Origin of the sequence: uncultured Pigmentiphaga sp., assembly GCF_937950555.1 — a bacterium.
Classification (GTDB): Bacteria; Pseudomonadota; Gammaproteobacteria; order Burkholderiales; family Burkholderiaceae_B; genus Pigmentiphaga.
The window spans coordinates 110,845-225,407 of sequence record NZ_CALFCW010000030.1; the positions used below are offsets into that span (position 1 = coordinate 110,845).

The following is a 114,563-nucleotide window of genomic DNA, read 5'->3' on the forward strand; positions in this document are numbered from 1 at the left end:
GCGGGTTGCCAGTGCCGTCCGGGATCAGGTCTTCGGGCAGGACGACCGGCAAGTCTTTTTCCGGCACGGGCACCGGGCCGCACGCGTCGCAGTGGATGATGGGAATGGGCGTGCCCCAGTAGCGCTGGCGCGAAATGCCCCAGTCGCGCAGCCGGTAGGTTGTGCGTTTTTCGCCCAGCCCCTTGGCTGCGAGGTCCGCGGCGATGGCATCCACTGCTTCCTGGTGGGAGAGCCCGTCGTACTTGCCAGAATTGATCGTCCGCGCGACTTGCTTGTCGCCGTACCATTCCTGCCAGGCGTCGGTGGAAAAGGTTTGGCCTTCCGCGGCGATAACCTGCTTGATGGGCAGGCCGTATTTCTTCGCGAAGGCGAAGTCGCGCTCGTCATGGGCGGGCACGCCCATCACCGCGCCTTCGCCGTAGCTCATGAGCACGTAATTGCCGACCCAAACCGGCACCGGTTCACCCGTCAGGGGATGCACCACCGTCAGGCCCGTCGGCACGCCTTCCTTCTCGCGCGTGGCGAGTTCGGCCTCGGTCACGCCCCCCTTGCGGCATTCCTCGATGAAGGCGGCCACGGCCGGGTTGTCCTGGGCCGCATGCTGGGCGAGCGGGTGCTCGGGCGCCACGGCGCAGAAGGTCACGCCCATGATCGTGTCGGCGCGGGTCGTGAAGACGTACAGGCGGCCGTCCTGGATCAAATTGCCGGAGGCATCGCGGATGTCGTGCGTGAAGGCGAACCGAGTGCCTTCGCTCTTGCCTATCCAGTGTTCCTGCATCAAGCGCACGCGCTCGGGCCAGCCGGGCAGGTTGTGCTTGACTTCGTGCAGGAGCTCGTCGGCGTAGGCGGTGATGCGCAGGTAATAGCCGGGTATCTCGCGTTTTTCGACTGGAGCGCCCGAACGCCAGCCGCGTCCGTCGATGACCTGCTCATTGGCGAGCACGGTCTGGTCGACCGGGTCCCAATTCACCACCTGCGTCTTGCGGTAGGCGATGCCCTTTTCCAGCATCTTCAGGAACAGCCATTGGTTCCACTTGTAGTACTTCGGGTCGCAGGCCGCCATTTCGCGCGACCAGTCGATGCCCAGGCCCATCGCCTTCATCTGCTTCTTCATGTAGGCGATGTTGTCGTAGGTCCATTTCGCGGGCGGCACCTTGGACTTGATGGCGGCGTTTTCGGCCGGCATGCCGAACGCGTCCCAGCCCATGGGCATCAGGACGTTGTAGCCCTTCATGCGCAACTGGCGATACATGGCGTCGTTGATCGTGTAGTTGCGCACGTGGCCCATGTGTAGCTTGCCGCTGGGGTAGGGCAACATCGAGCAGGCGTAGAACTTGGGCTTTTCGGAGCCGTCGGGGTTCTTGGCACGTTCTACCGTCAGGTAGGCGTTGGTCGCTTCCCAGTGTTTCTGGGCGGCGGATTCGATCTCGTTCGGCGCGTAGCGTTCCTGCATGGGTTCCGGGGCTGGTCTAGAGTATTCTGGCGCGGCGATGATGCCCATGGCCGCGGGCCTGTGCCGGCTGGCCAAGGACGCTCACCGGCTAAACCTGACATTATAGAAGCAGGTGCCGCGGCTACGGCGCCGGGGCGGTCGTGCCCGCGCCCGGGGTGCTAGACTGCCAGCCGCGCCGTCCTTTTTTCTTTCCTCTGCTTTATGGCCTTGCTCGACAACTTGAATCCGCCCCAACTCGCCGCCGTGACGATCGAGTCCTGCCACGCCCTGGTGCTGGCCGGCGCGGGCAGCGGCAAGACGCGGGTGTTGACGACGCGCATGGCCTGGTTGATCCAGACGGGCCAGGTCAGTCCGCACGGGCTGCTGGCCGTCACGTTCACCAACAAGGCGGCTCGTGAAATGCTGACCCGGATCAGCGCAATGCTGCCGATCAATACCCGGGGCATGTGGATCGGTACCTTCCACGGCTTGTGCAACCGCCTGTTGCGCGCCCACCACCGGGATGCCGGGCTACCCCAGACATTCCAGATACTGGATACGTCGGACCAGCTTTCTGCCATCAAGCGCCTGCTCAAAGGAGCGGGGGTGGACGACGAAAAATATCCGCCCCGGCAGCTGCAGCACTTCATCAACGCCGCCAAGGAGGAAGGCCTGCGGCCGGCCGAAGTCGAGGCCTACGACAGCTACAACCGGCAGATGGTCGAGCTGTATGCGATGTACGAGGCGCAGTGCCAGCGGGAGGGCGTGGTCGACTTCCCCGAGCTGCTGTTGCGCTGCTACGAATTGCTGTCGCGCAATGCGCTCATTCGCGAACACTACCAGCACCGCTTCCGCCATATCCTGGTGGATGAGTTCCAGGACACGAACCGGCTGCAATATCGCTGGCTCAAGCTCCTGGCCGGCGGCGGCGCGGCCATTTTCGCGGTGGGCGACGATGACCAGTCCATCTATGCGTTCCGTGGCGCCAACGTCGGGAACATGGCCGAGTTCGAGCGCGAATTCGCGCACGACCGCGTCATTCGGCTGGAGCAAAACTATCGTTCGCATGGCCACATCCTGGATGCGGCTAACACGCTGATCCGCAACAACTCGAATCGCCTGGGCAAGAATCTGTGGACCGACCGGGGGCACGGCGAACCCATTCGGGTGTACGAAGCCTTGTCCGATGCGCAGGAGGCCCAGTGGGTGATCGAAGAGATCCGGTCGCTGGTCGGAGAGGGGCGCCTGCGGCGGGAAATCGCCATTCTCTACCGCAGCAACGCCCAATCCCGCGTGCTCGAACATGCGCTTTTCTCGGCCGGGATCCCGTACAAGGTTTACGGAGGACTGCGCTTCTTCGAGCGGCAGGAGGTCAAGCATGCATTGGCCTACTTGCGGCTCATGGAGAATCCGCATGACGACACGGCGTGGATGCGGGTGGTCAATTTCCCCGCGCGGGGCATAGGCGCGCGCACGCTCGAGCAACAGGCCGACATCGCTCGCCTGAACGGTTGCAGCCTTTACGCCGCGGTCAGCCAGGTGCCAGGGCGCGGCGGCAACAACCTGGCGCAGTTCGCCGCGCTGATCGACCGGATGCGCTTCGAGACACAGAATCTGCCGCTGCACGAGATCGTGGACCACGTCATCGAAGCCAGCGGGCTGGTGCAGCACTACCTGAACGAAAAAGAGGGTGCCGAGCGCATCGAGAACTTGCGCGAACTCGTCAATGCCGCCGCGGCGTTTGCGGCGGAGGACGGCTATGCGCAGACCGACGCAGGAGCCTTGCCCCAGGCGCTGCCCGAGGCCGGCATCGAGCTGCCGTCGCCGCTCGCCGCGTTCCTCGCCCATGCGGCCTTGGAGGCCGGCGACAATCAGGCGAGCGACGGCCAGGACGCCGTGCAATTGATGACTGTGCATGCGGCCAAGGGGCTGGAGTTCGAGGCGGTATTCATCACCGGCCTCGAAGAGGGCCTGTTTCCGCATGAAAACAGCCTGCTCGAACAGTCGGGCCTGGAAGAAGAGCGGCGCCTGATGTACGTGGCCGTGACGCGTGCGCGGGAGCGGCTGTACCTGAGTTTTTCGCAAACCCGAATGCTGCACGGGCAGACGCGCTACAACATGCGCTCACGGTTCCTCGACGAAGTGCCCGAAAGTTCGCTCAAGTGGCTGACTCCCCGCAACGGCCGGGCCAGGACGGCCGACGTGGCGGGAGGCTGGGGCCGGACTGCGTGGGGAGAGGAAAATCCGGCCGGCTCCGTTTCGCGCGCCGGCAAAGATGCGCCTTACCTCGGCTCATCGGAAGGGTATTCGAATCGCCGGACGTCGGCCGGCGTGGAGGTCAACGGGCGCACCTTCCGCGTCGGGCAAAGCGTCGTGCATCCGAAGTTCGGTGAGGGCGTCATCATCGGCATGACGGGCAACGGCCCGGATGCGCAGGTGCAGGTCAATTTTGGCAGCGCGGGCACCAAGACGCTGGCGCTGGCAGTGGCCAAACTAGAACCGGTTTGACCCCGGCCGACCGCGCCGGCATATCACGCCATGCGGCCGCGACAAGGTAAATCCGGTCGCGGCCGTTCCATTGCCGCCTAGAGTAGGCTCTCGGCCTCGTTCAGCGCCGACGCGTGGGGCGTTGTCCCGCCGGGGCTGCCCCGGCATCCTTATGACGGAAGCTGATGCGCCCCTTGGTGAGGTCGTAGGGCGACAGCTCCATCGTGACCCGGTCTCCTGCGAGGATGCGGATGCGGTGCTTGCGCATTTTGCCCGATGCGTAGGCGGCTACCTCCATGCCGTTTTCCAGCGTGACTCGAAAGCTGGTCGAGGGCAGCACCTCGGCGACGATGCCTTCCATTTCGATCAGTTCTTCTTTGTTGGCCATGGGTCATTTCCTCCTGTGCATGCGAAATGCAGAAAAGCGAGCTTCGTTCCGCGCAAGGCGGATGCCGCAATACGTGGCGCCTGCGCCATCGATGACGGTGGAAGTTCGCAGTGAAGCGCGGCGGACCGAAGGTCCGGACGCGCGTTGGCGTTTGCCTGGCATGCCGCGCGGTGACGGGCGGCGGCGAAAGGAGCGCGGCGCGCCCCGGGGACGTTGCTGCGGCAACGAGTCAAGGGAGCGGGGAGTTCCTGCCTGGGGGCTTCCCAGGGGCATCCTGCGCCAGGACGTCGCGGATGCGAGTTCGTTTTCCCCGTGGCGGCCTTCGCAAATGCGGTGAGCGGCCGCCAAAAAACAAAACCCCCGCAAGCGGGGGTTTGGCGGATGCCCCTATTGTAGCTTACAGGGGCTGGATGTTGGAAGCCTGGCGGCCTTTGGGGCCCACGGTGACTTCAAACTTCACCTTCTGGTTTTCTTGCAGGGTCTTGAATCCTTCGACGCGGATCTCGGAGAAGTGCGCGAAAAGGTCGTCACCTCCCGAATCTGCAGTGATGAATCCAAAGCCTTTGGCGTCGTTGAACCATTTGACGGTACCGGTTTCCATGGTGTCTATCCTTGAGAAAAAAGTCATGGATGAATGGGTGCAAGACAATCAAGGATGGAGACCATGAACAACCCTGTACCGCAGCGGTAAGCAATTTGTGCAGCAACTCGTACTCTTGAAAATCATGCCGCACTTTTATACGCGGCTATCGTTGTGCGCGTCAACATGATTTCTTCCGCGATGACGAAAAACCGTGGATTATCGACGGCGGGCACGGGTTTTTACTGATGTGGCTACAGCGCCGACGCAAGCGTCAAGGAAGGTGGGGGGCCGAATACCCGGGTGTAGGTCGGATAGAAACTGCAGTAGAGCACGGCCGCAGCCAGGAAGTTGAACGGCATTTGGATCATGCCGGCCACGGTTTCCGACAGGCCGATCGCTTCCAGCATGCCGGCCCCGAGCTCCAGCGCCAGCACGATGAGCAACCACGTCGCGCCGTAGATGAGGAAAGCCCCCTTGTTCCGCCAGCAGGCGATGCCGGAGAAGAACAGCGCCTTGCGCAGCTCTAGCCTGTGCCATGCGACCAGCGCAGGCGCGTGCCAGAATAGGCCGGCAATGGTGACGTAAAGGATCCCGAAAATGATGACGGGGGCGCGCATGGCCGCAAAGAGCGCACCCATGTCGTCCGGCGACAGGTCTTGCACCGCCTGGCGCAAGCTGTCCGCGAAAGGTAGAAAGGCGACGAGCCCCGCGAGCAGTACGGCGGCAACGTAGAGCCCACCCATGGCCAGCAGTTTCTTGAACAGTCCCGGGGCCTTGAGCACCGTGAACAACCTCAGCGGAAGCACCGTTTTGTCTTGATCAATCGCCCGGCATGCCTCCAGTGTCATGACGGTGATGGCCGGCATGGCGGTCACGAACAACAGCGGCCCGACCGGGGCGAGGATGCTGGCAACCAGCACCATGAAGCCTACCGTCAGTGCCCACGTGAACATCGCCATGGGCTGCTTGCGGAAAAGCGCGAAGCCGTCGAGCACCCATTGCCAGCCGGCGCCGGGAGCCAGGGAAGCTGCTTGCATCAGCAGACCTCCTTTCGATCCGCGGGGGCCTGTGCGGGTTGACGGACGCTCAATGCAAAGAGTCGTTTCATGGTTCAGGGAAGTGGAAGAGGTTCACCGTCGCGCCGCAGCCGCAGGATGCGCTCGAAGTGGGCCGGGTCATGCGGCGTCAGGGTTTGCGCCGGGCGGGGCAAGTGAAAGTCACGCAGCCTGGACATCCAGAATCGCAGCGCCGCCGCGCGCAGCAGGGTGCGCCACGAATCGCGCTCGACGTCGGTGAGCGGGCGCACCTGTGCGTAGGCGTTCAACAGCGACTGCATGAGCTCGGGCCGGAATTCGCCGCTCGCATGGTCGATGCACCAGTCGTTCACGCAGACGGCGAGATCGAACAGCCAGGTGTCGCAGCCAGCGAAGTAAAAGTCGATGAAACCGCCGAGTTCCGGCGCTTCGCGCGTTCCCGCGAACAGCACGTTGTCGCGGAATAGGTCGCAGTGCGCCGGGCCGGCCGGCAATTGCCGGTAGGCAGCCGATGCTGCAAATGCCACTTGGAAGTCCACCTCGTCCCTTAGCATGGCCGCGGCGTCTGCATTCAGGTAGGGGAGCAGGACAGGCGCCGTTTCGCGCCACCAGTCCACGCCTAGCAGGTTAGGTTGGTAGGCCGGGAAATCCTTGCCCGCCAGGTGCATCCGGGCCAGCGTGGCGCCGACCTGGGCGCAGTGCGAGGCGAGGGGCGCCATTTCGCACTTGCCAGGCAGCAGCGTGGCGATGGTGCACGGCTTGCCGTGCAGCTCCGCCAGTCGGCGTCCGTCCACCGTGGCCTGGGGATGCGGCACCGGAATACCGTGCTCGGCCAGATGGGTCATTAAGTCGATGTAGAACGGCAACTGTTCCCGCGTCAGGCGCTCGAACAAGGTCAGCACGTATTCGCCGCGGCTGGTGGTGAGAAAGTAATTGGTGTTCTCGATGCCGGAAGGAATGCCGCGCAGGGCGCGAAGTTCGCCCAGGGAATAATCGGCAAGCAGCGCGCGGGCATCCGTTTCGTCGACGGGGGTGAATACGGCCATGGATAAGCGTAGTTGAGGCTGATATCGATGATTACCCGCATTCTAGCGTTACGGCACCTTCTCCGTCCTCGCCCGCCCCGCGGCGGCCCGAAGGGTAGGGCGAGGGGGGATCAGAGGTTCAGCAATTGTTCGCGCTCGCCGGGCGATTGGGCGAAGCCCTCGTGCTGGTAAAAGTCGAAGATGGCGTCGACGATGGCCTGGGGGTCGTCGATGACCTGCATCAGGTCGGGGTCACCGGCCGAGATCAGGCCGCGTCCCAGGGGTTGCGCCCGTATCCAGTCGAGCAGCCCCTGCCAATAGTCCGCGCCGACCAGGATGATGGGCATCCTGCGGCTCTTGTTGGTCTGCACCAGCGTCAGCGCCTCGAACAGTTCGTCCAACGTGCCGTATCCTCCGGGAAGCACCACGTAGGCCGAGGTGTACTTGACGAAAGCCACCTTCCGCGCGAAGAAATGGCGGAAATACAGGCTGATGTTCTGGTAGCCATTGCTCGATTCTTCGAACGGCAGTTCGATATTCAAGCCCACGCTGGGGCTGGGGCCTTCGTAGGCGCCCTTGTTCGCTGCCTCCATGATGCCGGGGCCGCCTCCCGAGATGACGGAAAAGCCGGCTTCGGAGAGCTTCCTGGCGATCTGTTCCGTTTTCTCGTACAGGGGGTCGCCCGCGGGGATGCGGGCGCTCCCGAAAATACTGACGGCGGGCCGGATCTGGGCGAGGCGCTCCGAAGCCTCGATGAACTCTGACATAATCCCGAGGACATGCCATGACTCGCGCGCTTTCGTGGCCGTGGCGCGTTCCACGTTCACCACCTCCCGCAGGCCGGGAACGCGTCCTGTCCGCTTCGGGGCGGTTCCGCCGTCGCCGTGGGTTTCCTTGCCTACTACGAATTCTCTTTGTTTGATCATGATCAAGACGTTGCTGTTGGTCGACGGTTCCAGCTATCTCTACCGCGCATATCACGCCCTGCCGGACCTGCGCAACGCGCAAGGAGAACCGACCGGCGCGCTGTACGGCGTGTTGAATATGCTGCGCCGCGCATTGAACGATCATAAGGCAGACTATCTCGCCTGCATTTTCGACGCTCCGGGCAAGACTTTCCGCGACGAACTGTATCCGGAGTACAAGGCCAACCGCGCCGCCATGCCGGAAGACCTGGCACGCCAGATCGGTCCCATCGTCGAGGCCATCCGCGCCCAGGGCTGGCCGGTTTTCGCCATCGAGGGCATCGAGGCCGACGACGTGATCGGCACGCTCTGCCACCAGGCCGCCGCGCGAGGCATCCGCACCATCGTGTCCACCGGCGACAAGGACCTCGCCCAGCTCGTCAATGATCACGTGACGCTGGTCAACACCATGACCTCGGAAGTACTCGACGCCGAAGGCGTGGCGAAAAAATTCGGCGTTCCCCCCGAGCGCATCGTCGACTACTTGATGCTGATCGGCGACTCCGTCGACAACGTTCCCGGCGTAGAGAAGGTCGGGCCCAAGACGGCTGCCAAGTGGCTCAACGAATACGGTTCGCTCGAGGGGATCATCGCGCAGGCGGACAAGATCAAAGGCGTCGCGGGCGCCAACTTGCGGGCGGCCATACCGAATTTCGAGCTCACTCGATCGCTCATAACGGTTCGCACCGATTGTGACCTGGGCGCCTACATATCCGGCGTGGAGTCGCTCACCATGCGGCCCGCGGATCGGGAGCGCCTGGAGGCGATGTACGAACGCTACGGGTTCCGCACTTGGCTCAGGGAGCTGACGGGTGATGCCGAACGCATACCCGAAGGGGATTCCCGCGTCCAGGCCGATGCGCCGCCCGCGCCCGAAACCGTCCATTACGAAACGGTGAGCGATTGGGAAGCATTCGATCGCTGGCTCGACATCATCCAGGCCGCGCCGCTGGTGGCGCTCGATACCGAAACCGACTCCTTGGTGGAAATGGAGGCCCGCCTCGTGGGCCTGTCCTTGGCCGTCCGGCCGGGAGAGGCATGCTACATCCCGCTGGCGCACCGTCATCCGGATGCCGTGGCACAACTTCCCAAGGACGAGGTGCTGGCCCGCCTTGCGCCTTGGCTCGAGAATGCGGACGCTCCCAAGCTGCTGCACAACGCCAAATACGACACCCATGTGTTCGCCAATGCGGGCATCGCGCTCCGGGGAATCGCGCATGACACCATGCTCGAAGCCTACGTGCTGGAGTCTCACCGCAGCGTGGCCCTCGACGACCTTGCCCAGCGTTGGCTGGGGCGCAAAGGCCTGTCGTACGTCGATGTTTGCGGCAAGGGTGCCAACCAGCTTTGTTTCGACGAGGTCGCCATCGACGTGGCGACCCGCTATGCCTGCGAGGACGTGGATTTCACCCTGCAGCTGCATGCCGCGTTATATCCGCGCATCGAGGCCGACCCCGGGCTCGCGCGCATCTATGCCATCGAGGTGCCGGTCTCGCGCGTGTTGACCATCATGGAGCGCAACGGCGTGCGCATCGATCCGGACGAATTGGCGCGGCAGAGCCACGCGATTGGACAGGAATTGATGACGCTCGAGCAGCGCGCCTATGAATTGGCCGGGCAGCCGTTCAATCTCAATTCACCCAAGCAGCTGGGCGAGATCCTGTTCGGCAAGCTGCAATTGCCGGTGGTCAAGAAGACGGCCAGCGGCGCGCCGTCCACGGACGAAGACGTGCTCAGCAAGCTGGCCCAGGACTATCCCTTGCCGCAGACCTTGCTGACCTATCGCGGCCTGGCCAAGCTCAAGTCCACATACACCGACAAGCTGCCCAAGATGATCAACGCCCGCACCCAGCGCGTGCACACCAGCTACGCGCAGGCAGCGGTGGTGACGGGGCGCCTGGCTTCGAGCGACCCGAACCTGCAGAACATCCCGGTGCGCACGCCCGAGGGCAGGCGCGTGCGGGAAGCCTTCGTGGCCGAGCCAGGCAACCTGATCATGTCGGCCGACTATTCCCAGATCGAGCTGCGCATCATGGCGCACATCTCGGGCGACGAGAACCTGCTGGCAGCCTTTGCGCGCGGCGAAGACATCCACCGCGCCACGGCCGCGGAAATCTTCGGCGTCAAGCCGGAAGAGGTCAACGCCGAGCAGCGGCGCTACGCCAAGGTCATCAACTTTGGCCTGATCTATGGAATGAGCGCATTCGGCCTGGCCAGCAACCTCGGCATCACCCGGGACGCCGCCAAGCACTACATCGACCGCTACTTCGCCCGCTATCCCGGCGTGGCGCGCTACATGGACGAGACCCGAGAGCAGGCGAGGGAGCGGGGTTACGTCGAAACCGTATTCGGCCGCCGCCTGTGGCTGCCCGAAATCCGGGGCGGCAGCGGTCCGCGCCGCCAGGCCGCCGAGCGGGCGGCCATCAACGCCCCCATGCAAGGCACGGCCGCCGACCTGATCAAGATGGCGATGGTGGCCGTCCAGAATTGGATCGAGGCTGAAAAGCTCCGTGCACGCCTGATCATGCAGGTGCACGATGAGCTCGTGCTCGAAGTCCCGGCCGAAGAGCGCGAAATCGTCGCCCAGCGCCTGCCGGAGCTGATGTGCGGCGTGGCGCAGCTGAATGTCCCGCTGGTTGCCGAAGTCGGCGCCGGCGCCACCTGGGAGCAGGCGCACTGAGCCGCACGGCCCTGGTGGCGGCCGGGCGGATCGACGCACCGGCCGGTGCCTTCCGCCTCCGCCCGGTCACGGGGGCGGGGCGCAAGCGCGGGGCGTATCAAGAACCTCCGCCCTGGACCTCGATCCTTACTCCCTCGACCTCCACCGCCTGCCCTGCCCGCACTTTAAAGGTCTTGCGCAGTTCTACCTGCCCGTCCACCTTCACGACCCCGGAGGCGACCAACGCCTTCCCGGCGCCTCCCGAATCCGCGAGGCCCGTGAGTTTGAGCAAATCGCATAGCGGCACATAATCACCGGCGAGCGCGAAAGAAATGACGGCCATGACGGGCCCCAAGGAAAAACCGACACCCGCCATTATCCGCCAACGCAAGCGATCGCGCCCGAGAGGTACACTGCGGCTCTATCCCCGTATTCAAGCTAGCCCTTTCCCGAATATGAGAACCCGCATCCTCACCGGCATCACGACTACCGGCACCCCGCACCTCGGCAACTATGTCGGTGCCATTCGCCCAGCCATCGAGGCGAGCCGCAACGAGGAAAACGATGCCTTCTTCTTCATGGCCGACTATCACGCCCTCATCAAATGCGAGGATCCCGTGCGGCTGCAGCGCTCGCGCCTGCAGATCGCCGCGACGTGGTTGGCCGCAGGGCTGGACCCGCAGCGGGTGACCTTCTACCGGCAGTCCGACTTGCCCGAAATCCCCCAATTGTGCTGGCTGCTGACCTGTGTCACGGCCAAGGGATTGATGAACCGGGCCCATGCCTACAAGGCCGCCGTCGACCAGAACGTAGCGGAGAACCAGGATCCGGACGCAGGCGTCACGATGGGGCTGTTCTCGTATCCTGTGCTGATGGCGGCAGACATCCTGCTGTTCAACGCCCACCGGGTGCCCGTCGGGCGCGACCAGATCCAGCACATCGAGATGGCGCGCGACATCGCCCAGCGCTTTAGCCACATCTACGGGCGCGGCCGCGAGCTGTTCGTGCTGCCCGAGGCGCAGATCGACGAGTCCGTGGCCACGCTTCCGGGGCTGGACGGCCGCAAGATGTCCAAGAGCTACAACAACACCATTCCGCTGTTCGAAGGCGGTAGCAAGCAATTGCGCGAGGCGATCGGCCGCATCGTGACCGACTCGCGGCTGCCGGGAGAGCCCAAGGATGCGGAGAATTCGCATCTCTACATCATTTACCGGGCTTTCGCGTCGAGCGATGAGGCGGCGGCTTTCCGGCGCGCCCTGGAAGAGGGGATGGGTTGGGGAGATGCCAAGCAGGCCTTGTTCGAGCGCATAGAGCGCGAGATCGGCCCCATGCGCGAGCGGTATGAAAGCCTGATGGCGCGTCCCGAGGAAATCGAGGAGATCCTGCAAGAGGGGGCGCGCAAGGCGCGGGCCATCGCAGGACCGTTTCTTGCCGAGCTGCGGGCGGCAGTGGGGCTGGATGCGGTCCAGCCGGCCGGGGCACCCGTGGCAAAGAAAAAGTCGGGCAAGCAGGCCCGCTTCGTCAGCTTCCGAGACGAAGACGGACGCTTCCGCTTCCGCTTCTTGGCCGCGGACGGCCAGGATTTGCTGCTTTCGGAGCCTTATGCGGACGCCAAGGCCGCCGGCGCCGTAGTCAAGCAGCTGCGTGCCTTGGCCGATCCCGGGGAGGCCCTGCGCGCTGACGGGGATTCCTATGTCTTGTTCCTGGGCGGCGCGCTGGCGGCACGCGGCCCGAGTTTCACTGACGCCGCGGCGCGGGACTCGGCATTGGCCAAGCTGGTCGCCGAGTTGCGTACGATGGCTGCGGATTGAGGCAACGCCCCCGGACCCTCCGGAGGCAAGGGGGCCCGGACGTTTTCCGGGCGTATGCGCTTTTTGCGAGGACCAGGCGACGTGGCACAGTTCTTCTCCGTACATCCCCAGAATCCGCAATTGCGCCTGCTCAAGCAGGCTGCGCAGCTCATACGGGCCGGCGGGCTGGTGGCCATCCCCACCGATTCCAGTTACGCGCTCGTGGCGCCGCTGGACGACAAGCATGCCGCGGAGTCGCTCCGGCGGCTGCGCGGCGTCGATGAGCGGCATCATCTCACCGTGCTTTGCCGCGACCTGGCGGAAATCGGCCAATTCGCCCATGTCGACAACAAGCAGTACCGGCTGCTGAAGGCCGCCACGCCCGGCCCTTGGACCTTCATCCTGGAGGCGACCCGGGAAGTGCCGCGGCGCTTGTCGCATCCTTCGCGCAAGACCATAGGCATACGCGTGCCCGATCATCCCATCGCCTTGTGCCTGCTCGAGGAGATCGGCTCGCCGCTGCTTTCGAGCACGCTGATCCCGGCCGGGGAAGAGGATCCGATGAATGAGCCGGTCGAGATCCGCGAGCGCTACGAACACGACTTGGCCGCGGTCGTGGACGGGGGGGCTTGCGCCCGCGAGCCGACCACGGTGGTGGATTTGACGGGTGCCGAGCCGGTGGTGCTGCGCCGAGGCCGCGGAGACCCGGCCGCGCTCGGGCTCACCGCCTAGCCCGTCGCAGACGGCGCGCACGGGCCCCACCGGGCAGCGGGGAAAATCCGACTTCCGGACGGCTCTCGGCGCGGAGCTCTGCCGTTACAATGCCGCATGGATTCCATCATTCAAACCATCGCGGTCTATGCCATCCCGCTGATCTTCGCGATCACCTTGCACGAGGCCGCCCACGGCTACGTGGCGCGCATGTTTGGCGACGACACCGCCACCCAGGCGGGGCGGGTGACGCTCAACCCGGTCAAGCACATCGATCCGGTCGGCACGCTGCTGGTGCCGGCGGTCATCTTGCTGACCAGCAAGCTGCTCGGCGGAGCGGGGCTGCTGTTCGGCTGGGCCAAGCCCGTCCCGGTCGATTTCGGCCGCCTGCACCGTCCCAAGCGTGACATGCTGTGGGTGGCCGCAGCAGGGCCGGGCATCAATCTGGTCATGGCGATCATCTGGGCCCTGGGCCTGAAGCTGATGCTGGGCGCGGGGGTAGACGAGCGATTCTTCGTAGCCATGGCGATAGCGGGGGTCCAGGTCAACCTGATGCTGATGGCCTTGAACCTGCTGCCCATCCCGCCGCTGGACGGCGGCCGCATCGTCTTTAGCCTCCTGCCGCATTCGCTCGCCTGGAAATACTCCAAGCTGGAGCCTTACGGCATGCCCATCCTGCTCGTCTTGCTGATGACGGGCATGCTGGGATTCCTGGTTCGTCCCATGCTCATGCTCGGGGATGCCATCGTAAGATTGTTCCTGTAGGGCCTGCGCCAGGAGGGGTAGCCGCGCTGCTGCGCGCTCCCGCGCGGGGCGCGCCTATATTTCCGGTACACTTGTACGATTTCCGATTCGTTCCGTTTGATCCCTTTCCGGGCCCCCAAGCATCGTATGGCAACCACATCTCGCACCCCTATTGAAGGCAGCATCGTCGCTATCGTCACTCCGATGCAGCCAGACGGGAAGCTCGATTTCGAAGCCTTCCGGGCGTTGCTCGACTGGCATTTGGCCGAAGGCACGGATGGCTTCGTGGTGGTGGGAACGACGGGCGAATCGCCTACCGTTTCGGTGGACGAGCACGTCGAGCTGATCCGGGTCGCCGTCCAGCACGTCGCGGGCCGGGCTCCGGTCATCGCCGGCACCGGCGCCAATTCGACCGCCGAAGCCATCGAGCTGACCGAAGCCGCCAAGAAAGTGGGCGCGGACGCGGGACTGTCGGTCGTGCCGTATTACAACCGCCCCACGCAGGAAGGCCTCTACCGGCATTTCAAGGCCATCGCCGAGGCGGTTGACCTGCCGATGATCCTGTACAACGTTCCCGGGCGCACCGGGTGCGATTTGTCCAACGAGACGACGCTGCGCTTGGCGCAGGTGCCGGGCATCATCGGCCTGAAGGATGCCACCGGCGACATCGGCCGCGGCGCGCTGCTGCTGAGCCAGGTTCCGGAGTCATTCGCCGTCTATAGCGGGGACGACCCCACGGCTGCGGCGCTCATCATGCTGGGCGCCCGCGGCAACATATCCGTCACGGCCAACGTGGCGCCGCGCCTCATGCACGAGCTGTGCGTGGCGGCGCTGGCCGGCGACGCCAAGAAGGCGGCGCAAATCAATCGCCGCCTCGCCTTGCTTAACCGCAATTTGTTCCTCGAACCCAACCCCGTGCCCGTCAAGTGGGCGCTTGCCCAAATGGGGCGCATGGCGCTGGGTTACCGCCTGCCCTTGGCCGAACTGGGGGCTCAGCATCATGCTGCCGTCAGGGAAGCGCTCGCCGCCGCGGGCATCCAGGTCTGATCTTCCGCCACATGCTTTTGCCAGACGTGATCCGCCGGCGCAACGATAGGGCCGGTCGCGGCCTCAGGAGTTATCCGTCAATGAATGCAGTGCCTACGAATCTCTCCCGCCTGGCAATCTTGCCAGTGCTGGTTTCCCTGTCCACATTGATCGCGGGCTGCAGCAGCGTCAACCAGTTGCTTGGCAAGGAAGAGTCCATCGACTACAAGAGCGCCTCGCCGGCGCCCTCGGCAAAATTGGAAGTGCCGCCTGACTTGACCCAGCTGCCGACCGACAGCCGCTTCCAGGTTCCGGGCCAGGCCTCGTCCGGGTCGACGCCGCCTGCTCCGTCTTCCACGACCTTCTCCAGCTATTCGAGCGTGCAGGCCCAGCCCGAGGCTAGCCAGGCGGCGAGCACGGTGCTCCCCGAGCGGCCGGACATGCGCATCGAACGAGACGGGGACAAGCGCTGGCTGGTGGTGATCGACCGTTCCCCGGACCAGCTGTACCCGATCGTGCGGCAATTCTGGCAGGACCTCGGGTTCCTGTTGCGCCAGGACCTGCCCCAGGTCGGCGTGATGGAGACGGACTGGGCCGAGAACCGGGCCAAGATCCCGCAGGACTTCATCCGCAACACCATTGGGAAGGTCTTCGACTCGCTCTGGTCCACCGGCGAGCGTGACATGTTCCGCACCCGCCTGGAGCGCGTGGGCAACAGCACCGAGATCTACATCAGCCATCGGGGGGCGCAGGAGGTGTTGACCGGCGCCGAGAACAGCCAGACCACCTGGACCTCGCGTCCCAACGATCCTGGCCTGGAAGCCGAAATGCTGGCGCGCCTGATGGTGCGCCTGGGTGCGGATTTCGATCGCGCCAAGGCTGCGGTGGACCGGGCGCAGCAGATCGACAAGGGAGCGGCCCCCCAATTGGTGACCGGGTCTGGTGAAGCGGGCGCCTTGCAGATCGCCGAGCCGTTCGACCGCGCTTGGCGCCGCGTCGGCTTGGCCCTGGACCGCGGTGGCTTCACCGTGGAAGACCGCAACCGTGCGGAGGGCGTCTACTATGTACGGTACGTGGATGCCGACGCGGCCAGCGCCGACAAGCCCGGCTTCTTCGGTCGCCTGTTCGGCCGCGGCAGCGACAAGCCGGAAAGCCGTCCGCAGTACCGTGTGAAGCTGGTTTCGTCGAACGACACGACTCAGGTGACGGTCTTGGATGCGCAAGGCAATCCGGAAACGTCTGCGACGGGCCGGCGCATTCTGAACGTCCTGCTCAACCAACTGAAATAAAGCCATCGTCCGCGCGCTGCCTGGGCAAGGGCAGGCGCGCGCACCAGGCTTCATAGGGTTCGCTTTGCGCTATACCAGTCTGGGCAGCGGCAGCGAGGGCAATGCCCTCGTGGTCGAGGCCAGGGAGGGGATTTCCACGACCCGCGTCATGATCGACTGCGGGTTCGGGCTACGCGAAATCGAGCGCCGGCTGCTGGCGCGCGGCATCGAGCCGTCGTCGCTGAACGGCATTCTCGTCACCCACGAACACGGCGATCACATCGGTGGAGTCTTCCGCCTGGCACGCCGGCACGGCATTCCCATCTATCTGACCAACGGCACGCGCGAGGCCGTGGCTGCCCGGATTCCGGAGGGTACGGTCACGATATGCTGCGACAGCCATTCCGCCTTTGCCGTGGGCGGGTTGCTCGTGCAGCCCTTTCCCGTCCCGCACGATGCGCGCGAACCGGTGCAGTACGTATTGCATGACGGCCAATGGCGGCTGGGCGTCTTGACGGACTTGGGAGAGGGCACGCCCCACGTGCACCGCACGCTTTCCGGCTGCGATGCCTTGGTGCTCGAGTGCAATCATTGCCCCGACATGCTTGCCAACGGTGATTACCCGGTCTATCTGAAATACCGCATCAGCGGCCGCTTCGGCCATTTATCCAATGCTGCGGCAGCGGAGCTGCTACGGGCCGTGGACCGCTCCCGGCTGCGGTTCCTGCATGCCGCCCATCTCAGCAGGACAAACAACTTGCCCCGCCTGGCGCGTGAAGCGCTGGCGTCCGTGCTTGGCTGGCGGCCGGAAGATGTTGGGGTCGCCGATCAGGATGCCGGTTTCGATTGGGTGGCATTGAGCGGGTGAAAAGCCTGCCCGGGCGGCCTGGCTCGACAGCCAGGAACGACAAAGCCTCCCGAAGGGAGGCTTTGTCTACGGCCGCAGGCGCGGCCGCGCTGATCACAGATCCGCAGCCGGCGGGGGTTCGCTGCCGACGGATCGCGAGACTTACTGCTGGGCCGGCGCAGCGCCTTGGTCGGCGGGGGCAGCCGGCTCGGCGGGAGCGGGGGCAGCAGGTTCGGCCGGGGTGGGCTCGGCGGGAACCGGAGCGGGTTCAGCCGGGGTGGTCGCGGCCGGCGGCATGGTGTCGGCGGGAGCGGTTTCTTCGTTCTTACCGCAAGCCGACAGGGCGACTGCGAGCAGCGAGGCCAGGAGCAGAGTCTTCTTCATGATCTTTCCTTTTCAGTGTCGTCACGAGACGGATGGACGGAATTCGCCGTCATTACCCAAATTGGATGAGCCGAGGATCCGGCTTCATTCGAGCACGAACTCATTCTATCAGGCCTGACTAGGTGTTTTCCATGGTTGCGTAAAAAAGTAAGTCTCACGTAAGAAATTTGTGTATCACTCGGGTCAGGAGTGTGCGCAAGCGTTTCGGATTGTGGTATTTACCGCAATATCGGCCGGGGCCGATCGTCGGCAGAAGAAGAGCGTTCAGGGGGTAGGGGCCAAGGGGAGGCGGGGAGCTCAGACGGCTTCCCGTAGTTGGGCCAGCAAGGCTTCGATGGCTTGCTCGTTGCGCTTGTAATACACCCATTGCCCGATGCGCTGGGTGGTGACCAATCCTGCCCGATGCAGCGTCGCCAAGTGGGCGGATACGGTCGATTGGGAGAGTCCGCAGCGCTCGAACATGCCTGCGCAAACGCCGAGTTCCAGGGAGTGCACCTGCTCGGCAAAGTGTTTTTCAGGCTCCTTGAGCCACTGCAGGATGTTGCGCCGCACCGGATGCGCCAGTGCCTTGATGGAGGCGTCTAGGTCCATGGTCGGGGAATATAGGCCCGTGCGAGAGGGCGCCGGTCACCGAATTGTATATCGTTTATTTTCGATGCCGGCGGGGGCGGGAAGGCTAGGCGAGGTAATGCACCCAGCCTGCTTCGAGCCATTCCTGCAATGTCGCCCGTTCTTCGTCTTTGAGCCGGGCGGAGGCCGGCGCATCGCATGGTAGCCGCCGATCATCGGCCAGGGTCCGCAATGCGGCTCCGGCGGGAACAGGGGCGACCTCGCCATTGATGAACAACAGTTTGCCCCGATAAATCATCTGGGTGCGGCGATCCAACGCGAGGACGCCGGCTGCGGGCCAGTTGTGCTCCAAGTCGGGCAGCGCGTCGGGGTTGGCGGGTTCGAACACTACCTCCGGCTTGGGCTCCGTCAACCAACACCCAAGGTAACGCGAGGCCAGTTGCGGGTCGAACTTGACCGCGGAGACGGCGGCCAGGGCCGCCTCAACCATGCTTTCAGGCAATGCGGCCGGTCGGTCGACGGCGGGTTGGTCAGGGTCTCGGTAGTGCCCGCGCAACGCCGCAGGCGGGCGCTCGGCCAGCGAATCGGACGCGAACTCCAGCATGCCGCGCGCCAGTTCTTCCAAGGACGGCGACCGGAATCCGATGGACAGCGTCATGCAGTCGTCGCCTTCGGCAATGCCGTCATGGGCGTAGGCTGGCGGCAGGTACAGCATGTCGCCCGCCTCGAGCACGAATTCCTCGGCCGGGTCGAAGCGCTGGAGGATTTTCAGCGGCGCTTCCGGGTCCAGCTCCAGGTTTCGCTGTTTGCCGATGCGCCAGCGGCGCCGGCCGCTACCCTGGAGCAGGAATACGTCATAACTGTCGAAATGCGGCCCGACCCCGCCCTGGTCAGTGGCGATGCTGATCATCAGATCGTCCAGGCGCGCGTCTGGGACGAACCGGAATTGCGACATCAATGCGGCAGCCCCGTCGTCGTGCAGGTTGACGCCTTGTACGAGCAGCGTCCATCCCGGTTCGCGCGCAGGCGGCAGCCGGGAAAAGGGCCCCCGTTCCATGTGCCAGCGCCCCGACTCGCGCCACACGAGCCGCGATTCCACGTCGTCGCGGCGCGCCAGCCGCTTGACCTGGGGGATCGTCAGCGGAGGCTGGAACCGTTCGAACGCGCCGCGTATCAATAAAGGCTTGCGCTGCCAATGGCGTTGCATGAATTGGGCTGGAGTCAGACCGCCCAGGAGACGTGCGGGAGTATGGGGATTCATGGACGAAGACGAAGGGCCTGTGGCATAGCCTGTAAAATCGGAAATTCAACCACGTTTACGGGAAACCAAGATTATGACCGCTTCCAATAGCGATCCGGCTCTGGCCATCGGCGAAAACACCGTCGTCACGGTCGAGTTCTGGATCATGAGTACCGACGGGGAAGCGCTCGACGACAGCGGTGGGCCCGTGAGCTTTCTGTACCGCGGGCTCGACAGCCTGCTGCCCCGGCTCGATGATGGGCTCGAGGGCAAGACCGCCGGTTTCGAGCAGACGTTTCACCTCGAGCCGGAGGACGCGTTCGGCGACTACGACCCCGAGTTATTGCGGGTGGAGCCTCGTTCGCGCTTTCCGGAGCCGCTCGAGGTAGGCATGCAGTTCGAGGGCGTTCCCGGAGATCCCGACGAAGACGGCACGGTCGTTCATCCCGATGACGGCGAAGCCCGCGACGACGCCCTGATTTTTTCGGTCACCGACCTGACGGACGACAAAGTCGTGTTGGATGCGAACCATCCCTTCGCGGGCATGGCGCTGCGCGTCCGGATCAAGGTGCTGGACGTGCGGCCGGCCGACCCTGAAGAGATTGAACAGGGTTATGCCGACGTCGACGACGAGAGCGACGAGGTCTTGGATGCCATGATCGAGGCCCGCCGCAATCCGGGCACGCTGCACTGATACCCGGCCGGCGCGCGGGGGAAAACCACGCCGCGCGCCGCTTCAGCGCGGCTGAGGCGGCGTGAGTACCGTATTGACGGTTTCTACGCTGAATACTTGCCTGTTGCCGGGTAGGACGCTCACCTTGATCCAATATGCCGGTCGCGAGTAGCCATACGTCCGGACGCGGATCACGTTCTGCAGCGTCTTGCCGTTGAGCTTGACCGGCCGGTCGGGAGTGTGGTGGTTCGGCGGCGCCTCGCCGCCGTGCACGACCAGCACCGGGCCGGAATACTTCGATGCCAGCCGGGCCAGGTCGGCCTTCACCTGGGCGTAGGGATCGATGCCGGGTGTTTTCTCTCGCCCCTCGAAGTGCGGGTCGCCGGCAAACGCCACGACGACCCCGCGGGTCTTGAGCCGCGCGGCGGCAGCGAATGCCTGCCGCAACCAGGAAGCATTGGCCTGGACGCGTTCTTCGTATTCTCCATTGCGTCCCGCGCCCGTGCGGTAATTGTTGCGATTACCCGGGACGTTGACGGTGACGAACAGGATGCCGCCGTACTCCCACCGCGCGTTTTCGGGATAGCCCCGGAACCGGACGGTTTCGCTTTGTCGCTGCACATCCAGCCTGAGCCTGCCGAGTGAATCGCCCGGCTCGAAGAACAGCTCGCGCAGCCGATTCAAGCGTTCGACGGGACCGTATTGGCCGGCCGCCTTGCGATCGCAGCTGGCCCAGTCATTTTCACCTGGCGTCAGGACCAGCGGCACCGGGCTTGCATCCAGCAGCGCGTGTCGCCGCATGTAGGTTTCGTCGTCGCAATGTTCATCGGGTCCCTTTACATTGCCGGTGTGGATGGCCAGGTCCACCTCCGTGGCGAGCTCGGCCAGGACCTGTGAGACGATGCCTTCGGTGGATGCGTGCAAGGGAGCGTTGCCCAACAGCGCGAACGCGAAACCCTGGCGGGCAGCGTAGCGCGACTCGGGGTGGGAGGATGCCGCCGCCGCAAACGCCAGGCACGCCGAACCCACCGTCCATCCCAGGCGGCCGATCCGGCGGACGATGCGCGACGACATGGTAGTCATTGGGCCTGAACCAAGCTCTTGAGCCGATAGAGTTGGTCGAGCGCTTCGCGGGGGCTGAGCTGGTCCGGGTCGATCTCGTCGAGCGCGGCACGGACGGCCTCCAAGGCTTCGTCGTGCGCCTGTCGCTGCTGGCGTGCTTCGGCTGCGTCGTCCTCCGGAGGCGCGAAGAGAGGAAGCTGCGGCACTTGTGCACCCTGCATCTCCAATTTCTCGAGTTCCCGTCGCGCCATCCGGACCACCGAGGCTGGGATGCCGGCGCGCTGCGCCACCTGGATGCCGTAGCTGCGGCTGGCTGGCCCTTCCCGCACCTCATGCAAGAAGACGATGCCCTTGTGGGATTCGGCTGCAGCCAGGTGGACGTTGGCCACTTCCGGGCGAACCGAAGGCAGGCGCGTCAGTTCGAAGTAGTGCGTGGCAAACAGCGTCAGCGCCCGGTTTTGAGAGACCAGTTGGAAGGCGATCGCCCAGGCGAGCGCCAGGCCGTCGTAGGTCGACGTACCGCGGCCTATCTCGTCCATCAGCACTAGGCTTTCCGATGTACTGGAAGCCAGGATGGCGGCGGCCTCGATCATTTCCATCATGAAAGTCGAGCGGCCGCCGGCCAGGTCGTCGGCGGCTCCGATGCGGGTGAAGATGCGATCGATGCGGCCGATGCGCGCCGACCGCGCCGGCACGAAACTGCCGATGCGCGCAAGCAGCACGATGAGCGCGGTCTGGCGCATGTAGGTCGACTTGCCGCCCATGTTGGGGCCGGTGATGAGCAGCATGCGCCTCGTCTGCGACAGTTTGCAGTCATTGGGCGTGAACCGTTCGATGACCCGCTCCACAACGGGATGGCGGCCTTGTTCGATGTGGATTTCCGCGCCATCGACCAGCTCCGGGGCGACCCAGTCGTTGGTCCGGGCATGGTGGGCGAGCGCCGCCAACACGTCGATTTCAGCTAGCGCAGCGGCCGTCTGCGTCAGGCTGCGCACGTGGGGCGCGAGTGCGTCCAGCACTTGGTCGTACAGCCATTTTTCGCGCGCGAGGGCGCGATCCTGGGCCGACAGTATCTTGTCTTCCCATGCCTTGAGTTCGGGCGTGATGTAGCGCTCTGCGTTCTTGAGTGTCTGGCGGCGGCGATAGTCGTCGGGCACCTTGTCTGTTTGCCCGCGGGTGACTTCGATGAAGAAACCATGTACGCGGTTGAACTCCACGCGCAGGTTCGCGATGCCGGTGCGCTCGCGTTCCCGCTTCTCGAGTTGGACGAGAAAATCACCGCTGTGCGATTCCAACGCGCGCAGCTCGTCCAGTTCGGCATCGAAGCCAGCCGCGATCACTCCGCCGTCGCGCACGTTCACGCCGGGTTCGGGCGCGATGGCGCGAGACAGCAGCTCGGCGATGGCCGGGTCGGGGGCCAGCTGCGCCGCCAGCTCGGGAAGCAAGGGTTTCACGTCGGCCGAGAGCATCGACCCTTCGCCCGCTACGCGCAGCACCATGTCATGCAGCGCAGGGAGGCGCAGCAGCGCGTCGCGCAGGCTGGCGAGCTCGCGCGGCCTCACCGAGCGCAAGGCCACGCGCGCGGCAATGCGCTCGACATCGGGCAGCGGCGCGAGCGCTTCCTGCAGCGTGCGCGGGTCGCCCGCGTCGAGCAGCGTCTCGATGGCGCGCAGCCTCGCCGCGGCGGGCGCATTGTCCCGCAGCGGATGGTGCAGCCAGCGGCGCAAGAGGCGGCTGCCCATGGGGGTCTGGCAGTGGTCGAGTACCGAGAAAAGCGTGGGCGATTCTTCCCCCCGCAGCGTTTCGGTCAATTCCAAGTTGCGCCGCGTGACCGGATCGAGGAGAACGTATTGGCTGGCCCGGTCGGCGGTCAGCTGCTGCACGTGGGCCAGCGCTTGCGATTGCGTGTGGGAAACGTAGCGCAGCAGGGCGCCCGCCGCGCAGATCGCTTCCGGCATGTCTTCGACGTCGAAGCCGGCGAGCGTGTCGGTGCCGAAGTGGCCGAGCAGCTGCTGGCGCGCGCTACTGCTTTCGAAGTGCCAGGCGGGAACGGGGCTGATGGCGGCGTTGTAATCGGCGGGCAGGGCCTGTCCTTCGGCCAGCACGATCTCGGCCGGGGCGATGCGGTGCAGTTCCGTGGAGAGCAGTGACGGCGCGCATTCGGTCAGCCGGAATTCTCCGCTGGCAAGATTGAGCCAGGCGAGACCAATGCGGCCGGCGCTTCCACGCGACTTGCCGCTGCCCGGATGGATGGCGGCGATAGCACGGTCGGCCTTGGCCGGCAGCAGGGCGTCGTCGGTCAGCGTGCCCGGCGTCACGATGCGGACGATGCGCCGTTCGACCGGGCCCTTGGAGGTGGCCGGATCTCCCACCTGCTCGCAGATGGCGACCGACTCCCCGAGCTTGACCAGTCGGCTCAAGTATTGCTCGACAGAGTGGAAGGGCACGCCCGCCATGCGGACGGGCGCGCCGTTGGAAGCGCCACGCGTGGTCAGCGTCAGGTTCAGCAGGCGCGACGCTTTCTCGGCGTCCTCGTAGAACAGCTCGTAGAAATCTCCCATGCGGTAGAAGAGCAGCATGGGGCCGGCCTCGGCCTTGAGGCGCAGGTACTGCTGCATCATCGGGGTGTGGGAGGAGGTGTCGGCTTTAGTCATGCAGGACGATGAAGGGAATTCCGATATTGGGGCTGACGTGCGGTTGTGGCGCAGCGGCCGGTCCGAGCGGTTGTCACCTGGTCCGGCCGCGCAGGCCCAGGCGAGCCGGGGTGGGCGGGGCCCCAGGCCCACCCCGCTGCCCGCCTCATGGGGCACATGTGTGCGAAGCCGCTTTCGACGGGGCAAGGTCGACCGAAGCCTGGCGGCCACGCGACCGCTTGACGCGGATGGCTATTGCTCGACGCGGACGAGGTCATGGCGGAGGACGACGCGACGCCAGACGCATTGTCGACGATAGCCAAGGATTGTACGTTCATTGCGTGCCGCGAACTACGCCGGTGCGGCGCACGCCCGGTGTTGACGAGATCGTGCCAAAAACGCCACTATCGTGCTGGTTGCAGCCGGCGTGGCCAGGCGGAGTGGCTTGTCGGCGTTCGGGGCATTTCGGGAGATCACCGCTTCATGGACATATTTCTCCAGCAAATCATCAACGGGTTGGTGCTGGGCGCCATGTATGCGCTGATCGCAATCGGTTACACCATGGTCTATGGCGTCCTGAACCTCATCAATTTCGCCCATGGGGAAATCCTGATGGTCGGTGCCATGACCGGGCTGACGCTCCTGCGCGCGCTCGAGAGCGTTGCCCCCGGCCTGCCCGGCGGCGTTCAACTGGCCTTGGCGATCGCCGGTGCCGTCCCGGTGTGCGTGGCGGTGAGCTTGGTGATCGAACGCGTCGCCTACCGACGCCTGCGCAACGCGCCTCGCCTGGCGCCCTTGATTACCGCGATCGGGGTTTCCATCCTGCTCCAGACCATCGCCATGATGATCTGGGGCCGGAGCCCGATCCCGTTTCCGCAGCTGCTGTCCCCCGAGCCGGTCGAAATCGCCGGGGCGTTGATTTCCCATACGCAGATATTGCTGCTCGTGCTGGCGGTGGCCGCCATGGCCTGCCTCGCATTGGTGGTGGAGCGCACGCGGCTGGGGCGCGCGATGCGGGCCACGGCCGAGAATCCGCGCGTGGCGGGCCTGATGGGCGTGGACACGAACAAGATCATCGTTGCCACGTTCGCCATCGGCGCCGCGTTGGCTGCGATCGCGGGCGTAATGTGGGCGGCGAATTACTCCACGACGCAGTTCGCGATGGGGTTTGTCCCCGGGCTGAAGGCCTTTTCGGCGGCGGTGCTCGGCGGCATCGGGAATATTTACGGGGCGATGCTGGGCGGCGTTCTGCTGGGCCTGATCGAAAGCCTCGGGGCAGGCTACGTCGGAGACCTGACCGCCGGCTTCCTGGGCAGCCACTACCAAGACATCTTTGCCTTCATCGTCTTGGTCGCGGTGCTGACGCTACGCCCGGCGGGCATCATGGGCGAGCGCGTGGCCGACCGTGCCTGAGGGGGGAAGGGGAATGCGCTTTTTTTCTTCCGCCCGCGATCCGCGCCGGGTGCGCGCATCGCTGTTCGCCCTGGTCGCGGTGGTGCTGGTTTTTCCCTTCGTGGCCAGCCAGTTCGGCAATTCCTGGGTCCGCATCGCCGACGTGGCGTTGCTCTACATCATGCTGGCATTGGGGCTGAACATCGTGGTCGGCTTCGCCGGCCTGCTGGACCTGGGGTATATCGCCTTCTACGCCATCGGCGCCTATACGGCGGGACTGTTCGCATCCCCGCAGTTCGCCGCCGTGATCGAGTCGTTCGCGAGCACCTACCCGGCCGTCGGCGAGATCCTGGTCCGGTTGTGCGGCCCACGGGTCGTCCAGGAAGGCATCCATTTATCGCTCTGGATCATCGTTCCGCTTTCGGCGCTGCTGGCCGGCGTGTTCGGGGTCATACTAGGCGCGCCGACGCTCAAGCTAAGAGGCGATTACCTGGCCATCGTCACCTTGGGCTTCGGGGAAATCATTCGCATTTTCCTGAATAACCTGAATGGCCCGGTGAACATCACCAACGGCCCGCAGGGCATCAACATGATCGACCCGGTGCGGATCTTCGGCATTTCGCTGGCCGGCGAGGCCGGCTCGGGGTCGACGGTGTACATCGGGGGCTGGGGCATTCCTTCGGTCAATGCCTACTATTTCCTGTTTCTTGTGTTCTGTGCCTTGACCATTTTCATCTCGGTGCGCCTGCAGGATTCCCGCCTGGGCCGCGCCTGGATCGCGCTGCGCGAGGACGAGGTCGCCGCGGCGGCCATGGGGATCAATACCCGCAACGTCAAGCTGCTGGCGTTTGCGATGGGCGCTACGTTCGGCGGCGTGGCGGGAGCCATGTTCGCCGCGTTCCAGGGATTCGTTTCCCCCGAGTCCTTCTCCCTGACCGAGTCCATCGCGGTGCTGGCCATGGTCGTCTTGGGCGGCATCGGGCACATCCCCGGCGTCGTGCTGGGGGGGGTGTTGCTGGCGGCCCTCCCGGAAGTGCTGCGCCATGCCGTGGAGCCCTTGCAGCAGGAGTTGTTCGGCCGGGTCTGGGTTGATGCCGAGGTCATGCGTCAACTGCTGTATGGGCTGGCCATGGTGCTGATCATGCTCGCCCGGCCCGCTGGGCTGTGGCCGTCGCCCCGGCCGGAAGACAGGCCCGAGGCAGACCACCCGCACGGCGGCGAACCCGTGGGAGAGGTGAAGGCATGAGCCAAGGGGCAGCCCCGGTCGCGGGGAATAACGGCGTTCCGCTGTTGTCGGTGGTCGGTGCCAGCAAGCGCTTCGGCGGGCTGCAGGCATTGTCTGGCGTCGGGCTGCGCATCATGCCGGGGCAGATCTACGGCTTGATCGGACCGAACGGCGCGGGCAAGACCACGTTCTTCAACGTCATCACCGGGCTCTACCGGCCCGATGCGGGGCGGTTTGAATTGCAAGGTACTCCTTATACGCCGTCCGCTCCCTATCTCGTGGCTAAGGCCGGCATCGCCCGCACCTTCCAGAACATACGGCTGTTCGGCGACATGACCGCGCTCGAGAACGTCATGGTGGGGCGTCACGTGAGGACGTCGCAGGGCGTGTTCGGCGCGGTATTCAGGCATCGCGCGGCGCGCGAGGAAGAGGCTGCGATACGTGCGCGGGCACAGGAGCTGCTCGTCTTCGTGGGCATCGGCCATTATGCGGGCCGCACCGCCCGCCACCTGTCATACGGTGACCAGCGTCGCCTGGAGATCGCGCGGGCGCTCGCGACCGACCCGCTGCTGCTGGCGCTCGACGAGCCGGCGGCGGGCATGAATCCGACCGAAAAGCTGGCGCTCCGAGATCTGCTGCATCGCATACGCGCCGAGGGGCGCACCATCTTGCTGATCGAACACGACGTCAAGCTCGTGATGGGATTGTGCGATCGCATCACCGTGCTCGATTACGGCAAGGTCATTGCCGAAGGGACGCCAGCCGAAGTGCAGAGGGATGCGGCAGTCATTGCCGCCTATTTGGGAGCCAGTCATTGAGCGGTGGAGCGACGACAGCCAATGTCTTGACCGTTCGCGATTTGCGCGTCGCGTATGGCGGGATCCAGGCACTCAAGGGGGTGTCTCTGGATGTGGGCGAAGGCGAGTTGGTGGCCCTGATCGGCGCCAACGGTGCGGGCAAGACGACCACGCTCAAGGCCATTACCGGTACGCTGCCGGGCAGCCGGGTCGAGGGTCGGATCGAATATTTTGGCCAGCCCTTGAAAGGGTTGAAGTCATTCCAGCTGCTCGAGCGCAAGCTGGCCATGGTGCCTGAAGGGCGGGGCGTGTTTGCCCGCATGAGCGTGCGCGAGAACCTGCTGATGGGCGCCTATACCATTTCCGACAAGCGGCAGGTCGCCGAGGACATCGAACGGTGGTATGCCGTGTTCCCTCGCCTGAAGGAACGGTCTTCGCAAATGGCGGGCGAGCTCTCGGGCGGGGAGCAGCAGATGCTCGCCATTGCCCGCGCCTTGATGTGCCGTCCGCGCCTGCTCCTGCTGGACGAACCGTCCATGGGCCTGGCGCCGCTCATGGTGGAGAGGATATTCGAGGTCATCCGGGACGTTTCCGCGCAAGGCGTGACCATCTTGCTCGTGGAGCAGAACGCGCGCCTGGCGCTGCAGGCCGCGCACCGGGGATACGTGATGGAGTCGGGCGTCATCGTCATGTCCGGCCCGGCCTCCGAGATGCTCGATGATCCCCGCGTGCGGTCGGCTTACCTCGGTGAAGAGTGAGCGCCGGCGAGGCCTCTACTTGGTGACGGCCAGCGCCGTGCGCTTGCCGCCTTTGTAGGTATAGAGAGTGAGGGTGCCGTCTTTCAGGTCGCCCTTTTCGTCGAACGCAATGTTGCCCGTGATGCCCTTGTATTGGATCTTGGCCAGCTCGGGCAGGTATTTCGCCGGTTCCCAAGAGTCGGCCTTTTGCATCGCGGCGGCCACGGCCAGCGTTGCGTCGTAGGCGTAGGCGGCGTTATAGACGACGTCGATGCCGTAGCGTTTCTTGTACGCAGCCCGGAAGTCTTCCATGCCTCGTTTTTCGGACTCGGGCACGCCACCCGCTTCGGCGCAGACCACCTGTTCCTCGCCCAGCCCGGCGCCCGCCAACCCCGGCAGCGAACCGGTGCATATGCCGTCTCCGCCCATGAACTTGGCAGTGATCCCGAGCTGCTTCATTTGGCGCAGCATCGGCCCGCCGACCGCGTCCATGCCGCCGAAGAACACGACATCGGGGCGCCGCGCCTTGATCGCGGTGAGAATGGCGTTGAAATCGGTGGCCTTGTTGTTGGTGTACTGGTTAGACACGATCTTGCCGCCAGCCGCCTTGACGCCCTTGGCGAATTCCTCGGCCACCCCCTGCCCGTACGCGGTTCGGTCGTCGATGATGGCGATGTTCTTCGCGTTGAGCGTCTTGACGGCATATTGGCCAAGCACATACCCCAGCTGCGCGTCGTTCGCAACCACGCGGAAGGCGGTCTTGAAGCCCTGCTGGGTGTACTTAGGATTGGTGGCCGAGGGCGAGACCTGCGGAATACCGGCGTCCGCGTAGATCTTCGAAGCCGGAATGGTCGTGCCCGAGTTCAAGTGCCCGATGACGGCGGCGACCCGGGCGTCCACCAGTTTCGTGGCGGCGGCGGTGGCTTGCTTGGGATCCGCCGCGTCGTCCTCGGCCTGCAGCTGAAAGCGGATTGGCCTGCCCGCCAGCTTGATCCCGCGGGCGTTGAGCGCTTCGATTGCCATGCGGGCACCGTTCTCGTTGTCCTTGCCCATATGGGCGTCAGGTCCCGTGATCGGACCGACGTGCCCGATCCTGACGATCTGCTCCTGCGCGCCGGCGCCGGCCGCGATGAACAAGCCGCCGATCAACGCGGCCGCGGGGAACATGTGCTTCATCGGGGCTTCCTTCTGTGGTTGGCCAAGTCCTGCGCGCCAGGCGCCGCGGACCGGTCCAAGTATGCACCCATCGGCGAAGCGGGGGGAGGGGGGATTTCACTGCGGGCGGGACGAACCCTCGCCCCGCCCGCGCGCAAGGAACCTTGATTCCGCCGACCGTCAGTCCAGGGTCGGGTAGTCCGTATACCCGCGCTCCGTGCCGCCGTAGAAAGTGGTCGGGTCGGGCGCGTTGAGCGGCGCGTTCTCGCGGAACCTGCGCACGAGGTCCGGGTTGGCGATGAACAGCTTGCCGAATGCCACGAGGTCGGCGGTTCCTGTTTCCACAGCGTCGCTGGCCATGGCACGGTCATAGCCGTTGTTCACCATCCAGGCGCCTTTGCCGCCGGCGTCGCGATAGGCCGCTTTCAAGGCCGCGTAGTCGAACGGCGCGTCGCCTTGCCGATGGTCCCGCGCGCCGCCCGTCGCGCCTTCAATGACGTGGACGTACGCGAGTCCGTAGCCTGCCAGCCTGCGGGCGACGTATTCGAACAGCGGCTGCGGCTGCGGGTCGGATGCGTCGTTGGTCGGGGTGACGGGCGAGATGCGGACGCCGGTGCGGCCGCCCCCGATTTCCGCCGTGATGGCGTCGAGCACCTCGATCAGCAGGCGGGCGCGGTTCTCGATCGAGCCGCCATAGGCGTCCTCGCGGCGATTGCTGCCCGAACGCAGGAACTGGTCGATCAGGTAGCCGTTGGCGGCATGCAGCTCGACGCCGTCAAAGCCGGCGTCGATGGCGGCCCGGGCGGCGCGCCGGTAGTCGGCCACGATGCCCGGCAGCTCCTCCAGGCGCAGCGCCCGGGGCTCCGAAGTGGGCACGAATCCCCCGCCTTCCGGGCCGATCAAATACGTCTTGGCATTGGCGCGAATCGCCGAAGGCGCGACCGGCGCCCCGCCGCCGGGTTGCAGCGAGGCGTGAGAAATGCGTCCCACGTGCCACAACTGCACCACGATCTTGCCCCCGGCCGCATGTACGGCTTCGGTGACGCGGCGCCAGCCCGCTATCTGGGCTTCGGCGTACAGGCCCGGCACGTCCGCGTAGCCCTGGGCTTGCTGGCTGATGGCCGTGGCCTCGGTGATCAGCAGGCCCGCGGTCGCCCGCTGGGCGTAATAGGTAGCCGTCATGGGTTGGGGGACCGCGCCCGGAGAGCGATTGCGGGTCAGGGGTGCCATGACGATGCGGTTGGCGAGGTGCAGGTCGCCTGCCGTGATGGGATCGAATAGCGTTGGCATGGTGGATGAGTCCGGATAAGGGATGTCCGAATATCGATTGAGCACGAATTTTATATCGTTTATATACGATATAAGTCCATGCCCTTCTCTTCTCTCTATACCTTTCATCCAATAAGGGTTTTCTTTGGCCCTGCGCCGTCCTCGTGTAGGATGCGGCGCTGGCCGGACGCGTCGCCCCGGGTGCGACCGGTGGGGAGAAGCCGGAGGAAACGGGGGAAATGGGGCCTTTTCGGCGCGAATCCTCTCTCAATTTTGGGGGGAGGGTGCCGTTAATACCGGTACGAGTACGTTAGCCGCAGAGTGGCTCCCCTGCGGCCAAGCGTGGCTCCGGATCTGCCCGAGCCGTCCCTTCATGCGACTTGACACCCTAGACCACGTCCGCGCCGATGTCGATTCGACCGCTTCTTTCGAGCAGGTCATTGATTTTTTCGCGCGCATCGACGAGCAGGGACGGTTTCTCCACATTTCCACCCCGGGGCTCGCTTTCATCGGCTATCACCGCGAATACCTGCCCCACATCACGCTCCGCGATCTGGTTCCCCCGGAAGACGCTCCGCTGCTCGATGCTTGCCTGCGCCAAGCCGTGCAGACCGCAGAGGTCCAGAAGTGCACGCTGCACCTGGTCAAGACGCTGACCTATCCGCGCCTGGTGGAGCTGCGCATTTCGCCGGACGCTGCCGTGCCCGGCCAGCTGATGGTGGTCGGGCACGACGTCTCGGCCTGGGCCGACAATGAGCAGTGCCTGACGTATGCCATGCACCACGACGTGCTCACGGGCCTGGACAACCTCGCGTCGGCGCGTCACGAGATAGAGCGCGCCAAGCGCGAGGCGCTGGCCAAGGGCGGCCGGGTGGCGCTGCTGCAGGTGGACATCGACGAGTTTTATCGGGTGAACCAGGCTTTCGGCTACGAGGTCGGCGACCGCATCCTGCACGAAACGGCCTTGCGCCTGAAGAACGCATGCCAAGGCCGGGACTTCGTCGCCCGGTGCTACAGCGACGCCTTCCTGATCCTGTTGCGCGACGTGCCCGACCGCAACTACGTCGAAGCTTTTGCCCGCCGGGTTTCCGACGCCATCCAGCGGCCTTACTCCCATGACGGGCAGACCCTCCAGCTGTCGGTCCGGATCGGCGCCGCGATTTTTCCCGATCCCGTCAACGACACGGACCAGCTGCTGAACCACGTGGACGAAGCGCTAGCCCTGGCTGGGCGCAACCGCGGCTATAGCTTTGCGTTCTATGAGCGCCGCCCGGCGGGCAGCCGGCCCGACACGCTCCGGCTCGAGTCCGATCTGCACAGCGGCATCCGCAATGGCGAGTTCTCGCTGTATTACCAGCCCATCGTCGACGCCCGCAGCGGCCGGGTCGCCGGAATCGAGGCGCTGATGCGCTGGCATCACCCGGTACTGGGAGCCGTTTCGCCCGAGATCTTCATCTCCCTGGCTGAGTCGGCCGGCCTCATTAATTTCCTCGGCGGCTGGGCGCTCAAGAATACCTGCATGCAGCTCATGCAATGGGATGCCCGGGGCATCCACCTGCAATATGCGACGGTCAACGTCTCGGCGCAGCAGTTCCGCGACAAGCGCTTTCCGGCCATCGTGCGTGAAGCGTTCAAGCTGACCGGGCTTGCGCCCCGGCGCATCATCCTCGAAATCACGGAAAGCGTGCTGATGGAGGATCCGGATCACGCCAAGGAGCTGCTGGAAGAGTTGACCGACCTCGGCGTCCGGTTCGCCGTGGACGACTTCGGCACGGGTTATTCCAGCCTGGCCTATTTGCAGAGCTTCCCGCTGGCTGCCCTCAAGATCGACCGCCGCTTCATCAGCGATCTACCCGTTTCACGCAACGACCAGGCCATCGTGGCCGCCATCGTAGGGCTTGCCCGTACCTTGGGGTTGTCGCTCGTGGCCGAAGGCGTGGAAACGGAGGAACAGAAGAATCTGCTGCTATCAAGCGGCTGCGATCTGATCCAGGGTTGGCTGGTGTGCAAGGCGCTGCCGATCAATGAGCTCACGCGCAAGTTCGAAGCGGGCGAGTTGTTGCCCCTGGAGTGCTGATTTCGGACGGTCGCGATGCAGGATAAAGATCCAGGCCAAGGCCTGACACGCAAGCTGTGGTCGCGCATCAACGAACGCGGGGATTTCCCCTTGCTTTCCGACTCCCTGCGCGCCACGATTTCCGCCATGCAGGCGGATAACGCCGACATCACGCCGCTGGTCCACATCGTCCTCTCCGATTTCACCTTGACCCAGCGCGTCATCCGCCTGGCGAACTCCGCGATGTACATGGCCTTTGGCGGCAACATCACGACGGTGTCGCGCGCGCTCGTGGTGCTCGGCATGGAGGCGGTGGGGCACCTCGTGCTGGGGCTCAAGCTGGTGGACCACTTCCAGCAGTCTCATCTCCAACTGCAGCGGCTCGATGCGAAGCTGGAACTGAATCGCGCAATGCTGGCCGGCTGCGTGGCCCGTAAGGTCTGCGAGCTGCACGATGTGCGGACCGCCGAGGAGACGGTGGTCTGCACGCTGATGCGCCAGCTCGGCAAGCTGCTTTGCATTTTCTACCTGGAACACGAGTGGACCTGCATCCGGGAGCTTGCGCTCGCACGCGGCTGCACCGAAGACGAGGTCGCGGTGGAAGTGCTGGGCGTCAACTTCGAGGCGCTCGGCGAGGATGCCGCGGAGCGATGGGGGCTGCCGGCCGTGATCCGGCAAGGCATGCAGCCGTTCGATCCGGAGTCGGTGCAGCTCGACCCGGGGGCTGCGCTGGAGCGGGAACGCTGGATGCAGGCCGTGGCGACGTTTTCGGTCCAGATGTCGCGCAGCATGACCATCGCGGGCGGCGACATCGCGCTGCGCGAACGGCGCATGCGTGAAACGGTGCAGCGCTACGCGGGCGTGCTGTCGCTACCGCCCGGCTCCTTGTACGACACCATGGAGCAATTGACCCGCGAGCGCGCCAGCCAACTCATCCAGGAAATCGACGACCTGCACGCCGAATCCTGTCACGGCCTTCCCCACAATGCCGAACGCACGCTGCGGCAAGGCATATACGAGCTGCGCTCGCTACCCTCCGAGCACGACCTGGGGCCGGTACTCGCCATGGCGTCCGAAGCCATGCTCGCGGGCATGCGCTTTTCGCGCACCATCGTGTTCGTGCGCGATCCGCGGCGCCACGCTTTCGAAGCCCGGCTGGGCTTCGGCCGCGGCGTCGAGCAGCTGCTTCCCCAGCTGCGCTTCAACGAAGTATTCTCGGTGGACGTCTTTCACCTGGCCATTACGAATTCGGTGGGCATCTTCATCGAGAATGCCAGCGATCCCAAGTTCAGCGTGCACATTCCCCACTGGTTCAGGGATGCCGTTCCCGATTCCCACGCTTTCGTGCTGCTGCCGGTACGCGCGGGAAAGGATACGGTGGCATTGATCTACGGCGATTGGAACAAGGCGGAATTGGCCCGCAGCATCCTGCCCGAGGAAATGGCGGCGCTCAACGAGCTCGCGCGGGAACTCGGCAGGTTTTTCGGGCACGGCAGCCGGGTGTTTCCCGAGTTCCATTGAACGGCATGGCAGTCGCGCACGCCCCGCTGCAAGGGGGCGTTTGGGGTTTAGTCCTCGCGGCTTTTCGCCTGCGTGACGTTGCTGCCGGGCGGCACGCTCTGGGTCAGCCAGACGTTGCCGCCGACGGTAGAGCCTTTGCCGATGGTGATGCGTCCCAGTATGGTTGCGCCGGCGTAGATCACCACGTCGTCTTCGACGATGGGGTGGCGGGGGATGCCCTTGGTGAGCTTGCCGTCCGGGTCGGCGGGGAAGCGCTTGGCGCCCAGCGTGACGTGCTGGTAGAGGCGCACCCGTTCCCCGATGATGGTGGTTTCGCCGATTACGACGCCCGTGCCGTGATCGATGAAGAAACTCGCCCCGATCTGTGCGGCGGGGTGGATGTCGATGCCGGTGGAAGAGTGGGCGATGTCCGATATGAGCCGCGCGAGGAAGGGCGCCCCGAGCTTGTGTATCGCATGTGCCATCCGGTAATGGGTGACGGCTTTGATGCCCGGATAGGACAGCAGGATTTCCGAGATGCTCGTTGCGGCGGGGTCGCCCTGGTAGGCGGCGTGCAGGTCGCTTACCAGCACGGCGCGGATGGCGGGGAGCTGGGCGGCGAAGCGACGGGTGATGTCTATGGCCTTGGCCTGCAGGCCCTGTGCGTCGTGGTTCGCCGGCGGCTCGGAGAAATACAGGGCGCGCCGGACCTGCTCGCATAACAGGTTGAGCGTGTTGTTCAACGTGTTGCCGACGAAATAGTCGATGCTGTCGTCGGTCAGCTTGCACCGGCCATAGTGCGTGGGAAAGAGGGCGGCAGAAAGTCCGTCCATGACGGTGACGAGCACCTCGCGCGAGGGCAGTTCGCGGACCCGGTCGAGGTAACGGATCTTGTGCTCGATCTCCCTCGAGACGCGGAGTTGCTCGACGATTTCAGCTAGGTTCCACTCGGGCGAAATATCCGGCGATGGCGTGTAAGAAGGGGTCATGATGAAACGAATCGCTGTTGCGAGAGCAATGTCGCCAAGCATAGTCGAAGCGCCGCTTCCCGGAGCGGGAAACCCCTTCGACTCGTCTGGTATGGCCCGAAAAGGTAGAATATTGCCCCAAGTCGAGCGTATATGCGGCCCCCGTGGTGCTTCATCCCCGGTGGGCCTTTATGCAAAGTCGACACCTTCAGGGACATTAATTATGAACCGCATTTTCAGTCAATCGCTGGTGGTCGCGGCTGCCCTCGGCGCGGCCGCGTTCGCGCAGGCCGCCGAGGTCAAGATCGGCGTGGCCGCCGCGCTCTCCGGCGGAGCAGGCCAGTACGGCGCCGCCATTCGCAACGGCTTCCAGCTCGCAGCCGATGAAATCAATGCCGCGGGTGGCGTCAACGGCAACACCATCAAGCTGGTCATCGAAGACGAACAGGGCAAGAAAGAAGAGGCCATCAACGTCTTCAAGAAACTGATTTTCCAAGACCGCGTCGTGCTCATCTTCGGGCCCACGCTGTCGAACTCGGCCCAGGCGGCCGATCCGATCGCCCAGGCCGCCAAGACGCCGGTGTTTGGAACGTCCAACACGGCCGACGGCATCACCTCGATCGGCAATTATGTTTTCCGCAACTCGGTGACGGAAGCCGACGTGCTGCCCGAAACCATCCGCGTCGCGGCCCGGCACAACAACGTCAAGAAGGTCGCGGTCTTCTATGGCAACGACGACGTCTTCACCAAGAGCGGCTACGACAATTTCAAGAAGGCGCTCGAAGACCTGAAGATCCCGGTGACTACCACCGAGACCTTTGCCAAGGGAGACGTCGACTTCAAGGCCCAGCTCACCAAGATCAAGGCGACGAATCCCGACGCCGTGGTGCTCTCGGCGCTGATCGCCGAAGGCGCTCCCATCATGGTGCAGGCACGCCAGCTCGGCCTGAACGTGCCGTTCATCGGCGGCAATGGGATGAATTCGGTCAAGATCTTTGACCTTGCCAAGGACAAGGCCGACGGTCTCTGGGTGGGCAGCCCCTGGTCGATCGAGAACGCCACGCCCGAGAACACCAAATTCATCAACGCGTACAAGAAGAAATACAACATCGCGCCCGACCAGTTCGCCGCCCAGGCCTACGATGCGATGTATATCGTGGCCGAGGCCCTGAAGAAAGTGAATATCTCCGGCAACGTGCAGAACGATCGCCAGGCTTTGCAAGCGGCGCTGCCGAACGTCAAGACGGTCGGCGCGACCGGCGCGTTCGAGTTCCGCCAGGCCAAAGGTGCCGGGGGCAAGCCCGGTGGCTACGATGCGGTCCAGAAGCCCATCGTGATGGTCACCCGCAATGGCCGTTACGTCATCGAGAAGTAAACATCCGGAACCCGCCTGCATGGGCGGCCCACGGAAGGGCGCGGGGGCTCCCGCGCCCTTCGTGATTATCGATAGGGGCTTTGGCCCGTTTTTTCACTCGTAACCTTGCTGCTTCGCCCCAATGGACAGCCCCGTGACGCGTGGGCAAACTTGGCCGGGGGCGCATGGGTCCGTCCGTGACGGACCGCCCCGAGAGGGGGCATCGCATTTCCGACAGCCTGCCGACGGCGGGTCGACGACGCCCGGCACGGGGCCGCGAAGCGCATAGGGGGGAGCATGCTAGAACAGCAACTCGTGAACGCACTTTCGCTTGGGTGCGTTTATGCGCTTTTTGCCCTCGGTTTCACCCTGGTGTTCGGGGTGCTGGGCGTCATCAATCTTTCGCACGGCGCCGTATTCATGGTCGGTGCCTACGTGGCGTTGCAGCTGGTTTCCCAGTTTGAAGTGCCCCTGTGGGCGGCCGTCATCGCTGCAGCGCTGGGTAGTGGCATCGTCGGGATGCTGATCGACGTGCTCATACTCAAGCGCCTGCGCAAGCGCAATGCGCCACACCTGATTCCCATGATCGCCACCATAGGCGTCGCCATTGCCCTGAACAGCGGCATGCAAGGAATCTATGGCGCGGCCAATATGCGTTTCCCGGCAGGTCTGGTGCCAGACGACGCGATCGAGATCGCCGGCTTGCACATGACCGTGATCGAGTTGGTCATCATCTTCCTGTCGTTCGCGCTGATGGCGGCGCTGATGGTCGTCATGAAGCGCACCCAGCTCGGGCGGGCGCTGCGCGCCATCGCCGAATCGCCCAAGGCCGCCTCGTTGCTCGGCATCAACGTCGAAGGGCTGTTCCTGCTTACCTCGTTCGTCGCCGCGGCGCTGGGCGGGGTGGCCGGCGTACTGATCGGCCTGTATTCCAACGCGGTCTTTCCCCTGATGGGGCAGCCCATGCTGCATAAAGGCATCGCGGTCATCATCCTGGGCGGCATGGGGGACATCCGCGGCGCCATGATAGGCGGGCTGTTCCTGGGCTTCGCCGAGGTGCTGTCGGTGGCCTACGTTGGGTCTACCATGCGCGACGCGGTAGCCTTCGGCCTGCTGTTCCTGATCCTGCTCGTTCGTCCGCAGGGCTTGTTCGGCAAAGTGCTGGAACGCAAGGCATAAGGGGCGAAAAAGAAAATGGAATGGTTTGACAATTTTTGGGCGATCTACAGCAACCTCGTGCTGACGGTCGGCACCAACGTGCTGCTGGCTTTGTCCATCTACCTGACGCTGTCCTGCGGCATGCTGGCGATGGCCAACGCCGCGTTCATGGGTATCGGGGCCTACACGGCTTCCATCCTGACGATGAATTACGAGGTCTCCTTCCCTGTCGCGCTGCTGGGCGGCATGGCGGCGCCCATGGTGGTGGCGTTCATCATCGGCAAGCCTACGCTGCGCCTTTCGGGGGTGTACCTGGCCATGGCTACCCTCGGGTTTGGCGAGGTCGTGCGCGTCGTGGTTCTCAATACCGAGTCCTGGACCGGCGGCGCCTTGGGCCTGAACGGCATTCCCCAGCTTACCGAGTGGTGGCACATCGCGCTGGCCGTCGTGCTGGCGCTGGCGGTACTGTACCGGCTGCGCCGCTCCAAGGTGGGCCGGGCCTTCGAAGCCATCAAGGAGGACGAGACCGCGGCGGGGCTGATGGGCATCGACGTGGCCAACACCAAGATGCTTGCCTTCGTCCTGGGCGCACTGCTGGCGGGCCTGGCTGGTGCCCTGAACGCGCACCTGACCTTTTTCATCGGTCCCAACGAGTACGGCTTCGACCGGGGTGTCGAGATCTTGACCATGACCATCTTGGGCGGCATCGGCAGCCTGGCCGGCCCCGTGGCCGGCGCCGTCATCCTGACGCTGTTGCCGGAGGTGCTGCGTGGGTTCGCCGATTTCCGGCTCGTCATCAATGGCGTGATCCTCGTGCTGATCGTCCTGTTCCTGCCCAAGGGCATCTGGGATCCGTCCTTGGTGCGCACCTGGTTCCGCCGCCGGAGCGCCTGACATGCTCAAACTCCAATCCGTTTCCAAACAGTTCGGCGGCCTGCACGTATTGCAGGACGTCAATATCGAGGTCCCCCGGGGTACCATCTTCGGCCTGATCGGCCCTAACGGTGCTGGCAAGACGACGGTGTTCAACCTGATCACCGGGTTGCTCGAGCCCTCCGGCGGCAGCATGACCTTCGACGGCCACAACCTGGTCGGCGCCAAGCCACACCAGATCGCGCGCCTTGGCATTTCCCGCACGTTCCAGAACATCCGCATCTTCAAGGAAATGTCGTTGCTCGAGAACGTCGTGGTGGGCATGCACCGCCACCTCGACTACGGCCCAGCCGGGCTGCTGCTCTCGCTACCGGGCTTCCGCGGCCAGGAACGCAGGGCGCGCGAACGAGCGCTGGAGCTGCTCTCGTGGGTCAAGCTCGACCACAAGGCGCACGAGACGGCCGACAATCTCTCGTACGGCGACCAGCGCAAGCTGGAACTGGCCCGGGCGCTTGCCACGGAGCCGCGCCTATTGCTGCTGGACGAACCGGTGGCCGGAATGAATACCGGCGAAAAAGTCGACTTGATGGCCGAGATCGAAAACATCAAGGCGCGGGGTTACACCATTTTCATGATCGAACACGATATGCGTTTCGTGATGGGGTTGTGCGATCGCATCGCGGTATTGAATTTCGGCCGCATCATCGCCGAAGGCAGGCCGGAGGAAATTCGCACCAATCCCATGGTGATCGAGGCCTACCTCGGGCGCGAAGACGATGCGACGGAGGAGGCGCAAGCATGAACCCGCTGCTCAAAGTCTCCGGCCTGAAGGTTTCTTACGGCCACATCGCCGCGGTCAAGGGCATTGACTTCGAACTGAACGAAGGCGAGATCACGACGCTCGTGGGCGCCAACGGCGCGGGCAAGTCCACCACCTTGCTCGCGTTGTCCGGCCTCGTGCCCAAGGCTGCGGGCACGGTCATGTTCGAAGGCGAGGACATCTCTCGCTGGGCGCCCCACAAGATCGTCTCGCGGGGCATCGTGCAAGTGGCCGAAGGCCGCGCCATCCTGACGACGATGACCGTGCGCGAAAACCTCGAGCTTGGCGCCTATACGCGAAGCGACAAGGGACAGGTGGGCGCGGACCTGGACCGCGTGTTCGAGCTGTTCCCGCGCTTGAAGGAGCGCCTGAACGGCATGGCCGGCAACCTGTCGGGCGGTGAACAGCAAATGCTGGCCATCGGCCGCGCCCTGATGGCCAAGCCCCGGGTGCTGTTGCTCGACGAGCCTTCGATGGGCCTGGCCCCGATCATCGTCCAGGAGATCTTCCACATCCTGCGCGAGATCAACCGGCAAGGCTTGACGATTTTCCTCGTCGAACAGAACGTTAGGCAGGCCCTCAAGATCGCGCATCGCGGCTATGTGCTCGAGACCGGTTCCATCGCGCTGTCGGGCAGCGGCCAGGCGTTGCTCGGCGACAAGCGCCTCGTGGAGGCTTATCTCGGAGGTTAGCCCGCACGCAGCGTCGCCGTCCCGAACGACGCCGAGGAACACGCCGCGATGCGGCGTGTTTTTTTTCGTGGCAAGCGAACGATGCCGGCATGCACCCATCCTCGATGCTGGCCACGCGATGCACAGCCGTCGTTTGTCGCAATAAATCCTCGCCACGGCCCGTTTTGCCGTCAAAAGGGTTGACATTGTCCAGGCCGCCATTAACACTTCGGGCCTCGACTTTTTGAGATCGATATGGTTAAGAAATCGCAATCCGTTAAGGCTGCCAAACCCGCAGCCAAGAAGCCGGCCGCGAAGGTCGCCAGGAAAGCCTCGGCCAAGGCTTCCGGCTCGGCCATGTTGCTGAAGTTGGAAGCCGCCGCCGCTCGCTTGGGCGAGGCCGCGAAGAAAGCGCTGGAGCGTTCGGAGAAAGCCCGCAAGGAAGCTGCCCAACGCGTGAGCCTCTACGAGAAAGCCGTCAAGGCCGCATTGAAAGAGGCCAAGGCTGTCGTGGCGGCAGGAGACAAGAAGCCTGCCGCCAAGAAAGCCAAGGCTGCTTCGACGGCCGCTACGGCCAAGAAGGCTGCAGCCAAGCCCGCCGTGAAGGCTGTCAAGGCGAAGAAGGCCGACAAGCCGGCTGCCAAGCCTGCCGCGAAGAAGGCGGCTGTCAAGCGCGTGGTTCGCAAGAAAGCCGTCGCGCCGGCGCCCGCCCCGGCCGTCGCCGAGCAGCAGGCGGCTCCTGCACCGGCCGCCGAGTAAGCGGCGCTGAAGCCCATGAATGCCGCCCGATCCCGGGCGGCATTTTTTTTGCGCTTGGCCATCCTCTGCCTGCCGCTTTCCGGGGCGTCCTGTCGGGGATGGCGTGTGCGTCGTCGCCGATCCGGGCAGGGAAAGCGAGCGGCACATGGTTTGGTCGCTTCGGCCGTCCATTACACTGTCGGTATCTCTTTGCCGCGGGTTCGCCGTGAAGTTTTTTGTCGATCGAGATTTGTCTTGGGAAGCGTTGGCGGGGGCGCTGGGCCTGATGTTCCTCGTGTCCAGTGCCTTGCGCGGGCCGTTGCCCGAGGGGCCGTTCAGCGCACGCGTACCGGTGCTGACGCAGTATGCCGGTGCATTTCTGGCCGCGCTGCTGATGGGGGGCGCCATCGTGCTGGTCCTGTGGGGCGTCAAGCGCCTGCGTTCGGAGCGTTACGAGACCCCGCGCCGCGACCTGGCCATCGCCGTGCTGTTGATGACGATCGTGACTTTCCGCCCGGTGCAGGCAGCATGGCCCCTGTGCCAGGGTACGGGGGCGGAGGTGGCATGCGCTGCATCAGCCGGCGTAGCAGGGCCTGCAGGCACCGAGCGCGGCGTTCATGCGGCGTAAGTCTCGCGGCCGCGGGCCAAATAGGGTGCAAGTGCGAACAAATCTACGTTGCCGCCCGAGATGATGACCCCGACGCGCTTGCCCCGGACGTCAAGCTTGCCTGATAACAGCGCTGCCGCGCCCAGCACGCCGGTAGGTTCGGGCACGAACTTCATGCGCTCCATTAGGAAGAACATGCTGCGCAACAGCTCTTCGTCGGTGACGGTCAGCATGTCGTGCACATAAGCCTGGATCAGTGGGAACGTGTACTTGCCTGCCGATGTCGTGCGTGCGCCGTCGGCGATGGTTTGCGGATTCTCCACGCTCTGCAGGGTGCCGCTGCGGAACGAGCGGGTGACGTCGTCGCCAGCGGCCGGCTCCACGCCTATGACCTTGATTCCCGGCGCGTAGCCGCTTGCGGCGATGGCCGAACCCGATAGCAGTCCACCTCCGCCGCATGGTACCAGCAGGTAGTCCAGCGGGCCGGTTGCCCGCAGCAGCTCCAGCGCCGCGGTACCCTGGCCGGCGATGACGTCCGGATGGTCGAACGGAGGAATCGTGGTCAATCTCTCGCGGGCGGCCAGTTCGGCGGCGAGGGCCTCCCGTTCTTGCGTATTGCGGTCATAGGTGACGATGCGTGCGCCATAGGCGCGGGTTGCCTCGAGCTTCACTCGCGGGGCATCGTCCGGCATCACGATGGTGGCAGCGATGCCGAGCATGCGACCGGCCAACGCGACCGCCTGGGCGTGATTGCCGGAGGAGTAGGCGACGACTCCACGCTGGCGAGCCTCGTCTGGAAGGCGGGCAAGCGCGTGATACGCGCCGCGGAACTTGAAAGCGCCCATGCGCTGAAAGTTTTCGCACTTGAAGAACACGGACGCGCCGGTTTGCGCATCGACGGTTTGCGAGGTCAGCACCGGGGTTTGGTGGGCATGGCCTGCCAGCAGCGCGGCGGCGGCCTCGACGGCATGGAAGGCGACGGACATGGCGGGCTCCAACGGAAATTCCGGCCAGGTGCGGCCGACCTGCCAAGCTTATACGAAGACGCACGCCGCAGCCGCTCGGCCAGAATGCAGGTCCGCCAAGGCATGCGCAGGGGATCCTCGGGTATCTCCCAGGGTTGACGCAGGTGGCGCCAGCGGTCACAATCGCGCCTAACGTACGCGTCGTACGTTCCTCCAAAGGGGAGTAGTTCGAGGGTCGTCCGTGGCCCTTTCGCCCGATCGTCAATACGTGGAAGCTCGCCTTCCTCCGGTCGTGCGGATCACCGCCCGGTGATCGAACAAGACCTTTGCAGCCTGGCATCAGGTGCTGCATGGGTGCTCCCGTTCCCCGTCATTCCTATGCCAGCAGAGGTGCCCGAACTTCTCTGGAGACTTCCATCGTGGAATGGCTTTCGGCTCTTGCCGCAGATATCTTTACCACTCAGTTCCTCTTCGCCTTGGCCTCGATCGTCGTGATCGACATCGTGCTGGCCGGCGACAACGCCATCGTCATCGCGCTGGCGGCGCGTAACTTGCCGCCGTCGCTGCAGAAAAAAGCCATCGTCTGGGGCACGGTGGGGGCCATCGTGGTCCGCACGCTCATGACGCTGGCGGTCGTGTGGCTGCTGAAAATTCCTGGGCTCATGCTGGTGGGCGGGCTTGCGCTGCTGTGGATCGCGTACCGCCTGTTGACCGCCGAGGACGACGATCACGGCGATGCATCTGCCAATACCAGCTTCATAGCCGCCATCAAGACCATCGTCATCGCGGATGCGGTCATGGGCGTGGACAATGTGTTGGCCGTGGCGGGCGCCGCGCATGGCAGCTTCCTGCTGGTCGTGCTGGGCCTGCTCATCAGCGTTCCCATCATGGTCTGGGGCAGCCGCCTGATACTTCGTTTGATGGAGCGCTACCCGGTGATCATTTACATCGGCGCGGGCGTGCTGGTGGTGACTGCGGTCAAGATGGTCATGGGCGAGCCTCTGGTCAAGCCTTGGTTCGAGGCGCATGCCTGGGTGCAATGGTTGCTTTATCCCGTGGCCCTGGCTGCCATCCTGGGCGGTGGACGCATGGTCGTCGGCAGCCGTGCGCGCGCGCGGGGCCCCGAATCCCGCGCCGCATGAGCTTTTCGTCGCCCATTTTGGCAGGTTGGTGCCCAATTGCCCCAGAACTGGGTTAATCTTGCGGCTGCCATCCGGGGCGGTGCCGGTTCCGCCTTTTGCATGGCGCCCGACCTATGGCGGGCGTCATCTTTTGTCGGATGCCACGGGCCCGCTTCTCTTGATACGCATGACTCTCGAATCCCTGACCTGCATGCCCCGGCCGGGGATGTTGTCCTGGCGCCACCTCGCATTCCGTGCTGCGCTCGTACTGCTGACCACCGTGTTGTTGATGCTGGACGACTGGATCCAGCAACGCTTCACTTCCTTCAACCAAGCCGATTTCGAGCTCAACTATTTCGCGGCGCTGTGCGCGTTCAACCTCGGCCTATGGCTTTGCGGCAGCCGCGTCTTCGTCTCCTGCATCTTGGCCCTCCTGGCCGGGATGGAGCTGGTGCAGCTCAGTCACATTTCTTATACCGGACGGCCGCTGGACCCTATCGTGCTGGCAGGCCTGTTTTCGGAATTCCAGGACGTCAAGCAGGTCGCGCTGGCTGAGTTCGCCGACCACGCCTATGTGCTGTTTGCCGTGTTGGGGCCTTATTTGACGGCATGGTGGCTGTTCATGAAGTTCATGCGGCCAGACCTGCGGCGCTGGCAGCGCGCGCTCGGCCTGGCGCTGGTGGCGGCGGGGCTGTTGTCCAAGCCTTACCGCGCTTCGTATCGCGACCTGAACGCGTTCCTGCCAGGACCGACGCGCAGCGGGTTGCACAACTCGCTCAATACGTTCAGTTTCTTCCTGGTCCACGACGTCCTGCGCGATTCCAAGGTCCTGCGCCACACCGCGCACGCGGCACCAGTTTCGGATGCCGCGTCGCCCATGGTCTCGCCGGTCGAGTCCGATGCCCGCCATGTCTGGCTTTTCGTCGCGGACTCGCTGCGCAGCGAGCACCTGGGCATCATGGGGTATGAGCGCGCTACCACGCCGCGGCTGGCCCGGCGCATGGAGGATGGGTTGATCGCCCGCGCGGGCGTCGCTGCAGCCGTATCTACCGCTGCCACCATGCCGCTGATGCTCAATGCCGTGCGCGAGCCGGGCCAGCTGGGCCAGATCCGGACTTTCTCGACGAATCTGTTCAGGTTCGCCAAGGAGGCAGGCTTCAAGACTTATTGGATCTCCTCGCAGGAGTCCAAGCTACTCAACGATGCGGGCAGTCCCTACATCGACGTATCGATTACGCGGGAAGATGCACCGCAGCGTTTCCGGCAACAGGGGGACGACGCCTTGTTGTCGCTGCTGGAAGAGCAAGAGTGGCCACAGAAAACCTTCGTCGTGGTCCTCTTGCGTTCGGTCCATGCGCCTTATGAGGCCAACTACCAGCACGCCCGCGAGCATTACGCCCGCTGGCCGGACGACCCGAGCCTGCCGCGCGAGGTGCGCGGGCGCAATGCCTACGACAATGCGGTGCTTTACCTGGATTCGCTGCTCGACCGGATGATGGCTAAGTTCGACAAGCTGCCCGGCCCGCGTCATCTCGTCATCACCGGCGACCACGGCCAACTCCTGGGGACGAGGGGAATGTGGGGGCACAACGTCCTGGAGCCGGAGGTGGCGGATGTGCCGGTCCTGATCTGGAGCCGTGACGCGTCTTCCTCCGTTTCCGAGCCACTGGCGCGGCGGCGCTGGGTCAGCCACTTCGACATGGCCCGGTGGATCGCAGGACTCCTGGGCCGGGACATCAGGTACCCGTCCGCCGTCGAAGGCGTGCATTACGTGCAGGGCAAGAATCTTTACGGCGCCAATACCTTCATGGAAGTCCACGAGGGGTTGACGCTCGAATTCTCGGACGTCGTTTCGGTGGGGCATAGCTTGCCGGTTCGCCCGCGCGATCCGGCCCGCTCACTGGTGGCACGCTGAGCGCTCCATGGCTCGTTCATGTCTTCCGTCAATCAAGACTCTTCCCCTTTCGAGCTGGTGACAGGCCGCAACGCGCTGCGTTCGCTGGCGTTGGCCGGCGGCGTGGCGCTGCACGCGATCAATGTATACGTGGCCACGACCATCATGCCCACTATCGTCCAAAGCATAGGCGGGTTGACCTACTATGCTTGGAATACTACGTTGTTCGTGGTCGCCTCCATCCTCGGGTCGGCGTCATCCTACCGGCTCATCGATCGCCTGGGCCCGCGGCGCGCTTATCTCTACGCGCTGATGGTGTTTTGCACTGGTTCCCTGGCCTGCGCCAGTGCTCCGGCCATGTGGTGGCTGTTGATCGGGCGCACGGTGCAAGGCTTGGCCGGCGGCGTATTGCTCGCACTCTCTTACGCGCTGATTCGCATGGTCTATGAGCCGAGGCTGTGGCCCCGGGCCTTGGCATTCGTGTCGGCCATGTGGGGTGTTGCGACCTTGTCCGGGCCTGCCGTGGGCGGGCTATTCGCCACGCTGGGCTGGTGGCGACCCGCCTTCCTGTCGTTATTGCCCGTTGCCGCCGGGCTAGCGGCGCTCGTGGGGCGCCTGGTTCCGGCAGGCGCCCCGGAGTCCCCGTCCGGTGGGGGCGTTCCGTGGGCCAAGCTGGGAATGCTGGCGTGCTCCGTCCTCGCCATTTCCATAGGCAGCCTTTCGACGCAGCTGAGCTGGCATGTCGCCGGGGTGGCGGCCGGCCTGGCGCTGGCGGCGTGGATGTCGGTGATCGACAGGCGCGGTGCACCGAGGCTGATGCCCACGGGCGCTTATTCGACGCGTAGTGTCCTGGGGGCCAGTTATCTGACGATGGCGATGCTCGTCGTCGGGCTGACCAGCGAGATCTTCGTTCCGTATTTTCTGCAGGCAATACACGGTCGTTCGCCGCTGGTCGCCGGTTATCTGACGGCTGTCATGGCGGGAGGCTGGACGCTCGCTGCCTTGCTGTTTTCCGGTCGTACTGGCGTGGCGGTCATCCGTCTCGTGCAGGGCGGGCCCGTCGTGACGACGGTGGGGCTGGCCGCGTTGGCGCTCCTCATGCCGCATCCGGCGGGCGCCATGGCTTTCGCGGTGCTGTGTGCGGCGCTGCTCGCGGTAGGTTTCGGCATAGGCATGTGCTGGTCCCACCTCGTTACGCGCGTGTTCCGCTCAGCGCCCGCCGGCGAAGAGAACCTCGCCTCCGGAGCGGTCACGACTCTGCAGCTGTATGCCATCGCGCTGGGCGCCGCGCTTGCCGGGATGGTGGCCAATGCCGGGGGCCTGGCCGAGCCGGGTGGCCTGGAGGGCGCCCGCTCGGCGTCGGCCTGGCTATTCGGATCCTTCGCGCTTGCCCCCGCTTTGGCGGTCTGGAGCGCCAGGCGGGCGATGCGGGCTTGACCGGAGATCAGGCCTTCTCGCCTCCGAGCGCGTCCACGATGTCGGCGATGAGCTTGGCCAATTCACCGGACATGAGGGCGAAGTCGGCCTCGAAACGTTCGGCGTCATCCTGCGCCTGCACATCCGCGTTTTCTTTCAGGACGTCGAGTGGCGCGATTCGCTTGATGGCCAGGGACTCGGTCAGCACGAAGGAAACGCGATCAGCCCAGGTCATCGCCAGCCGGGTGCATTGCTTGCCGGACTCGATGTGGCGCCGCACGTCTTCCGCCTCCACTGACTGACGCACGTAGCGTACGGTCGCGCGCCCTTCGCCGGTAGAGCGCAGTTCGGTGTCTTGGTCGATGGTGAAATTGGCCGGCGCCTCGCCGCTCGCCAACCAGTCCGTCATGGCCGCGGCGGGCGAGGTCTGGACGTGCAGGCCTGCCAGCGGAAATTTGTCGATGGCCCGGTTCAGGAGCTGCAGCAGCTCATCGCAGCGGGCCGACGAGGAGGCATCGATGCACAGCCAGCCATTGCGCGTGTCGATCCAGGCGCGTGTGTCGCGCAGGATGCTGAATGCGCGGGGCAGCAGTGTTTCCCGCACACTCTCCTTGATTTCCTTCATCTGCTTGCGCCCGGGCTTGAAACCCTGCTGTTCTTCGATTTCCTGGGCCTTGGCCTTGGCCACCTGGTTTACTACCGTGGCGGGCAGCAGCTTCTTCTCGGTGCGCAGCGTGATCAGCAATTGTCCGCCCACGCCGTGCGCCAGCATGCTGCCGTTTTCAAGCGGGGGCGCCCAGCCTTGGGTCTGCAGCTCCAGGCTCGATCCAGGGGAAAAGGCGTGCGGCCGGAGTAGTTCGTCCAGCCGCTCGGGCGACATGGGCCAGGGGGCAGGAAGGCGATAGATTTGCAGATTCTTGAACCACATGGCGGACCGGGCAAAAGGGTCGATTCTATACGACCCTTGGGGCCGCATTCTTTAGCCCAGGTCCAGCGAATCGTCTTTCTTGGTTTCGCGCGGCACGTCCGGCGAGAGTTGCCAGAATATCCACGCCGATGCCGCTGTGAGCAGGCCTATGCAAATGAAGGTCGCGTGGAAAGCAGAGAGCGTGTCAGTGGGGCTACCCTGGTCGATGAGGCGGCTGAAGGCGTCCAGGATGCCACCGGCCACGGTCGCGCTCAGGCTGATGCCGAGCATTTGCATCATCGAAAGGAGGCTGTTGCCGCTGCTCGCGCCCTGCTGACCCAGGTCTTTGAGCGTCAAGGTGTTCATGGCCGTGAATTGGAGGGAATTGACGCCGCCGAAGAAAGCCATCATCAGCACCTGCGTCCAGACCGGATGAGACGGCGTGATCAGGGAAAAGCTTGCGATCGTCAATCCGACCAACACCGTGTTCACCACGAGCACGTGGCGGTAGCCGTAGCGGTTGATGAGCGAGGTGGCAATGCGCTTGCTCATCATTCCGGCCGCCGCGACCGGCAGCATCATGAGGCCGGCATGCGTGGGCGAGTAACCCAGGCTGACCTGCAGCAGCAAGGGCAGGAGAAACGGCATGCCGCTGCTGCCCAGACGCGCGAAGAGGCTGCCGAGCAGGCCGATGGAGAAGGTATGGATCCGGAATAGGGCCGGGGAGAACAGCGGGTTGGCCTGGCGCGTCGCGCGGATCCAGTAGGTGACGATGCTGATGAGCCCGAACACCAGCATCAGCACGATAGGGGCATGGCTCATCGCCCGGTGCGACAGCCCATCGAGGGCAAGTGATATGGCCGCCATGCCGAAGGCCAGCAAGCCGTACCCGACACCGTCGAACGGCGCGCGCTCGTCATTGCGTTTGTCGATCAGGTAAGTGCGCGTGGCGATGGCGCCAACGATGCCGACGGGAATGTTGATCAGGAACACCCAGTGCCAGGAGAGCTGCTCGGAAAGCCACCCTCCCAGGACGGGGCCGATCATGGGGCCGACCATGGCCGGAATCGCGACGAAGCTTAGCGCGGGGAGCAGGCGATGCTGCGGAAAGCTGCGCAAGATGGTGAGACGGCCGACGGGCATCAGCATGGCGCCTCCGGCTCCCTGGATGACTCGCGACGCGACAAGCTGGCCGAGGCTCTGTGAGGCTGCACACAGCAGCGAGCCGAGGGTGAAGAATACGATGGCGGTGAAGTAGACCTTGCGCGTCCCGAAGCGGTCCGCGAGCCAACCGGAAGCCGGAATCAGCACGGCCATGGTCAGGGCGTACGAAATCACCACCGACTGCATCCGCAGCGGACTCTCCCCCAGGCTCTGGGCCATGGCTGGCAGCGCGGTATTGACGATGGTGGTATCCAGCGTCTGCATGAAAAGGCCAATGGCCACCAGCCAGAGGGTGACGTTGAGCGTCTTTTTCGTTTCCACGGGTATGCGCCGGTCTAGGCCCTTCAGGGAGTGGCATAAGCATAGCGTGATTCCCCGGCCAGGCGCCCCGGGAGGGAGTCGGCCACGCCCGGCGCACGTGGCACGGGCATGCTCCTTGCTGGCCGCGAGGGTTCCCCAGCTAGGAGACGACGATGTCGGCACACGTATATAAGCAGCTTGAATTGGTCGGTTCTTCCACGACGTCCAGCGACGATGCCATCCGCAATGCCGTGGACCGGGCGGCCAGCACGATGCGCCACCTGGAGTGGTTCGAGGTCACGCAAATGCGGGGACACATCGAGGACGGGAAAGTTGCGCATTGGCAGGTTTGCCTGAAAGTCGGCGTGCGCTTGGAAGATGCCAAAGACAAGTGAGGCAGGGCGGCGCGGTCGCGGGCGGCCGTGCCAGCTCGTCCTCCCAGCCTGGCTCGGACGCCCTGGCCGCTCGCGAAATAGTGTGGTGGAAGCAGTGCTTGAGAATTGTTATCATTCATAATTGGATCAATTCTCTAGCAGTGCTGCGCACCGCTTCGTATGGACAAATCGTCGGATCGCTTTCTGGAACAGAAGCGTCGCTCATTCTGGTTAAAGCATCTGCATCAGTGGCACTGGATCAGTTCGGCGATTTGTCTGGTAGGCATGCTCTTGTTTGCCGCCACCGGCATCACGCTCAATCACGCCGCCCAGATCGAGGCGCGCCCGCACGTCGTTTCCAAAGAAGGGCAATTGCCGCCCGACCTCATCCGCGAGCTGGAGCAGGGGGGCGGAGCGGAGAAGGCGCCGTTGCCTGCAGCGGTTCGGCAATGGTTGCGTAGCGAATTTTCCGTCCCGGTAGGCGAGCAGCCAGCGGAATGGTCTGCGGACGAAATCTATCTTTCTCTTCCCCGGCCGGGTGGCGACGCCTGGCTGAGCGTCGACTTGCCCGATGGCGCCGTGCGTTACGAGAGCACCGACCGCGGGTGGATTTCCTACTTCAATGATTTGCACAAGGGGCGCAACACCGGCGAAGCCTGGAAGTGGTTTATCGACGTTTTTGCGATCGCCTGCCTCGTTTTTTGCGTGACGGGCTTTTTCCTGCTGCATATGCACGCGCGCAACCGGCCAGTCACCTGGCCCATGGTGGCGCTAGGCGTGGCCGTACCCTTGTTCCTGGCCCTCGTTTTCATCCACTGAAGAGGTTTTGTCTATGCGTACGCTGATCCCGGCAGCCGTCACCGGGCTGCTGGTCGGGCAGGCCCAAGCTGCCGATATGGCAGTCCGGATCGAGATTCCGCGGCTGAACGTCGCGGAGTACCACCGTCCTTACGTGGCGGTATGGATCGAAGGTCCGGACCAGAAGGTGGCCGCCAATTTGGCCGTTTGGTATGACCTCAAGCTCAAGAACGACGAGGGCACCAAATGGCTCAAGGATTTGCGCCAGTGGTGGCGTCGCAGCGGACGGGAGTTGACCATGCCCGTGGATGGCGTCAGTGGCGCGACGAGGCCGGTCGGCGAGCATCAATTGTCGTTTAGCGAGGGCAAGGCGCCGCTCGGCAAGCTGGCCGAGGGGAAATACGAGCTCGTGGTCGAAGCCGCGCGCGAAGTCGGCGGCCGTGAACTGCTGCGCATCCCGTTCCACTGGCCGCCCAAGGGTCCAGAGCAGGCGGAAGCGCGCGGGCAGCACGAGCTCGGTCGGGTCGCGCTGCAAATCAAGCCCTGATCGAACCCTATCCGAGTCCTCATGGTTTCAAAACAGGAAAGAAGATGAAGAAATCCTTGAAGTGGGTGGCACTGGCCCTTGCGTTCAGTCTTCCACTGTCGGTACAGGCGCACCGGATGTGGATGCTGCCTTCCGCGACCGTGCTGTCGGGGGCGGATCCGTGGGTGACGGTGGATGCCGCGGTATCGAACGACTTGTTCTATTTCGAGCACTTCCCCCTGCAACTGCACAACCTGACGGTCACTGCGCCCGACGGCACGCCGGCCAAGGCCGAGAACCAGTCGACCGGCCGTTATCGCAGCACCTTCGACGTACACCTGACGCAGCCGGGGACGTATAGGCTGGCCGTGGTCAATTCGGGGCTGTTCGCTTCCTACAAGGAAGATGGCAAACCGAAGCGTTGGCGCGGCTCCCCGGAAAAGTTCGCCCAGGATGTGCCGGCCAACGCCCAGGATTTGCGGGTGACCCAAACACAAGGTCGAGTCGAGACTTTCGTGACCGTCGGCAAGCCCACCGATACGGCGTTGCGTCCCACTGGCCAAGGGCTGGAACTGGCCCCCGTCACGCACCCGAACGACTTGTTCGCCAAGGAAACCGCAACCTTCCAACTGCTGCTCGACGGCAAGCCGGCTGCCGGCATCGAAGTGTCCATCGTGCCGGGTGGCATTCGCTACCGCGACCAGCTGAACGAAATCAAGACGAAAACCGACGCGGAAGGGAAGTTTTCCGTGACGTGGCCGGCTCCCGGCATGTATTGGATGGAAGCCGAGGTTCGCGACGACAAGGCCTCGTTCAGTGCGGCCAAGGAGCGGCGAGCGACTTACGTGGCGACGTTCGAGGTGCTGCCTGAATAATCCGCTTGTGGCGTACGTCCCCATGCGGGCCAAACGACAGGAGGGCGCGAGCGAGGGAAGCGGGGCGGGGGCACGCGCGCCCTCGACGCCCGCGCCGCCGCACGGCTCCCAAGACGCCGCGCCGCGCGTGCTCATCCCCCCGGCCTTGTCCCAGGAGGCGCTGAGGCTGCCAGCGGCGCACGCGCGCGTGCGCACGATGGGCGGCCTGACGATGGGGACGGGCTGGTCGGCCAAGTTCGTCGCCGGCGGCTCGCCGCCGGCGGATCTGGAAGCGCTCGTGCTGGCAGAGCTCGATCTCGTCATCGAGCAGATGAGCACATGGCGCGAAGATTCCCATTTGAGCCGTTTCAATGCTGCGCCGGCCGATTCGTGGCAGGTGCTGCCGGAGGCGCTGTTCGTCGTTCTTGAGCACGCGATGCACGTTGCGCGTGAAAGCGGTGGGGCCTACGACCCGACCGTCGGTCCGCTGGTCAACCTCTGGGGATTCGGCCCGCAGGGCGCGCGGGGCCGCCCGTCCCATGCAGAGGTGGCCGCCTTGCGGGCGCGCGTAGGCTGGCATCGCATCGAGCTAGACGCTTCCCGCAAGCGGGCGCGCCAGCCCGGAGGCGCATATGTCGACCTGTCCGGCATCGCCAAGGGGTACGCCGTGGATGCGGTTGGCCGCGCATTGCGGCGTGCTGGGGTGACGAGTTATTTGGTGGAGATCGGGGGCGAGCTGTACGGCCATGGCGTCAAGCCGGATGGCCAGCCCTGGTGGGTCGATCTGGAGCGTCCCCCGGATGCGGGGGAGGCGCTGCCCCTCACACGGGTCGCGTTGCATGGATTGGCGGTCGCCACCTCGGGTGATTACCGCCGCTATGCGGCCGACGGCCGCGGCGAATACAGCCACACCATCGATCCGCGCACCGGGCGGCCGATCGACAACGGCGTGGCGTCCGTGACGGTGCTGCATCCGGAATGCATGGTTGCCGACGCCATGGCCACGGCCCTCACGGTCATGGGGCCCGAGGAGGGCTTGGCCTGGGCTTCGCGGCGGGGCTTGGCCGCCTATATCGCGTGGCGCGCCGCAGGCGGCTACCAGGAAGCGATGACGCCCAATTTCGCGGCGATGATGGAATGAATGGGATATTTCGCCAAAGGTGGCATGCCACTGCCGCTGCCGCGGCGACGTTGTTGACGCTGACCGCATTGATCGTGGTCATCGGCACCGGCCGACCCGTCGAGCCGGAGGTCCGGCGGATCGTCGCGGGAGCGCTCGTGGCGGCCTGCTATGTTCTGTTTTGCTTCTGGGTTGCCGCGCGTCACCGCGGAGCGGCGGCTCCTGTTCCTTTACCTTGGGCGCCGGATGCGTTGCTGGTGGCGTATGCCAGCCAGACCGGCTTTGCGGAGCAGATCGCGCGCCGAAGTGCGCGTGCGCTCGAGGCTGCCGGGGTACCTGTGTGCCTGGCGAGCCTGGGGGAACTGGGCGGACCGGCCCTGCAGCGCTTCCGCAAGGCGTTGTTCGTGGTCAGTACGACCGGCGAGGGCGATGTCCCCGACAGTGCAGCGAGGTTTGCGCGCAAGACTCTTTCCGGGAACCTGCCCCTGCCGAACCTGACATACGGCGTCCTGGCGTTGGGCGACAGCAGCTACAGGGAATACTGTGCCTTCGGCAAACTGCTGGCTGCCTGGCTGCACAGGCAGGGCGCCGAGCCGATGTTCGACACCCTCTGCGTGGACGACGGGGACGCGGGTGCGCTGCGGCACTGGCAGCATTACTTGAGCGTGTTGGGTGCGAGCGTGGAAATGGAGGACTGGGCTCCGCCTAGCTATCAGGCGTGGACGCTGACCGGGCGCCGCCTGCTGAACCCGGGCAGCCCAGGCGGGCCAGCGTACCATGTGTGCCTGTCGCCCGCTTCCGGCAGCAAAGCCGAGTGGATGGCGGGCGACATCGCAGAGGTTGGGCCGCGCAATGATCCAATGGCGGTCGAGGCGTTCCTGCGCGAGCTTGGCATGGACGGAGGGCAGAAAGTGGCCAGCAGCCAGGAAGGCGAGCAGCCGCTGCGCGAGGCGCTGGCCGACCGCCTGCTACCCCACGATGCGGCCGGGCTCGCCGCGCTGCGCGGTTTGCCGGCCGACCGGCTCGTCGATGCCCTGCCTGCCATTCCCCATCGCGAGTATTCCATCGCGTCGCTCCCTTCGGACGGAAGCCTGGAGCTGCTGGTGCGCCAGGTGCGATATCCGGACGGCAGGCTCGGGTTGGGGTCTGGCTGGCTGACCGGGCATGCGGAGCTGGGCGCATCCATAGCCGTCAGGCTGCGCAGCAATGGAGGTTTTCATCCTCCCCCCCCGAGTCGTCCCTTGATCCTGATCGGCAATGGCACGGGCATGGCAGGGCTGCGCGCTCACCTGAAGGCGCGGGTGGCGGCGGGCGCTGGGCGCAATTGGCTTTTGTTCGGCGAACGCACGCCGGGCGCGGATTTTTTCTTTCGCGACGAAATCGAGGCTTGGCGCGCCGGAGGCTTGTTGACCCGAGTGGATTTGGCTTTTTCCCGGGAGCCGGGCTGGCCCCGCTATGTGCAAGACTGCCTGCGGGGCGCCGAACCCGAGCTCGCCGCCTGGGTCGAGCAGGGGGCTGCCATCTATGTCTGCGGCAGCCTGCAGGGCATGGCCGCGGGCGTCGGCGCCGAGCTGGAGCGCATCCTGGGCCGTGACCGCCTCGACGAACTGGCCGAGCAGGGGCGTTATCGGCGCGACGTGTATTGATTCGCCACAAACGGATCCGTCAGGTCCGCTCGCTGGCTCCCTTATGGCCGCTGACTTCCGCACCGGCGTCGCGGCGCAGCCGCGTGAAGCTGAGCAGCGCGCTCAAGGCCAGCAGGGCGACGAGCATGAATGCGATGCGGAAATCGCCAACCTGGTATGACCCATCCCCCGCGCCTCGCGCCGCGGCAGCCGCGTGGAGCGCGACGGCACCGACCGCGATGCCCAGTCCCATCGACATTTGCTGCGTCGTGCTGAACAAGGTGTTGGCCGTGCTCATTTGCGGTTGGGGTACTTCGGCGAAAGCCATCGTCGTCAGCCCGGTGAACTGCATGGAGCGGGTCATGCCGCACACCAGCATGATGAGCACGATGAGCGGCACGGGTGTTTCCCGCGACAGCGCGGCACATAGGGCGATGGACGCCGCGGCCAGTGCCCCGTTGAATACCAGTACGTTCCGGAAGCCAAAGCGCCGCAGTGCTTGCGTCGTGCCCAACTTCATGCCCAGGTTGCCCAGCATGCTCGCCAGATACAGCATGCCGGCCTCGAAGGCGTTCAGTCCGAAGCCCACCTGAAACAGGAGCGGCAGCAGGAAGGGCATGGCGCTGATGGCCGTGCGGGAAATGGTGCCTCCTATCATGACGGAGCGGAACGAGGCCACGCCCATGACGGTCGGGTCGATCAGCGGATGCGGATGGCGGCGCAGGTGCAGCGCGAGCGCGATTCCGAGCATGACGCTGGCGGCGATCAACCCGGCAGACAGTAGCCAACGACCACCGTATCCCAGCATTTCGACGCCTACCATGAGCGCACTCAACGCCAGCCCGCAGAGGGCAAAGCCGACTGTGTCGAGCGGTCGCCGCGGCTGCGGCGGTGACTCGGGGACGTAAACGCGTATCAGGAAAATGCCCGCTATGCCGAATGGCACGTTCAGCAGAAAAATCCATTGCCAGCTCAAATACGTAGCCAGAAAGCCGCCCAGCGGCGGCCCAATGACAGGAGCAATCAGTCCCGGCCAGACGATGAACGCCATGGCGCGGACTAGATCCTCCTTGCCCGTATTGCGCAGGACCGCCAGCCTGCCGACCGGGACCATCATCGCGCCGGCCATGCCTTGGAAGATCCGGGCCGCGGTGAATTGGACGACGCTGGTGCTGAGGGCGCACAGCACCGAGGCCAGGGTGAAGGCAGCGACGGCCCAGGCGAACACGCGGCGGGTGCCCAGCCTGTCCGCGACCCAGCCGCTGACCGGGATGAATACGGCCAGCGTCACCAAGTACGACGTCATCCCGATGCTGAGGTGGACGGGGTTGGTGCCGAAAGTCGCCGCCATCTGCGGCAGTGCAGTGGCAATGACGGTGCCGTCCAGCGTCTCCATGAAGAAGGCGGCGGCGACGATGAGCCAGATGACGTTGAGTTTCTTCGGCTGGGCAGTGGTCATGAAACGGCGCTGGGCATCCGTGCCGGAAAGCGCGCGGGCAGTATATCGCCTCTGTTACAGGCTGGCGGGATCATCGTCCGGTCTCCCCGCGGCGCAAATCACCTAGAATCACGAAAGACCAAGAACCCAGGCCCCCGCGGCGACAAGCAGAACATGCAAGAACGGACAGATAGCACGGTGCGGCGCAACGCGCTCGTGCTCAGTTGTGCGCAAGTGCTGGGCGGGGCCAATCCGGCCATCGTCATTTCCCTGGGCGGCCTCGTGGGCCAAATGCTTGCGGAAGACAAAGCGCTGGCAACCTTGCCGGTCAGCCTCTACAACCTCGGGGTCGCCTTGGGCACTGTTCCTGCAGCGATGTTGATGCGCCGATACGGTCGCCGCGCGGCGTACATGCTGGGGGCCGCCATCGGGGCCGTGGCGGGCTTGCTGGGGGCCCACGGCATTGCGTCGGGGGTGTTCGCACTCTTTTGCCTGGCCACCGCAATTGCGGGCATCTATGGCGCCTGCGTGCAAAGTTATCGCTTCGGGGCCACCGACGGGGCCGATCCCGCCTTTCGTCCGCGCGCGATTTCGTGGGTCATGGTCGGCGGCCTCGTGGGGGCGGTCGTCGGTCCTCAGACCGTCATCTGGACGCGCGACGCCGTCGCCGGCATGCCTTTCGCCGGGAGTTTCCTCGGGCAGGCCGTGCTGGCCTTGCTTTCGATTCCCATCCTGATGATGTTGCGGGGGACCGTCAAGCCGGCGGCCGAGCGCAGCGGGGGGCGGCCGCTTCTCGAGATCGTGTCGTCGGGCCGCTTCGTCGTGGCCGTGATGGCTGGCATCGTGTCGTTCGGGATGATGAGCTTCGTCATGACCGCGGCCCCGATCGCGATGGTCGCCTGCGGGCATACGGTCGGCCAGGCCGCGCTGGGCATTCAATGGCATGTGCTCGCGATGTTCGCGCCGAGTTTCTTCACCGGGCGCCTGATCAACCGTTACGGGAAGGAGCGCGTGACCATGGCGGGGCTGGTGCTGATGGCGGTATCGGGCACGGTCGCGCTGTCTGGCCTCTCCGTGGCGCACTTCTGGCTGTCCCTGGTGTTCCTTGGCGTGGGATGGAACCTCGGGTTCATTGGCGCGACGGCCATGGTCACCGATTGCTACCGGCCTGAGGAGCGGACCAAAGTCCAGGCCTTCAACGATCTGCTGGTGTTCGGGTCGGTTGCCCTTGCGTCGTTTTCTTCCGGCAAGCTGTTCAATGCCGCGGGTTGGGAAACCATCAATTGGCTGCTGTATCCGGCGGTGGCCGTGGTGCTGGTTCCATTGCTTTGGCAGTGGGGACGCTCCGCACGCGGCCAGGCTGCCTGACAGGCCGCTTCAAGCTTTGCCGAGCAGTTCGGAACGGCCGAACATGTGCGCCGTAGTGCGCGCCGAAGGGGTGCCGAGGTCCGGGTCCGCCCCCCCGGCGAGCAGCGCTTGCACGACGTCTTCGCTGCCCTTGAACACGGCTCCCGCCAACGGGCTTTGGCCCCGATCATTGACGCGGTTGGGGTCGGCGCCGTGTTGCAGTAGTTTTTTTACTATTTCGGCATGCCCGTAATAGGCCGCCAGCATGATGAGGCTATCGCCTTTTTCATTCGTGAGATCGGCGGGAGCACCCGCCTCCAGGTAAGCCCCGAGTTCCTCGGCCCGGCCTTCCCTGGCCAATTGAAAGAGCTTGCCGGCCAGGGCGAGCACGGACGCGCTGGGTTGGTATTCGTTCGGAACCATATCATGTCTTCCTGAGATAGCAGACTCCACCCGGTCTCCCCGGAAGCAGTCATTGAAACTCGGATGGGCGTGGCCCTCCGGCCATGGCACGCATATTGCCCCTTAAGCACCAAGGGATGCAAATCCCGGGGAAAGCGTCGGCCGGACGTGTACATCTTGCTCATGGCGGTAATTTTTATCGGTGCCTGTGGCGCCTTGCACCATGCGCGCTTCGGCAGAACCCCCGAGGGCCCCCTTGATTCTCACTCATCCCGCTGCCCATGGGGAAGCATCTTTGCCGGAGAAAAATCTTGCTGCCGAGAGTCTTGCTTGTTACATCAGAGGCTTTGCCGCTCGCAAAAACCGGAGGGTTGGCCGACGCCGTGAGCGGATTGGCGCGAGCGTTGCGCGACGCGAGCGTCGACGCCACGATCTTGATGCCCGCCTACCCAAGCGCCCTGGATGCGGCCATCGAACTCGAAATGGTTGCGGAACTGCCCGGCTTGGTGGGCGGGGATGCCACAGTCTGGGCCGGCTGGGCCGCGGATGCTGAAATCCCGGTGCTGCTGCTACGGAACGATGCGCTTTACATGCGCCCTGGCAATCCATACGTCGACCCGGACGGCCGGGAATTCCCCGACAACGCGATACGCTTTGCCGCGCTGGCGCAGGCGGCACAGCGGATTTCCATGGGGGCGACGCCCATACGTGTTCCCCATATCGTGCACGCCCACGACTGGCATGCGGCTTTGACGCCACTGTATTTGCACGCCGCAGGCGTAAAACGCCCCAAAACCGTGCTGACGATCCATAATTTGGCTTTCCAGGGCAATTTCCCCTTGTCCCTGGCAGACGAACTGGGCATTCCGCCGGCGTACCGCGGCAGCGACGGGGTGGAATTCTGGGGGCAGCTGAACTTCATGAAGGCGGGACTGCGCTATGCGGACCGGCTTACTACCGTGAGCGCTACCTATGCGCGCGAAATTCTGACGCCCGATTTCGGCAACGGGCTAGAGGGCGTGCTGTGCCAGCGTACCCATGAACTGAAGGCCATTCCCAATGGGATCGACGCCGAAATCTGGGATCCCAGCATCGACCCGTTCTTGCCGGAGCACTTCTCGGCCCTCGACATGCGCGGCAAAGTGCGCAACAAGCTGGAGATGCAGCGCGCCTTCGGGTTGCCGACCGATCCCGAGGCGCCGGTCCTGGCCATGGGCAGCCGCCTGACGGCGCAGAAGATGGCGGACGTGGCGGTCGAAATATTCCCCAGGTTGCTTGCAGCGCATCCGCGGCTGCAGGTCGCGGTGCTGGGTTGCGGCGAACGGTCGGTCGAGGAGAAACTGCGGGCGCTGGCCGAGCAGCATCCGCGCAATCTTGGCGTGCATATCGGTTATGACGAGCGGCGCGGGCATCTATTGCATGCCGGGGCGGACATGCTATTGCACGGGAGCCGGTTCGAACCTTTCGGCCTGACGCCGCTCTATTCGATGTTGTATGGAACCGTGCCCATCGCCTCGCGGGTGGGCGGCCTGGCCGATAGCATCACCGGGCTATCGTCCGAGCCGGGGGCAGAAGTGGGAGCTGCCACGGGCATCTTGTTCGATGGCCAGACCCCCGACGACATGCTGCGGGCAGTGGAGCATGCATTGAGCATATTTGCACAACCGCACAAATGGACGGCTTTGCAAAAGAACGGCATGACCACGCATTTCGGTTGGGAGGCTCCGGCCGCGCAGTACCTCAATCTGTACCGCTCGCTGGCTCCGGTCGCGCCGGTGGGGGCGCCGATGGTGGCGAGGCGCTCCGGGGTGATCGCCCCGCAGGCCGCTCCGGACGTCCGGAAACGGGCTTGATGGCAGCCGCCCAGCGCACTCCGCTTCGTATCTACCAGGCGCGCGGCGCGGACCTGGGCCCGGTGCTTGACGAATCCGGGCAGTTGGCCGCCGCGTGGCGCAGCTTGATCGAGAAGGCAGCGTCGCTCGGCTTCGGGCAGGTGTTGGTCGAGGCTGACCGGGCAGAGGATCCCCGGGCTGCCAGTGCGTTGGTCCGCGCCGCCGCCCGGCGGCGCTTGGCGCTTTACCTGGATTGCGGGAAGCTTGGCGGCGCAACCGCGCAGGCCGGCTCCGATGTGCTCGATCCGCGCGCCATGCGTCCGGTGACGACGGGCGAATCGGCCACGACGGTCGACTGGGCCGCGCGCGCTGCCGCTTGGCGCGAGCTGGGCATAGGCGGTTTATTGCTGCGCGGGCTGGGAAACGTGCCGCCGGATGCGCTGCGCAGCCAGTTGGGCCAGGTGTCCGACGCGGCGGCCGGCCTTGACTTGCTTGCCTGGACACCCGGCCTTTCGCGGGCTGCCGTCCGCAGTCTCAAGGGCCTGGGATTTTCTTACGTTTTCTCCTCGTTCGCTTGGTGGGATTTTCGCAGCGCGTGGCTGATGGACGAGCGCTATGCGCTCGAGGAAGTCGGCTCGGTGCTGGCGTTTCCGGTCGATCCGTACCGGCCCGGCGCCGTAGGCGTGGGCGTCCCGGATCCGCAGGTCCGCCGCCGGGCGGCCGTGCGGGCTTTATGGGGTGCGGTGGCCACCGGTGCGGGATGGCTGGCCCCAATGGGATTTGAACGTTACGGCTTGGATGGCGCCCCGCACGACCAGCTCGACCTGACCGAGGACGTCAAGGCGGCCAATCGGTGGCTGGCCAGTGCATCCACCGACGGCCTCGAGTTGGTGCAACTGGCTGGCGCCGGCCCCGGCTGGACGGCGGCACTGCTGCGCCGGACGTTCTCGCCGCGGGGCAAGCGGCTCCATTTGCTGCTTTTCAACGCGAATTTGCTTGCGCATGCCGAGGTCGACTGGGCTGCACTCCAAGCTCGGCTACCCGATGGTGCACAACGCGTCTTGCGCGCACGGGGCGCAGGCCATCCTTCGTTGCCTGCCAGCCTGCCCGTGCGTCTCGAACCGGGGGCCGCGGCCATCCTCGAAATGGGGTCTGCGCCACCCGTGCTCGGCGGCGCGCCGCGCCGCCGCTCGCTGACGGCGGCCCTGGCTGCCCCGCGCGTGGCGATCGAAGCCGTTTCGCCAGTGATCGAGGGAGGCCGTTTCGCGGTCAAGCGCACCCCGGGGGAAGCGCTGCGCGTGCAGGCCGACATATTCATGGATGGCCACGACAAGCTCGCCGCGGACTTGCTCTGGCGGGCCGCGGACGAAAGCTCGTGGACGCGCATTCCCATGCGGCTGGTGGACAACGACCGGTGGGAAGCGATGTGCCGCCCGGAACGGATAGGCATGGGTTGGTTTGCGATCGAGGCATGGCGCGACACGTTCTCGACTTATGTGGACGAGCTGGGCAAGAAATCTGCCGCAGGGTTGGACGTGAGCGTCGAGGTCGACGAGGCCAGGGACTGGGTGATGAATGTGCTCAGTGCGCCCGGCACGGACCGCCAGGATGACGTACGCGCCCGGGCGGGCGAGGCTGCGCAGCGCTTGCCGGGGCTCTCCCCGGAGGATTGCCTCCAATGGCTGCAATCGCCCGAGGCGGCAGCGCTGATGCGGGCCCTCGATCCACGGGAGTTCGCGTCGCGTTCGCCGGAGTTTCCCGTTCGGGTCGAGCGTCGAGTTGCGCAATTCGGCAGCTGGTATGAGCTTTTTCCCCGGTCCCAAAGCGGAGACCCGGGCCGCCACGGCACGTTTGACGACGTGATTGCCAGGCTGCCGGCGATACGCGAGATGGGGTTCGACGTCCTGTATTTTCCGCCCATTCATCCCATCGGGCGCAAGAACCGCAAGGGACGCAACAACGGCTTGGTGGCGGGCCCCGGCGATCCCGGAAGCCCCTATGCCATTGGCTCGGAAGAGGGGGGGCACGACGCCATCCATCCCGAACTTGGAACGCTGGACGATTTCCGGCGATTGGTCGATGAGGCGGCCCGGCATGGGCTCGAGATCGCGCTCGATTTTGCCGTTCAATGCTCGCCGGACCATCCCTGGTTGAGAGAGCATCCCGAATGGTTTGCCTGGCGTTCGGACGGTTCGCTTCGTTACGCAGAAAATCCGCCCAAGAAGTACGAAGACATCGTCAACGTCGACTTCTATGCGCGGCCGGGAGGCCGCGACGCGGCGTCCGGGCTATGGCTGGCTTTGCTGGACGTGGTGTTGTTCTGGGTGGGCCAAGGCGTGCGGATATTCCGCGTGGACAACCCCCACACCAAGCCGCTGCCTTTCTGGGAGTGGCTCATTTCGCAAGTGCATGCCCGCCATCCCGACGTGGTGTTCCTGTCGGAAGCCTTCACCCGCCCCAAGATGATGTATCGGCTCGCCAAGCTGGGATTCTCGCAGTCGTACACCTACTTTACGTGGCGCGAAACCAAGGCGGAGCTGACGTCGTACCTGGAGGAAATCTCCCGCCCGCCGGTCTCGGATTTCTTCCGCCCCAATTTCTTCGTCAACACGCCGGACATCAACCCCCGTCACCTCCACGATTCAGGACGCCCCGGCTTCCTGATCCGGGCGGCGCTCGCGACGACCATGGCCGGCTCATGGGGCATGTACAACGGATTCGAATTGTGCGAGGCGACGCCGGTCCCGGGCAAGGAGGAGTATCTCGATTCGGAGAAGTACGAAATCCGGGCCTGGGACTGGGACCGCCCCGGCAACATCGTGGCCGAGATCGGCATGCTCAACCGCATCCGGCGGGACAACCCGGCCCTGCATTGCCATACGGGCATTGCTTTTCTCAGGACCGACCATGACCAGGTTCTCGCCTATACCCGGTTTACGCCGGAACGCGACAACGTGGTGCTCGTGGTCGTCAATCTCGATCCCCATGGGGCGCATGGCGCCCACGTGGAATTGCCCCTTTGGGATTTTGGATTGCCGGACGACGGGGTATTGGGCGTCGAAGACCTGCTGTATGGCCACCGTTTCGACTGGCATGGAAAGATGCAGTATGTCTATCTGGAACCGGACGCACCCTATAGAGTGTGGCGGATCGCTCGGCGCTTCTAGACACATCGGCAGCGAGGACGCATGAACAGCAAGCGCGCGACATCGGTGAACGCCGTCAACCGGGGAGACCCGCTCTGGTACAAAGACGCGGTCATCTACCAACTGCACGTCAAGTCCTTCTTCGATGCAAATAACGACGGAATAGGCGACTTTGCGGGGCTGCTGGCCAAGCTCGATTACATTGCCGAATTGGGCGTGGACACGATCTGGCTCTTGCCGTTCTATCCCTCGCCGCGCCGTGATGATGGATACGACATCGCCGAATATCGCGGCGTGCACCCGGACTACGGTGATCTGTCGGACGTCAGGCGCTTCATTTCGGCAGCACACGACCGAGGCATGCGCGTGATCACCGAACTGGTGGTCAACCATACGTCAGACCAGCACCCGTGGTTTCAGCGGGCCAGGCGCGCCAAGCCCGGCTCGGCGGCACGCAATTTTTATGTCTGGTCGGACAACGACCAGGCCTATGCAGGCACGCGCATCATCTTCCTCGACACCGAGAAATCGAATTGGACCTGGGATCCGGTGGCGGGTGCGTATTTCTGGCACCGGTTCTACTCCCACCAGCCGGACCTGAACTACGACAATCCGCGGGTGCTCAAGGCGATCCTCAGCGTCATGCACTTCTGGCTAGACCTCGGGGTGGACGGGTTGAGGCTGGATGCCGTGCCGTATCTGGTCGAGCGCGAGGGCACGAACAACGAGAACCTCCCCGAGACCCACGCCATCCTGCGCAAGATCAGGCAAGACCTGGATGAGCATTACGAAGGGCGCATGCTGCTCGCCGAAGCCAACCAGTGGCCGGAGGATGCGCAAGAGTATTTCGGCCAGGGGGATGAGTGCCACATGTGCTTCCACTTCCCGCTGATGCCGCGCATGTACATGGCCATCGCGCGGGAGGATAGATTCCCCATCACCGACATCATGCAGCAGACGCCGGATATTCCGCCCAACTGCCAGTGGGCGATTTTCCTGCGCAATCATGACGAACTGACGCTGGAGATGGTCACCAGCAGCGAGCGGGACTATCTGTGGGAAGTTTATGCGGCAGACCCCCGGGCCCGGCTCAACCTCGGAATCCGGCGGCGCCTAGCACCGCTGATGGAGCGGGACCGGCGTCGCATCGAGTTGATGAATAGCCTCCTGCTCACCATGCCCGGCACGCCCGTCATTTACTACGGCGACGAGATCGGCATGGGCGACAACATCCACCTGGGAGACCGCGACGGCGTGCGCACTCCCATGCAATGGTCGGCGGATCGCAACGGCGGCTTCTCCCGGGCAGACCCGGAACGCCTTGTGTTGCCGCCGCTGATGGGCAACCTGTACGGGTACGAGGCCGTCAATGTCGAAGCACAATCGCGCGATGCCCACTCGCTGCTGAACTGGATGCGCCGCATGCTCGGCAAGCGCAGGCAGTATCGGGTGTTCGGCCGCGGAGCCCTGCGCTTTTTGTATCCCGGAAACCGCAAGATCCTTGCCTATCTGCGCGAATACGAAGAGACCACCATACTCTGCGTCGCGAATCTTTCACATACGCCCCAAGCGGTTGAGCTCGATCTCGCCGAATTCGAGGGGCGGGTGCCCGTCGAGCTGATGGGCGGGACGTCTTTCCCGGCCATCGGGCGCCTGACGTATCTGCTGACGCTTCCTCCTTACGGATTTTATTGGTTCGAACTGAGCCCGTCGGCCTCGCCGCCAAGCTGGCACCTGGCCACCGCGGACCAGCTGCGGGAGTTCAGGACCTTGGTGCTGCGCGGCAAGACCGGCTACGAGCTGACCGCGGAGTCCCGGCGTACGCTCGAGCAATCGGTCTTGCCCGAATACCTGTCGCTGCGGCGGTGGTTTGCCTCGAAGAACGAGCGCATCGTCTCGGGCCACATCGTCTATGGCGTCAAGCTACCTGCCCAGGACGAGCTTTATCTGACCGAGATCGAAGCCGTGCTGGGCGGCCGGAGCGAGCGCTACGTGGTTCCGCTGGGGCTGATCTGGGAAGAAACGCTGCCGCCGTTGCAGCAGCAGCTGGCGCTGGCCCGGGTGCGCCGCGGTCCCATGGTGGGCATGGTCACCGATGCATTCAGCTTACAGAGCTTCGCCATCGCGGTGATCGACAGCCTGCGCCACGGCGTCGAGCTCGAAGCGCGATCCGCCGGAGACGGCGGTCGTAGCGCGCGCATCCGGTTCCTGCCCGAAGCCGGGCTCGAGGCCGTGACCGTCGATGCGGAGACGCCCATTCAATGGATGTCGGCCGAGCAATCGAACAGCTCCTTGGTGATCGGGACGCACGCTGTCCTGAAAATCGTCAGGCGCGTGACGGCGGGTATCCATCCCGAGAGCGAGATGACCCGTCGACTGACGCAGCTCGGTTTTCGCAATACCGCCGCGCTGTTGGGCGAGGTCGTGCGGGTGGACGAAGACGGCACGCCCCACACCCTGATGCTCGTGCAGCAGTATGTAGACAACCAGGGGGACGCCTGGAACTGGACGCTGGAATACCTGCGCCGCACGCTCGACGATGCGGCGCTGACGGACGAGAGCCTGGAGGATTACGGCAAGGAGTTGCGCGGGTATGCGACGCTCGCGGCCGCCATGGGACGCCGCCTGGCGGAGCTGCATGCCGCGTTGGCCCTTCCGTGCGACGATCCGGCCTTCGCCCCGGCCAGGGCGACCGCGGACGATTGCGCGCGCATGGTGGCCGAGGCACGGCACAGCCTCGATCGCGCGCTCGACATACTGGCGGCGCGACGGGAGTGGGGTGAGTTGTCGGACGAGGTGCGGCTGTTGCTGGATCATCGCCGACGGCTCGAAGCGGCGGTCGATGGGCTGTGCGAGGGCGTAAAGAACGCTCTCCTGACTCGGGTCCATGGCGATTTCCATCTCGGCCAAGTCCTCGTGGCGCAGAACGACGCCTACATCATTGATTTCGAGGGCGAGCCCGCCCGCACCATGGAGGAGAGGCGTCGCAAGAGCCATCCGATGCGAGACGTGGCCGGCCTGCTTCGCTCGTTCGACTACGCGGCCGCGGTGGCGGCGCACGCCCCGGATGCGAGTGCCCCTGCGACGGGGCCGAGCCCCATCGCGGGTCCATCCATCGATACCGTGGCCCAACGACGCAACGCCTTGCTCGACCGGTTCCGCGCAGAAGCTTCAGACGCGTTCCTCGCCACGTACCGAGAGACCGCGGCCGCTGCGCCGCAGCCGTGGATGGATGCGGAAGCGGAGCAGGCCTTGCTGCTGTTGTTCCTGATCGAGAAGGCAGCTTATGAAGTGAGCTACGAAGCGGCCAATCGACCGGCCTGGATAGGCGTACCGCTGCGCGGCCTGGCGGCTTTGGCGCGGCGCTTGGATCCGGAAATTCGGAAGGAAGACGATCTTGACGGACAGTCGTGAACGAGGAATCCTCGCCGAGGACATCGATGCGCTGGCGGCCGGCCAGCATCCGGACCCTTTCGCCGTCCTGGGCCCGCATCCGGTCGGGGAAGCGCTTTGCATCCGAGCTTTCCTACCCGGCGCCGCCTCCGTCGAGGCCGTTTCGGATGCCGGACGCGTGCTGGCCCTGCAGGCGTTGCGCGACGGTGTTTTCGAAGGGCAGGCCGATGCCGGCTTCCTATCCCGCATGACGGGGTACCGATTGCGCATCCAATGGCCGGGAGGCCAGCAGGAGACGGAGGATCCTTACTCCTTCGGCCTGCTCTTGCCCGAAGAGGACCTGGTCCTTCTCAGCCGCGGGTGCCACGAGCGCGCAGACGAATGCCTGGGCAGCCATTGCGTGGAGGTGGACGGCGTGCCGGGCGTGCGCTTTGCAGTCTGGGCGCCCAATGCAAGGCGCGTCTCGGTGGTAGGGAATTTCAATGCCTGGGACGGTCGGCGCCATCCCATGCGGCTGCGCCACGCGGCGGGAGTCTGGGAGCTGTTCGTGCCCCGGCTGCAACATGGGGAGCCATATAAGTACGAACTGGTCGGTGCCGACGGCACTTTGCTGCCGCAAAAGGCTGACCCTTACGCCAGGCAGGCCGAGCCGGCGCCCGCCACGGCGTCCATCGTGGCCGATCCCGAACCCTTCCGATGGACGGATGATGGGTGGATGGCTGGCCGCGCCGGGCGGCACGCGCCCGATGCTCCGATTTCCGTATACGAGGTGCACGTCGGCTCGTGGCTTCGACGCGAGGACGGCAGCACGCTGAATTGGCACGAGCTGTCTGACCGCCTCATCCCGTATGTGCGCGACATGGGATTCACCCATATCGAATTGATGCCGATCATGGAATATCCATTCGGCGGTTCGTGGGGCTACCAACCCCTGGGCCTATTCGCGCCGACGGCGCGTTACGGTTCGCCGCGGGACTTCGCCGCCTTCGTGGATCGTTGCCACGGCGCGGGCCTCGGCGTAATCCTGGATTGGGTACCGGCCCACTTTCCAACAGACGGGCACGGCCTGGCGCGCTTCGATGGCACGGCTTTGTACGAATACGAAGACCCGCGGGAAGGCTTCCACCAGGATTGGAACACCTACATCTACAACCTCGGACGCAATGAAGTACGCAATTTCGTCATGGCGAGCGGCCTGGCCTGGCTGCGGCGCTACCACATAGACGGATTGCGCGTGGATGCGGTCGCTTCCATGCTGTACCGTGACTATAGCCGCGGCGAGGGCGAATGGATCCCGAACTGCTATGGGGGGCGGGAGAATCTGGAGTCCATTTCCTTTCTGCGGGAGTTGAATGAACGGGTGCGCCAGCAGGTTCCCGGGGCGATGATGATTGCCGAGGAGTCGACTGCGTGGCCCGGCGTGACGGCGCCGGTGGCCGAGGGTGGGTTGGGTTTCCACTACAAGTGGAACATGGGATGGATGCACGATACGTTGCGCTATCTTCGCGAGGACCCGCTGTATCGGCGCTACCACCACCACGACATGACCTTCGGCTTGGTGTACGCCTATTCCGAAAAATTCATGTTGCCCCTCTCGCACGACGAAGTCGTGCACGGCAAAGGATCGCTGATCGGGAAGATGCCCGGCGATCGCTGGCAGCGTTTCGCCAACCTGCGCGCGTATTTCGGGTTCATGTGGAGCCATCCCGGAAAGAAACTCCTGTTCATGGGGGGCGAGATGGCCCAGGAGCGGGAGTGGAACCACGACCGGCAGCTCGACTGGGACGTGCTCGCCGATCCATTGCATGCCGGCGTGCAGCACCTGGTGCGGGACCTGAATCGCGCGTATGTCGGCCTTCGCGCGTTGCACAAGCGGGACGCCGACCCGGCGGGATTCCGGTGGGTCGTTGGCGACGATGACCGTAACAGCGTTTATGCATTCCTGCGCAGCGACGGCGAGCGGTACGTCCTCGCCGTCTGCAACATGACGCCGGTGCCGCGGCAGGGGTATCAGGTGGGCGTTCCAACGGGCGGATGGTGGAGGGAGGTCGTCAATACCGATGCGGCCGATTACGGCGGTTCCGGCATGGGCAACGGCGGTGGCGCCGAGGCCCGGCATGGCCCGTTTCACGGCCTGCCGCATTCGTTGGTGTTGACGCTGCCGCCGCTCTCGACGCTGTTGCTCGAACCCGAGGGCTAGCGCATGCGGATGCTTGCCGATCGTCTGCTGCCCGGCCGGCCTTATCCGTTGGGTGCGCAATGCGACGGGCTCGGGGTGAATTTCGCCGTTTTCTCAGCCCACGCCACCCGGATAGACCTGTGTTTGTTCGACGAGTCGGGGCGCAGGGAGATCGCGCGCATGCCCCTACCCGAGTGTACTGATGAAGTCTGGCACGGCTATCTGCCGCGCGCTGGTCCCGGCTTGGTCTACGGTTACCGGGCATACGGCCCGTATGAGCCGCAACACGGCCACCGGTTCAATCCACACAAGCTGCTACTGGACCCGTACGCCCGCAAACTGGTCGGTGCCGTGCGCTGGACCGATGCTCTGCACGGTTACCGGAAAGAAGATCGCGGCATGGATCGAAGGGATAGCGCCGCAGCCATGCCCAAGTGCGTCGTGGTGGACGACGCCTTCAATTGGCACGGGGACCAGCGGCCGGAATGGCCCTGGGGGCAGACGGTGATCTACGAGGCGCACGTGCGGGGCCTCTCCATGCTGCGCGAGGACCTGAGGCCGATCGAACGCGGCACCTTCCGGGCCCTCTCCGATCCGGCCTTCATCGATCACTTGTTGACCCTCGGCGTGACCTCGATCGAATTGATGCCCATCCACGCCCACGTCAATGATCGTTTCCTCGTCGAGCGAGGGCTGCGCAATTACTGGGGCTACAGTCCGCTGGGTTTCTTCGCGCCCGAGCCCTCTTATCTGTCGCGCGACCAGTTGGATGAAATCCGCGTCGCAGTGCGCAGTCTCCATGTCGCGGGCATCGAGGTGATTCTGGACGTGGTCTACAACCACACCTGCGAAGCGGGGGAGACGGGCCCGACGCTGTGCTGGCGTGGGCTCGACAATGCCAGTTATTACCGTCTCGTCCCCGGAGACGAGCGCCACTATATCAATGACACCGGCTGCGGTAACACGCTCGACTTGACCCATCCGCGCGTCCTGCAAATGGTGATGGACTCGCTGCGCTACTGGGCCGAGGCGTTCCGCGTGGACGGGTTTCGCTTCGATCTCGGGGTTACGCTGGGGAGGGAAGAGGGCGGTTTTGATCCGGGCGCAGGATTCTTCGACGCCCTGTTGCAGGATCCCGTCCTGTCCCGGCTGAAACTGATTTCCGAACCCTGGGATATCGGGCCCGACGGTTACCACGTCGGCCGCCATCCCCCTGGCCTGGCCGAGTGGAACGATCGCTTCCGCGACGGGGTGCGCCGCTTCTGGCGCGGCGACGAAGGCATGCGGCCGGACTTGGCCACGCGGCTGGCCGGGTCGGCCGATCTTTTCAACCGGCGCCATCGCAAGACTTGGGCGTCTGTGAACTATGTCACCGCGCACGATGGGTTCACGCTCGCCGACCTGGTGAGTTATTCGCACAAGCACAACGAGGCGAACGGGGAAGACGGGCGGGACGGCCACAACGAGAACTACAGCAGCAATTGGGGCGTAGAAGGGCCAACCTCCGATCCGGACATCCTGGCGACTCGGGCAGCGGTGGCGCGCGCCATGCTGGCGACTTTGTTTTGCTCTCACGGCACGCCGATGCTGCTTGCGGGAGATGAGTTCGGACGCACGCAGTTCGGCAACAACAATGCCTACTGCCAGGACAACGAGATTTCCTGGCTGGATTGGCGGCAAGCCAATTCGGAAGAAGGACGGGCGCTGATTGCTTTCGTATCGAGGCTGGCCGCCCTGCGGCACGAGTACGCATCATTGCGCCATGAGCGCTTCATGGTGAACGACCATTTCGTCGCGGAAGGGCTGCCTGAGATTGCCTGGTTTGATGAGCTGGGCGAGCCTATTTGGGACGACGCTTGGAACGATCCGCAGCGCCGCACGCTCGGCTTGCGCCGGGCAGTGAGGCAAGGCGACGAGCTTGAAGTGACGCTATTCCTTGTCAACGGACACGGATACGCCGTGACTTTCGTACTACCCCCCTCATCGGTACCCTGGCGCGTGCTGATTGACACTGCCCGGCCGGAGGAGCCGGAGTCGGTCCTGTCTAGTCCGTCCCTCGAACTCGAACCACGCAGCGCGGTATTGCTGGGATGCAGGATGAGGACACCATGAAGCAGCCCTTGCTTGCCGAAAAGTTTGGTGCGCGCTTGACCCGACCCGGTCGCACGCGCTTCAGGATTTGGGCGCCCGGCCGCATGCAGGCATGCGTGGAGCTCGAGCCGGGACGGCCGGCAGCGAGGGAGTTTCCCATGCAGCCGAAGAAGGATGGCTGGTTCGAGGCCGAAATCGATTGCGGCGCCGGGACGCGTTATCGGTACCGCTTCGAGGACGGATTATCGGTTCCCGACCCCGCCTCGCGGATGCAGGATGGCGACGTGCACGATGCCAGCGTGGTCGTGGATCCCTCCGCCTATCGTTGGCGCAATGCCCGCTGGCGGGGGCGTCCCTGGAGCGAAGCCGTCCTCTACGAGCTGCACGTGGGCGCGCTGGGCGGCTTCGATGCCGTGCGGGCGCAATTGCCGCGTCTTGCCAATCTTGGCATTACGGCGGTCGAACTCATGCCCATTGCCGATTTTCCCGGGGGTAGGAATTGGGGCTACGACGGCGTCTTGCCTTATGCACCGGACCGCGCCTACGGCACGCCGGACGCGCTCAAGGCGCTCATCGACGAGGCGCACGGCCTGGGGCTGATGGTGTTCCTGGACGTGGTCTACAACCACTTCGGCCCCGACGGTAATTACCTGCATGCCTACGCGCCGTCGTTCTTCCGCGAGGACGTGCAAACCCCCTGGGGGCCGGCCATCGATTTCCGCCGCAGGCAGGTGCGGGAATTTTTTACCGGCAATGCCATGTATTGGCTGCATGAATTTCGCTTCGACGGCCTGCGTCTCGATGCGGTACATGCCATCTCGGAGCAGGACTGGCTGGAGGAAATGGCGAGCGAAGTCCGCCAGGCGCTGGACAGCCAGCGCCATGTGCACTTGGTGATCGAACACGACGGCAACGCCGTTTCCTTGCTGGAGCATGAATTCGATGCACAGTGGAATGACGACGGACACCACGTCCTGCATAGGCTGCTGACTGGTGAGAACCAGGGGTATTACCGGGACTATGACGAGCGTCCCGCAGCCTTGCTTGCGAGGTGCATGGCCGAGGGCTTTGTGTACCAGGGCGAGCCGTCCGTGCATCGGGAAGGCCAGCCGCGCGGGCGGCCGTCGGCGCATCTACCTCCGACGAGCTTCGTCTTGTTCTTGCAGAACCATGACCAGATCGGGAACCGTGCTTTCGGCGAGCGCCTGACCCAGCTCATGCGCGAGCGGGGGCGCATGGAGGCGTTGAAGGCCGCCGTCGCGCTGGTGCTGCTTTGCCCGCAGATCCCCTTGATCTTCATGGGCGAGGAATATGGATCCGAGACGCCGTTCCTCTATTTCACCAGCCATGGCCCGGAATTGGCGCAAGCAGTCCGGGAAGGCCGGTGCCAGGAGTTCGCCGGCTTCGAGGCCTTCGCGCAGGACACCGCCGGCGCGAATATTCCCGACCCCAACGATGCCCGGACCTTCGATGCATCATGCGCCGGGTTATGGGAAGACGCGGGCGATTGGTGGGCGTATTACCAGGCGCTCTTGCGTTGCCGCCGGGACGTGCTTATGCCGCAATTGGATGCGGCCCGGGCTCTACACGCCAGCGCGCTGGGATCCCACGCCGTCGAGGCGCGTTGGAGCTTGGGAGATGGGCGCGTGCTTGCCATTCATGCGAACCTCGGGGACGATGCGGTGGTCTGCACCGCCCCGGCCGAATCAGCGCAGCCGCTGTTCGAGAGCCGTGCGGACGTGGCACGCCGCTTGCGGGAAGGGGGGCTCGAAGCGGCCTCTACGGTCGCATGGATGGAGGCAGGATCGCCATGAGTGCGTCCGACGAAGATCTCGAGCGGCTGGCCGAGGCAGCGGGCATCGCCGTGCGCTGGGAGGACGCGATGGGGCAGTCCCATATCGTCTCGCCGGATGTGTTGCGGCGCATGCTCGCGGAGTTCGGGCTGGATGCCGATACGCCTGCGGGCGTCGCGGAGAGCCTCGCGTACCTGGCCAGGGTGGAACGCAGCCAACCGTCTCCGTTGAGAACGGCAGAGCAAGGGCAAGCGTTCGAGCTGCCATGGCCCGGGAACGAGGCGGAAATGCCGTTTCGCATCGAGTTCGAGGGCACAGGGCAGGGATGTGACGGCATTGCGCGCCGTTCGGCTTCGGGTGCGTTTGTCGTTCCTGGCATTGATCGTCCCGGCTACCACACCTTGCTGATCGGTGAAGGTAGCTGCACGATTGCCGTTGCCCCACGGCGCTGCTTTACCGTTTGCGATGCCCTGCATCGCAACGATGTCCGCATCTGGGCCTTGGGAGCCCAGCTTTATAGCCTCCGGCGGGAGTCCGCGGCCATCCAGTCGGGGTTCGGGGATTTCACGGCGTTGGGCAGCCTGGCCGAACGGGCCGCGCAGCAAGGCGCGGCTGCGGTGGCGGTCAGCCCCGTGCATGCGATGTTCAGCGCAGATCCCTGGCGCTATAGCCCTTATGCGCCGTCGAGCCGCTTGTTCCTGAATGTGCTGTGCATCGATCCGGCCGCGATGTTCGGTACGCAGGCGCTGGCGGCGGTGTCGGCCCGGGGCCTGGATCGCGAGCTGTCGCGCCTCGAATCGCTGGATTTGATTGACTGGCCTGCTGCCGCCCAGGCCAAGCTAGGCATCTTGCGCGCCTTGTTCGACGATTTCCCGCGCAACGTCGACGCCAAGGCCTATGAAGACTTCCAGGCATTCCAGCGGCAAGGCGGGGCGCCGCTCGAGGCGCATGCGCGCTTTGAGGCCATCCACGCCTGGCGCGTGGCGGAAACTGGTCTTCGGGCCGGGTGGCGCCATTGGCCGGAGGCGTTCCAGTCGGCGACCAGCGCGGAGGTGGATCGCTTCGCCCAGCATCACAGGCGCGAAGTGACTTTCCACGCATTCTTGCAATGGCTCGCCGCTCGGGGGCTGGCGGGCGCGCAATCGGCGGCGCGGGCCGCAGGCATGCCTATCGGCCTGATCTCCGATCTGGCAGTCGGCACCGACCCCTCGGGGAGCCATGCGTGGACGAGGCAGGAAGAAGTGCTCGCGAGGTTGTCGCCCGGCGCACCACCAGACATCTTCAATCCCAAGGGACAGGCCTGGGGCCTGACGGCGTTCTCGCCGCGTGCCCTGCGGGCGAGGGGTTATCGGGCGTTCATTGAGCTGTTGCGCGCGAGCCTGGCTCACGCGGGCGGCGTACGCATCGACCATGCCCTGGGGCTCGCCCGGATGTGGCTGGTCCCGGAAGGGGCATCTCCGGCCGAAGGTGCTTACGTGAGTTATCCCTTCCAGGACCTGATGCGCCTGATCGCTTTGGAGTCGTGGCGCTATCGGGCAATCGTGGTGGGCGAGAACCTGGGTACGGTGCCCGAAGGTTTCAACGCGCGGATCGAAGACGCAGGCATGCTCGGCATGAACGTGCTCTGGTTCACGCGCGAGGGGCACGGTGCGGGCGCGCCGTTCAGGCAGCCGCAGCACTGGTCGCCTTGCGCGCTCGCCACGACGACCACGCACGATTTGCCTACAGTGGCCGGATGGTGGCAAGGCACGGACATTCGCTGGCGCGAACGATTGGGCCTGCTTGCCGAGCACAGCAATGGGGCCGCCGAAATGGATGCGCGCATCCAGGATCGCGCGCGGCTGTGGCAAGACCTCGGCCTGGCGGGGCTCGCAGCGGCGAATGCGCCCGTGCCCGACCGGGCACCTGTGGCGTCGATTCTCGGCTTTCTTGCCGCGACTCCCGCTCCGTTGATGTTGGTGCCGCTGGAAGACCTGCTCGCGTTGGAAGAGCAGCCCAACCTTCCCGGGACGGTCGATGCTCACCCGAACTGGCGCCGGCGCCTGCCGGTTTCCGTGGAGTCTCTTTTCTCCCGGCCGGACGTGGCGGACCGGGCAGCCGTGCTGGACCGTGCGAGGAGGGCGCCATGACGCATGCCACCGCCTCGAAGGAGGGGGCCTCCACCGTTGCGCCGGGTGTGCCGCGCGCCACGATACGCCTGCAATTCCATGCCGACTTCACCTTCGAATCGGCGCTGGACCAGCTTGATTATTTCGCCCAACTGGGCATTAGCCACGTGTATGCCTCGCCCATCACGAGCGCTCGGCCCGGCTCTCTGCACGGCTACGACACGGTGGACTATGAAACGGTCAACCCCGAATTGGGCGGCGAGGAGGGCCTGCGCCGCTTCGTGGCGGGGCTGCGCGCGCGCGGCATGGGGTTGATCGTCGATGTGGTGCCCAACCACATGGGCGTGAGCCGGCAAAATGCCTGGCTGTGGAGCGTGCTTCGGCTCGGGCGCGCCAGCCCTTATGCCGAATATTTCGACATCGATTGGGAGCCGGCCGATGCGGCATTGTGCGGAAAAATGCTGGCTCCGTATCTCGGCGACCAGTACGGCAACGTGCTGGCGGCTGGCGAGCTCTCATTGGAGTGGGACGAGGCGAGCGGCGAGTATCTCGTCGCCTATTTCGATGCGCGTTTTCCGCTAGCGCCGGAATGTTCGGACGAGATCGCCGCAAATGGGATCGAGGCCTACGATGCTTCGCGGTTAGAGGGTAGGGTTCGGCTGCATGCGCTTCTCGAACGCCAGCATTACCGGCTTGCCTGGTGGCGCAGTGCCGCCGAGGAAATCAATTGGCGGCGCTTTTTCGAGGTCAGCGATCTGATCGGCGTGCGGGTCGAGCGCGAGGACACCCGCGAGGCGATCCATCGGCTGCCCTTCCGGCTTTATGCCGAAGGACTCATCGACGGCGCGCGCGTGGATCACATCGACGGGCTGGCCGATCCCGAGGGATATTGCCGCTATCTGCGCGAAAGCCTGTGCGCCCTCAATGACGGGCGACCTCCCGGATGCCCGAAAGATGTGCCCTACATCGTGGTCGAGAAGATACTTGCGGGGGATGAACACTTACCCGCCTCATGGCGCGTCCACGGCACGACCGGGTATGACTTCATGAACGACGTGGGCGCGCTGCTTCACGATCCGCAAGGTGAGCTTCCCCTCACGGAACTGTGGAAAACGGTTTCCGGCGAGACACGAGGGTTTCGCACGCTGGTCGCGGATGTCCGGCGCAAGTTGCTCGCGCAGAATTTCGCCGGGGAAAGGGAAGCATTGGTCGGCGTGCTTCACCGTATCGCGCGCGCGGATCTCTCGACGCGTGATTGGGGCCTGCCCGCCATTCGCCGCGTGCTGACCGAGCTCTTGGTGCACTTTCCCGTTTATCGGACCTACGTCGGCGCGGCCACGCCGCTGGCTGCCGACGACGTGGCCATGAGAGTCGCGTGCAAGGGAGCCCGCAGTAGCTTGCGCCCGGCTGATTTCGGCCTGCTGGATTTACTGGTGCAGTGGCTGGGGCAAACTCCCGATCCCATGACGGCGCCGGCGCTGCGTGCCTGGCGTTTGCAGGCGATACGGCGCTTCCAGCAACTGACTGCGCCGTTGGCGGCCAAGTCCGTCGAGGACACCGGGTTTTATCGCTACGGTCGCCTGCTGTCGCGCAACGAGGTAGGCGGCGATCCAGGCATGTTTTCACTCGATCCGGAGGGGTTCCACCGCAAGGTCCTCGCGCGCGCGTCGCGGCTGCCTGACGCGATGCTGGCGACGGCAACGCATGATCACAAGCGCGGCGAGGATGCGCGTGCGCGCTTGGCCGTCCTGACCGAATTGCCGGAGGAGTGGCGCAGGGTGGTGGAAGCATGGATGCGCCGGCATGAGGCCCTCAAGCCGAAGGAGGGGTTAAGGCCCGCGCCGGCGGACGAATATATGCTGTACCAGACACTGTTCAGCGCTTGGCCTCTCGATTTGTCACTCAGCGACGAAGCTGGCGTGCGGGCGTTCGCGGACCGCGTGGCGGCATGGCAGACCAAGTCCCTGCGCGAGGCCAAGCTGCGTTCGAGCTGGGTGGCGCCTGCTGACGAATACGAACAGGTGTGCGAAGCCTTCTTGCGCACCGTGCTGGACCCACGCCGCAACGGCCGCACACTTCTGGAGTTGTCGGCCTTCGTGGCGCGCGCGGGGGCGGCGGGCGCGCTGAACGGCCTGGTCCAGGCCTTATTGCGATTGACCGTGCCGGGCGTGCCGGACCTATACCAGGGCACGGAATTCTGGGATTTCAGCCTCGTCGACCCGGACAACCGCAGGCCGGTGGACTATGCGCAGCGTCGCGCCGCGCTGCAGGCCGGCCACGACGATGCGGCCCTGGTCGCCCGCTGGCGCGACGGAGGCATCAAATTCGAGTTGATACGTCGCGCATTGGCGTTGCGGCGCCGAGACCCCGAGCTTTTCCGCCGCGGGGATTACCTGCCGCTCCCGGCACACGGCGAGGCCGAGGATTCGATATTGGCCTTCGCCCGCCGCCATGAGGACAGGATCGCGCTCATCGTGGTGCCGCGATGCGCTGCAGCGCTCGTGCTCGCGTCCGGGGGCGCTTCGCCCGTGCCGCATGTCGCACCGCAGGCCTGGGGCGCGACCGAGGTGGACGTGTCCGGCGTGATCTCCCAAGGCATGCTGCGCAACGCGCTCACAGGCGGGGAATGCCAGGTCGAGGGCGGCGCGGTCCGGCTCGCCGAGGCCCTGGCCGACTTCCCGGTCGCTTTGCTGCACGCCTGACGCGACGAGCGCCAGGCGCCTTTCTTTTCTCCCTCTTTGCGCTCCTGTTGCACGGGCGCCTCCCGCCACTGAGCCGGAACCTCTAAACTTGCGCTGCCTCGAGTGGGCGAAATCGAATAAATAAAGAGAGGGAGTGATCTATGGCGGATTCTTATTTCCCGGCTTGGCGCGAGCAGGCCGGCGGCGTGCAGCAGGGGCAGGTCATCGCACCCGATGAGCGATTGCCATGGCCCCAGATGCTGGCCATGGGCGTACAGCATGTGGTCGCCATGTTCGGGTCCACCGTACTGGCGCCCCTCCTGATGGGCTTCGATCCGAACCTGGCGATTTTCATGTCTGGCATCGGGACGCTGCTCTTTTTCCTAGTCGTCGGAGGCAGGGTCCCGAGCTACCTGGGGTCGAGCTTTGCATTCATCGGCCTGGTCATTGCCGTGACCGGCTACGGCGGGAGCGGCTTGAACGGAAACATTGCCGTGGCGCTGGGGGGCATTATCGCGTGCGGCGTGGTGTATGCCTTGATCGGGCTGATCGTGATGGCCGTGGGCACCGGCTGGATCGAGCGGCTCATGCCGCCCGTCGTCACGGGCGCCGTGGTGGCGGTCATTGGGTTGAACCTGGCCCCCATTGCCGTCAAAGGCGTGTCCACCAACGGCTTCGACGGCTGGATGGCACTCGCAACGGTGCTGTGCGTGGGAGGCGTGGCCGTCTTCACCCGGGGCATGTTGCAACGCCTGCTGATTCTCATCGGCCTGTTGCTGGCCTATGCGCTGTACGCGGTGCTGACGAATGGCATGGGGTTGGGCAAGCCGATTGATTTCACGCCCGTGGCGCAAGCCGCATGGTTTGGATTGCCCACATTCACCGCGCCGGTTTTCCAGCTCGACGCGATGGTGCTCATCGCCCCGGTCGCCGTGATTCTCGTGGCCGAGAACCTGGGGCACCTCAAGGCTGTCGGCGCAATGACCGGCCGGAACCTGGATCCATACGTCGGCCGCGCATTCGTCGGCGACGGCTTGGCCACCATGTTGTCGGGCAGCGTCGGGGGGACAGGCTTGACCACCTATGCCGAAAACATCGGCGTCATGGCGGTCACGCGCATTTATTCGACGCTGGTATTCGTCATCGCTGCGCTGTTTGCCATCCTGCTTGGATTTTCGCCCAAGTTCGGGGCCGTGATCCTAACCATCCCCTCGGCCGTGCTCGGGGGCGTCTCCATCGTCGTGTTCGGGTTGATCGCAATCGCGGGGGCACGCATCTGGGTGGAAAACCGGGTCGATTTCTCCGACAACCGGAACCTGATCGTGGCGGCGGTGACCTTGGTGCTGGGGGCGGGCGACTTCACGCTGCACTTCGGCGGATTCGCGCTCGGCGGCATTGGGACGGCCACCTTCGGGGCGATCTTGCTCAATGCCTTGTTGGCGGGGCGGCGCCAGGCATGAGTTGGGGCCGGCCCGGGGGGCCGGCCGATCGGGTCACGAGGCGGGCAACCTGGCCTCCCAGCGTCCGCCTTGCCGGTAAAACTCGTAGCGATGTTTGCCTTCGCGGCGGTTACCCCTCACGTCGGCGCTGGTCGTGACGTCGCACGTTACGCCCTGCCCCGCGGCGGTGCAGTTTTCCACGGACTTGACCTCCAACGAGCGGGCCATGTTGGTCGCGGAAGGAGCGTCGAAACCCTGTTGGTTGTTCATCGCCTGGATTTCACGCTGCATGGCATTCTGCAATGCCTGGGTAGCCTGTTCCCGGGTTGGGACTTCCTGCGCGTAGACGGCGGCGCAACAGCCGGCCAGCCCGAGGGCCAAGACGAGCTTCTTCATTGCATACTCCTCAGTAGACAGCTACGTCTTTCAATCTAGTCGGCTTGGTGCCCCGCGTTTGTAATGTTTTACGTGGAATCTTGTCGTTTGGTAATGCTCACCAGGCCGCAACCCCGCCATCGCTGCGCGGATCGGCGCCACCCTCGAGCGTACCGTCGGGATGCCGCAGTATCGCTCCCGCATGCCCCATGGTTTCGTCGTAGGGGCGCAGGATTTCCACCTCATGGCCGCGGGAGCGCAGCGCTTCGGCCACGGAGGGTGCGAAGCGCGACTCCAGCTTGAGCGTGTCCGAGGTCTGGCCCCAGGTGCGGCCGAGCAGCCAGCGCGGCGCAGCCACTGCTGCCTGCGGGTCCATGCCGAACTGCACGATGCGCGTGAATACGGCGCTTTGCGTCTGCGGCTGGCCGTCGCCGCCCATATTGCCGTAGACCAGCGTGCGCCCGTCGTCCAGCTGCGCCATGGCGGGGTTGAGGGTATGGAAAGGCTTGCGGCCGGGCATGAGCGGATTGCGGCTGCGCGGGTCGAGCGAGAAACTACAGCCCCGGTTTTGCCAGTTGATGCCCGATTCCGCCAGAACGACCCCGCTGCCGAATTCGTGATAAATGCTTTGGATGAAGCTGACCGCCACGCCTTGCGGGTCCACGACGCCCATCCAGATCGTGTCGGCTGGCCCCCTGCCTTTGCCCCAAAGTGCGGCGCGCGACGGAGAAATCTCCCGCGCCATGGCGTCGAGCCGCTCCGGTTCCAGTAGTGCCTGAGGATCCACGTCCATGTACGCCGGATCGGTGATGTGGCTATCGCGGACCCTGAAGGCGAGCTTCGTCGCCTCGACGCAAAGATGCACGTAGTCTGCCCCGAAGGGGTCGGCCGAGCCATCCAGCACGCGATCGAGCTGCCCAAGTATCAGCAGCGACACCAGGCCCTGGGTGGGGGGCGGGACGTTGTAGACCTTGCCCTGGGAGTGATGTAGCACCAGGGCTTTTTTCCACACGGGCCGATGCCGTTCCAGGTCGGCCGCGGCGAGGGGGCTGCCCACGGCCGCGAGATCCCGCGCGATGACCCGGGCGAGGTCGCCCCGGTAGAAATCCTCCAGGCCCGCGCTGGCGAGCTGCTCGAGCGTGGCGGCGAGCCTCGGTTGGCGGAATAGGGCGCCGGGTGCGGGTGGCCGTCCGTTGTCGAGGAAGGTTTCCGCAAAGCCCGGGATGGAGCGCAGTTCTTCCAGTTTCGCGGCCGTGCAGGCGGCTTGGCTGGTCGTGACCGGCATGCCGTGCCGGGCGTAGGCGATGGCGTCTTCCAGCAGCCGCTCCAGCGGAAGACGCCCGCCCAGGTGTTCGCGGGACCAATCGTAGGCGGCGCTCCAGCCTGACACCGTGCCGGCAACCGTGTTGGCCGCGAGCCCGCCGCGGAAGGGAATCGCGTCCAGCCCCTGGCGCCGGTAGCCGTCGATGTCGGCAGCTGCCGCCGCTGCGCCGCAGGCCTCGAGCGCAGCCGGGGGATGCCCCGGACGGCTCACCAGCCAGAAACCATCCCCGCCTATGCTGTTCATGTGGGGGTAGACAACGGCGATGGTGGCGGCGGCCGCGATCATCGCTTCGACGGCATTGCCGCCCTCACGCATGATTGCCAGCGCGCTCTGCGAGGCGAGCGCGTGCGGGGCGACCGCCATGGCATGACGGCCTCGGACGGGGGCGGGCGTGAACGGAGAGGCTGGCATAGGAGCTTCCCATCGTGCGGAAAGCCTAATTGTGGCCCAGACTCGGCGCGCGGTCATGTCCCGGCTGGGCATCGGTGCCGCGCGGTATGCTGTAGGGCATATCCGGGAGCGTGATCGATGTCACGTCAGGGAATTCCGGTTCCGGAACCTCCCGTCCTTATAATGTGCCGCCGTGCGGCGTACGCGAGTTTGGCCGCAGTTGGGATATAAACATGCCCATTGGTGCGCACTTGGTGCCGCCGCGCGAATTCAAGGATATCCGTGAGTGATCTGTTAGACAGCCGCCTGGCGTTGCTCGATCAGCCCGCGCACCGAGAGGTGCTTGGCCGCCGACTGCATGGCATAGAGAAAGAAAGCCTGCGGGTGGATGGCGAGGGGCGCCTGGCGTTGACGCCACATCCTGCCGGCCTCGGGGCCGCCCTGACGCATTCCAGCATTACGACCGATTATTCCGAAGCCCTGCTCGAGCTGATCACGGCACCCCATACCGGCCACGAGCCGCTGCTGGAGGAACTGCGCGACATTCATCGGTTCGTCTATGGCGAAATCGGCAGTGAAGTGCTGTGGAACCAGTCCATGCCGTGCGGGCTGCCCCCTGAAAAGGACATACCGATCGCATGGTTCGGTTCGTCCAATATCGGCATGCTCAAGCATGTGTATCGGCGGGGGTTGGCGTACCGCTATGGCAAGGCCATGCAGTGCATCGCCGGCATTCATTACAACTTTTCGTTCGACGAGGCATTCTGGCCACTGGTCCCCGAGGCGGGCGAACCGCCCGACATGTCGCGCCAGGACCGGCAATCGGCGCGGTATGTCGCGCTGATACGCAACTTCAACCGATACAGCTGGCTGCTGATGTACCTGTTCGGCGCCTCCCCCGCGCTGTCCGAGGATTTTCTGCAAGGGCGGCCCCACGAGCTCGAACGCCTCGACGAGCGCACCCTTTACCTGCCGTATGCCACCAGCCTGCGCATGAGCGATCTTGGCTACCAGAACAAGGCGCAGGCGGGCTTGAAGCCTTGCTATAACGATTTGCCCACTTATCTTGCGCGTTTGTACGAGGCCGTCAGCACGCCCTGGCCGGAATACGAGAAATTCGGGACTATCCGCGACGGGGAATGGGTACAGCTCAATACCAACATTCTCCAGATCGAGAATGAATACTATTCGAGCATCCGGCCCAAGCGCGTCGCCCGCACGGGCGAGCGGCCGCTGCGCGCGCTCGCCGAGCGGGGAGTGCAGTACGTCGAAGTACGCTGCATGGACATCGATCCTTTCCTGCCCGTGGGCATAGACGAAACCACCAGCCGGTTCTTGGACGCGTTCCTGTTGTACTGCGCCCTGGAAGACAGTCCGTTGTTCCCCGAAGGCGGGCACTGCTCGCGCAGCGCCAATAATTTCCTCACGGTGGTCAAGCGCGGCCGCGAGCCGGGCTTGCAGCTGAATCGCGATGGCAAGCCCATCGCGCTCAAGACTTGGGCGATGGAATTGCTCGACCGGATCACCGCCTGTGCCGCGCTGCTGGACCGCGTCCATGGCGAGACAGGTTATTCGGCGTCGATCGCGCCGCAGCGGGCGAAGGTGGAGGCGCCGGAGCTGACCCCTTCGGCGCGGGTGCTCGAGGCCTTGCGTTCGAGCGGCATGACGTTCCAGGCTTTCATGTTCGAGCTCAGCCGGCGCCATGCCGAATATTTCCGCGGCAATCCCTGTTCCGGGGAGTTGCTTGCGAAGTTCCGGCGCCTCGCGGAGCAGTCGCATGCGGAACAGCAAGCGCTGGAGAGGGAGCAGACAGGCGATTTCGCCGAATTCGTCGCCGCGTACCAGGCAGGCCTTTCGCTCGGCACGTTGGACTAACCCGGGAAGGCGCCGCCCATGCACATTGTTTTTACCGTACTTGTGTTGTTGTTGGCGGTGGCGATGTCCGGGGTGGCCTCCAAGATGTCGCCGGTGCGCCTGCCCTTGCCGCTGTTCCAGATTGCGATCGGCGCGCTGCTGGCGGCCCCCGCCTTCGGCCTGAAGGTCAGCTTCGACCCCGAACTGTTCCTGTTGCTTTTTATTCCGCCGCTCCTGTTCGTCGACGGCTGGCGCATCCCCAAGCGCCAGCTGTACCAGCTGCGCGGGCCCATCCTTGCGCTGGCCTTGGGCCTGGTGCTGTTCACGGTGGTCGGCGTCGGGTACTTCATCCATTGGCTGATTCCGGCCATCTCGCTGCCGGTCGCCTTTGCACTGGGAGCAGTGCTTTCCCCCACTGACGCGGTGGCGGTGTCGGCCATCGTTGGCAAGAACCGGCTACCGCCCAAGCTGCAGCACGTGCTCGAAGGCGAAAGCCTGTTGAACGACGCCTCCGGCCTCGTGGCCTTCAAGTTCGCGATCGCGGCCGTGCTCACCGGCTCGTTCTCGCTCTGGGAGGCCAGCCTGAGCTTCGTCGTCATCGCCGTGGGTGGCCTCGCGGTGGGTGCTGCGCTCGCCTGGCTGCTCAGCCTGGGGCGCAAGCTGGTCGCCCAATGGACGGACGACGAACCCGCCATCCAGGTCGTGCTGTTGATGCTGACACCATTTGCCGCCTACCTGGTGGCCGAGCACATTGGCGTGTCCGGCATATTGTCCGCCGTGGCGGCGGGCATCGCCATGACCTATACCGATTCGGGGCCGGGCTCCTCCGCCATGCGGCTGCAGAGCAACAGCGTCTGGTCCATGCTCGAATTCGTCTTCAACGGCATGACCTTCATCCTGCTGGGCCTGCAGCTCCCCAGCGTCATCGGCTTGGCGCGGGCCGATGCGCAACAGGCCGGCGACGTGCCGGTCTGGCATCTGTTCGCCTACGTGGCGGCCATCACGCTCGTTCTCATCCTGCTGCGCTTCTTGTGGGTTTGGCTGGCCTATCACCTAAAGAGCTTCAAGTTGCTGTTGCAAGGGTCGACGGTCAAGCCGGTCAATACCTGGGTGCTGCTGGTGACCTCGCTGTCCGGCGTGCGGGGATCGATCACGATGGCCGGCGTGCTGACCGTGCCGCTGGAGATCGCGGCCGGCACCCCGTTTCCCGGGCGTGACCTGCTGATCTTCCTGGCGACGGGGGTGATCCTGTGTTCGCTGCTGCTCGGCAGCATCTTGCTGCCCCTGGTGCTGCCCAGAGTGCCCTCGCCGGTCGAAAGCATGCGGGAACGGGAGGAGCGCGCCGCCAGGCTGCGGCTTGCCCAAGCCGCGTTGGAAGGCCTGGAGCGGGCCCAGAACCGCATGCGCGATGGCTTGGACGACGATGCCGAGGCGGTGTTGACCGAGGTTAGCGCGGGCCTGGCCAAGATCTTCCGCAATCGCATCGATGCCGAGAGCGATACGCGCGAAGTCGCCGCGCGGGCCGACTTGCACCGCAATTTCGAACGGGATCTGCGCATGGCGGCGATTTACTCCCAGCGCGCCGAGCTGCGTCGAATGCGGGACAGCCGCGAGATCGACGACGACGTGTATCTCTCGCTGCTCCGGGACGTGGATCTAGCGGAGAGCTGGCTGACGGGCTCGCTGGTCAGCAAGCGCAATCCGATGCACTAGAGCATGGGGGAGAACAGGCGCGCAAAGGAGTCGAACAACCTGCGGGCGAACGTCGTTTTCCGGTCCTTGGTGACTCGGGCGGCGTGGCGCAGGTCTAGTTCGAATTGCCGGCCCAGCTGGCGTGCCATCGCCTCGCCATAGACGAGGGCGGTGACTTCGAAGTTCAGTTCGAAGCTACGCTGGTCGAAGTTGGCGGTGCCGATGAAGGAATACGTATCGTCGACCAGCAGCGTCTTGGAGTGGAGCATCCGATCACGGTATTCCCAAATCTTGACGCCCGCTTCGAGCAGTTCATCGAAATAAGAGCGGGCGGCTGCGGTAACCACCAGGGAGTCGCTGCGTTGGGGTACCAGCAGGCGCACGTCCACGCCTTTCTGCGCGGCAGTGACCAGGCTTAGCAGCGCCGGCTCGCTGGGTACGAAATAAGCCGTGGTCAGCCACACCCGCTCGGTGGCGGCGTGGATGGCGGCGATTTGCGTGCGGTGGATGGCTTGGCGCGGATCGTCAGGGCCCGAGGTGAGTATCTGGACATAATGTTCGCCCGCTGGCATGTCGGGCAGGAGCGCGTCCAAGTCGCGCTCCTCGGTCCTTTGGTGGGTGGCGTAGGCCCAGTCTTCGAGGAAGGTCATCTGCAGCCAGCGCACGGCACCGCCTTCGATGCGCAGGTGCACGTCGTGGTAGGCGTCCGGGCGAATGCGTTCGTCCTCGTCGTCGGTGACGTTCAGCCCGCCGGTGAATCCCAGCTTGCCGTCGCAGATGAGGATCTTGCGGTGATTGCGGTAATTCGTGACCGGCCGCAGGCGGCGGCCGATGCGGATATTGTGGAAAAAGCCGATCTGGACGCCCGCCTCGCGCAGCGGGGTCAGAAATCTTCGACTCAGCGCGTCGGACCCGAGCGCGTCGACGAGCAGGCGGACGGTCACCCCTTCGCGTGCCTTGCGCACGAGGAGGTCGCGGATGAGGGTGCCGATGCGGTCGGGGTCGAAAATGTAGAACTCGACGTGGATGTGATGACGGGCCGCAGAGATCGCCTCGACGAACGCGTCATAAGTTTGCGCACCGCCGACGAGCAGCTGCACGTTGGTGGCCGAGGAGGGCGGAATGTCGCAGGTGGCGCGGCCCAGCGCGGCGATGCGCGCCACCGCCGCAGGGGCTTCGTACTGTTGTTCGCGCAAGAACGCACGCTCGGTCTGGCTGGCGATCAGCAGGCGGGTCCGCAGTCGCTTGATGCGGCGCCGCTTCAAGCGTTGGGGGCCAAGAAAATAGTAGACCGCATAGCCCACGTAGGGCATGAATGCCAGCACCAGGATCCATAGCACGGTAGACAGGGGCGATCGCCGCTGCCAGACGATCCAGACGGTGACGCTGCCGATGTAGAGCGCCCAAGCCACGGACCAGGCATTGACCAAGTGGTGGTGGATCTCGGCAGTGGCCATCGCGCCTATAACGGAATGGTGTGCTTCTTGTGGCGGACCTTGGCTTCGAGATAGCGCCGGTTGTTCGGATTCAAATAGACCCCGGTCGGAATGATGCTTTCGATCTCGATGCCGTGCGCTTCGAGCTGGCTCGCCTTGTCGGGGTTGTTGGTCAGGAGGCGGATGCGTTCGACTCCAAGCGCCTTGAGCATTTGCGCGGCTGGTTCGAAGCTGCGGGCGTCTTCCGGCAGATTCAGGTGGCGGTTGGCCTCGAAGGTGTCCAGGCCCTTTTTCTGCAACGCGTAGGCCGACAGCTTGGCATAGAGGCCGATGCCCCGGCCTTCCTGGCGCAGGTACAGCAGGATGCCTCCCTCGCGCGCGAAGCATGACAAGGCTTCGTGCAGCTGCGGCCCGCAATCGCACAGCTGGGAGCCGAACACATCGCCGGTGAGGCATTCCGAATGGACGCGGACCAGCGGTGGCAGATTGCCAGGCTTGAGCTGCTGGAAGACGACGGCGACGTGTTCTTCCGCAAACCCGTTGAAAGTGACGAATTCCGGCGGCGTTCCTCCTTCTTCGAGGGGGATGACGACGCGGTTCTTGATGGTAACCATGGTTGTTCCGATCAGACCAGCATCCACAGGATGATGACCAGTCCCAGGGCGATACGATACCAGCCGAATACCCGGTAGGAGTGATTCGCGACGAATCGCATCAATGCCCGAACCACCAACAGCGCGGCGACGAACGCCGCCAGGAAACCGACGGCGATGGCAGTGACGTCGTTGTTGGTCAGCGATTCGTGGTTCTTCCAGGCATCGTAGACGGACGCTCCCAGCATCGTCGGCATCGCGAGGAAAAACGAGAACTCGGTGGCTGTGGTGCGTTTGAGGCCTGCCGCCATCCCGCCAATGATGGTGGCACCCGAGCGGGATGTCCCGGGAATCATGGCGACGCATTGCGCAAGGCCGACCATCAGGGCTTGGAACCAGGTGATTTCGCTGATGTTGGGCGTTTTCACCTCCGATTGCGGCTTGCGTTCCACCCACAGGATGATGAAGCCGCCGATGATGAGGGCGGTGGCGACCACCAGCGGATTGAACAAGACCGTCTTGATCTCCTTCAGGAACGTCACGCCGATGACGGCAGCAGGCAGGAAGGCGATCAAGATGTTGCGGGCGAACTTCAGCGAAAACCGGTCTCCCGTGAGGATTCCGCCCAGGATGTGCGCGACTTTGGCCCGGAATATCCAAATCACCGCGAGGATGGCGCCGAACTGGATGACGACCTCGAAGACTTTCGCATCCCCGGAGAAGAACTCGATCCACTTCCCGACGAGGATCAGGTGCCCAGTGCTGGAAACGGGCAGGAACTCGGTCAGGCCCTCGATGATGCCGAGGAAAAAGGCTTTGATCAGGTAAAGCGAATGTTCGGTCATGAGTATCGGCGTCCGCGGGGCGGACGGTGTTGACGGGAGCAGCTCGCGGGCGCGCCGGCCAGGACCGGCCCGCGCAGGGGTGCGCGGCGCCGGTGCCATTGTAGAGCTAACGGGAGGGTGCTTCGGCGCAGGAGGTCAGTCGCGGGCTTCTTTGAGCGGCTCGAGCATGCTCAGCAGTTGCGGGAAGACCTTCGGCGTGGCGGCGACGACCTCGCCACTCTGCATCCATCCCTGCTCCCCGTCGAAATCGCCGATGAGGCCTCCCGCTTCCAGTACGAGGAGGCTTGCGGCGGCGAGGTCCCAGGGCTTGAGGCCGCTACCGTAGTATCCGTCGAGCCGGCCGGCGGCGACGTTGGCCAGCTCCAGTACAGAAGAGCCCTGGCGCCGGACGCCGGCGGTCGACGCCGAGATCTGTCCGAAAGTCTTGGTCCAGAGGGCGAGCCGCTTGCCGCTCGTGTCGGGCGCGAAACTCGTGCCGATCAGGGTTTCGGGCATGCGGGTGCGGCGCGACACCCGTATGCGCCGGTCGTTCAGGAACGCGCCGGCGCCGCGGGTCGCGGTGAATAACTCGTTGCGGGACGGGTCGAAAATGCACGCCTGGGTGATTTGGCCGCGCTGCATCAGCGCGATCGATACGGCGTAGGTCGGCAAGCCGTGGATGAAGTTGGTCGTGCCGTCCAGGGGATCGATGATCCAGAGGTTTTCTTGCTGACCTTTGGCATCGGCCACGCCCAGGGTTTCGCCGGACTCTTCAGCTAGAATGCCGTGTTCGGGGTAGGCTGTCTTCAAAATGTCCACGATGGCCGCTTCTGCGGCCTTGTCGACTTCGGTCACGAAATCGCCCGGTCCCTTTTGAGACACCTTGACCAGATCCAGGTCCAGGCTAGCGCGATTGATGATGGCGCCTGCGCGCCGGGCCGCCTTGACAGCGGTGTTGAGCATGGGATGCATAAGGAGGCCGATGGGCTAGGAATATGGTGAAACCCCTCTAGTTTAAAGGACACATGCTATCCCGAGTCAGTTTCATCATGGTCGAGCCCAGCCACCCCGGAAATGTGGGCTCGGCGGCCAGGGCCCTCAAGACGATGGGCTTCTCGCGCCTGGTGCTCGTGAATCCCCGCGTGGCCGACGCCGTGAATCATCCCGATGCCCAGGCGCTGGCCAGCGGCGCGACCGACGTCCTGGCCTCGGCGCAGGTGTGCGCCACGCTCGAAGAAGCCTTGGCACCCGTGACCCTGGCTTTTGCCATGACGGCGCGCCAGCGGGACCTGGGCCCGCCGGCCTGCGACATGCGGCGTGCGGCGGAACACATTCGCGATCATTTGGCGGCGCATGCCGATGGCGGCGCGCATGCCGCCGTGGTGCTCGGCACCGAGCGCTCAGGCCTGACCAATGAGCAGGTGGCCCTATGCCACCGGATTTGCCACATCCCGGCCAATCCGGAATATTCGTCGCTCAATGTTGCCCAGGCGCTGCAATTGGCGGCCTACGAACTGCGTTATGCGTTGCTCGGCGCCCAGCAGTTGGCCGTCCCCGGTCCCCGGGCCGAGCCCGCTCCGGGCGAGGCGGTCGAAGCCTTGCTCGCCCACTGGGAGGAGGCCCTCATCGCCGTGGGCTATCTCGATCCCCGGCATCCCAAGAAACTCATGCCGCGCATGCGATATCTCTTTGCGCGCGCAGGCTTGACCCGAGAAGAAACTGACTTGTTGCGCGGTGTTTGCACCGCAATGATCGCCCAGTCCCGAAAGATTTCCCATGGCAGTTCTTAAGATTCCCGCTGTCTATATGCGCGGCGGAACCAGTAAGGGCGTTTTTTTCAATGCCCGCGACCTGCCGCGCGATCCGGAGCTGCGAGACCGGATCCTGCTGCGCGTGCTGGGTAGTCCCGACCCCTATTCGCGCCAGGCCGATGGCATGGGAGGCGCCAGCCATTCCACCAGCAAGGTGGTGGTGGTGGACGCTTCCGCACGCGATGACTGCGACGTGGAATACCGCTGTGGCCAGGTGGCGATAGACCGGCCGCTCATTGACTGGACGGCCAGCGGCGACAGCCTGGCGGTGGCAGTGGGGCCGTATGCCATCCAGCAGGGCTTGGTGGCCGCCAGGGAAGGCACGACAGTCGTCCGGATCTGGCAGCCCCACCCCGGCCGGTTTCTCGAGGCGCATGTCGAGGTGCGCAATGGCGAAGTGCTGGAGGATGGTTTATTCACCGAGGACGGGGTGCCCTTCCCAGCGGCCGAGGTGAGGCTGGAGTTCATCGACGAGGGGGCGACCGACTTGCTGCCGACGGGCCGGGTGCAGGACGTATTGCAGATAGAGGGCGTAGGCGAGCTGCCGGTTAGCCTCATCCGCACCGACGAAGTCTCTATCTTCGTGCGCGCGGCGGACCTCGGCCTGAACGGCCGCGAAAAACCGGATGCGTTCAACCGCGATGCCAAGACCCTGGCCCGGCTGGAGATGGTGCGCAGGGAGGGCGCAGTCGCCATGGGGCTCATGTCCCGCGCGCGGGCGGAAAAGCCCGGGGCGTCGCTGCCCAGGCTGGTGTGGGTCGCCCCGCCTATGTCCTATAAGAGCGTCAGCGGCATGGATGTTCCCAAAGACAGCATCGACGTGCTCGCGCGCGCCATGGCCGACGGACGCATGCAGCGCGGCTTCGGTACCCGCAGCGCCATTTCGTTGGCGGTTGCCGCCGCGGTGCCGGGTTCGATCGTGTCGCAAGTGGCGCGTACGCTACCTGGCGTTGCCACCCGCATCGGTCATGCAAGCGGGGTCCAGGCCGCGTGGGCAACGGTGGTACGCAAGGGGTCCGGCTGGGCGTTGGAGCGCGCCACGGTCTCGCGCACGGCACGTTGCCTGATGAGTGGGTGGGTCCACGTGCCCACCGGTCCGGGTCGTTTGTGCGGATTGTGAAGATCCGGCCCCGGGGCGGGGTTCAGCGTTCTGGCGCGATGTCGTGGTAAGCGGGGCCGTCGCGGTCGATTTCCAGCCAGCCTCCGCGCGGATCCGCCGGGTCGTCCAGGTCCCAGTCGGGTAGCACCCATCGTTCGCAGCGCCGGCCATCCATTTCGAACACGTCCCGGCCAGGCCGATGGGTGTGGCCGTGGATCATGCGCGTCACGCCATGGGCGCGCAACGCCGCTTCCACGGCTTGCTGGTTCACGTCCATGATGTCGGCAGCCTTGCGGCTTTTCTCTGCCATGCTGCGCTCGCGGAGTTGGCGCGCCATGGCCTGTCGCGCCGCGAGCGGCTGGGCCAGGAATTGGGCCTGCCATTGGGGGTCGCGGACCATGGCACGAAATTGCTGGTATTCCACGTCGTCCGTGCACAGCTCGTCGCCGTGAGAAAGGAGGAACTTGCCCGCGTCGGTGGCGATCAGCGCTGGGGCCGGCAGCCTGTGCGTGCCCGTGGCTTCGGCCAAGCGGCCGCCCATCAGGAAATCCCGGTTGCCGCCTGCGAGGTACACGGGAATGCGCGCCCCGGCGGCGCGCAGGCCGGCAACGACTTCCTGCAGCCACGGTGCGGGGGCGTCGAGCTCGTCGTCGCCCACCCAGGCGTCGAAGACATCGCCGGGCAGCAGCAAGGCGGAGGCGCCCTCCGCAGCGCCTTGCAGGAAAGCGAGGAACGCTTCAAGCGTGGCAGGGCCGTTTGGGCCCAAGTGCATGTCGGAGGCCACCCATACCGGGCCGTTGAAGGTGAGCGTGATGAGGGAACCGGGCACGTAAATCCTCGAAGAATGCGTGGAATGCGGGCTTCTCCCGGCCGGGCGCGAGTGGCCGGCCGGGAGAAGCCTGCCGTTTACTGAACGAGTTCAGCCTTGGTGATGACGACGTCTTCGACGGGGACGTCCTGATGGCCGGCACGATTGCCGGTCTTGACGGCTTTGATTTTGTCCACGACGTCTGCGCCTTCCACGACCTTGCCGAAGACCGCGTAGCCCCAGCCCTGGGGCGTCGGCGAAGTGAAGTTGAGGAAGTCGTTGTCGGCGACGTTGATGAAGAACTGCGCCGTGGCCGAGTGCGGGGCGCTGGTGCGGGCCATGGCGATGGTATAGCGCTTGTTCTGCAGTCCGTTTGCGGCTTCATTCTCGATCGGCGCCTTGGTGGGCTTTTGCGACATGCCGGGTTCGAAGCCGCCGCCTTGGATCATGAAGCCGTTGATGACGCGGTGGAAAATCGTGTTGTCGTAATGGCCGCTCGTTACGTAGGAAACGAAGTTCTCGACGGTCTTGGGCGCCTTTTCGGCGTCCAGTTCCAAGCCGATCAGGCCCTGGGTGGTATGCAGGTTGACGCGGGTTGTCATTTGCTCAAAACCTCTGCTTTTTCGATCACGATGGGTTGGACGGGGACGTTCTCATGAGGGCCCCGCGTGGTGGTGGGCGTGGTCTTGATCTGGTCGACCACTTCTTTGCCCTGGATGACCTTGCCGAAAACCGCATAGCCCCAGCCCCTGGCCGTGGGGCCGCGATGGTTCAGAAAGTCGTTCTCGGCAACGTTGATGAAGAACTGGGCCGTGGCCGAATGCGGATCCGGGGTACGGGCCATGCTTACCGTATAGGCGGTGTTTTTCAAGCCATTTGAGGCTTCGTTACGTATCGGGGCGCGGGTGGGTTTCTCCCGCATGTCTGCGGTGTACCCTCCGCCCTGGATCATGAATCCGTTAATGACGCGATGGAAAATGGTGCCGTTGTAGTGTCCATCGCGCACGTATTGCAGGAAGTTGGCGACGGTAGCCGGCGCCCGGGCATCGTCGAGTTCGAGCACGATGCGGCCCGCGGTAGTTTGGAGCGCGACTTGGGGCGCGGCGAGTACGGCTGGCGAGGCCAGGGTGCACGCCAGCGCCAGGCTTGAAAACAGCAGTTTCATCAGGGCGTCCGGGATTGGGGTTGGGAAGGGCGCGACGGTTCCAGCAATTTCCTGGTTTCGGCGCCTTTCTGGCGGGTGCCGTCGCTGGGGTCGAGTTTGCTGGCGGCGTCATAGGAGCGCGCCGCCAGCATGATATACAAATCCCCCAGGTTCTCGCGTGCCACGGCGTAGTCCGGGGCGGTGCGTATCGCCATCTCGAGCGCCGTCCTGGCCTCGTCGAGCCGGCCGTCGGCGGCTTCCAGCACCGCCAGGTTGTTCCAGGGCTCGGGCAGCTCCGGGAAGCGCTGCGTCATGTCGCGGTAGATGTCCTTGGCTTCTTCCCGCCGGTTCAGTTGGTTGAGTGCCGCGGCCTTCAGGAATAGCAGCTGCGCGTTGACGGTGTGGGGGGATTTTTGCCGATCTTCGTCCAAGCGCTCGTCGATTTCCGCCAAGGTGTCGGCCGCATCAGTGCCCTGGGCGAGCTGGCGCTCGAGCCGTTCGACCATGGCCCGGGTCGATTCGGGCAGGCTGGTGTCGACGCCGGGTTTGAGCCGGTCCAGGAAATTGCTGAGCCATGGGATGTCGCCGGAGGAGGAGGGGGCCAGCGCGGGCGGCGTAGCCGTGGTAGTCTGGGCGGGCAGTGAGCCGGGCGCCAGGGATGCGAGCGTCGCGAGCGCGGCGAGGAATACCAGCCGGCCTCGGCGGGTTCCGCTCGAGGCGGACGAGATAGCTTGGTTCTTGGCCAAACGGTTCTGCCTGAAGGTAGGGAGACATGCCGTCCAGCCGGACCGGCATCCTCGGTTGATATAATCACCCCGATTTTAGCCCCGGTAGTGGTCATTCCAGCCGGGGCTTACCGTTTTCAGCCTGTAACGCGCTCATGCTCCATATCTACAATACGCTCGCCCGTGACAAGCAACCCTTCCAGCCCGTGGAGCCTGGGTGCGTGCGCATGTACGTCTGCGGCATGACGGTGTACGACTACTGCCATCTCGGCCATGCCCGGATGCTGATCAGCTTTGACGTGGTCCAGCGCTGGCTGCGCGCCAGCGGTTATCGCGTCACCTACGTGCGCAACATCACGGATATCGACGACAAGATCATCCGCAAGGCGGTGGAAACGGGCAAGCGCATCTCCGAGGTGACCGATTTCTTCATCCAGGCCATGCACGAGGATGAAAAAGCCCTCGGCGTCCAGCCTCCGGATTTCGAGCCGCGCGCGACGCAGCACGTGGGCAAGATGCTCGAGATCGTGCGCTTGCTGGAGCAGAAGGGGCTGGCCTACCGCTCCGATGACGGAGACGTCAATTTCGCGGTGCGTCGCTTCCCCGGCTATGGCAAGTTGTCGGGCAAGTCGCTCGATGATTTGCGGGCGGGCGAGCGGGTGCAGGTGGACGCCTCCAAGCGGGATCCCCTCGATTTCGTGCTGTGGAAGGCGGCCAAGCCCACTGAGCCTCCCGAGTCGCGCTGGGATTCCGAATATGGCCCCGGTCGGCCGGGCTGGCACATCGAATGCTCGGCCATGAGCCACGAATTGCTGGGCATGCCCCTCGATATCCACGGCGGCGGCCCCGACCTGAAATTTCCGCACCACGAGAACGAGATCGCCCAGAGCGAGGGCGCCTACGGCGGCACGCTGGCCAATACATGGATGCACTGCGGCCCCCTGATGGTGGATGCCGAGAAGATGTCCAAGTCGCTCGGCAACTTCTTTACCGTCCGCGACACGCTCAAGCACTACGATGCCGAAGTGATCCGTTTCTTCGTGGTCCGCAGCCACTATCGCAGCCCGCAGAACTACGCGGCGGATAACCTGGCCGACGCCCGGGCGGCGCTGACACGGCTCTACACGGCGCTGGGCAATGCTCAGCCCGATGAGGCGGGCATCGACTGGGACGATCCGTCGGGCCAAGCCTTCAAGGCCGCGATGGACGACGACTTCAACACCCCCGAGGCCATCGCCGTGCTGTTCGATCTCGCCGCGGCGGTCAACAAGACCGGCTCGGCGCGGGCCGCGGGCCAGTTGAAGGCGTTGGGCGGGCTGCTGGGGCTATTGCAGCAGGAGCCCCGGGCATTCCTGCAGGGCAGGGAGTCGGGCGACGATGCGGCCCGTATCGAGGCGCGCATTGCCGAACGGGCACAGGCCAAGAAGAACAAGGACTTCGCGACGGCTGACCGCATTCGTGCGGAATTGTTGAGCGAGGGCATCGTCCTCGAGGACAAGCCGGGTGGCGTGACGCTCTGGCGTCGCGCTTGAGCGCGGTTTACGCTGAACATCTGATGAAGTCCGAAGTCATGGCCGAGACCGGCGAGCACACGTCCGCGGCGCCGCTCGACGGTGCCGAGAAACCTGCCTACTGGGATGCGGCGGTGGCGCACCTGGTCAAGCGGGATCGCATCTTGCGAAAACTGATCCCGCAGCATCCGGAAGTGCACCTGTCGACCCAAGATGAGCCCTTCGTCACGTTGGCGCGGGCCATCATCGGCCAACAGACGTCCACCCGCGCGACGGCCGATGCACTGTGGGAGCGTTGCCTGGCGGCATGCGGCCGCCGCGTGACGCCGGCCGTGGTCGCCAAGCTAGGCCTGGAAGGGTTGCGCGCGGCGGGTTTGTCGCAGCGAAAATCCGAGTATTTGGTGGATTTGGCCCTGCATTTCCAGGAACGCCGGGTGCATCCGGCGAAATGGGCGCACATGGACGACGAAGCCGTCATAGGCGAACTGACCTCTATCCGGGGAATAGGACGCTGGACAGCAGAGATGTTCCTGATTTTTAATCTGCGGCGGCCGGACATCCTGCCGCTGGACGACCCGGGCCTGTTGCGTGCGATTTCATTGCACTATTTCAGCGGCGAGCCCGTTTCGCGATTCGAGGCACGGGAAGTCGCGCAGGCCTGGAAGCCTTGGTGCACGGTTGCGACATGGTACTTGTGGCGGAGCCTCGCCCCCCGGTAACCGTAGGCTCTGGGCCGAATAAATGGGCGTTGCGGCATGCCGCGGCGTGATGGAGTAATTGAATTGTTGATGAAACGAGCCGAACGCCTCGCGTTCATTGCCCCTTGGGAGGCCTGATGCGCAACGCATTTCTCGAATTTGAACAACCGCTGGCCGACCTCGAAGGCAAAATCGAGGAATTGCGCTTCGTCCAAGCCGATTCCGCAGTCGACATTTCCGAGGAAATCAGCCGGTTGCAGCAAAAGAGCCAGGCGCTGGCCAAGGAAATCTATTCCAAGCTGACGCCTTGGCAGACCGCCCTCGTGGCGCGTCATCCCCAGCGGCCTTATACGCTGGACTACGTGCGCGAGATTTTTACCGATTTCCATGAGTTGCACGGCGACCGCATGTTTGCCGACGACCGGTCCATCGTCGGCGGCCTGGCGCGGTTCAACGGCACGCCATGCATGGTGATCGGCCACCAGAAAGGCCGGGATACCAAGGAGCGCGCCGCACGCAATTTCGGGATGCCCCGCCCCGAAGGCTATCGCAAGGCCTTGCGCCTGATGCGACTGGCGGAGAAATTCGGACTGCCCGTGTTCACCTTTGTCGACACGCCCGGGGCGTACCCGGGAATCGACGCCGAGGCGCGGGGGCAGTCGGAGGCCATCGGCCGCAATTTGTACGCCATGGCGGAGTTGCAGGTGCCCATCATCAGCACCATCATCGGCGAGGGCGGCTCGGGCGGCGCGCTCGCCATCGCCGTGGCCGATTGCGTGCTCATGCTCCAGTACGCGACGTATTCCGTCATCTCGCCCGAGGGTTGCGCATCCATCCTATGGCGCAGCCAGGAGAAGGCGGCCGAGGCCGCCGAAGTCTTGGGCATCACCGCCCACCGCTTGAAGGCGCTCGGCCTGATCGACAAGATCGTCAACGAGCCGGTCGGCGGCGCCCATCGCGATCCGAAGCATATGGCCCAGCTGCTTCGCCGTGCCTTGGCGGATGCACTGCGCCAGTTCCAGGGCGTCAAGCCGAGCGATCTGGTCGCCACGCGGCTCGAACGGATCATGGCCTATGGCCGGTTCAAGGAAACCGTCCAGGGCTGACTCGGGCGCGGACGTCGCAACATTGCATGCGTCCGAGCTCCTGAGCCGGGCGCTGGACGACCTGCCGCCGGTGGAGGGTAGCGCGGGCGTCGCTTTTAGCGCTGGGCCCGATTCGGCCGCGTTGGCCGTCATGGCCGCCGAGTGGGCGCGGCGGCGCGGCCTGCGCCTGTGGTTGTTCCACGTCCATCACGGTTTACATCAGGACGCCGATGCGTGGACCGATCGTGCCGCGGACCTTGCCCGGCGGCTGGATTTGCCGCTCCTGGTGCGCCGGGTGAAAGTCGATTCCGACGATCCGGCAGGTATCGAGGCCGCAGCCCGCGAGGCGCGCTACGGCGCGCTCGCCGACATGGCGGCCGAGGCAGGAGTCGCTACCATTCTTCTCGCCCACCACCTGGACGACCAAGCGGAGACCGTGCTCCTGCGACTGTTGCGCGGAGCCGGGCCGGATGGCATGGGCGCCATGGGCCGGGAAACCTGGAAGGAAGGCATTCGCTACCTGCGGCCTTGGCTAGCCGTGCCCAGAAGTCGGATACTTGCGTTCATGCAAGCCTATTCGGCGCGCTCCGGATTCGAGGCCGTCCTGGATCCCAGCAACCTCGACACCCGCTATGCCCGCGGTATTCTCCGTGCGCAGGTGTTGCCGGCCATCGAGCGCCATTGGCCGGGATATCGGTCTACACTCGAACGGTTTGCGCGCCGGTCCGCCGAAGTGGCGGCCCTGTTGAAGGAGGTGGCGCAGGCCGACCTGGAGATGATCCAGGAACCGAGGCCGCCCTATGGCAACGCGCTGCGCTTGTCGGCGTTGAACCGGCTGGCGCCGGCGCGCCGGGCAATGGTGCTGCGGCTTTGGCTGGCCGGGCATGGGATGGCCGCGCCGCCTGAAGCGCGCCTGCGGGAGATGATCAGGCAGCTGCAGGACGCGGCGCAGGACAGACAGTTGTTGCTGCGTCACGGCGACATGCAAGTGCGCCGCTATCGGGATCATGTGATCGTGGACAGCAGGGACTCCAGGCCGCCCGCCGCCCGGGCGGCGAGCGTTGAATTCCGGTGGGATGGGGAGCCTTCCGTGCGGCTGGATGCGATGGAGGGAACTCTCTTGTTCCTGATCGAGGAATCCGGCATCGATCCGGCATGGCTGCGCAATACCGGCTTGACGATGCGCCGGCGGCGGGGTCGCGAGCGGCTGCAAGTGTCGCCGCAGACTCCCAGCAGGAGCTTGAAGAACCTCTACCAGGAGCGCGGCATCCCTAGCTGGGAGCGCGAACGCCTGCCGCTACTCTACCGCGGCGACGTCCTGGTCTATGCCGCAGGCTTGGGCCCCGACGCCCGCACTCCCCGGGCCTCGCCCGGCGTCCGGCTCGAATGGCGTCCGGATCACCCCGGTGCAACAGTGATGTTTTGACCGCACGGGCTGGCTGGTGCCGCAGCGCTGCGGTGCACTTGCAATTTTTCGCCCGCTGGAGCAGGGGGCAATTTTGCGCGCTCCGGAAAGGTGCGGTAGCATTTATGGTTAGCCTTTTTCCCGGGGCTTGGCATTTCCTCGCCGGATCTTCCGGGGCCTTCGGGCCTATAACCAGCGACAAGATAATGGCACTAATCGTTCACAAGTATGGCGGTACGTCGATGGGCTCGGTCGAGCGCATCAAGAACGTGGCGCGGCGCGTGGCCAAATGGCACGCCGCCGGCCACCAGATCGTGGTGGTTCCCTCGGCCATGTCGGGCGAAACCAACCGGCTGATCGCCCTAGCCAAAGAAATCCAGGATCAGCCCGACCCGCGCGAGCTCGACATGATCGCCTCCACCGGCGAGCAGGTCAGCGTGGGCCTGCTCGCTCTCGCGCTCCAGTCCTTGGGCGTGGATGCGCGCAGCTATGCCGGCTGGCAGGTGCCGGTGCGCACCGATTCCGCCTACACCAAGGCCCGCATCACCTCCATCGACGACAAGCGCATACGTGCTGACCTGGACGCCGGGCGCGTGGTGATCGTCACGGGCTTCCAAGGGGTGGACGACGAAGGCAATATCACCACCCTCGGCCGCGGCGGCTCCGACACCTCGGCCGTGGCCGTCGCTGCGGCGCTGAAGGCTGCGGAGTGCCTGATCTACACTGACGTCGACGGCGTTTACACCACCGACCCCCGGGTGGTCCCCGAGGCTCGCCGGCTCAATGTCGTGTCGTTCGAAGAAATGCTGGAAATGGCCTCGCTGGGTTCCAAGGTCCTGCAGATCCGCTCGGTCGAGTTCGCCGGCAAGTACCGCGTGCCCACCCGCGTACTATCTTCGCTGACCGACCCGATGATTCCGCTCGATGAAGAAATGAAGTCGGGCACCCTGATTACTTTTGAGGAAGACGAGAAAATGGAAGCCGCCGTTGTTTCCGGCATCGCATTCAGCCGGGACGAAGCCAAGATCACCGTCGTGGCCGTGCCGGACAAGCCGGGCATCGCCTTCTCCATCCTGGGGCCGGTGGCCGATGCCAATATCGACGTCGACATGATCGTCCAGAACCAGTCCGTCGATGGCACGACCGATTTCTCCTTCACGGTTCACCGCAACGAATTCAAGAAGGCGCTCGACGTCCTCAACAACCAGGTCGTCAAGGCCGTCGGTGCCCGCGAGGTCGTGTCCGACGACAAAGTATGCAAGGTGTCCATCGTGGGCATCGGCATGCGTTCGCACGCCGGCATCGCCAGCCAGATGTTCAAGGCGCTGGCGGAAGAGGGCATCAACATCCAAATGATCAGCACCAGCGAGATCAAGACCTCGGTCGTCATCCAGGACAAATACATGGAGCTGGCCGTGCGTGCGTTGCACAAGGCGTTTGGTCTCGATCAACCCGCAGAACAATAAAATTTCTCGCTTTTCGAGGCGAAATCCCCTCGTGGCGTGGTAAACTGCTCCCCGTTCGGAAGCGTGCCCGAGAGGCCGAAGGGGCTCCCCTGCTAAGGGAGTATGCGGCTAAAACTGCATCGTGGGTTCGAATCCCACCGCTTCCGCCAGGATAGAAACCCCTTGGCTCGATGAGAGCCAGGGGGTTTTTCTTTTCGTCTCCTCGTCGATTCGAGTCCGAATCCGCGATCTTCATTCCCCGCCTGGCGAAGCGGCCGCCTGCTGCAAGGCCTGGATCGCCAGCGCCGCGATCGCGAGCAATTCCTGTTTGGTCGCGCCGTCCCTCGCCTGGATGGACATGCCTTGCACGATCGCGCCGAGATAGCGCGCGAGCCCGCCGCTGTCGAGCCCGGCCTTGAATTCACCATCCTCGATGGCCTTGTTTATGCGGGCCTGGAAGGCCATGATCGTGGCGTTGCGCAGTTGCGCGAGATGCCGCGCTTCGTCCCGGTTTTCTTCCGCGCAAGTCAGCGCCGACATGGAAATCATGCACCCGCGCGGCCGTTTAGGCTTGCAGAATTCGTTCGCCGATTCCGTCAGCATGCGTGCGAATCCGGCCATGGCCGAGGGCTCTTCCTCCAGTGCACGGATGGTGAAGGCACCGACGTGCTCCCGGTAATGCTCGAGCGCTTCGCGATACAGCGCCGATTTTGAGCCGAACGCGGCATACAGGCTCTGTGGCGTAATGCCCATCGCCGCCGTCAGGTCCGTGACCGAGGCGCCTTCGTAGCCGAGTTTCCAAAACGTCAGCATGGCTTGGTGCAGCACGCGCCGGCGGTCGAAGCTCAGCGGCCGGCCGCGTCGCCTTGGAGGCTCGCCTTGATTTATCACAGTAGTCATTGTTGAAAATGATGCCTGCGCGTTGTAGATTTAATGAGTGATCATTGTGAATATTCTATCGGCCACGCATCGCGTTCGCCATGCCCGAATGAAGGCTTGCATCGACATGGAAGACCAGACTAGGTTGCGTGTGGCCGCGGCCACGCTCGCCGCGGCTTTGCCCGCGGCTTCCGCCGCAGTACCTCTTGCGTTCCCAGCTCTCGACGCCATCGTGACTGCTGCCGTGGAAGAACAGCGCATCGTTGGAGCCGTGGTACTCGTCGCGCTTGGCGGCAAGGTGGTCTACCGGCGCGCGGCAGGTTATGCCGACCGCGAAAGGAATCGACCCATGCAGGAGGATGCCATTTTTCGCCTGGCATCCGTCACCAAGCCTATGGTCTCGGCAGCTGCATTGAGGTTGGTAGAGCAAGGCAGGCTGGACCTGCGGGCTCCCGTCACCCGCTGGTTGCCGGAGTTCCGTCCGCGCTTGCGGGATGGACGCTCGCCGGTGGTCACGGTGCATCAGTTGCTGACCCATACGGCGGGATTGAGTTACGGCTTCATGGAAGCCGAGGACGGTCCCTATCGCCGGGCGGGGGTGTCCGATGGCTTGGATGCGGGCGCTTGCTTAGGGGAGAATCTCCGGCGCATCGCCGGCGTGCCGCTGGCGTACGAGCCGGGCGCGGGTTGGCGTTATTCCGTTGCCCTCGACGTGTTGGGTGCCGCCATGGGCGCGGCCGTAGGCGAGGCCTTGCCGGAGATCGTCCGGCACGAAATCACCCAACCCTTGGGGCTGGAAGACACAGGCTTCACCGTTCGCGATATTTCGCGTCTCGCCGCACCTTATCGGGACGGGAGTCCGGCGCCAGTCCGAATGTCTTCGCCGACCCGCGTGCCGTTTGGCGCGTCGGCCATTGTCTTCGATCCCGAGCGCGTCCATGATGCGCGCGCCTATCCCTCGGGCGGTGCCGGGATGGTCGGGACGGCGCCCGATTTCATGCGGTTCCTGCTGAGCTTGCGGCCAAGCGCAACCTTGCGCGTGCTAGCCGCGGAAACGGTTGCGCTCATGATGCGGGACCACGCCGGCCCGCAGGCCGAATCACAGGGCCCGGGCTGGGGGTTCGGCTACGGCTGGTCCGTGCTGACGGACCCGGCCAGGGCGGGCACGCCCCAAGGCCGGGGCACGATCCAGTGGGGCGGCGTGTACGGCCACAACTGGTTCTTCGATCCGGTGAACGACGTGGCGGTCGTCGTCTTTACCAACACTGCGCCCGAAGGCATGTCGGGCCGGTTTCCCCGGGCAGTGCGGGATGCGGTGTATGCATGGCTGGCTGGCGATGCGGTCAGATCCCCATCTCCGCAAACACCTCCAACATAACCCGCTGCGCATCCAGGGCAGCGGGCACGCCGCAGTAAATGGCGGCCTGCAGGAAGACTTCGTTGATTTCTTCCTTGGTCAGGCCGTTGTTGATCGCGCCGCGCACGTGCAGGCGCAGCTCGTGGGGACGGTTCAGCGCCGTGATCATTGCCAGGTTCAGGAAGCTGCGGGTGCGGCGGTCCAAGCCAGGCCGGTTCCAGATGTCGCCCCAGCAGTACTGCGTGACCAGTTGCTGCATTTCCATGCGCAGCGGGTCTTTTCCAGCCTGGGCCAGCGCGTTGTCCACGTGTTCGCGGCCGAGCACCTGGCGGCGCGTGGCCAGCCCTTGTTCGAACAGGGATTCGTCGTAGTGGCCGCCAAGGGCGGTGCGGGTCGTTGGGTTCGACATGCGCTTTCTCCTCCTCGCTGTGCTCGTGGGAGCATAACCTTTCCCCGTGGGACAGGGGTGGTCCAGCTGTAAGCCTGTCTCCCCCAACGATGTTCCGCCGTCAGATCGTGTCCAGGACGTAGCGGGCCATTTCCTTCCGGGTACAGATCCATACGTCGTCGGCCTGCACGACGCGGCCCATGATCTCGTCGTAGACCCAGGCCCCGGATGGGCGGCCCATGACGTGGGTGTGCGCCGTCACATCCAGCATCAGCGGGGCTGTTTCGCGTTCGCGGAAGGCTTGAAGGCAATCATTGAACGTGTCCAGCATGTGGCGCGGGCTGTGGCCGTAGCGGATGCAGGTAGGCAGGTCGTTGACGTCCATGGTGAGGGGAATGCCCACGATGCGCCGTTCGCCGAACGCCATGACATAGGGACGGTCGTCGTCGTTCACGTCGCCGTGGTGCAGGTAGCCGGCTTCGGCGAGCAGCCGGGATGTGACCTGGCTGCCCGTGCCGCGCGGACTGATCCAGCCGGTCGGGGCGACGCCTGCGGTGTCGGTCAGGATGCGATGATTGCGCTCCAGGTTTTCGCGCTCGCCCGCTTCGTCCAGGTAGACGGGGATGACGTCCATGCCCCAGGAGTGATTGACGATTTCGTGCCCGAGCTCGGCGATGCGCCGCACCGTTGCCGGATCGCGTTCACAGATGACACCGTTGACCATGATGCTGGTCTTGACGCCATGCTTTTCGGCGATGCCGACCAGTCGATGGATGCCGCGGTTGATGCCGAAGGCTGCCCAGGAGTGCGCGTTGGTGTCGAAGTATCCCGGCTTGAGCACGTTGCCCATCGGGCCGATACCGGGCGCCTGTCCGTCCGACCACGCTTCGAAGGCAATGTTGAAGATCACCGCGATGCGCTTGCCTCCGGGCCAGCGGAAGTCGTCTGGCAGGCGCGTGATGCGGGGAGTGGTGTCGGTGTGGGATGTCATGCTTCCTCCTGCACTGTGTTGGCCAGGACCCCGATGCCTTCGATGTCGATTTCGATCCGGTCGCCGGGCTGCATCCATACCGGCGGCGTTCGTGCATAACCCACCCCGGCAGGCGTCCCCATTACGACGACGTCGCCGGGTTCCAGCGTGAGCGCCTCCGTGAGCAGGCACAGCGTTTCTACAACCGGGAACAGCATGTTGGCCGTGTTGTCGCGCTGCATGACCTGGCCGTTAAGCCGCGATTCGATCTTCAATCCCGAGGCGCCGGGAGGAAGGTCCCCGGCGGGCACCAGCCAAGGCCCGAACGCGCCGGTGCCGTCGAAGTTCTTGCCGATGGTCCATTGCGGTGTCTTGCGTTGGTAATCCCGCAGGGTGGCGTCGTTGAAGCAGGCATAGCCCGCGACCGCGGAAAGCGCTTCCGATTGGGTCAAGTGGCGCGCGCGGCGTCCGATCACCAGGGCCAACTCCGCTTCATAATCGAGCTTGGTCGAGACGCGCGGCCGGCGCAGCGGCGCTTCGTGCCCGATCAGCGACGTGGCGCCGCGCATGAAAAAGCTTGGGTATGCCGGCTTGGCATGGCCACCCTCGGCTGCGTGGTCGGCGTAGTTCAGGCCCAGGCAGATGATCTTGCCGGGGTGGGGGATGGGCGGGAGCAGGCGCACCTTATCCAGCGGCACCCGTGGGCCCGCGGCAATGGCATGGTCCGCTGCCTGGCATGCGGCTTGGGAGCCCTGCGCCAACAGCGCGGCCAAGCCGCCGGCGCGGAACGATGGATCGGGTGGCGTGATTTCTGCGACGCTTCCGTCCACGACAGTGCCGACCCGGACCGCGGTTTCGCCGGCGATGGTGTAAGAGACGAATCGATGGGGCATTTTGTCGATAAAAATCTTTATAAGAGAAAATATCGATAAAATTCTATAGAGCTAAAATAATATCGGTAACTTGAGGAAAACCCCATGCTCGACGCCGACACCGCTCCTAGCATGACCGTCCAGATCTATGAACGGTTGCGTACCGACCTGCTCGACGGCTTGTGGCCGCCCGGGAAAAAGCTATTGATGCAACGGCTGCGCGAGCACTATGGCATCGGCGCCAGCCCCTTGCGCGAGGCGCTCAGCCGCCTGGTCGCCGAGGGCCTGGTGGTGCACAACGACCAGCGCGGGTTTTCCGCCGCGGCAGTTTCTCCGGCTGAGCTCGAGGACATTGTCCGCAACCGCATCGCGTTGGAGTCCCTGGCGCTCGAACAGGGAATGGCCAACCGAAGCCCGGAATGGGAAGAGTCGCTCGTGATCGCGTTTCACCGGCTATCGCGAACGCCACGCTCGGTGGATGCGGACAGTTATGAAGAGAATCCGGTATGGGAGCAACAGCATCGCGCGTTTCATTTCGCATTGCTCTCCGCGTGTCGTTCCCCGCTTTTGATGGGGTTCTGTGAACAGCTGTACGACCGGGCGTATCGCTATCGCCAGTTGGCGGCGCGCAAGGCGTACAAGCGGCGCAACGAGCTCGAGGAGCACCGCGCGATATTCGAGGCGATCCTCGCCGGCGACCTGGAAACTGCCAAGCGATTGTTGGCCGAGCATTACCGCCATACTGCGTCGCTGCTGGATCAATAGCCCGGGGTTCCGGCAGTTCGGCTTACGGCGTGCGCACGGCGCAGCACGATTCAGCCGCGCAGCGATGCAATGGCCTGCAAGGCTTCCAGCGCTCCCAGGGGCAGGCTTACTCCCACCGTCAGTCCGTGGATGTCCGGTTCATGCGGGTTGATGCGGATGATGGGCGCGCGCCGCGTGAAAGCCAAGCGCTCGCCGAACCTGCGTACGGTAGGCACGGCTTGGCCGGCCCCGATTTCGATCACGACAGGCCGCGCGGCGCGCGGCAAGGCCCGTTCCAGGCGTCTTGCCTGGGCAGCCGTGCGGTGTTCGATCCACTCAGCGTCTCCGAACATCAGGACGTTTGGGCGTGCCATGCCGCCGCAGTGGGGGCAGGCGGGGGGCGCATTGCGAAGCAGGCACTGTTCCCTGTCTACGTCCGGAATGAATTCGTCGGCCGGCCAAATGGCATCGCAGCAAGGCTCGAGGCACTGCAGGAAGTGCAGTGAGCCGTGGCACTCGGTGACGACTTCCTCGTCAAACCCCGCGCGCTGGAATTGTCCGTCGACGTTGCTAGTGAAGATGACGCAGCCTGCGGGAAGCGCACGCGCCCAGTCGCGCAGCAGCGCAAAGCCGGCGTGGGGCGTCGTGCTGCGGTATAGCGCCAACCGGTGTCCGTAGAAGCCCCAGGCGAGCAAGGGGGTATCGCGAAAGGCCTGGGGCGAGGCGATGGAGGTGAAGGCGATGCCTTGGCGGCCGAGTGCCGGATAAGCTCGCCAAAAGCCGTGGCGGCCGCGGAAATCGGGCAAGCCCGAATCGATACCCATGCCAGCTCCGGCAGTGATGACGAGGCAGTCGGCCGCGTCGATCAATCGTGCGGCCCGCTCGATGGCGGGCTGATGGATGGACGATGACATGGATAGGGGCGGTGACGGAGCTGCAATGATACTCGAGCCCGGGCGCCTCTCACGGCGATCAAGCCGCCATTGCCTCCGTGCCAGTCGTCTCCATGCGGATGCGCCAGGCAGCGATGTCTTCGATGGTGAGCAGCGGCCAACCGTATTGCTGCGCATAGGCGAGCGCGGCATCCCCGCGCATCATCGTCCCGTCTTCGTGCATGAGCTCGCAGAGCAGGCCGGCCGGTGCGAATCCGGCCATGCGTGCCAGATCGACAGTGCCTTCGGTGTGTCCCCGCCTTCCCAAGACGCCCCGCGGGTTTGCGCGCAGGGGAAAAAGGTGCCCGGGGCTCACGATCGCCGAGGGATCTCCCGAGAGTGCAGCACGGACGGTGGTGATGCGATCCGCCGCGGAAACACCGGTGCTGACACCTTCGCGGGCTTCGATGCTGACGGTGAAGGCCGTGCCGTTGCGGCTGCGGTTCAGGGGCACCATGGGCGGCAGCTCCAGGGCGTCCACAGCGTCCGGCGTCAGGCACAGGCAGACGATCCCGCTGCAATCACGGATCATCCGGGCCATGATGGGTTCAGTGATGGACTCCGCGGCAATGATGAGGTCTGCCTCGTTTTCGCGGTCTTCGTCGTCGAGCAGGACGACGGGTTCTCCTGACTTGAGGGCGGCCAGTGCGGCGTCGAGGCGCTGTTCGGCCGTCGTGGCTTGGAAATAATCGTGCAGGGACTGCATGTAAACGCTCCGTCGTGATTCGGGAAGCGTTCAGGGCAATGCGCTCGTAGAGCGCGCAGGAGGCAGCTGTTCCGCGGCCGCACGCATGGGGCGCACGGAACGTGTTCCCGTCTTCTTCCATCCGGACTATGACCGTCGGCTCCGGCTTGGGACCGGATCTGCTGACCTTGCCGGCGTGACCGGCAAGCGCTCGCGGGCTCGGTGCCGTCGTGGGCACCCTACCGCCGGTGGGGAGTTTCACCCCGCCCTGAAGACGCACCACCGTCGAGGTGGCAGGGACAATGGTAGCAGAAGTGGGCGGGCCTCTCGGTGGCGGTTCCGGGGCTCAGGTATTCTTGTTGCTCGAGGAGACCCATGCACCCATGCCAAGCGACACCTCTTTGCGGCTGCCTGAAATTGGTAAGAGGCAGTCTGTATTGATTTTCACCTGTTTCGCCGCCGCCTATTTCTTCTCTTATGGCCTGCGATCGGTCAATGCCGCGCTGGCGCCGTTCATTACCGAAGACCTGGCACTCAGCAATACCCAACTCGGCTGGCTGTCTTCAGCGTTTTTCATATCGCTGGCCGCCATGCAGCTTCCACTCGGTGTCTGGCTCGACAAATACGGTGCGCGCCGAGTCGAAGCATGTCTACTTGCCATTGCGGCGCTCGGATCGTTTGTCATGGTGTGGGCAGGTGGTTTCAGTGCCACCACGCTGGGGCGGATCCTGATCGGTGCGGGCGTGGCCGCGAGCCTCATGGCGCCGTTCTCGTATTTCCGGCGGTGCTATGTGGTCGAAAAGCAGGCGCAGCTCGGTCTGTGGCTACTTGTGGCGGGGACGGGCGGTGCAGTGTTCTTCACCTCGCCCGCGGCAGCGCTGGCCAGTCATTTCGGCTGGCGTAGCGTGCACCTGCTGTCGGGCATTTCACTGGCGGCGGTTGCCGTGCTGCTCTGGCGCGTCGTGCCCGATCATGACGTCCTCGTGCTGGACGTCAATCCCAGCGCGAAACCCGTCTCCGCATGGAAGTTGCTGCGTCGCCCGCAGATGCTGCACGTGATGCCCTTGTCCGCCATCGGACAAGGTGGTGTCATGGCGTTGCAGACCTTGTGGGCGGGGCCGTGGATGCTGGACGTCATGGGTTCGAGTCCCACGCGCAGCGCGACGCTGCTGTTGGTCATGATGCTCGTCATGACCTTGGGTTATCTGGCGATGGGCGTTGCCAGCCCGCCGCTGCAGCGTCGCTTCGGCCTGCGCAACATCGCCCTGGCCGGTTACCTGTGCTGCTTCGTTGCCGTGTTCCTGCTCGCGGCCTTCGGTGCAGCGGCCTGGCCGTGCTGGTTGGCCATGGCGGCAGGGGTGGCGCCCATCATGGTCATGCAGCCTTACGTTTCGACGCAGTTTCCGCGGGAGGCGGCAGGCAGGGTCGTCACGCTCTACAACATGTTCGTATTCGTCGGGGCCTTTGCCATCCAATGGGGCGTGGGCGCCATGGTCGATGCGCTGGCCAAGGGGGGGATAGGGCGCGAAACGTCGTTTGCCCTGACATTCGCCACGTTGGGGGCCCTGCAGGTGGCGTCCCTCATCTGGTTTGCCTGGCATAGCGGACGGTCTGCGAAGCAGGCGTAGCGCTTCGGGCGACGAACCAAAAAAACTGCCCGCATGGTGCGGGCAGAACTGGAGACATTATCGAGGTCGCGGGTCAGGTGACGAGCCGGGCGCGGGAATTCGCATGCCGCCGCGGTTCGTGCCGCTGCGGGGATCCGTTGCCGTCTCCCATCATGCCCAGCGCTTCCGTCTTCAATGCATGGACGCATTGCGCCAGGAAGGCATGTACGGCCGTCAATTGTTCGCGCTCGTAGCGGGCGCCGAAGTGCGCGACGTCCTCTGCGACGGCGCGCATGTGGCGTTCGATCTCCGCGCATTTCTCAGGCACGGGGCGGATGACCACGATGCGCCGGTCCAGCGGGTGTTTATCGCGAACGACGAAGCCGCTGGCTTCCAGCCTGTCGATCACGGCAGTCGTCCCGCCCGAGCTGATTCCTGCGAGGCAGGCCAGCTGTCCGGTCGTGATGGGCTCGAACTCGATGACCAGCTCGAGCGCCTTCACGTCGATCATGCCCAACCCGAGTCGTTCGGCCAATGCTGTCTGGTACAGCGAGGTGTAGACCGTCAAGCGGCGTCCCAACATCGTGACGATGTCGTTCAGCATCTCCTGACTATCATCTTCCCGATCCTCACGTGCTCCGGCCAGCGGCTCGTGACTCGCAAGGGCCGAAGAAGTCATTACGTTTTCCCAGTGAAGCATGGCCTCTCCTTTTATTGCTTACCGGCTAAGCCGCCCAGCAATCCGCCCAGCAGCCCGTTGACCGGCGACAGCAGGCCCCCATTGCCTTGCTGGCCGCCGCCCAGGCCAGCGCCTTGGCCGACGCCGGCCGTCAGGTTGCTGACGGCACCCGTGAGATTGGTCAGGACGTTGCCCACCGGATTGGTGTTCTCCGGCGTGGCGTGGACCAAGCCACCGGCGCTAGAAACGGTCTGGCCCAAGCCGTTGAGCAGGCCGCCGACACCGTTGCCGACGAGCGGCACGTTTCCACCGAGGCTGGTGCCGACGTTGCTGATCGTGCTACCCAGCGAGTTCAGCAAGCCATTGACGGGCTCGCCCAGGCCGGTGGCGGCGCCGACGGTTTGCGTCGTATTGGACACGATGCCGGCCACCGGGCTCACGACCGGGTCGAGGGTGGCGCCGACGCCGCCCAGGGTCTCGCTGAGATTGAGCGGGACGAGGTTGTCAACGGCTTGTCCGGTGTTCGCCAGGGCAGGCTGGAGGACGGGGTTGGCCTCACCGCCGATGCCGCCGAGCAGGCCGCCGTCGCCGCCGGTGACGCCATTCAGCAGGCCGGTGACCGGGGACAGCAGGCCGCCTTCACCACCGGTCGCGCCATTCAGGATGCCGGTGACGGGAGCGAGCAGGCCGCCGTCGCCGCCGGTGACGCCGTTCAGCAGGCCGGTGACCGGGGACAGCAGGCCACCGTCGCCGACTCCGATCCCACCGTCGATGCCGAGGCCCAAGCCTTCCGTCAGCGCCGCGACCGAGCCGGTCAGGTTGTTCAGTACATTGCCGACCGGGTTCTTGTTGTCTTCGCTGGCATGCAGGATGCCGCCTGCGGCAGAGACGGTATCGCCCAGGCCGGAGATCAGGCCGCTCACGCCAGCGCCGGCGATCGGCAGGTTCGAGCCGAGGCTCTGGCCGAGTTGAGAAACCGTGCCACCCACGGAGGTGAGCACATCATTGACCGGCGCGCCGAGCCCAGTCTTGTCACCGACTTCCTGCGTGAGGTTGGTCACCGTTCCGACGACCGGGCTGATGGCGGGATCAAGGCTGGCCCCCACTTGGCCCAGCGTTTGTCCCAGGCCCAGGTCGACGATGTTGTCGACTGCCGTGCCGGTGTTGGCCAGGGCCGGTTGCAGGACCGGGGCGTCGACGGATCCCTCGCCCCCGAGGCCGTTCAGCAGCTGCGAGACAGGGCTGAGCAAGCCGTTGTCGCCGGCCAGCGCACCCGTCAGGCTCGCCACGGTTCCCGTCGCGTTGTAAAGGACGGTGCCGAGCGGATTGGGGTTGTCTTCCGAAGCGTTGACCAGTCCGCCCACGCTGGCGACCGTATTGCCCAGCCCGGTGACGACTTCACCCAAACCGAGATTGATCGGCAGCCCGGTGCTGTCAAGCGTTTGGCCGAGGTTCGCGACCGTGCCGCCGACCGAGTTGAGCAGGCCGTCTACGGGCTGGCCCAGGCCGGTTGCGGCGCCCACTTGCTGGGTCAGCCCGGTGACCGCGTTGCCGACCGGAGCGACCACGCCGTCGAGCTTGGTGCCGACATTGTTCAGCGTACCGGCCAAGCCTACGTCGACCACGTTGTCTGCGGCCTGTCCGAGGTTGCCCAGGGTGGGCGCGAGGACGCCGCTTATTGGCGAGGCGGGGTTACCGGGTTCGCCGGGATTGCCCGGGTTTCCAGGATTGCCAGGATTGCCCGGGTTACCGGGATTGCCCGGGTTACCTGGGTTACCGGGGTTGCCCGGATTACCCGGGTTGCCGGGGTTCGTGGGATCCGAATCTCCGCCGATTCCAGAAGTGATCGCGCCGGAACCGGAGCAACCAGCTAACGTCGAGAATGCGAGTACCAAGGCTGCCACCAGGACGCGGTGACCGGGTTTCTTCTGATCTTTCTGCATGGTTTTTTCCCTATCGCTGAAGCGGCGAGTTGCCTGCTGCGAGCTATCGAGCAAAACCTGTGCCAATGTGTTGCCGCGCACGCAGGCTACGCCGTCATGGAAGCGTTCGATCGCCCGGAAAACCTTGCAAACCGGGGATAAGTCGAAAGCGTGGGGATTTCGCGAGCGTGCGAGGAGTACCGGGAAATCCCTTGGAGAAGGGGGCGTGCAGCCTGCAGAGAAGGGTCTTCGTTACGTAGCATGTGAGGGGGTGTTACGTAACGAAGCGACGTGCTCAGTCGAAACGGAAGGAGTAGTTGGCGTTTACGCGGATGGGGCGTCCGCTGCTATTGACCGGTTTGTCGCCCACCGGTTTCGCGACGTTCACGTCGAGGGCGTAATGGCGTTGGTCGGTGATGCGCAGGCCCAGCGCAACGGAAGTCAGTTTGTCCGTCAGCAGCGTGTAGCGCTTGTCGTTCAGGCTGGCGTGCGCATAGTCGGCCGCGACGTAAGGCGTGATGCTGTGCAGGTAGGGGAGGCCGACGCCGAAGCGGCGGTTCAATTCAATGGACAAGCCGTAGCCCTTGTCCCCGCCCAATTCGCCGGCCGGATATCCCCGGCCGAAACGCAAGCCGCCGAACGTGACCTGTTCGGTCGTGGGCAGGGAGTCGGAGCTGTATTGCCCCAATGCCGCGAGTGACAGGCCGAACTGGCCGGGGAGCGCGAAATTCTGGTTGACCGACAACGTGTAGCGCGTAAAGTCCAGGTCATACGTGCTGTTCGCGCTTTGTTCCGCGCCGAGGCCATCGATGCCTTTGTGGATGGCGGCCGAGATTCGGCGCGATTGCGTATCGCTCGCCTGTGCGTAGGTGAGTTCGCCACGTACCACGCGCAAGTGATTAGTCAGCGCAACCTGGTTGCCGGTGATGCGACTGCTATACGTATCGTTGTTGCGCGACGCGTAGAACCCCGCGGACCCTGTCAACGATTCGCGGTTCCGGAGAATGAAGGGATAGTTCACGCTCACGCCGACGCGTTGATTGCGCACGTGGCGATCGATGTTTTGTGCGTTGAGGCTGTCGTTCTCTGGATTCGCGGCGTAGCTGAACGCATCCGCGCGCACCGTCATGCCGTCGCTGCCGATGGGAACGGTGACGTTGGCCGCGTAGTACTCGAGATGATCGCTGCCGCGGGGCACGGCAGTCGAAACCTGGATTTCTTCGGCTAAAGGCGTGAGGCTGCTAGCCGTCGCGGTCAGCATTGCGTGCACGCCCGTGCCCAGGTTGCCGATGCCCGTGTCCAGCCGGAAGTTCTTGTGGCTGACGTTCAAGACGAGTTCCGTCGCACCGTCGGCTCGCTTGGGCAGGCTCAACTGCGGCTTGACCGTGACCCCGGGAACGGTCGTCATCAGGTTCAGGTATCGCTCCAGGGTCGCTGCAGTCAGTGGGCGTTCGGCCTCGATGCGGGCCGCATAGTCGCGAAGCTTGGTGAGACCCGCTCCCGCATCCCCCTCTATGCGCGTGCTTCCCACATAGCCTTCGACCACCGTCACCTTTACCAAGCCGCCCGCGAAATCCTGGGCTTGAATCAGCGCAAAGGAAAGCGCGTAGCCTGCGTCTCGGTACAGCTGCGTGATCGCGTCGGTGCGCTGGATCAACTCTCCGATGGTGATTTCTTTCCCCGCCAGCGGTTCCAGCAGGTCGACGACTTTCTGGAAGTCGATCGCCGTGACGCCCGACACGTCGAACTGCGTGGGAATGAGCCGCGCCGACAACACGGCGCGCAACGCCTCGTTCTGCGCCGGCGCCGGTATGGCAACCTGCGGGGCCTGCCTTGGAGCCGGGGCAGCCACGGGCGGCAGCGTCTCCGCAGGGTTCCCCCGCAACGGGCTGTCCGCCGACTGGGCAGGCATGGGTATCCAACTCCAAGCCAGTACGACGGCGGAAAACAGTCTTGGGAGGGAAGCGCTGCCGGACGATAGCGAAGTCATTGGGGAACGAAGACGAATGGAGAGGAAGAAGAATTGCGGAAGTGTGCCATAGAGGAGGGATGGGAGAAGCATCTGGAAAAAAATCTCGCCTTTTTTTCCGCAGTGGGACGTTTGTAGGACGTTACGGTTAGATACTGATGTTGCGTAAAGAGGTTGATTTTCAGTGAAAAAGAATAATCGCAAGTTTGCGATTATCGAATGATTCTCATTGTTTTCATGCGAGCAGCATGCCAGAGAGAAAAAGCTGTAAGTGCGTGTTTTTCTTGAGATAAGTCCAGCGTGCACGAATTTTGAAGAACTTGGATATTGACAAGCTTGGATTCATGCCGTTACGGTGTACGTAACCAAGCGCTACAGAAAGAGAAAACCATGCAGCCCGGAGATATTCTCCCATTGCGGTTTGATATCGGCTTGGTAACCCTGTCGTTCGTCATATCCGTATTGGGCGCGTATGTTGCCCTGATGGCCGCCGGCAGGATCCGTACGATTGAAGGGCGGGTTAGCGGAGGTTACGTGGCCGTGGCAGGCATTGCGCTAGGGGGGGTCGGAACGTGGAGCATGCATTTTATCGGCATGCTCGCGCAAATCATTCCGCTCGGGGTGGCCTACGGAATCTGGATGAATTTCCTCAGTTTGCTCGTGGCTATCGGGTTGGCCGCTGCAGCACTTTGGTATGTGGGCAGTACCCGGTTTTCCATGGTGCGATGCCTGACGGCGGGGGTCTTGGCCGGTATCGGCGTGGCGGGTATGCATTATTTGGGCATGGCATCCATGCGCATGGATGCCTTCTTCGATTGGCATGCGGGTTTGGTGGGCCTCTCGGTCGTGATCGCCATCGTGGCCGCTACCGCTTCGATTTGGCTGGCCTTCAACCTGACCGGAGAGCTCCAACGCATCGTTGCTGCCGTATTGATGGCGGTGGCCGTTTGCGGCATGCACTACACGGGCGCAGCCGCGGGAGCCATTATTTGTTCGACTCCACGGGTTTTCTCTGGTTGGGCGCTGGATGGAAGTGTCCTGCCTTATGCCGTCTTCCTGATTTCCGTGGTCACCTTAATCGTCATGCGCATTGAAATGCACCGCAGCTCGGAAACCGTGCGGACCAATGTTGCCCATCGGGTGGACCATTTGATTCACTCGAGGCAGAGCCAGCAAGAGTGGAATAACTAAGGCAGATTTGGTCTGTCGATTTTGGGTGGGAGGGCGCTATCGATATAGTTTCTTTCTTTCCAGGTAAATCGGCGCCAGCAAAGCCGGTTTTGTTTGAGTTTTTCAGCAGCGGAGGTAAAAAAATGAAGCAAATAATCAAGTTCTTGAAAGAAGAAGATGGTGCTACCGCCATCGAATATGGTTTGATCGCTGGTTTGATCGCTGTGGCGATCGTTGGAGCTCTGTATACCCTGGGTGATGATTTGAACAAGATGTTTGGAAAGATCAGCTCCGGGGTGAAAGGAGAAAAACCTAGTGCCTGATAGGTAAACTTGCTAGCAATGCATTTTTTTTCGCCAGTGGATTTCTTCTTCTTGTTATTTTGCGGAGCAGTAGCATTGGGCGACTTGCTTTTCCGCAGGGTATTCAACTGGCTGTTGGTGGTGGGCATTGCTGGCAATGTTCTGGTGTTGGCCACTGCTGGGCACGAAGCTTCGGTTTTTGCCCAGCAGTGGTCAACGGCATTTTTAGGTTTTTTCGCTGGCTTGGCATTGTTCCTCCCGTTTTATGTGTTTCGCGTGATGGGTGCGGGTGACGTCAAGTTTTTTGCCGTCTTGGGATTTTGGCTGGGCTTGCCGGGTTTGGTGCCGGTGTGGTTGGGCGGCAGCGTGTTGGCGGGGATACATGCCTTGGCGGCGTATTGCGTCAGGAGCGGGCTGACCGGCGAATGGGTGATGTTGCAGCTCGCCCCCGTACAAGGCGCTGTGTCCCGGATTCCAGTCCTGCGTCGGGCGGGCCAGTGGGTCTCGGCCCTGCGCGCCGGGCGCCGGGGGATTCCCTATGCAGCCTACCTCGCTGTCGCGGCGGTGGTTGTCGTGTTGGGGCGATGAAAGTTTGTGGATTGAGTACGGACGCGAGGACGCAGTGGAAACTGACAGACCGGTCGATTGCGCACATGTCGCGCGCGCGACCGCGCAGCGCTTGCAGCGTGGCGCCTACGCGCTGGAGTTCGCGCTCGTGTTCCCGGTTTTCTTCGTGCTGTTTTATGGCGTGCTGAGCTTTGGCCTCATCTTTACGGTGCAGCAGTCGCTCACGTTGGCCGCCGAGGACGGCGCCCGCGCCAGCTTGCGTTATTTCCAACCGGCGGGGGGCGGTTTCAGCACCGAGCAGCAGCTGCTCGGCCAGTTGGAGCATGGTTGCGACGTGGCCAAGGAGCGCGCCTCGTGGCTGGCGAGCAGCGGCACCGCAGGTGGCGTCGCACCCGTGTGCAGCGCTGCGATACAGGGGCCGTGCCGTGCCGCGGACGGTTCCATCGATACCTCGCAACGCTGCTCCATCGCCTTGGGCGGCGGTGGGGGGGCAGGTTCCGTGGCCTGTGGCACCGCACTGGCCGAACAATGCTCGGTCAGCGTGACGGTGAGTTACGCCTATGGCGCCAATCCGCTCGCTCCCTCGTTGCCGGGTACCGCGTTGTTGATCCCGGACACGATCCGGGGTGCGGCCAGCGTGACGATAGATCCGGCTGTCTTGCGCCTCGCTGCGGGGGGGGGCGGCGCGTGAAGCTTGCTTATGTTTCCTGGGCCGTTCGTCGGGCGCAATCGGGCATCGCGGCCCTGGAGTTTTCTCTCGTCTGCGTGCTTTTCCTGGTGATTTTGTTCGGCATCGTCAGCTACGGCGGCATGTTCGTCGCCCAGCAGGCTTTGTCGCGGGGGGCGGAGGAAGGGGCCCGGGCAGCGCTCCAGTCCTCCCTGGTCTCGCCCAACCGCATTCCTTCGCAGGCCGAGGCTTGTGGCGCCGTGGCCAATTCGGTCGAGTGGCTGACGCGCCATCGCGCGGCATTGGGGCAGGGGCCCGTGCTCTGCGAGCTGCGGCCGCCGCAGGCGTGTACCTACGCCGCCAATTTGCAATGCGCATCGGTGGTGGTGACGTATTCGGACTACTACAAGTATCCGTTGATGCCCGAAATATTGCCCTTGGGGCGTTGGCTAGAAGCCCTGTTCGGGGGTGGGTCGGCGTGGCTGCCGGAGCATTTGTCCGCCGTGGCGACCGTGCAGTTGGGTAAGAATCCGTCGGGCACCTAACCGGGTCTGACTCATGCGTTTTTTTTGAGTATCGAGGCGACGAGCTGATGAACACCGTGACCAAAATCGTTGCTGCCATGTTGGTGCTGCTGGCGGTGCTGTTGGGAGGCTATGCCTTCATTTTGGCGACCAAGCCGCCACCCGAGCCGGCCAAGCCGGCGAGCGAGCCCGTGCCGTTGTCGGAAAAGAAGACGCCCGTGGTCGTGGCAGACAAGCTGTTGCCTGGCGGGGTGCCCATCGATGCGGCCGCGCTCAAGGTCGTCGAGTTGCCCATTGATCCGGCGGGTAGCTATCGGGACGTTTCGGCCTTGGCGGGCAAGATTCCCAAATTCGAC

98 protein-coding genes, 1 tRNA gene and 1 riboswitch (2 of these 100 only partly in view) are annotated in these 114,563 nt (G+C 64.5%); of the genes, 60 read left to right on the forward strand and 39 right to left on the reverse strand.

All coding sequences use genetic code 11. The features are described 5' to 3' along the window. Positions 1–1,453, reverse strand: the 5' portion of a protein-coding gene (gene leuS, locus Q0319_RS07140) for a leucine--tRNA ligase (RefSeq protein ID WP_296466123.1). The gene continues 1,208 nt to the left of window position 1, outside the view; the window shows 1,453 of its 2,661 coding nt (coding positions 1–1,453); it begins with the start codon at positions 1,451–1,453; the stop codon falls past the left edge of the window. A 201-nt stretch (positions 1,454–1,654) separates the two neighbouring features. Between leuS and Q0319_RS07145 the strand changes: the two genes are divergently transcribed. Beyond that, positions 1,655–3,940, forward strand: a complete 2,286-nt coding sequence (locus tag Q0319_RS07145) for a UvrD-helicase domain-containing protein (protein WP_296466120.1) — start codon at positions 1,655–1,657, stop codon at positions 3,938–3,940. 100 nt (positions 3,941–4,040) lie between these two features. Here Q0319_RS07145 and infA read toward each other — a convergent pair whose 3' ends face one another. The 5 genes from infA to Q0319_RS07170 all read right to left on the reverse strand — a co-directional run bounded on the left by infA (position 4,041) and on the right by Q0319_RS07170 (position 7,875). Beyond that, positions 4,041–4,307, reverse strand: coding sequence for a translation initiation factor IF-1 (infA, locus tag Q0319_RS07150; RefSeq protein WP_296466116.1), 267 nt, complete (start codon positions 4,305–4,307; stop codon positions 4,041–4,043). Positions 4,308–4,704: 397 nt separating this feature from the next. Beyond that, entirely contained in the window at positions 4,705–4,908 is a 204-nt protein-coding gene (locus Q0319_RS07155) for a cold-shock protein (RefSeq protein WP_296466113.1), read from the reverse strand. A gap of 233 nt (positions 4,909–5,141) precedes the next feature. Continuing rightward, positions 5,142–5,927 carry a BPSS1780 family membrane protein gene (locus Q0319_RS07160; RefSeq protein ID WP_299451560.1) on the reverse strand — a complete coding sequence of 262 codons (786 nt, stop codon included), beginning with the start codon at positions 5,925–5,927 and terminating at the stop codon, positions 5,142–5,144. 74 nt (positions 5,928–6,001) lie between these two features. Further along, entirely contained in the window at positions 6,002–6,970 is a 969-nt protein-coding gene (locus Q0319_RS07165) for a homoserine kinase (RefSeq protein ID WP_296466109.1), read from the reverse strand. Positions 6,971–7,080: 110 nt separating this feature from the next. Then, positions 7,081–7,875 (reverse strand): TIGR00730 family Rossman fold protein, encoded by a 795-nt coding sequence (locus Q0319_RS07170; RefSeq protein ID WP_296466107.1) that lies wholly within the window; start codon positions 7,873–7,875, stop codon positions 7,081–7,083. Between Q0319_RS07170 and polA the strand changes: the two genes are divergently transcribed. Beyond that, positions 7,874–10,594: a DNA polymerase I gene (polA, locus tag Q0319_RS07175; protein ID WP_296466103.1), complete on the forward strand. Its 2,721-nt coding sequence runs from the start codon at positions 7,874–7,876 to the stop codon at positions 10,592–10,594. The genes Q0319_RS07170 and polA overlap by 2 nt on opposite strands. 97 nt (positions 10,595–10,691) lie before the next feature. Here the strand turns inward: polA and Q0319_RS07180 are convergent, their stop codons facing one another. Further along, positions 10,692–10,916, reverse strand: coding sequence for an RNA-binding S4 domain-containing protein (locus tag Q0319_RS07180; protein ID WP_296466100.1), 225 nt, complete (start codon positions 10,914–10,916; stop codon positions 10,692–10,694). 112 nt (positions 10,917–11,028) lie between these two features. On the opposite strand from Q0319_RS07180, the gene Q0319_RS07185 reads away from it, so the two are divergent. From Q0319_RS07185 to Q0319_RS07210, 6 genes are all read left to right on the forward strand, one after another. After that, the gene (locus tag Q0319_RS07185; protein ID WP_296466098.1) at positions 11,029–12,384 is read left to right on the forward strand and encodes a tryptophan--tRNA ligase; all 1,356 of its coding nucleotides are present in this window, start codon (positions 11,029–11,031) and stop codon (positions 12,382–12,384) included. A gap of 81 nt (positions 12,385–12,465) precedes the next feature. Continuing rightward, entirely contained in the window at positions 12,466–13,095 is a 630-nt protein-coding gene (locus tag Q0319_RS07190; protein WP_296466095.1) for an L-threonylcarbamoyladenylate synthase, read from the forward strand. Between the two features lie 96 nt (positions 13,096–13,191). Continuing rightward, positions 13,192–13,839 carry a site-2 protease family protein gene (locus Q0319_RS07195; RefSeq protein ID WP_296466092.1) on the forward strand — a complete coding sequence of 216 codons (648 nt, stop codon included), beginning with the start codon at positions 13,192–13,194 and terminating at the stop codon, positions 13,837–13,839. Between the two features lie 126 nt (positions 13,840–13,965). Continuing rightward, on the forward strand, positions 13,966–14,865 hold the full coding sequence (gene dapA, locus Q0319_RS07200; RefSeq protein ID WP_296466089.1) for a 4-hydroxy-tetrahydrodipicolinate synthase: 900 nt from the start codon (positions 13,966–13,968) through the stop codon (positions 14,863–14,865). Positions 14,866–14,945: 80 nt separating this feature from the next. Beyond that, positions 14,946–16,133 carry an outer membrane protein assembly factor BamC gene (gene bamC, locus Q0319_RS07205; RefSeq protein ID WP_296466087.1) on the forward strand — a complete coding sequence of 396 codons (1,188 nt, stop codon included), beginning with the start codon at positions 14,946–14,948 and terminating at the stop codon, positions 16,131–16,133. A 64-nt stretch (positions 16,134–16,197) separates the two neighbouring features. Continuing rightward, entirely contained in the window at positions 16,198–16,980 is a 783-nt protein-coding gene (locus tag Q0319_RS07210) for an MBL fold metallo-hydrolase (protein ID WP_296466084.1), read from the forward strand. Positions 16,981–17,121: 141 nt separating this feature from the next. Here Q0319_RS07210 and Q0319_RS07215 read toward each other — a convergent pair whose 3' ends face one another. The 3 genes from Q0319_RS07215 to Q0319_RS07225 form a co-directional block, all read right to left on the reverse strand. Beyond that, the gene (locus Q0319_RS07215; RefSeq protein ID WP_299451566.1) at positions 17,122–17,343 is read right to left on the reverse strand and encodes a hypothetical protein; all 222 of its coding nucleotides are present in this window, start codon (positions 17,341–17,343) and stop codon (positions 17,122–17,124) included. Between the two features lie 297 nt (positions 17,344–17,640). Continuing rightward, positions 17,641–17,934: a metalloregulator ArsR/SmtB family transcription factor gene (locus tag Q0319_RS07220; RefSeq protein ID WP_296465207.1), complete on the reverse strand. Its 294-nt coding sequence runs from the start codon at positions 17,932–17,934 to the stop codon at positions 17,641–17,643. An 85-nt stretch (positions 17,935–18,019) separates the two neighbouring features. Continuing rightward, positions 18,020–19,174: a cupin domain-containing protein gene (locus Q0319_RS07225; protein ID WP_299451568.1), complete on the reverse strand. Its 1,155-nt coding sequence runs from the start codon at positions 19,172–19,174 to the stop codon at positions 18,020–18,022. Positions 19,175–19,247: 73 nt separating this feature from the next. On the opposite strand from Q0319_RS07225, the gene Q0319_RS07230 reads away from it, so the two are divergent. Further along, on the forward strand, positions 19,248–19,847 hold the full coding sequence (locus tag Q0319_RS07230) for a peptidylprolyl isomerase (protein ID WP_296465212.1): 600 nt from the start codon (positions 19,248–19,250) through the stop codon (positions 19,845–19,847). Positions 19,848–19,889: 42 nt separating this feature from the next. On the opposite strand, the gene Q0319_RS07235 is transcribed toward Q0319_RS07230, so the two are convergent. Together Q0319_RS07235 and mutS are read right to left on the reverse strand one after the other, a co-directional pair. Beyond that, the gene (locus Q0319_RS07235; protein ID WP_296465215.1) at positions 19,890–20,909 is read right to left on the reverse strand and encodes a hypothetical protein; all 1,020 of its coding nucleotides are present in this window, start codon (positions 20,907–20,909) and stop codon (positions 19,890–19,892) included. Continuing rightward, a complete protein-coding gene (gene mutS / locus Q0319_RS07240) occupies positions 20,906–23,509 on the reverse strand; it encodes a DNA mismatch repair protein MutS (RefSeq protein ID WP_296465259.1) in 2,604 nt (867 codons plus the stop codon). The genes Q0319_RS07235 and mutS overlap by 4 nt, the downstream gene beginning before the upstream one ends. Before the next feature lie 495 nt (positions 23,510–24,004). Here mutS and Q0319_RS07245 point away from each other — a divergent pair, with 495 nt between their 5' ends. From Q0319_RS07245 to Q0319_RS07260, 4 genes are read left to right on the forward strand one after another with little or no spacing between them, the layout of a single operon-like run. Then, the gene (locus Q0319_RS07245) at positions 24,005–24,934 is read left to right on the forward strand and encodes a branched-chain amino acid ABC transporter permease (RefSeq protein ID WP_296465217.1); all 930 of its coding nucleotides are present in this window, start codon (positions 24,005–24,007) and stop codon (positions 24,932–24,934) included. Between the two features lie 13 nt (positions 24,935–24,947). After that, positions 24,948–26,159: an ABC transporter ATP-binding protein gene (locus Q0319_RS07250; RefSeq protein WP_296465219.1), complete on the forward strand. Its 1,212-nt coding sequence runs from the start codon at positions 24,948–24,950 to the stop codon at positions 26,157–26,159. Continuing rightward, the gene (locus tag Q0319_RS07255) at positions 26,156–26,956 is read left to right on the forward strand and encodes an ABC transporter ATP-binding protein (RefSeq protein WP_299451572.1); all 801 of its coding nucleotides are present in this window, start codon (positions 26,156–26,158) and stop codon (positions 26,954–26,956) included. The genes Q0319_RS07250 and Q0319_RS07255 overlap by 4 nt, the downstream gene beginning before the upstream one ends. A 26-nt stretch (positions 26,957–26,982) precedes the next feature. Further along, positions 26,983–27,693 (forward strand): ABC transporter ATP-binding protein, encoded by a 711-nt coding sequence (locus tag Q0319_RS07260; protein WP_296465226.1) that lies wholly within the window; start codon positions 26,983–26,985, stop codon positions 27,691–27,693. 15 nt (positions 27,694–27,708) lie between these two features. On the opposite strand, the gene Q0319_RS07265 is transcribed toward Q0319_RS07260, so the two are convergent. Next, positions 27,709–28,839 (reverse strand): branched-chain amino acid ABC transporter substrate-binding protein, encoded by a 1,131-nt coding sequence (locus Q0319_RS07265; protein ID WP_296465262.1) that lies wholly within the window; start codon positions 28,837–28,839, stop codon positions 27,709–27,711. Positions 28,840–29,007: 168 nt separating this feature from the next. Beyond that, on the reverse strand, positions 29,008–30,117 hold the full coding sequence (locus Q0319_RS07270; RefSeq protein ID WP_296465230.1) for an alkene reductase: 1,110 nt from the start codon (positions 30,115–30,117) through the stop codon (positions 29,008–29,010). 352 nt (positions 30,118–30,469) lie between these two features. Here Q0319_RS07270 and Q0319_RS07275 point away from each other — a divergent pair, with 352 nt between their 5' ends. Both Q0319_RS07275 and Q0319_RS07280 read left to right on the forward strand, forming a co-directional pair. Next, complete coding sequence (locus Q0319_RS07275; RefSeq protein ID WP_299451575.1) at positions 30,470–32,173, forward strand: EAL domain-containing protein; 1,704 nt, start codon at positions 30,470–30,472, stop codon at positions 32,171–32,173. A 15-nt stretch (positions 32,174–32,188) separates the two neighbouring features. Beyond that, positions 32,189–33,673, forward strand: coding sequence for an HDOD domain-containing protein (locus Q0319_RS07280; protein WP_299451577.1), 1,485 nt, complete (start codon positions 32,189–32,191; stop codon positions 33,671–33,673). Between the two features lie 47 nt (positions 33,674–33,720). Here Q0319_RS07280 and epsC read toward each other — a convergent pair whose 3' ends face one another. Continuing rightward, complete coding sequence (gene epsC / locus Q0319_RS07285) at positions 33,721–34,641, reverse strand: serine O-acetyltransferase EpsC (protein ID WP_296465239.1); 921 nt, start codon at positions 34,639–34,641, stop codon at positions 33,721–33,723. A 202-nt stretch (positions 34,642–34,843) separates the two neighbouring features. Between epsC and Q0319_RS07290 the strand changes: the two genes are divergently transcribed. From Q0319_RS07290 to Q0319_RS07320, 7 genes are all read left to right on the forward strand, one after another. Next, positions 34,844–35,995, forward strand: a complete 1,152-nt coding sequence (locus Q0319_RS07290; RefSeq protein ID WP_296465242.1) for an ABC transporter substrate-binding protein — start codon at positions 34,844–34,846, stop codon at positions 35,993–35,995. Positions 35,996–36,271: 276 nt separating this feature from the next. Then, on the forward strand, positions 36,272–37,153 hold the full coding sequence (locus Q0319_RS07295; RefSeq protein WP_296465244.1) for a branched-chain amino acid ABC transporter permease: 882 nt from the start codon (positions 36,272–36,274) through the stop codon (positions 37,151–37,153). Between the two features lie 15 nt (positions 37,154–37,168). Then, positions 37,169–38,026 (forward strand): branched-chain amino acid ABC transporter permease, encoded by an 858-nt coding sequence (locus tag Q0319_RS07300; RefSeq protein WP_296465247.1) that lies wholly within the window; start codon positions 37,169–37,171, stop codon positions 38,024–38,026. 1 nt (position 38,027) lies between these two features. Further along, the gene (locus tag Q0319_RS07305; protein ID WP_296465251.1) at positions 38,028–38,807 is read left to right on the forward strand and encodes an ABC transporter ATP-binding protein; all 780 of its coding nucleotides are present in this window, start codon (positions 38,028–38,030) and stop codon (positions 38,805–38,807) included. Beyond that, positions 38,804–39,517 carry an ABC transporter ATP-binding protein gene (locus tag Q0319_RS07310; RefSeq protein WP_296465254.1) on the forward strand — a complete coding sequence of 238 codons (714 nt, stop codon included), beginning with the start codon at positions 38,804–38,806 and terminating at the stop codon, positions 39,515–39,517. Before Q0319_RS07305 ends, Q0319_RS07310 begins: the two co-directional genes overlap by 4 nt. A 234-nt stretch (positions 39,518–39,751) precedes the next feature. Continuing rightward, positions 39,752–40,255 carry a histone gene (locus Q0319_RS07315; RefSeq protein WP_296465257.1) on the forward strand — a complete coding sequence of 168 codons (504 nt, stop codon included), beginning with the start codon at positions 39,752–39,754 and terminating at the stop codon, positions 40,253–40,255. A 205-nt stretch (positions 40,256–40,460) separates the two neighbouring features. Then, entirely contained in the window at positions 40,461–40,862 is a 402-nt protein-coding gene (locus tag Q0319_RS07320) for a hypothetical protein (RefSeq protein ID WP_296463006.1), read from the forward strand. On the opposite strand, the gene Q0319_RS07325 is transcribed toward Q0319_RS07320, so the two are convergent. After that, positions 40,850–41,827 carry a threo-3-hydroxy-L-aspartate ammonia-lyase gene (locus Q0319_RS07325; RefSeq protein ID WP_299451581.1) on the reverse strand — a complete coding sequence of 326 codons (978 nt, stop codon included), beginning with the start codon at positions 41,825–41,827 and terminating at the stop codon, positions 40,850–40,852. The two genes, Q0319_RS07320 and Q0319_RS07325, sit on opposite strands and share 13 nt — an antisense overlap. 398 nt (positions 41,828–42,225) lie before the next feature. Here Q0319_RS07325 and Q0319_RS07330 point away from each other — a divergent pair, with 398 nt between their 5' ends. The 3 genes from Q0319_RS07330 to Q0319_RS07340 all read left to right on the forward strand — a co-directional run bounded on the left by Q0319_RS07330 (position 42,226) and on the right by Q0319_RS07340 (position 46,258). Then, positions 42,226–42,948: a TerC family protein gene (locus tag Q0319_RS07330; RefSeq protein ID WP_296463002.1), complete on the forward strand. Its 723-nt coding sequence runs from the start codon at positions 42,226–42,228 to the stop codon at positions 42,946–42,948. A 166-nt stretch (positions 42,949–43,114) separates the two neighbouring features. Continuing rightward, the gene (locus Q0319_RS07335) at positions 43,115–44,842 is read left to right on the forward strand and encodes a sulfatase-like hydrolase/transferase (RefSeq protein WP_299451584.1); all 1,728 of its coding nucleotides are present in this window, start codon (positions 43,115–43,117) and stop codon (positions 44,840–44,842) included. 18 nt (positions 44,843–44,860) lie between these two features. Beyond that, positions 44,861–46,258 (forward strand): MFS transporter, encoded by a 1,398-nt coding sequence (locus Q0319_RS07340; protein WP_296462994.1) that lies wholly within the window; start codon positions 44,861–44,863, stop codon positions 46,256–46,258. Positions 46,259–46,265: 7 nt separating this feature from the next. Here Q0319_RS07340 and Q0319_RS07345 read toward each other — a convergent pair whose 3' ends face one another. Both Q0319_RS07345 and mdtD read right to left on the reverse strand, forming a co-directional pair. Continuing rightward, positions 46,266–47,165, reverse strand: coding sequence for a recombination-associated protein RdgC (locus Q0319_RS07345; RefSeq protein WP_296462991.1), 900 nt, complete (start codon positions 47,163–47,165; stop codon positions 46,266–46,268). Between the two features lie 51 nt (positions 47,166–47,216). Next, on the reverse strand, positions 47,217–48,629 hold the full coding sequence (gene mdtD, locus Q0319_RS07350) for a multidrug transporter subunit MdtD (RefSeq protein ID WP_296462988.1): 1,413 nt from the start codon (positions 48,627–48,629) through the stop codon (positions 47,217–47,219). Between the two features lie 152 nt (positions 48,630–48,781). On the opposite strand from mdtD, the gene Q0319_RS07355 reads away from it, so the two are divergent. From Q0319_RS07355 to Q0319_RS07380, 6 genes are all read left to right on the forward strand, one after another. Then, a complete protein-coding gene (locus Q0319_RS07355; protein WP_296462985.1) occupies positions 48,782–49,003 on the forward strand; it encodes a dodecin in 222 nt (73 codons plus the stop codon). A 159-nt stretch (positions 49,004–49,162) separates the two neighbouring features. After that, positions 49,163–49,801, forward strand: coding sequence for a PepSY-associated TM helix domain-containing protein (locus Q0319_RS07360; protein ID WP_299451587.1), 639 nt, complete (start codon positions 49,163–49,165; stop codon positions 49,799–49,801). Between the two features lie 13 nt (positions 49,802–49,814). Next, on the forward strand, positions 49,815–50,327 hold the full coding sequence (locus Q0319_RS07365; RefSeq protein WP_296462980.1) for a DUF2271 domain-containing protein: 513 nt from the start codon (positions 49,815–49,817) through the stop codon (positions 50,325–50,327). 44 nt (positions 50,328–50,371) lie between these two features. Further along, complete coding sequence (locus Q0319_RS07370) at positions 50,372–51,181, forward strand: DUF4198 domain-containing protein (RefSeq protein WP_296462977.1); 810 nt, start codon at positions 50,372–50,374, stop codon at positions 51,179–51,181. A 22-nt stretch (positions 51,182–51,203) separates the two neighbouring features. Further along, positions 51,204–52,301, forward strand: a complete 1,098-nt coding sequence (locus Q0319_RS07375; protein WP_296462974.1) for an FAD:protein FMN transferase — start codon at positions 51,204–51,206, stop codon at positions 52,299–52,301. Further along, positions 52,298–53,926 (forward strand): sulfite reductase flavoprotein subunit alpha, encoded by a 1,629-nt coding sequence (locus Q0319_RS07380; protein ID WP_299451589.1) that lies wholly within the window; start codon positions 52,298–52,300, stop codon positions 53,924–53,926. The genes Q0319_RS07375 and Q0319_RS07380 overlap by 4 nt, the downstream gene beginning before the upstream one ends. Positions 53,927–53,945: 19 nt before the next feature. Here the strand turns inward: Q0319_RS07380 and Q0319_RS07385 are convergent, their stop codons facing one another. Continuing rightward, positions 53,946–55,364 carry an MFS transporter gene (locus Q0319_RS07385; RefSeq protein ID WP_296462969.1) on the reverse strand — a complete coding sequence of 473 codons (1,419 nt, stop codon included), beginning with the start codon at positions 55,362–55,364 and terminating at the stop codon, positions 53,946–53,948. A 153-nt stretch (positions 55,365–55,517) separates the two neighbouring features. Between Q0319_RS07385 and Q0319_RS07390 the strand changes: the two genes are divergently transcribed. Beyond that, the gene (locus Q0319_RS07390) at positions 55,518–56,711 is read left to right on the forward strand and encodes an MFS transporter (RefSeq protein ID WP_296462966.1); all 1,194 of its coding nucleotides are present in this window, start codon (positions 55,518–55,520) and stop codon (positions 56,709–56,711) included. A 9-nt stretch (positions 56,712–56,720) separates the two neighbouring features. Here the strand turns inward: Q0319_RS07390 and Q0319_RS07395 are convergent, their stop codons facing one another. Beyond that, positions 56,721–57,113, reverse strand: a complete 393-nt coding sequence (locus tag Q0319_RS07395) for an ankyrin repeat domain-containing protein (RefSeq protein ID WP_296462964.1) — start codon at positions 57,111–57,113, stop codon at positions 56,721–56,723. A gap of 305 nt (positions 57,114–57,418) precedes the next feature. Here Q0319_RS07395 and glgA point away from each other — a divergent pair, with 305 nt between their 5' ends. The 9 genes from glgA to Q0319_RS07440 all read left to right on the forward strand — a co-directional run bounded on the left by glgA (position 57,419) and on the right by Q0319_RS07440 (position 77,775). Beyond that, positions 57,419–58,945, forward strand: a complete 1,527-nt coding sequence (gene glgA / locus Q0319_RS07400) for a glycogen synthase GlgA (RefSeq protein WP_296462961.1) — start codon at positions 57,419–57,421, stop codon at positions 58,943–58,945. Next, positions 58,945–62,091 carry an alpha-1,4-glucan--maltose-1-phosphate maltosyltransferase gene (locus Q0319_RS07405; RefSeq protein WP_299451591.1) on the forward strand — a complete coding sequence of 1,049 codons (3,147 nt, stop codon included), beginning with the start codon at positions 58,945–58,947 and terminating at the stop codon, positions 62,089–62,091. The genes glgA and Q0319_RS07405 overlap by 1 nt, the downstream gene beginning before the upstream one ends. A gap of 21 nt (positions 62,092–62,112) precedes the next feature. Beyond that, entirely contained in the window at positions 62,113–65,484 is a 3,372-nt protein-coding gene (gene treS / locus Q0319_RS07410) for a maltose alpha-D-glucosyltransferase (protein WP_299451593.1), read from the forward strand. Beyond that, positions 65,468–67,663 (forward strand): 1,4-alpha-glucan branching protein GlgB, encoded by a 2,196-nt coding sequence (gene glgB / locus Q0319_RS07415; RefSeq protein ID WP_299451595.1) that lies wholly within the window; start codon positions 65,468–65,470, stop codon positions 67,661–67,663. Before treS ends, glgB begins: the two co-directional genes overlap by 17 nt. Positions 67,664–67,666: 3 nt before the next feature. After that, positions 67,667–69,754, forward strand: a complete 2,088-nt coding sequence (gene glgX, locus Q0319_RS07420) for a glycogen debranching protein GlgX (protein WP_296462947.1) — start codon at positions 67,667–67,669, stop codon at positions 69,752–69,754. Then, entirely contained in the window at positions 69,751–71,547 is a 1,797-nt protein-coding gene (gene treZ / locus Q0319_RS07425) for a malto-oligosyltrehalose trehalohydrolase (RefSeq protein WP_299451597.1), read from the forward strand. Before glgX ends, treZ begins: the two co-directional genes overlap by 4 nt. Beyond that, positions 71,544–73,655 carry a 4-alpha-glucanotransferase gene (gene malQ / locus Q0319_RS07430; protein ID WP_299451598.1) on the forward strand — a complete coding sequence of 704 codons (2,112 nt, stop codon included), beginning with the start codon at positions 71,544–71,546 and terminating at the stop codon, positions 73,653–73,655. The genes treZ and malQ overlap by 4 nt, the downstream gene beginning before the upstream one ends. Then, a complete protein-coding gene (gene treY, locus Q0319_RS07435; protein ID WP_299451600.1) occupies positions 73,652–76,336 on the forward strand; it encodes a malto-oligosyltrehalose synthase in 2,685 nt (894 codons plus the stop codon). The genes malQ and treY overlap by 4 nt, the downstream gene beginning before the upstream one ends. Positions 76,337–76,476: 140 nt before the next feature. Further along, positions 76,477–77,775, forward strand: a complete 1,299-nt coding sequence (locus tag Q0319_RS07440; RefSeq protein WP_296462934.1) for a solute carrier family 23 protein — start codon at positions 76,477–76,479, stop codon at positions 77,773–77,775. Positions 77,776–77,808: 33 nt separating this feature from the next. Here Q0319_RS07440 and Q0319_RS07445 read toward each other — a convergent pair whose 3' ends face one another. Continuing rightward, complete coding sequence (locus tag Q0319_RS07445) at positions 77,809–78,150, reverse strand: hypothetical protein (protein WP_296462931.1); 342 nt, start codon at positions 78,148–78,150, stop codon at positions 77,809–77,811. 97 nt (positions 78,151–78,247) lie between these two features. Continuing rightward, entirely contained in the window at positions 78,248–79,816 is a 1,569-nt protein-coding gene (locus tag Q0319_RS07450; protein WP_299452103.1) for a gamma-glutamyltransferase family protein, read from the reverse strand. 309 nt (positions 79,817–80,125) lie between these two features. Between Q0319_RS07450 and gshA the strand changes: the two genes are divergently transcribed. Then, positions 80,126–81,718 carry a glutamate--cysteine ligase gene (gshA, locus tag Q0319_RS07455; protein ID WP_299451603.1) on the forward strand — a complete coding sequence of 531 codons (1,593 nt, stop codon included), beginning with the start codon at positions 80,126–80,128 and terminating at the stop codon, positions 81,716–81,718. A gap of 18 nt (positions 81,719–81,736) precedes the next feature. Beyond that, entirely contained in the window at positions 81,737–83,410 is a 1,674-nt protein-coding gene (locus Q0319_RS07460) for a Na+/H+ antiporter (RefSeq protein ID WP_299451604.1), read from the forward strand. Here Q0319_RS07460 and cls read toward each other — a convergent pair. The 4 genes from cls to Q0319_RS07480 all read right to left on the reverse strand — a co-directional run bounded on the left by cls (position 83,407) and on the right by Q0319_RS07480 (position 87,214). Further along, positions 83,407–84,846 (reverse strand): cardiolipin synthase, encoded by a 1,440-nt coding sequence (gene cls, locus Q0319_RS07465; protein WP_296463007.1) that lies wholly within the window; start codon positions 84,844–84,846, stop codon positions 83,407–83,409. The genes Q0319_RS07460 and cls overlap by 4 nt on opposite strands. 5 nt (positions 84,847–84,851) lie before the next feature. Then, positions 84,852–85,439, reverse strand: coding sequence for a GTP cyclohydrolase II (ribA, locus tag Q0319_RS07470; RefSeq protein ID WP_296464065.1), 588 nt, complete (start codon positions 85,437–85,439; stop codon positions 84,852–84,854). A gap of 11 nt (positions 85,440–85,450) precedes the next feature. Beyond that, the gene (locus Q0319_RS07475) at positions 85,451–86,263 is read right to left on the reverse strand and encodes an undecaprenyl-diphosphate phosphatase (protein ID WP_296464067.1); all 813 of its coding nucleotides are present in this window, start codon (positions 86,261–86,263) and stop codon (positions 85,451–85,453) included. 135 nt (positions 86,264–86,398) lie between these two features. Continuing rightward, positions 86,399–87,214, reverse strand: a complete 816-nt coding sequence (locus tag Q0319_RS07480) for an inositol monophosphatase family protein (RefSeq protein WP_296464068.1) — start codon at positions 87,212–87,214, stop codon at positions 86,399–86,401. 53 nt (positions 87,215–87,267) lie between these two features. Here Q0319_RS07480 and Q0319_RS07485 point away from each other — a divergent pair, with 53 nt between their 5' ends. Both Q0319_RS07485 and Q0319_RS07490 read left to right on the forward strand, forming a co-directional pair. Beyond that, positions 87,268–88,032, forward strand: coding sequence for an RNA methyltransferase (locus Q0319_RS07485; RefSeq protein WP_296464069.1), 765 nt, complete (start codon positions 87,268–87,270; stop codon positions 88,030–88,032). After that, positions 88,019–89,173 carry a PrpF domain-containing protein gene (locus Q0319_RS07490; protein ID WP_299451607.1) on the forward strand — a complete coding sequence of 385 codons (1,155 nt, stop codon included), beginning with the start codon at positions 88,019–88,021 and terminating at the stop codon, positions 89,171–89,173. Before Q0319_RS07485 ends, Q0319_RS07490 begins: the two co-directional genes overlap by 14 nt. A gap of 22 nt (positions 89,174–89,195) precedes the next feature. Here Q0319_RS07490 and Q0319_RS07495 read toward each other — a convergent pair whose 3' ends face one another. The 4 genes from Q0319_RS07495 to Q0319_RS07510 all read right to left on the reverse strand — a co-directional run bounded on the left by Q0319_RS07495 (position 89,196) and on the right by Q0319_RS07510 (position 91,850). Further along, positions 89,196–89,924, reverse strand: coding sequence for a UDP-2,3-diacylglucosamine diphosphatase (locus Q0319_RS07495; RefSeq protein WP_296464116.1), 729 nt, complete (start codon positions 89,922–89,924; stop codon positions 89,196–89,198). Positions 89,925–90,058: 134 nt separating this feature from the next. Further along, positions 90,059–90,562 carry a peptidylprolyl isomerase gene (locus Q0319_RS07500; protein ID WP_296464073.1) on the reverse strand — a complete coding sequence of 168 codons (504 nt, stop codon included), beginning with the start codon at positions 90,560–90,562 and terminating at the stop codon, positions 90,059–90,061. Then, positions 90,559–91,125, reverse strand: coding sequence for a peptidylprolyl isomerase (locus Q0319_RS07505; RefSeq protein WP_299451609.1), 567 nt, complete (start codon positions 91,123–91,125; stop codon positions 90,559–90,561). Before Q0319_RS07505 ends, Q0319_RS07500 begins: the two co-directional genes overlap by 4 nt. Further along, positions 91,125–91,850, reverse strand: coding sequence for a tetratricopeptide repeat protein (locus Q0319_RS07510; protein ID WP_296464077.1), 726 nt, complete (start codon positions 91,848–91,850; stop codon positions 91,125–91,127). The genes Q0319_RS07505 and Q0319_RS07510 overlap by 1 nt, the downstream gene beginning before the upstream one ends. Positions 91,851–91,984: 134 nt before the next feature. On the opposite strand from Q0319_RS07510, the gene cysS reads away from it, so the two are divergent. The 6 genes from cysS to Q0319_RS07540 all read left to right on the forward strand — a co-directional run bounded on the left by cysS (position 91,985) and on the right by Q0319_RS07540 (position 98,143). Then, positions 91,985–93,361: a cysteine--tRNA ligase gene (cysS, locus tag Q0319_RS07515; RefSeq protein ID WP_299451611.1), complete on the forward strand. Its 1,377-nt coding sequence runs from the start codon at positions 91,985–91,987 to the stop codon at positions 93,359–93,361. A gap of 38 nt (positions 93,362–93,399) precedes the next feature. Next, positions 93,400–94,059, forward strand: coding sequence for a DNA-3-methyladenine glycosylase 2 family protein (locus Q0319_RS07520; protein WP_296464118.1), 660 nt, complete (start codon positions 93,400–93,402; stop codon positions 94,057–94,059). A gap of 116 nt (positions 94,060–94,175) precedes the next feature. Next, positions 94,176–95,144 carry an acetyl-CoA carboxylase carboxyltransferase subunit alpha gene (locus Q0319_RS07525; RefSeq protein WP_296464081.1) on the forward strand — a complete coding sequence of 323 codons (969 nt, stop codon included), beginning with the start codon at positions 94,176–94,178 and terminating at the stop codon, positions 95,142–95,144. A 22-nt stretch (positions 95,145–95,166) separates the two neighbouring features. Beyond that, the gene (tilS, locus tag Q0319_RS07530; RefSeq protein ID WP_299451613.1) at positions 95,167–96,549 is read left to right on the forward strand and encodes a tRNA lysidine(34) synthetase TilS; all 1,383 of its coding nucleotides are present in this window, start codon (positions 95,167–95,169) and stop codon (positions 96,547–96,549) included. 185 nt (positions 96,550–96,734) lie between these two features. Next, positions 96,735–97,994: an aspartate kinase gene (locus Q0319_RS07535; protein WP_296464086.1), complete on the forward strand. Its 1,260-nt coding sequence runs from the start codon at positions 96,735–96,737 to the stop codon at positions 97,992–97,994. 57 nt (positions 97,995–98,051) lie between these two features. Continuing rightward, positions 98,052–98,143, forward strand: a tRNA-Ser gene (locus Q0319_RS07540). A gap of 82 nt (positions 98,144–98,225) precedes the next feature. Here Q0319_RS07540 and Q0319_RS07545 read toward each other — a convergent pair. Next, entirely contained in the window at positions 98,226–98,873 is a 648-nt protein-coding gene (locus Q0319_RS07545; RefSeq protein ID WP_296464087.1) for a TetR/AcrR family transcriptional regulator, read from the reverse strand. A gap of 106 nt (positions 98,874–98,979) precedes the next feature. On the opposite strand from Q0319_RS07545, the gene Q0319_RS07550 reads away from it, so the two are divergent. Next, on the forward strand, positions 98,980–100,230 hold the full coding sequence (locus Q0319_RS07550) for a serine hydrolase domain-containing protein (protein WP_296464090.1): 1,251 nt from the start codon (positions 98,980–98,982) through the stop codon (positions 100,228–100,230). Here the strand turns inward: Q0319_RS07550 and Q0319_RS07555 are convergent. The 3 genes from Q0319_RS07555 to Q0319_RS07565 form a co-directional block, all read right to left on the reverse strand. Further along, complete coding sequence (locus Q0319_RS07555; protein ID WP_296464092.1) at positions 100,196–100,618, reverse strand: carboxymuconolactone decarboxylase family protein; 423 nt, start codon at positions 100,616–100,618, stop codon at positions 100,196–100,198. The genes Q0319_RS07550 and Q0319_RS07555 overlap by 35 nt on opposite strands. 100 nt (positions 100,619–100,718) lie before the next feature. After that, positions 100,719–101,588 (reverse strand): polysaccharide deacetylase family protein, encoded by an 870-nt coding sequence (locus Q0319_RS07560; RefSeq protein ID WP_299451616.1) that lies wholly within the window; start codon positions 101,586–101,588, stop codon positions 100,719–100,721. Next, the gene (locus Q0319_RS07565; protein ID WP_299451618.1) at positions 101,585–102,460 is read right to left on the reverse strand and encodes a fumarylacetoacetate hydrolase family protein; all 876 of its coding nucleotides are present in this window, start codon (positions 102,458–102,460) and stop codon (positions 101,585–101,587) included. Before Q0319_RS07565 ends, Q0319_RS07560 begins: the two co-directional genes overlap by 4 nt. 84 nt (positions 102,461–102,544) lie before the next feature. Here Q0319_RS07565 and Q0319_RS07570 point away from each other — a divergent pair, with 84 nt between their 5' ends. After that, on the forward strand, positions 102,545–103,204 hold the full coding sequence (locus Q0319_RS07570) for an FCD domain-containing protein (protein WP_296464100.1): 660 nt from the start codon (positions 102,545–102,547) through the stop codon (positions 103,202–103,204). Positions 103,205–103,254: 50 nt separating this feature from the next. Here the strand turns inward: Q0319_RS07570 and Q0319_RS07575 are convergent, their stop codons facing one another. Both Q0319_RS07575 and ribB read right to left on the reverse strand, forming a co-directional pair. Further along, the gene (locus Q0319_RS07575; RefSeq protein ID WP_296464101.1) at positions 103,255–104,097 is read right to left on the reverse strand and encodes a Sir2 family NAD-dependent protein deacetylase; all 843 of its coding nucleotides are present in this window, start codon (positions 104,095–104,097) and stop codon (positions 103,255–103,257) included. A gap of 58 nt (positions 104,098–104,155) precedes the next feature. After that, positions 104,156–104,821 (reverse strand): 3,4-dihydroxy-2-butanone-4-phosphate synthase, encoded by a 666-nt coding sequence (ribB, locus tag Q0319_RS07580; RefSeq protein WP_296464103.1) that lies wholly within the window; start codon positions 104,819–104,821, stop codon positions 104,156–104,158. A gap of 105 nt (positions 104,822–104,926) precedes the next feature. Then, positions 104,927–105,080: riboswitch (FMN riboswitch) on the reverse strand. Between the two features lie 103 nt (positions 105,081–105,183). Between ribB and Q0319_RS07585 the strand changes: the two genes are divergently transcribed. Further along, a complete protein-coding gene (locus tag Q0319_RS07585) occupies positions 105,184–106,428 on the forward strand; it encodes an MFS transporter (RefSeq protein WP_299451621.1) in 1,245 nt (414 codons plus the stop codon). A gap of 73 nt (positions 106,429–106,501) precedes the next feature. Here the strand turns inward: Q0319_RS07585 and Q0319_RS07590 are convergent, their stop codons facing one another. From Q0319_RS07590 to Q0319_RS07600, 3 genes are all read right to left on the reverse strand, one after another. Beyond that, positions 106,502–107,086, reverse strand: coding sequence for a MarR family transcriptional regulator (locus tag Q0319_RS07590; RefSeq protein ID WP_296464107.1), 585 nt, complete (start codon positions 107,084–107,086; stop codon positions 106,502–106,504). A gap of 32 nt (positions 107,087–107,118) precedes the next feature. Continuing rightward, positions 107,119–109,029, reverse strand: a complete 1,911-nt coding sequence (locus tag Q0319_RS07595; protein ID WP_299451623.1) for a collagen-like triple helix repeat-containing protein — start codon at positions 109,027–109,029, stop codon at positions 107,119–107,121. A 274-nt stretch (positions 109,030–109,303) separates the two neighbouring features. Next, the gene (locus Q0319_RS07600; protein ID WP_299451625.1) at positions 109,304–110,920 is read right to left on the reverse strand and encodes a ShlB/FhaC/HecB family hemolysin secretion/activation protein; all 1,617 of its coding nucleotides are present in this window, start codon (positions 110,918–110,920) and stop codon (positions 109,304–109,306) included. A gap of 393 nt (positions 110,921–111,313) precedes the next feature. On the opposite strand from Q0319_RS07600, the gene Q0319_RS07605 reads away from it, so the two are divergent. From Q0319_RS07605 to cpaB, 6 genes are all read left to right on the forward strand, one after another. After that, positions 111,314–112,168 carry an MHYT domain-containing protein gene (locus Q0319_RS07605; protein WP_299451627.1) on the forward strand — a complete coding sequence of 285 codons (855 nt, stop codon included), beginning with the start codon at positions 111,314–111,316 and terminating at the stop codon, positions 112,166–112,168. Positions 112,169–112,290: 122 nt separating this feature from the next. Further along, positions 112,291–112,470, forward strand: coding sequence for a Flp family type IVb pilin (locus tag Q0319_RS07610; protein WP_299451629.1), 180 nt, complete (start codon positions 112,291–112,293; stop codon positions 112,468–112,470). Between the two features lie 18 nt (positions 112,471–112,488). Beyond that, positions 112,489–113,037 (forward strand): prepilin peptidase, encoded by a 549-nt coding sequence (locus tag Q0319_RS07615; protein WP_299451631.1) that lies wholly within the window; start codon positions 112,489–112,491, stop codon positions 113,035–113,037. Between the two features lie 34 nt (positions 113,038–113,071). Then, positions 113,072–113,707 (forward strand): TadE/TadG family type IV pilus assembly protein, encoded by a 636-nt coding sequence (locus Q0319_RS07620; RefSeq protein ID WP_299451632.1) that lies wholly within the window; start codon positions 113,072–113,074, stop codon positions 113,705–113,707. Then, positions 113,704–114,228 (forward strand): TadE/TadG family type IV pilus assembly protein, encoded by a 525-nt coding sequence (locus Q0319_RS07625; RefSeq protein WP_296469686.1) that lies wholly within the window; start codon positions 113,704–113,706, stop codon positions 114,226–114,228. Before Q0319_RS07620 ends, Q0319_RS07625 begins: the two co-directional genes overlap by 4 nt. Positions 114,229–114,275: 47 nt before the next feature. Then, positions 114,276–114,563, forward strand: partial view of a Flp pilus assembly protein CpaB gene (gene cpaB, locus Q0319_RS07630; RefSeq protein ID WP_299451633.1) — the start only. It continues 678 nt past the right edge of the window; the window shows 288 of its 966 coding nt (coding positions 1–288); it begins with the start codon at positions 114,276–114,278; the stop codon falls past the right edge of the window.

Excerpts from the sequence above, each read along its gene's own strand:
- Q0319_RS07265 (WP_296465262.1), bottom strand. The coding sequence starts at position 28,839 with ATGTTCCCCGCGGCCGCGTTGATCGGCGGCTTGTTCATCGCGGCCGGC.
- Q0319_RS07290 (WP_296465242.1), top strand. The coding sequence starts at position 34,844 with ATGAACCGCATTTTCAGTCAATCGCTGGTGGTCGCGGCTGCCCTCGGC.
- Q0319_RS07615 (WP_299451631.1), top strand. The coding sequence starts at position 112,489 with ATGCATTTTTTTTCGCCAGTGGATTTCTTCTTCTTGTTATTTTGCGGA.
- Q0319_RS07525 (WP_296464081.1), top strand. The coding sequence starts at position 94,176 with ATGCGCAACGCATTTCTCGAATTTGAACAACCGCTGGCCGACCTCGAA.
- Q0319_RS07570 (WP_296464100.1), top strand. The coding sequence starts at position 102,545 with ATGCTCGACGCCGACACCGCTCCTAGCATGACCGTCCAGATCTATGAA.
- Q0319_RS07305 (WP_296465251.1), top strand. The coding sequence starts at position 38,028 with ATGCTCAAACTCCAATCCGTTTCCAAACAGTTCGGCGGCCTGCACGTA.
- Q0319_RS07460 (WP_299451604.1), top strand. The coding sequence starts at position 81,737 with ATGCACATTGTTTTTACCGTACTTGTGTTGTTGTTGGCGGTGGCGATG.
- Q0319_RS07405 (WP_299451591.1), top strand. The coding sequence starts at position 58,945 with ATGGCAGCCGCCCAGCGCACTCCGCTTCGTATCTACCAGGCGCGCGGC.
- glgX (WP_296462947.1), top strand. The coding sequence starts at position 67,667 with ATGCGGATGCTTGCCGATCGTCTGCTGCCCGGCCGGCCTTATCCGTTG.
- Q0319_RS07245 (WP_296465217.1), top strand. The coding sequence starts at position 24,005 with ATGGACATATTTCTCCAGCAAATCATCAACGGGTTGGTGCTGGGCGCC.
- Q0319_RS07380 (WP_299451589.1), top strand. The coding sequence starts at position 52,298 with ATGAATGGGATATTTCGCCAAAGGTGGCATGCCACTGCCGCTGCCGCG.
- Q0319_RS07560 (WP_299451616.1), bottom strand. The coding sequence starts at position 101,588 with ATGACATCCCACACCGACACCACTCCCCGCATCACGCGCCTGCCAGAC.
- Q0319_RS07220 (WP_296465207.1), bottom strand. The coding sequence starts at position 17,934 with ATGGACCTAGACGCCTCCATCAAGGCACTGGCGCATCCGGTGCGGCGC.
- Q0319_RS07340 (WP_296462994.1), top strand. The coding sequence starts at position 44,861 with ATGTCTTCCGTCAATCAAGACTCTTCCCCTTTCGAGCTGGTGACAGGC.
- bamC (WP_296466087.1), top strand. The coding sequence starts at position 14,946 with ATGAATGCAGTGCCTACGAATCTCTCCCGCCTGGCAATCTTGCCAGTG.
- Q0319_RS07490 (WP_299451607.1), top strand. The coding sequence starts at position 88,019 with ATGGCAGTTCTTAAGATTCCCGCTGTCTATATGCGCGGCGGAACCAGT.
- Q0319_RS07575 (WP_296464101.1), bottom strand. The coding sequence starts at position 104,097 with ATGTCATCGTCCATCCATCAGCCCGCCATCGAGCGGGCCGCACGATTG.
- mutS (WP_296465259.1), bottom strand. The coding sequence starts at position 23,509 with ATGATGCAGCAGTACCTGCGCCTCAAGGCCGAGGCCGGCCCCATGCTG.
- epsC (WP_296465239.1), bottom strand. The coding sequence starts at position 34,641 with ATGACCCCTTCTTACACGCCATCGCCGGATATTTCGCCCGAGTGGAAC.
- Q0319_RS07345 (WP_296462991.1), bottom strand. The coding sequence starts at position 47,165 with ATGTGGTTCAAGAATCTGCAAATCTATCGCCTTCCTGCCCCCTGGCCC.
- infA (WP_296466116.1), bottom strand. The coding sequence starts at position 4,307 with ATGGCCAACAAAGAAGAACTGATCGAAATGGAAGGCATCGTCGCCGAG.
- Q0319_RS07440 (WP_296462934.1), top strand. The coding sequence starts at position 76,477 with ATGGCGGATTCTTATTTCCCGGCTTGGCGCGAGCAGGCCGGCGGCGTG.
- Q0319_RS07590 (WP_296464107.1), bottom strand. The coding sequence starts at position 107,086 with ATGACTTCTTCGGCCCTTGCGAGTCACGAGCCGCTGGCCGGAGCACGT.
- Q0319_RS07370 (WP_296462977.1), top strand. The coding sequence starts at position 50,372 with ATGAAGAAATCCTTGAAGTGGGTGGCACTGGCCCTTGCGTTCAGTCTT.
- Q0319_RS07535 (WP_296464086.1), top strand. The coding sequence starts at position 96,735 with ATGGCACTAATCGTTCACAAGTATGGCGGTACGTCGATGGGCTCGGTC.
- Q0319_RS07250 (WP_296465219.1), top strand. The coding sequence starts at position 24,948 with ATGCGCTTTTTTTCTTCCGCCCGCGATCCGCGCCGGGTGCGCGCATCG.
- Q0319_RS07160 (WP_299451560.1), bottom strand. The coding sequence starts at position 5,927 with ATGCAAGCAGCTTCCCTGGCTCCCGGCGCCGGCTGGCAATGGGTGCTC.
- Q0319_RS07385 (WP_296462969.1), bottom strand. The coding sequence starts at position 55,364 with ATGACCACTGCCCAGCCGAAGAAACTCAACGTCATCTGGCTCATCGTC.
- Q0319_RS07555 (WP_296464092.1), bottom strand. The coding sequence starts at position 100,618 with ATGTCGAACCCAACGACCCGCACCGCCCTTGGCGGCCACTACGACGAA.
- Q0319_RS07395 (WP_296462964.1), bottom strand. The coding sequence starts at position 57,113 with ATGGTTCCGAACGAATACCAACCCAGCGCGTCCGTGCTCGCCCTGGCC.
- Q0319_RS07505 (WP_299451609.1), bottom strand. The coding sequence starts at position 91,125 with ATGAAACTGCTGTTTTCAAGCCTGGCGCTGGCGTGCACCCTGGCCTCG.
- Q0319_RS07310 (WP_296465254.1), top strand. The coding sequence starts at position 38,804 with ATGAACCCGCTGCTCAAAGTCTCCGGCCTGAAGGTTTCTTACGGCCAC.
- Q0319_RS07500 (WP_296464073.1), bottom strand. The coding sequence starts at position 90,562 with ATGACAACCCGCGTCAACCTGCATACCACCCAGGGCCTGATCGGCTTG.
- Q0319_RS07170 (WP_296466107.1), bottom strand. The coding sequence starts at position 7,875 with ATGATCAAACAAAGAGAATTCGTAGTAGGCAAGGAAACCCACGGCGAC.
- polA (WP_296466103.1), top strand. The coding sequence starts at position 7,874 with ATGATCAAGACGTTGCTGTTGGTCGACGGTTCCAGCTATCTCTACCGC.
- Q0319_RS07145 (WP_296466120.1), top strand. The coding sequence starts at position 1,655 with ATGGCCTTGCTCGACAACTTGAATCCGCCCCAACTCGCCGCCGTGACG.
- Q0319_RS07475 (WP_296464067.1), bottom strand. The coding sequence starts at position 86,263 with ATGACCGAACATTCGCTTTACCTGATCAAAGCCTTTTTCCTCGGCATC.
- Q0319_RS07335 (WP_299451584.1), top strand. The coding sequence starts at position 43,115 with ATGACTCTCGAATCCCTGACCTGCATGCCCCGGCCGGGGATGTTGTCC.
- Q0319_RS07495 (WP_296464116.1), bottom strand. The coding sequence starts at position 89,924 with ATGCACTTGGGCCCAAACGGCCCTGCCACGCTTGAAGCGTTCCTCGCT.
- Q0319_RS07610 (WP_299451629.1), top strand. The coding sequence starts at position 112,291 with ATGAAGCAAATAATCAAGTTCTTGAAAGAAGAAGATGGTGCTACCGCC.
- Q0319_RS07275 (WP_299451575.1), top strand. The coding sequence starts at position 30,470 with ATGCGACTTGACACCCTAGACCACGTCCGCGCCGATGTCGATTCGACC.
- Q0319_RS07550 (WP_296464090.1), top strand. The coding sequence starts at position 98,980 with ATGGAAGACCAGACTAGGTTGCGTGTGGCCGCGGCCACGCTCGCCGCG.
- Q0319_RS07485 (WP_296464069.1), top strand. The coding sequence starts at position 87,268 with ATGCTATCCCGAGTCAGTTTCATCATGGTCGAGCCCAGCCACCCCGGA.
- Q0319_RS07225 (WP_299451568.1), bottom strand. The coding sequence starts at position 19,174 with ATGAATCCCCATACTCCCGCACGTCTCCTGGGCGGTCTGACTCCAGCC.
- Q0319_RS07355 (WP_296462985.1), top strand. The coding sequence starts at position 48,782 with ATGTCGGCACACGTATATAAGCAGCTTGAATTGGTCGGTTCTTCCACG.
- Q0319_RS07445 (WP_296462931.1), bottom strand. The coding sequence starts at position 78,150 with ATGAAGAAGCTCGTCTTGGCCCTCGGGCTGGCCGGCTGTTGCGCCGCC.
- treS (WP_299451593.1), top strand. The coding sequence starts at position 62,113 with ATGAACAGCAAGCGCGCGACATCGGTGAACGCCGTCAACCGGGGAGAC.
- Q0319_RS07365 (WP_296462980.1), top strand. The coding sequence starts at position 49,815 with ATGCGTACGCTGATCCCGGCAGCCGTCACCGGGCTGCTGGTCGGGCAG.
- cls (WP_296463007.1), bottom strand. The coding sequence starts at position 84,846 with ATGGCCACTGCCGAGATCCACCACCACTTGGTCAATGCCTGGTCCGTG.
- Q0319_RS07545 (WP_296464087.1), bottom strand. The coding sequence starts at position 98,873 with ATGACTACTGTGATAAATCAAGGCGAGCCTCCAAGGCGACGCGGCCGG.
- Q0319_RS07565 (WP_299451618.1), bottom strand. The coding sequence starts at position 102,460 with ATGCCCCATCGATTCGTCTCTTACACCATCGCCGGCGAAACCGCGGTC.
- ribA (WP_296464065.1), bottom strand. The coding sequence starts at position 85,439 with ATGGTTACCATCAAGAACCGCGTCGTCATCCCCCTCGAAGAAGGAGGA.
- Q0319_RS07600 (WP_299451625.1), bottom strand. The coding sequence starts at position 110,920 with ATGCCTGCCCAGTCGGCGGACAGCCCGTTGCGGGGGAACCCTGCGGAG.
- Q0319_RS07195 (WP_296466092.1), top strand. The coding sequence starts at position 13,192 with ATGGATTCCATCATTCAAACCATCGCGGTCTATGCCATCCCGCTGATC.
- Q0319_RS07315 (WP_296465257.1), top strand. The coding sequence starts at position 39,752 with ATGGTTAAGAAATCGCAATCCGTTAAGGCTGCCAAACCCGCAGCCAAG.
- Q0319_RS07595 (WP_299451623.1), bottom strand. The coding sequence starts at position 109,029 with ATGCAGAAAGATCAGAAGAAACCCGGTCACCGCGTCCTGGTGGCAGCC.
- Q0319_RS07375 (WP_296462974.1), top strand. The coding sequence starts at position 51,204 with ATGCGGGCCAAACGACAGGAGGGCGCGAGCGAGGGAAGCGGGGCGGGG.
- Q0319_RS07585 (WP_299451621.1), top strand. The coding sequence starts at position 105,184 with ATGCCAAGCGACACCTCTTTGCGGCTGCCTGAAATTGGTAAGAGGCAG.
- Q0319_RS07180 (WP_296466100.1), bottom strand. The coding sequence starts at position 10,916 with ATGGCCGTCATTTCTTTCGCGCTCGCCGGTGATTATGTGCCGCTATGC.
- Q0319_RS07270 (WP_296465230.1), bottom strand. The coding sequence starts at position 30,117 with ATGCCAACGCTATTCGATCCCATCACGGCAGGCGACCTGCACCTCGCC.
- Q0319_RS07390 (WP_296462966.1), top strand. The coding sequence starts at position 55,518 with ATGCAAGAACGGACAGATAGCACGGTGCGGCGCAACGCGCTCGTGCTC.
- Q0319_RS07255 (WP_299451572.1), top strand. The coding sequence starts at position 26,156 with ATGAGCCAAGGGGCAGCCCCGGTCGCGGGGAATAACGGCGTTCCGCTG.
- Q0319_RS07215 (WP_299451566.1), bottom strand. The coding sequence starts at position 17,343 with ATGAAGAAGACTCTGCTCCTGGCCTCGCTGCTCGCAGTCGCCCTGTCG.
- Q0319_RS07480 (WP_296464068.1), bottom strand. The coding sequence starts at position 87,214 with ATGCATCCCATGCTCAACACCGCTGTCAAGGCGGCCCGGCGCGCAGGC.
- ribB (WP_296464103.1), bottom strand. The coding sequence starts at position 104,821 with ATGCAGTCCCTGCACGATTATTTCCAAGCCACGACGGCCGAACAGCGC.
- Q0319_RS07300 (WP_296465247.1), top strand. The coding sequence starts at position 37,169 with ATGGAATGGTTTGACAATTTTTGGGCGATCTACAGCAACCTCGTGCTG.
- Q0319_RS07155 (WP_296466113.1), bottom strand. The coding sequence starts at position 4,908 with ATGGAAACCGGTACCGTCAAATGGTTCAACGACGCCAAAGGCTTTGGA.
- Q0319_RS07360 (WP_299451587.1), top strand. The coding sequence starts at position 49,163 with ATGGACAAATCGTCGGATCGCTTTCTGGAACAGAAGCGTCGCTCATTC.
- Q0319_RS07230 (WP_296465212.1), top strand. The coding sequence starts at position 19,248 with ATGACCGCTTCCAATAGCGATCCGGCTCTGGCCATCGGCGAAAACACC.
- malQ (WP_299451598.1), top strand. The coding sequence starts at position 71,544 with ATGAGTGCGTCCGACGAAGATCTCGAGCGGCTGGCCGAGGCAGCGGGC.
- Q0319_RS07165 (WP_296466109.1), bottom strand. The coding sequence starts at position 6,970 with ATGGCCGTATTCACCCCCGTCGACGAAACGGATGCCCGCGCGCTGCTT.
- Q0319_RS07520 (WP_296464118.1), top strand. The coding sequence starts at position 93,400 with ATGGCCGAGACCGGCGAGCACACGTCCGCGGCGCCGCTCGACGGTGCC.
- treY (WP_299451600.1), top strand. The coding sequence starts at position 73,652 with ATGACGCATGCCACCGCCTCGAAGGAGGGGGCCTCCACCGTTGCGCCG.
- treZ (WP_299451597.1), top strand. The coding sequence starts at position 69,751 with ATGAAGCAGCCCTTGCTTGCCGAAAAGTTTGGTGCGCGCTTGACCCGA.
- Q0319_RS07450 (WP_299452103.1), bottom strand. The coding sequence starts at position 79,816 with ATGGCGGTCGCCCCGCACGCGCTCGCCTCGCAGAGCGCGCTGGCAATC.
- Q0319_RS07235 (WP_296465215.1), bottom strand. The coding sequence starts at position 20,909 with ATGACTACCATGTCGTCGCGCATCGTCCGCCGGATCGGCCGCCTGGGA.
- Q0319_RS07295 (WP_296465244.1), top strand. The coding sequence starts at position 36,272 with ATGCTAGAACAGCAACTCGTGAACGCACTTTCGCTTGGGTGCGTTTAT.
- Q0319_RS07185 (WP_296466098.1), top strand. The coding sequence starts at position 11,029 with ATGAGAACCCGCATCCTCACCGGCATCACGACTACCGGCACCCCGCAC.
- Q0319_RS07280 (WP_299451577.1), top strand. The coding sequence starts at position 32,189 with ATGCAGGATAAAGATCCAGGCCAAGGCCTGACACGCAAGCTGTGGTCG.
- Q0319_RS07325 (WP_299451581.1), bottom strand. The coding sequence starts at position 41,827 with ATGTCCGTCGCCTTCCATGCCGTCGAGGCCGCCGCCGCGCTGCTGGCA.
- cysS (WP_299451611.1), top strand. The coding sequence starts at position 91,985 with ATGCTCCATATCTACAATACGCTCGCCCGTGACAAGCAACCCTTCCAG.
- dapA (WP_296466089.1), top strand. The coding sequence starts at position 13,966 with ATGGCAACCACATCTCGCACCCCTATTGAAGGCAGCATCGTCGCTATC.